The following is a 113376-nucleotide window of genomic DNA, read 5'->3' as shown; positions in this document are numbered from 1 at the left end:
ACGGAGGAGGACGTGGTGGAGGAGGTGGCGATCACGGTGGTGCACGAAATCGCCCACCACTTCGGGATCGACGACGCGAAGCTCCACGAACTGGGTTGGGGCTAGGACCTGACGGTCCCCTTCCTCCGTTTCCGACACCCCGTCCCCTTCCCGACCCGCCGTTCCATTGCCGACCCGCCGTTCCTCTGCCGGTCCGCCGTTCCGTCGCCGGCAGCGCTCGACGCCTCTGAGCTGCATGAACCGCGAACGAGGGACAAGGTCCGGATTCCGTACCCAGATCACCTGATCAACTGAAGCACCCCGCCGCCAGGCACCCGTCGGGCATTTCCGGTGGGAGAATGACGTTGCCGTGAAAGAAGAGGAGGCGCGGCGGCGAGCAAAGGCCAACGAACCCGCAACCACGCCCAACAGCGACCACAGTGATTACCGCGATGCCCCCACCGCAGTGGCCTCACAGCAGTGGCCCACAGCGATGATTCACAGCAGTGGCCCACCGCAGTGGCCGCGCGGTAGCCGCACCTCGGCCCCCGGGCTGGGACCGGGACTGAGAGCCGGGGACTGGAAACTGGCGGGCCGGGAACCGGTGGCCAGGAGCCGGGAACTGGTGGCCAGGAGCCGGGGACTGGGCACTAGCGGGCCGGGGCCTGGTGGCCGGGAGCCGGTCACCGGGGCCTGGTGACCGGTGGGTGGGGACCGGTGGGTGGGTCAGGTGATGACGTCCACGCCGGTCCACGAGGTGCAGGTCCAGCCGGTGTCGGGGCCGGTGGTGGGGGTCTCCAGGACTACTCGGCCGGTGTTGGGGAGGAGGCCCGCTTCGGCCAGGGCCGGTTGGACGTTGGTGGCCAGGGCCAGGGCCGCCATGCGCAGTGCGCCGCCGTGGGTGACCACGACGAACGTGTCGTCCGCGGTGTGCCGGGCGGCGAGTTTGTCCAGCGCGGCCAGGAAGCGGTCCAGGACTTGGCGACCGCTTTCGCCGCCGGGGATGGTTGCGTCGAGGTTTCCGGCTGTCCACTGGTGCACTGCCGCCAGGAAGAGTTCAAAGGCTTCCTTGTCGTGTCGGCCTTCCAGGTCGCCGCAGTAGATCTCCTGGACGCCTTCCACGACCTCCACCTCCAGGCCCAGCGCGGTGGCGAGCGGGGTGGCGGTTTGTTGGGCCCTCAGGGCCGTGCTGGCGTAGATCGCGTCCACGCGTTCGGTCGCCAGGGACTCCGCGAGGGCTTGCGCCTGCACCAGGCCGGCTTCGGTGAGGGGTGGGCCCGGCGGGAGGGTGTCCAGCGCCATTTTGATGTTCGACGCGGTCTCGCCGTGTCTGACCAGGATCAGCTTCACGCCCCGCGCCCTTCCCTCAGCGACGCCACCCAGCGGGCCGCTGCGGCGAAGTCCTCGTTGTCGGCGGGGGTGCCGCCGGGTTCGGCTTTCGGGTACGAGCCGAGGAAGCGGGTGTCCGGGCAGTGCCGGCGCAGGGCGGCCAGGGCGTCGCCGACCCTCGGCTCCGCCACGTGCCCGTCGAGGTCGATGTAGAACCGGTACTCGCCGAGCTTGCCCTTGGTCGGGCGGGACTCGATCCGGGTCAGGTTGATCCGCCGCAGCGCCAGCTCGGTCAGCAGGTCCGACAGCGCGCCGACCCGGTCGGTCGCGGTCACGACGACGGACGTGCGGTCGTGGCCGGTCGGCTCGGGGAGGGTGCCGGGGCGGCGCAGGAGCAGGAAGCGGGTCTTCGCGTCGCGCACGTCGGCCACGTCGGTGGCCAGCACCTCCAGCGGGTAGTGCCGGACGGCCACGGGGGCGCTCACGGCGGCGTCGAACTCGCCCGCCAGGACGGACCGGGCGGCGGCGGCGGTGGACGTGGTGGCGACGACGGTCGCGGTCGGGAGGTTCTCGGCGATCCAGTGCCGCACCTGGGCCAGCGCGTGCGGGTGGCTGGCGATGGTCCTGGGCTCGCCTGCCCCCGGTCGGACGAGCACGCTGAACCGCACGTCGAGCACGGTTTCGGCGACGGCGACGAGCGGGTCGCCCTCGGCGAGCGCGTCCATGGTGGCCGGTACCGCGCCCTCGACCGAGTTCTCCACGGGCACGCACGCCCCGTCGACCTCGTCGTGCCGCACTGCGGTGAGGGCGGCGGGCACGGTGTCGTAGGGGGTGAGTTCGTCGTGCGCGGGGTCGGCTGCGGAGAAGGCGCGCGCGGCCTGCTCGGTGAAGGTTCCCTGCGGTCCGAAGTAGGCGAGCACGGGCGCAACGATACGAGCACCTCGGCGCGTGATCGCCGCTGAGGCGAGGATCACCCGCCGGAGGGGGGCCCGCCCCCGTTCCACCCGACCCCTGTGTCCTGGAATGCTTGCGGCTGTGGCCGCCGATACGGAGGGTGGGATCATCGCTCCGGTAGCTGTTCCCCGTCTGGTGCTGTGCGCTGTCGACGAACCGCTGGCGACGGCGTGGGCGGGTGTCGCCGCCGGTCGTGGCGGGGTGGAGGTGCACCGGGGTTCGGTGCTCGACATCGTGGCCGAGGCCGTGGTGAGCCCGGCGAACTCGTCGGGGTGGATGCGCGGCGGGATCGACGCCGTGTACGCCCGCGCGTTCCCCCTGGTCGAGGCGCACGTGCGCAGCGGCATCCTCGCCCTGCACGGTGGTGAGCTGCCGGTGGGCGAGGCGCTGGTGGTGCCGACCGGCGAGGTGCAGCCGGAGTGGTTGATCAGCGCGCCGACGATGCGCCGGCCGGGCGAGCTGCTGCCGTCGGACACCGTGCACCCCTACCTGGCGGCGCGCGCGGTGCTGCGGTTGTGGCGGGACGGCCGGCTGGAGGACGGCCGTCCGCTGCGGGGGGTGGTGCGCACGATCGCCATGCCGGGTCTGGGCACGGGGGTGGGTGGGGTCGCGCCGGAGACGTGCGCGCGGCAGGTCGCCGCCGCCTGGGACGAGGTGTTCAGCGCCCTGTCCCGCAGGTGACAGCGGTGTAGTCCAGGTCACACCGGTTGTGCACAGGTTTGTGGACAACCTGCGCGGCACCTGTGGACAACTACCTCGGGGCGATCCATCTCTCCAGGTCCAGCTCATCGGTGATGGGGATGCCGTAGTCGCCGACGGACGGGATCTCGGGCTTGAGCCGGCGGGACTCGCGGACGGCGTCGGGGCGCAGGGCGGCGAGCCGGAACCCCCGGCGCTGGTAGAACCGCAGCGCGTCGAGGTTGTCGTTGGTGGTGGTGAGCCGGATGCGCGAACAGCCGAGCTGCCGGGCGCGCTGCACGGCGGCGTCGACCAGGGAGCTGCCCACGCCCCTGCCTCTTCGCAGCGCGTCGATGGTGACGATCTCCATGAGGCCCTCGGCGGAGGCGTAGGTCAGCAGGCCGACGACCTGTTCCTGGTGTTCCACCAGGAACCCCGGGAGGCTGGCCGGGAAGAAGACCTGGCCGTGGGCCACGGCGGTGTGCGCGCCCCACAGCTCCAGTACCAGTCGGCCGACGACGATCCGGTCGGCTTCCTCGATCACGCGTACGAGCATGTCTTGCACTGTCTTGGCGTCCGCGTGCGGCCGGTACCGGCATTCGACCTATGGTGGGTTCGTGCCCGTGCGCGTGTTGCTGGTCGACGACCATGAAGTGGTGCGCAGGGGACTGCGCGAACTGCTCGACGACGAGGACGACATCTCCGTGGTCGCCGAGGCGGGCGGGGTGGACGAGGCGTTCGTCCGGGCGTCCGCGACGGCTCCGGACGTGGCGGTGGTGGACGTCCGGCTGCCCGACGGTACCGGGGTCGAGCTGTGCCGGCGGTTGCGCGACCTGGGGGTGCGCTGCCTGGTGCTGACCGCGTTCGACGACGAGGAAGCGCTGGTCGGCGCGATCATGGCGGGGGCGGCCGGCTACCTGCTCAAGCAGGTGCGGGGCCAGGACCTGGTGGTGGCGGTGCGGGAGGTGGCGGCGGGCCGGTCGCTGCTGGACTCGCAGACCACGGCGCGGGTGCTGGAGCGGATGCGCCGGCCGCCGGAGGTGGACGTGCTGGACGCGCTGACCGAGCAGGAGCGGCGGGTGCTGGACCTGATCGGCGAGGGCATGACGAACCGGCAGATCGCGGAGCGCCTCTTCCTGGCGGAGAAGACGGTGAAGAACTACGTGACGTCGGTGCTGGCGAAGTTGGGGATGGAGCGCCGCACGCAGGCCGCCGCCTGGGTGGCCCGCCGCGCCCGCTGACACCGGCCGTCGACCGGGCGCGCGGGCGGGCAGGCGCGCGGTCGGGTCAGGGGTGGGACAGGGGGACGTGCCAGGTGATGGTGGTGCCGGTGCGCGGTGAGGACGAGACCTCGCAGCCGCCGCCCGCCGCCAGGGCGCGTTCTTCCAGGTGGCGCAGGCCGCGCCGGGCCACGCCGCGCGGGATGCCGCAGCCGTCGTCGGCCACTTCGAGCACCAGCCGCGCGTCGGTCCTGGCGAGCCCGATCTGGACGGTGCTCGCGCCGGAGTGCCGCACCACGTTGGACAGCGCCTCGCGCAGCGCCGCGCGCGCGTGGTCGGCGAGGTCGGGTGGCACCTGGCCGAGTTCGCCGTCGATCCGGACCTCGGGCTCGAACCCGAGCAGCTCGCCCGCCGTGTGGGCTTCGGCGAGCACGGAGCCGCGCAGGTCGGCGTCGCCGGGGCGGCCGGGGTCGGCGCTGCGCAGGGCGCGCACGGTGGCGCGCACCTCGGCCATGGTCTGGTCGAGCTGGTCCACGCAGTCGGCGAGCCGCCGGGCCTCGCGGCCGTCGAGCTTGAGCCGCCGGTCCAGCAGGTCGAGCTGCACGCCGGTCGCGTACAGCCGCTGGATGATCACGTCGTGCAGGTCGCGCGCGATCCGCTCGCGCTCCTGGTAGACGGCCACCCGCTGGCGCGCGGTGAAGCCCTCGGCGAGCACCACGGCCAGGCCGGCCTGGGCGGCGAACGCGGTGAGCACGTCGACCGTGTCGGTGCTGAACGGCGCGGCGCCCTTGCGCCGGTAGACGGCCAGCGCGCCGATCCGGCGTTCCTTGGTGCCGAACGGCGCGACCGCGAAGGGGCCGTAGCCGCGCAGCGACTTCGGCACGAACGGCGCGGTGCGAGGGTCGGTGGTGAAGTCGTCGGAGACGACGGGGACGCCGGTCCGCGCGGCGCGCGCGGCGGAGGAGCGGTCGGACAGGACGATGCCGACCGGGTCGTCCACGCCGGAGGACGCCTCGACGGTGAGCGTCCCGTCGTCGCCGGTGACCATGGCCAGGCCGAGGTCGGCCTCGGCCAGCTCGACCGCGCGCCGCACGACGAGCGGCAGCACGGCGTCCGGGTCGTCGCCGGCCAGGGCGGCGGTGGTGATCTCGGTCGACGCGGCGAGCACCAGGGCGGGGTCCACGGCTGTCAACGGTAGGCCCCGGCCCCGACGCGCCCCCGGGACACCTCCAGCACCAGGTCCGCGCGGGCCGCTTCGTCGGGCCGGTGGGTGATGTGCAGGACGGTGCGGTCCAGGCCGTCGACCAGGTCGAGCAGGTCGCGGGCAGAGGTCTCGTCGAGGTGCGCGGTGGGTTCGTCGAGCAGCAGGACGTCGGTGTCGAACAGCAGCGCCCGCGCCAGCGCGACCCGCTGGGCCTCGCCGCCGGAGAGCAGCGTCGGGCCGATCTCGGTGTCGAGGCCGATCCGCAGGCCGACCCGGGCGAGCACGTCGCGCAGCTCGTCGTCGGACGCCCCCGGGTCGCCGATGCGCAGGTTGTCGCGCAGGGACGTGGTCACCAGCATCGGTTCCTGCGGGCACCACGCGACCCGCTCGGGCCGGCGCACGACGCCGGCGGAGGCGTCCACGAAGCCGAGCAGCAGCGCGAACAGCGTCGACTTGCCTGCGCCGGACGCGCCCACGACGGCCACCTTGGCCCCGCGCGGGATGCGGCAGCTCACGTCCTCCAGCACGGGCGCGTCCGCTCCCGGCCACCCGACCGTGACGTGCTCAAGCTCGATGACGTCACCCGACCCACCGTCAACCGGCCCACCGTCGACCGGCCCGCCGACCGGTTCGTCGGCCTGCGGGTCGGCCCGCTGTGGCACCAGCGGGCCGACCCGCTCCGCAGCGGCCGGGACGTCCCCCACGTCCTCGGCGCGCGGACTTGTCGGTGGCACGTGCTTCGATGCGACCGGGGGGAGCTGCTCACGGTGTTCCACAATCGACCGATCCGATTGTTCGACAATCCTCCCGTATGCCTCGCGCAGCGGCCCCCAGTGCTGCGCCGCTGCGGGCAGCGCGCCCAGCGCTTCGGCGAGCGCGAGCGGCACCAACCCCAGCAGCGGGACGAGCAGCGGGTCCACGCCCGAGGCGAGCGCCGTGCACGCCACCACCGCGAGGCCCAGCGCCAGGTGCACGACCCCCGTCGCGGCACCCGCGCCAAACGCTTGCCGACGCGCCGACCTGGCCAGTTCGGCGTCGTGTGCGGCCAGTGCCGCCCGTGCCCTGCGGTCGGCGCCGAACGCGATCAGGTCGGGCGCGGCGGTCAGCAGGGTCAGCACGTCCTCCGACACCCGCCGCCGGCCGCGCGCCAGGACGGTGCTCGCCCGGCGTTCCGCGACGACCGCGACGACCGGCGCGAGGGTGCCGCCGACCACCAGCGCCACCGCCAACGCCACTCCGGCCCACGGCGAGATCAGGGCGAACAGCACCACGGCCGCCGCACCGACCCCGGCGGCCACCAGCGGCGGTTGCAGCACGCGGGGAACCAGGTCCCGCACCGTGTCGACGTCGTCCACCAGCCGGGTCAGCTCGGCGCGTCCGGGCCGCAGCCCGCGCCACAGCCGCACCCGCAGGTCTTCCGCGAACCGGAACGCAGCGTCGTGCGACACGAGCCGTTCCAGGTACCGCAGCACGCCCTTGGCCAGCGCGAACGTCCGAACCCCCACGACCAGCACCGACAGCGTGAGGATCGGCGGCTGGGTGGCGGCCTTGGCGATCAGGTACGCGGCCAGCGCGGTCAGGGCGACCCCACTGGCCGAGGCGGCGACCCCCAGCGCCGCCCCGGCCAGCACCCGGGCGGTCGGCCGGGGCGTCCGACGAACGGACGTCCCTCCGACCCCACGGCTCCCCCGAACCGCGGCCACGGGCGTGTGGGACTGCTCGACGACCCGGTGGGTGGCCAGCAGGACGGCCGCGCCGCGGTCGGCGGCCCGCTGTACGGCGGCCATGACCTGGGCGGCGGTCGCCGGGTCGAGGTGCGCGGTCGGCTCGTCCAGCAGCAGCACGGTCGCGCCGTCGGCCACGCGGGTCAACGCGCGGGCGAGGGCGACCCGGTGCCGCTCCCCCGTTGACAGCTCGGCGACCGGCCGGTCCACCAGGTGGTCAGCGGCGACCTCGGCGAGCACGCCGACGTCGACCCGGCCGGTGGTCAGCTCCAGCTCGTCGGCGACGGTCCGGCCGGCGAAGGCGGGCCGCTGCGGCACCCACGCGATCGCGTCGCGGTCGACCAGCACCTCACCGCCGTCCGGCGGCACGAACCCGAGCAGCACGGAGAACAGCGTCGACTTGCCCGCGCCGCTGGGCGCGTCCAGCCGGTGCACCTCGCCCGGCCGCACGGTCAGGCTCAGGCCGTCCGGCGCGAACCGGTCCCGCCGCCGCACCCGCAGGTTGCGCACCACGATCCCGCCGACCTGCCCGTCCACCGCAGCCGGACCGAGCGCGGGCGAACCGGGCGCGGAGGAGCCGGCCGACCTCGGCGACACCCGCGACGCGACGGTCAGCCGCCCCAGCCTGCGGGGGCCGGCCGGCGGGCGCGGGCCGGGCACCGGCACCTCGGCGACCCGCCGGACCGCCTCCACCCCGTCCTCCGACGCGTGGTGGGCGGCACCGGCCGCGCGCAGCGGCAGGTAGCACTCGGGCGCGAGGATCAGCACGACCAGGCCCGTCAGCAGGGTCAGCTCGCCGGACACCAGCCGCAACCCGATGCCGACCGCGATCAGCGCGACCGACAGCGACGCGACGATCTCCAGCACCAGCGCCGACAGGAAAGCGACCCGCAACGTCCCCATGGTCGCCTTGCGGTAGCGCTCGCCGACCGCCCGCACGGCCGCCGCCTGCGACCGCGCCCGGCCGAACGCGCTGAGCACGGGCAGCGCCCGGACCAGTTCCGCGAGCCGGCCGGAGAGCCGTTCCAGCGCGGAGGCCGCCGCCGCGACCCGCGCCGAGGTGAACTTGCCGATCAGGATGGCGAAGACCGGGATCAGCGGGAGGGTCACCGCGATCAGCACGGCCGAGGTCGGGTCGGTCGCGAACACCCACGCGCCGACCAGCACCGGCACGACGGCGGTCGTCACCAGCGCGGGCAGGTAGCGGGTGAAGTAGGCGTCCAGGGCGTCCAGGCCCTTGGTGGCGAGCACGGCCAGTTCGGCCGGCCCCCGGGACACGATCCACGCCGGCCCCAGGCCGAGCGCCCGGTCCAGCACGGCCGCGCGCAACTCCTCCTTGGCGCCGGCGGCGGCGCGGGCCGCGACCGTCTCGGTCGCCCACGCCAGCCCGGCCCGCGTGCACACCGCGAAGCCCAGCGACCACAGCGACCCGCCCGCGACCAGCGCGGACGCCAGGGCAACGGCCTGCCACACCAGCGCGCCGGCCGACAACGCCGCCAACGCGCCGCACCAGGCCAACGCCCGGCGCGCGGACGGCGAAAGGGCCGGCAGCGCGCCGAGCGGACCCTTCCCCGGCTTCTTGGCGGAAGGGGCTCCGGGGACGTTCACGCAGACGACGCTAGTTGCCGCAGGTCGCACCCGCGCAGGTACGACGGTCCCGTCCGGCGCGGGACCTAGGTCCCGTCGGCCGCTGCGCCGTCCGGGCGCGACCCGGCAGCACACGAACCCGGCGGGTGCGGAATTCCGATCACCGACGGGGAGGTCGTTCCCTACCATCCCCGCATGGGCGACGGGGTGGTGGACGTGGTCGGTGTCGGTCGCGGGCCGAACATCGGGTGGCGGTTGGTCAGCCTCGCGTTCGCGCTGGCCGGCCCGATCACCGCCTGGTTCGGCTACGCGGAGGACGGGCTGTGGTCGGCGCAGATGGTCGTCGGCTCGGTGCTGGCGCTGCTGCTGACCCCGCTGGGCATCGGCGTGTGGCGCGGCACGACCAGGACCCGCCGGCGGCTGCTGCGGCTGGACGAGGTCGGCCTGCCCGCCACCGCCGAGATCCTGAGCGCGCGCGGCGACGGCGGCGAGGTCGAGCACGTGGAGATGGTGCTGCTGATCAGCGGGCCGGACGTCCCGCCGTTCCGGGCCGAGTACAGGTGCGCGATGGACAGCGGCTTCCGGCGGGGGCGGCTGCTCACCGCCGTGGTCGACCCCGACGACGGGACGTTCCTGATCCGCGAGGTGGAGGACGGCAACTGGGTGCCGCCCACCGACTAGGGCACGTGCACCTTCGGGATGTGCCGGGTGCCGATCCGCTTGCGGAACACCCAGTACGTCCACCCCTGGTAGACCAGCACGGCCGGTGTCCCGAACGCGGCCACCCACGTCATCACGGTCAACGTGTACGGGCTCGACGCCGTGTTCCCCACCGTCAGCGAGAACGCCGGGTCCAGAGTGGACGGCAGGACGTTCGGGTACAGCGCGCCGAACAGCGCCACCACCGCCGCCGCCACCGCGACGCCCATCAGCGCGAACGCCTGGCCCTCGCGCCGCAGCGCCAGCCTGGCCAACGCGCCGAACGCCGCCAGCGCCACCACGATCGCCGCCGCGTAGGTGCCGACCGAGCCGAACCGGATCTGCACCACCAGCAGCAGGACCACCAGCGGCAGCAGCGCGACCGGGGCGACCTTGAGCGCGATCGACCGGGCCCGCTCGCGCACCTCGCCCTCGGTCTTGAGCGACAGGAACACCGCGCCGTGCACCAGGGCGTAGCCGGCGACGGCGAGCGCGCCCAGCAGGGTCTCCCAGGTGATGGCGGCGAACGGCGACCCGACGCGGTCGCCGGCGGCGTCCAGCGGCAGGCCGAAGACGGTGGCGGTGAGCACCAGGCCGACGCCCAGCGCGGCCACCCACGACCCCGTGAAGATCACCACGTCCCAGACCCGCCGCCACCGCGCCGAGTCGACCTTGCCCCGGTACTCGAACGCCACGCCGCGCCCGATCAGCGCCAGCAGGAACAGCACCAGCGGGATGTAGGTCGCGCTGAACAGCGACGCGTACCAGCCGGGGAACGCGGCGAACGTCGCACCGCCCGCGACGAGCAGCCAGACCTCGTTCCCGTCCCACACCGGGCCGATGGTGTTGATCAGCACGCGCCGCTCGGTCTCGTCGCGGCCGAGCACCGGCAGCAGCATCCCGACGCCGAAGTCGAAGCCCTCCAGGAACAGGTAGCCCAGCCACAGCAGGGCGATCACGCAGAACCAGAACGTCTCCACGGCTCCCCCTCAGTACGCGAACGACAGCACGCCGTCGTCGCTCTTCTTGTCCGCCCCGCCGGTCCCGCCACCGGGTCCGTCGTCGGGTCCGTCGTCGGGTCCGTCGCCCGGCAGCACGCCCGCGACGCCGCCGCGCACGTACCTGCGGATCAGGAACACCTCGACGCACGCCAGCACGCCGTACACGGTCGTCAGGGCGATCAGCGAGGTCAGCACCTCGCCGACGGTCGAGTTCGAGACGGCTCGGGCGGTGAACATCCACACCCCGTCCACCCCGGTCGGGTTGGGTACCACCACGAACGGCTGGCGGCCCATCTCGGTGAAGATCCAGCCGAAGCTGTTGCCCAGGAACGGGGTGGCGATGCTGCCCAGCGCCAGCCACCGGAACCACCGCGCGCCCGGCACCGGCCGGCCGCGCCGGATCAGCCACAGCACCAGCAGCCCGGTCGCCGCCGAGATCGCGCCGAAGCCGATCATCAGGCGGAAGCCCCAGTAGGTGACGACGAGGTCGGGCACGTAGTCGATCGGCTGCCCCGACAGCTCGCCCAGCCGGTCGTCCACCGGGTAGTTCGCGCCGTACTTCTCCTGGTACAGCGGCACCAGGTCCTCGATGCCCTTCACCTCGGTGGTGAAGTCGTTGTGCGCCAGGAACGACAGCAGCGCGGGCACGGTCACGCTCTTGACGTTCTCGCAGTCCGGCCGGGTCACGTCGCCGATGGCGAACACCGAGAACGACGCGGGCGACTCGGTGTGGCACAGGGCCTCGGCGGCGGCCATCTTCATCGGCTGCTGCTCGAACATCAGCTTGCCCTGGAAGTCGCCGGTGATCGCCAGCCCGGCGAACGCCACCACGCCGACCCACGTGCCGAGCTTCACCGACGACCGCCACACCGGCTCGTCGGCCGACCTGCGCCACAGGTGCCACGCGGCGATGCCGACCAGGAACGCGGCGGCCACCGCGAACGCGCCGAAGATGGTGTGCGGGAAGGCGGCGAGCACGGTGTTGTTGCCCAGCACCGCCCAGATCGACGTCAGCCGCGCCCGCCCGTCGACCAGCTCCGCGCCCACCGGGTGCTGCATCCACGAGTTCGCGGCCAGGATGAAGTACGCCGACGCGATGGTGGCCAGCGAGAACGCCCACGCGCAGGCGAGGTGCACCTTGCGCGGCAACCGGTCCCAGCCGAAGATCCACAGGCCGAGGAAGGTCGACTCGACGAAGAACGCGACCAGGCCCTCCATCGCCAGCGGCGCACCGAACACGTCGCCGACGAACCGCGAGTAGGCGCTCCAGGTCATGCCGAACTGGAACTCCTGCACGATGCCGGTCACCACGCCCATGGCGAAGTTGATCAGCAGCAGCTTGCCCCAGAACTTGGTCATCGCCAGGTACTTGCGGTCACCCGTGCGCACCCAGGCCGTCTGCATCCCGGCGACCAGCAGCGACAGGCCGATCGTCAGCGGCACCATCAGGAAGTGGTAGACGGTGGTGATGCCGAACTGCCACCGCGCCAGGTCGAGAACGTCCACGCCACGACGGTAGGGCGGCGGCCGGCCCCCGCTCAGGTACGACGGTCCCGTGACGACCGGGACCAAGGTCCCCCGGCGGGTAGCACGGCGCAGGCACCGGCAGGGACCGGCGCGAGCGCAGCGGGGCGGCGTCGCGGACGGCCGGCGGTGCGGACGACCGGCGGTGCGGCCGGCGGTGGAGACGGCCGGCGATGCGGTCAGCGGTGCGGCCGGCGGTGGAGACGGCAGGCGGTGCGGTCGGCGTCACGTCGAACCCCGGGTGCGCGTCGACTACCATGGGTGGTGCCAGAGGGGAGTAGTTCCCGCGACCGCGTCTGTGCGAGCGGTCCGGCGAGGTGATCGACATACTGATCCGCCTTCGAGCGGATCCGGTCCCTCACCCGTCTTCACGACGGGCGAACGAGACCTCCGGCCGGGCAGTGCACGACGCCCGGTCGGGGTCGTGCTGCCTCCGTCCGGGTTCCACCGGACGTGGAGGTACCCGTGGCACCGGAACTCATCGCGCTCGCTACGGCGTTCGGCGTCATCTTCCTCGCCGAACTGCCGGACAAGACGATGGTGGCCACCCTCGTCCTGACCACCCGGTACCGGGCCTGGCCCGTGTTCGTCGGGGTCACCGTCGCGTTCGCGGTCCAGTGCGTGGTGGCCGCGACGTTCGGCGGCGTGCTCACGCTGCTGCCCGACCGGCTGGTCGCCGGGGTGGTGGCGGCGCTGTTCGGCGTGGGCGCGTTCCTGCTGCTCAAGGAGAGCTTCGGCGGTGGCGACGAGGAGGAGTCGGAATCGGCGGGGAGCGGCGCGGTGTCGTTCCGGCGGGCGGCGCTGACGTCGTTCGGGGTGCTGTTCGCGGCCGAGTGGGGTGACGCCTCGCAGCTCGCCACGGCGGCCCTGTCGGCCCGCTACGGCGCCCCGGTGTTCGTCGGCGTCGGCTCGTTCCTGGCGCTGGTCGTGGTCGCCGGGATCGCGGTCCTGGTGGGCCGCAAGATCGCCGGCCGCATCCCCACCCACCTGATCCAGGGGGTCAGCGGGACCATCTTCGCGGTGTTCGCCGTGGTCGCGGCGTGGCAGGCGATCGCCGGCTGACCACCCGCGAGGCGGCGGGCACGCGCGGTCGACCGCACGGGCCGGCCGGTCCGGCGCGGCCGACCGGTCCGGACCGCGCCTACCGCAGGGCGTCGGCGACCTCCTGGGCCGCGCGCACGACCTGCGGGCCCACCAGGTCGCCGTCCAGCTTCTCCAGGGCCACCACGCCCACGCTGGCCCGCAGCCCGGGGACGCCCCGGACCGGGGCGGCCACCCCGAACGCGCCCGGCTGGAGCTCGCCGGTGGAGTGCACCCACTGGCGGCCCTCGACCGACAGGCCGATCGCCTTCCCGGCCGCGCCCCGGTGCACCGGGTGGCGCGAGCCGACCCGGTAGGCCACGTGGTACGCCGTCCAGGACGGCTCCACCACGGCGACCGCCTGGGCCTCGGTGCCGTCCGCGACGGTCAGGTGCGAGGTCGCGCCCACGTGCTCGGCCAGCGTCCGCAGGGCGGGCTGCGCGGCCAGCCGGAGCTGCGGCAGCACGTTGGACGCCAGCCGCAGCACGCCCAGGCCGAGCCGCACCTTCGAGCCCTCGCGCCGCACCAGCCCCCGGGACTGCAACGGCACCAGCAGGCGGTAGACCGCCGCCCGGGACGCGCCGATGGCGGCGGCCAGCTCGCTGATCGACGGGGCCTCCGACTCGGCGTCGGCCACCGCCTGGAGCAGGGCGAGGCCCCGCTCCAGGGTCAGGGAGCTCTCCTTGGACCCGGCGGGCACGGGCAGTCGGCCGCGCGGGTCGGGTCTGGCCACCGGTCGCCCCTACCTTTCCGCGTCGGCGGGCGCGATCGTGCCGACCACCTCGGCCAGGCCGACCAGCGAGCCGTGTTCGCCGGGGGCCGTCGCGGTGATCCGCACCGTGTCGCCGTCCTCCAGGAACGTCCGGCCGCCGTCGACGTCGACCTGTTCCTTCCCGCCCCAGCTCAGCTCCAGGAAGGAGCCGCGCTCGTCACGGGAGGGACCGGAGACGGTGCCCGACGCGATCAAGTCGCCCGGTCGAACGGTAGCGCCGTTCGCCGAGAGGTGCGCGAGCTGCTGCGCGAAGGTCCACGACATCTCGCGGAACGGCGGCTTGGCGACCAGCACCCCGTTCCACTCGACCTCGATCCGGACGTCCAGGCCCCACGGGCGCTCCTCGGCCAGGTAGGGCAGCACGTCGTTGCCCAGCGGCGGCGGTGTCACGCGGGCGACCGCGAACGCCTCCAGCGGCGTGATCCAGGCGGAGACGGACGTGGCGAACGACTTGCCCAGGAACGGCCCCAGCGGCTGGTACTCCCACGCCTGGATGTCGCGCGCGGACCAGTCGTTGACCAGGGCCACGCCGAACACGTGGTCGACGGCCTGGGACGGGGTCAGCCGCGACGCCACCGGACCGCCGCACACGAACCCGACCTCAGCCTCGATGTCGAGCCGCTGGGACGGCCCGAACACCGGTCCGTCGGGCGTCTTGCGCTGCCCGTGCGGCCGGACGACCGGGGTGCCGGAGACGACGACCGTCCCGGCCCGGCCGTGGTAGCCGATGGGGATGTGGGTCCAGTTGGGCAGCAGCGGCTCGCCGTCGGGCCGGAAGATCCGGCCGACGTTCTCGGCGTGGTGCCGCGACGAGTAGAAGTCGACGTAGTCCGCGACCTGGAACGGCAGCACCTCGCCGCCCAGGGCCGCCAGGACGGCCCCACGCGGCGCTGAGGACGCCGTGACGAGTTCCAGGAGCCGCGCCCGCAGTTCGCTCCACGCGGGCCGCCCTGCGGCCAGCAGGGGGTTCAGATCGCCTGCCGCCACGAGCGGGGCCAGCGCCCCGAAGTGGTCGGCGATGGGGCGCAGCGGCAACGCCCGGTCGCCCACGCGCACCGCGATGCCGTCGTCGCCCAGGACGCCGTAAGGGAGGGTCTGCGGCCCGAAGGGCGCGTCGGCGACGAAAGCCGGGTCTTCGATCCAGGTCACAGGAGGCCCAGTTCTTCGAGGTCGGTGATGGGCTCGTCCAGGGAGCACGAGCCGTAGGAGGCGAACACCCCGCGCACGGCGTGCGCGGCCTGGTCGGACAGCCCGTTGGCCTCGGCGGCCAGCGCTTCCTTGTCCGACGACGAGAGCGCGGCGCGCACGTCACCGCCCGAGAGGGCGCGCGCGGTGGCCACGAGGAGGTTCAGGAACCCGTGGTGGGTGAACCCGGTCTTCTCGTCGGTGTACCGGACGGCGTGGTGCAGCCCGGCGGTGGCCTTGAACGCGACACCGCCCGCCGAGACCACCGACAGGAAGTCGGCGACCTCGTCCACGCTGGGGAAGTTCTCCCGGGAGAGACCTCCGCAGCGCAGCTTGGGCCAGCTGCCGTGCTCGATGACGCGGCGCACGCCGTCGAGCCACTCGGGGGCGCCCCGGCGGGGCTCCACGACGCGGATGACGTCCTCGGGCACGAACTCGGAGACGCGTTCGAGCCACACCTCGTCGACGTCGGACGGGGCGGGCATCTCGACCATGCGCAGCGCGAGCAGCTCGCTGCGCGACTCCACGATCGACACCGCCTTGGGCACACCGCCCAACCCGGTGTCGATGATGAGGGACAGGGCGATGGGCTTCACCGGCTTGACCTTGATCAGCTCGGTGATCAGCTCGGCCAGACGTGACGCGGGACACAGGAACAGGCCCACCGCGCCGGCCCACTCGCCGACCCGCGCGTCGAGGTGGCCGCGGACGGCGTCGGGCATGGTCGCGTTGCCCGGCGGGAACAGCGCGGCGTCGTCGACGAGCCGCGCGAGCAGGGGCGGAGTGCCGCGTGGACCGGGCGCACGGAGTTCGAAGGCGCTTGACACGGCTGACACGCTAGTGGCGTACCGGTCAATGAACAAAGATGTCCGACTATCGAACGCCCGGAGTGAACGATGGCGTACTACCGCCAGGTGGGTGAGATCCCCCGAAAGCGCCACACGCAGTTCCGCACACCGGAAGGCGGGCTGTACGCGGAAGAGCTGATGGGGGTCGAGGGCTTCTCGGCCGATTCGGCCCTGCTCTACCACCGCCACCTGCCGACCGCGATCGTGAACGCGGAAACCGTCGACACCGCCTCGGCCGGCCCGCTGACGCCGAACCTCCCGCTCAAGCCGCGCGCCTTCAAGACGCAGGATCTGACCTGGTCGGGCGAGGTGGACGCGGTCACCGGCCGGCGCCGCCTGTTCGGCAACGCGGACGTGACGATCGGCTTCGTCGCCGCGAACGCCCCGAGCCCGCTGTACCGCAACGCGGCCGGCGACGAGCTGCTCTACGTCCAGTCCGGCGACGGTGTCGTGGAGACGATCTACGGCGCGCTGACCGTCGGCGAGGGCGATTACGTTGTGTTGCCGACGTCGTGCACCTACCGCGTCGTGCCCGCCAACCCGATGAACATCCTCGTGTTGGAGGCCACCGGTCACATCGGACCGCCGAAGCGCTACCTGTCGGCCAAGGGCCAGTTCCTGGAGCACTCGCCGTACTGCGAGCGGGACATCCGGGGCCCGGTCGAGCCGCTGCTCGTCGACGGCGAGGACGTCGAGGTGCTCGTGCGCCATCGCGCGGGCCTGACCCGCTTTACCTACGCCAACCACCCGTTCGACGTCGTCGGCTGGGACGGCTGCCTGTACCCGTGGGTGTTCCACATCCGCGACTTCGAGCCGATCACCGGCCGCGTGCACCAGCCGCCGCCCGTGCACCAGACGTTCGAAGGCCCGAACTTCGTGGTGTGCTCGTTCATGCCGCGCAAGGTCGACTACCACCCGCTCGCGGTGCCCGTGCCGTACAACCACGCGAACGTCGACTCCGACGAGCTGATGTTCTACGTCGGCGGCAACTACGAGGCCCGCAAGGGGTCCGGCATCGGCATCGGCTCGCTGTCGCTGCACCCGTCGGGCTGCACGCACGGCCCGCAGCCTGGTGCGGTGGAGGCGTCGCTGGGCGCGGAGTTCTTCGACGAGACGGCCGTCATGGTCGACACGTTCCGCCCGCTCGAACTCGGCGAGGCGGCGCTGGCGTCCGAGGACCCCGGCTACGCCTGGACGTGGGCGAGGAGGGGCCCCGACCAGGGGTGATCGTCTTCTTGTCGGTGGTCGCCGCTACCTTCGGCGGTCATGGACGCACAAGCGGTTCTGGCCCAGGCACCCGACGGCCGGGTGGCGAGCAGCGCCACCCGGCTGGCCGGGTCCTCGGGCTGGTCCGGGTCGGGCCGCAGCGCCGAGGCGCTCTGGGGCCTGTGCCGGGGCAGCGGCCAGGCCCCGTACCGGGTGTGCGTCGCCCTGCCCGACCGGGCCGCCAAGTGCTCGTGCCCGTCCCGCAAGTTCCCCTGCAAGCACGGCCTGGCGCTGCAACTGCTCGACGTGCGCGACCCGCTGCCGGCGGGTGACGCGCCGGACTGGGTCGTGGAGTGGCTCGACCGGCGGCGGCAGGCGGCGCAGCGGGCCTCGGCGCCGCCGGACACCTCGCCGGAGGCCGAGCAGCGCCGGGCCCGCGCCAAGGAGAAGACCGCGCGCAACCGGGTCGAGGCGGTGCGCGGCGGCGTCGCCGGGCTCGCGGACTGGCTGGCCGACGTGGCGGGCGCGGGCGTGGCCGGCCTGCCCGCGCGGGACGCGGCGTGGTGGCACGCGATCGGCGCGCGGATGGTCGACGCGCAGGCCAAGGGCCTGGCCTCGGCGCTGGAAGAGCTGCGGTCGGCGGTCGCGGCGGGCGGCCCGACGTGGGCGCACGAGGCGGCGGACCGGCTGGGCGGCCTGCACCTGCTGGTGCGGCTGGCCGGCGCGGACGGCGTGCTCGCCGACGCGGACGGTGCGGCCGGCGTGCCCGGTGGGGCCGGCGGTGCAGTCGGTGGTGTGGCCGGTGTGCCCGGTGCCGTGGGCGGCAGCGGTGGGGCGGGTGGTGGGGTGGACGTTGCCGTGGTGCGCCGCCGGCTGGGGTTCTCGGTCACCGAGGAGGAGGTGCGGGCCGGCGGGTCGTGGTCGGGCTGCTGGCTGCCGCTGCTGAAGCTGGAGACCGACGACGACCTGGTGCGGACCGTCCGGCAATGGGTGTGGGGCCCCGAGCACGGCTGGGTGGTCGCCGTCCGGCACGCGGGCGGCGGCGCGCGCCCCCTCCCGCCCTTCGCGCACGGCGTCGGGGTGCGCGCGGTGCTGCACCCGTACCCGGGCGCGGGGTCGCGGAGGGTCGCGGTAGGCGACGTGGTGGCCGAGGAGCCCGTCGCGCCGCCGCCGGCACCGCCTGGGTGGCGGGAGGCGCTGGTGGGCCTGGCGGAGGACCTGGCGGCCGACCCGTGGCTGCGGCTGCACCCGCTGGGCTGCGCCGGGGTCCGGGTGACGGCGGACACCGCGCACCTGCTCGACGCGACCGGCCGGGGCCTGCCGGTGCGCGACGACCTGGCGCTGGACCAGGCGATCGCCCTGACGGCGGGCGGCCCGTTCGACGCGTGGGGCCTGTGGAACGGCCGTGAGCTGCGCCTGGGCGCGATCGCCGAGCCCGGCCGCGCGCCGGAGGTCGTCGGGTGAGCGTGCGGGCGGAGTGGGAGGACGCGGTGCAGGCGCTGCTGGTCGGCGCGCACCGGGCCGGGGTGGAGCCGGGTGAGCTGCTGGACCGCTGCGCCGCGCTGGGGGTGGCCGCGCACGCCGCCCGGCTGCCCGCCGTGCTCGACGGTCCCGCGCTGCTCGCCGGGCCCGGAGGGCTCGACAGGGCCACCGGGCCGGACGAACCCGCTGGGCACAAGCCCACCGGGCACGAACCCACCGGGCCGGACGAACCCACCGGGCACGACGAGCCCGCCGTGCTCGACAGGGCCGCCGGGAACGACAGGGCCGCCGGGCCGGACGGGACAGCGACGGGCGTCGCGCCCGCGCCGGCCGACCGGGTGGCGGAGGGGCCCGCGCGGTCCGTGCTGGCGCAGGTGCTCGCGCTGGACGACCAGATCCTGCTCACCGAGTGGTGCGGCCTGGCCTCGGCGCGCGGGGTGGTCGCGCACCCGCGCGAGCTGCCCGCCCTGCTCGGCCTGGGCACCGGCCACCCCGGGCTGCGCCAGGCGGTCGGCAAGGTGCTGGGCGCGCGCGGCCGGTGGTTGGCCACCGTGCGGCCGGCCTGGGTGTGGGCGGTGGACGGGTCGACCGAGGAGGTCGACCTGGAGGCCGCGCTGGACCTGCCCGGCACCGCGCGGACGGCGGCGCTGCGCCGGGCCCGCGCCGCCGACCCGGCCGGCACCCGGGAGTTCCTGGCCGGGCGGTTCACCGCGCAGCGCCGGGCGACCGACCGGCAGGCGCTGGTCGCCGCGCTGGAGACGGGGCTGTCGGCGGCCGACGAACCGCTGCTGGAGCTGGCCCTGGACGACCGGGCGATCGGCGTGCACGACGAGGCGCTGCGGCTGCTGCGCGGGCTGCCCGGGTCCGCGCTCGCCGACCGGGCCGCCGAGCGGCTGCACCGGGGCCTGTGGCTGACCTCGGACGGGTTCGACGTGCAGAGCGACGAGCTGTGGACCGAACCGGAACCGGGGCCGGAGGAGGCCCGCGACCTGCTGCGGGACGGTTCGGAGTCGGGCGTGGCCGGTCGGCTGCGGGGCGCGGCGGCGAGCGTGCCGCCGGGCCACTGGACGAGCCGGCTGCGCACCGACGACGCGGGCGCGGCCGGCGAGCTGGAGCGCGGCCCGTGGGCGTCGGCGCTGCTGCGCGGCGTGGCCCAGCGGTTGCGGCTGGCCGTGGAAGCCGGGCCGTGGGCGGTCGCCGCGACCCGGACGCTGACCGGCATGGAGCAGCTGGAGATGCTGGCGACGCTGCCCGCCGAGCTGGCCGCGCGCACCATCGCCGAGGTGTCCCGCAAGTGGAACTACGACCTGCTCGACCACGCCTGCTCGCAACTGCCCGCGCCGTGGTCGCCGGCCGCGACCGAGGACCTGCTGGCCCGCTACGCCGAGATGCGCGACCCGCGCTGGCGGGCGGGCCGGCCGCCGGCGGTGCTGCTCACCCGGGGCGACGCCGAGGTGCTGGGCGCGCACTGGGCCCGGATCACCGAGCGGTGGCCGGAGCAGACCGCCGACCTCGACGTGCTCCGCCTGCGGATGCAGCTCCGCGACGCCTTCACCACCCGACCGGAAGGACCCCTGCCGTGACCACCGAGACCGTGCTGCGCCCGTCCGCGGAGCAGCAGTACGCCGCCGAGCTGGACGCCCTGGTCCGCGCGGACGACCGCCCGCGCCCGCCGCGCTGGCGCATGTCGCCGCAGGCCGTGGTCCGGTACGTGCTGGGCGGCACGTTGCCGGACGGCACGGTGGTCAGCCCCAAGTACGTGGGCGACCGCCGGCTGGTGGAGATCGCCGTCGGCACCCTGGTGACCGACCGCGCGCTGCTGCTGGTGGGCGTGCCGGGCACCGCGAAGTCGTGGCTGTCCGAGCACATCGCGGCGGCGGTGAGCGGCGACTCGACCAGGGTGGTGCAGGGCACGGCGGGCACCGGGGAGGACGCGGTCCGGTACGGCTGGAACTACGCCCGGCTGATCGCGGAGGGCCCGAGCGAGGCGGCGATCGTGCCCAGCCCGGTGATGTCGGCGATGCGCGAGGGCGCGGTGGCCCGGATCGAGGAGCTGACCCGGATGCCCGCCGAGGTGCAGGACTCGTTCATCACGATCCTGTCCGAGAAGTCGCTGCCGGTGCCGGAGCTGGGCCTCCAGGTGCGGGCGGTGCCCGGTTTCACGGTGATCGCCACCGCCAACGACCGCGACCGGGGCGTGAACCAGATGTCGTCGGCGCTGGCCCGCCGGTTCAACACGGTCGTGCTGCCCCCGCCCGCGACGGAGGACGACGAGGTGCGGATCGTCTCGGCCCGCGCCGCCCAGCTCGGCCGGGCGCTGGAGCTGCCCGCCGCACCGCCCGCCCTGGACGAGGTGCGCCGCGTGGTGCGGATCTTCCGCGAGCTGCGCGAGGGGTCCACAGTGGACGGTCGCACCCAGCTCAAGAAGCCCAGCGGCAGCCTGTCCACGGCCGAGGCGATCTCGGTCGTCACCAGCGGCATGGCGCTGGCCGGCCACTTCGGCGACGGCACGATCACCGCCGACGAGCTGGCGTCCGGCCTGCTGGGCGCGGTGGTGAAGGACCGCGTCTCGGACGCCGCCGCGTGGCAGGAGTACCTGGAGGCCGTGGTCAAGGAGCGCGCCGACTGGCGCGACCTCTACCGGGCGTGCCGGGAGCGCTGATGGCCAGGGACCTCCCGGCGCGGGTGACCCTGCTCGGCATCCGGCACCACGGGCCCGGCTCGGCCCGCATGGTCGAGTCGGCGCTGGACCGCGTGCGCCCGGAGCTGGTCCTGGTCGAGGGCCCGCCCGAGGGCGACGCGCTGCTGCGGCACCTGCCGGACCTGGTGCCGCCGGTCGCGCTGCTGCTGCACGACGAGTCCGAGCCGTCGAGGGCGGCGTTCTGGCCGTTCGCCGAGTTCTCCCCGGAGTGGCGGGCGCTGGTGTGGGCGCACCGCAACGGCGCGGAGGTGCGGTTCTTCGACCTGCCCGCCGCCGCGTCCCTGGCCGACGACCCCGCAGCCGCCGGGCCGCCGGGAGGCGGACCCGGTGAGCTGCCGCCGGACGCACCGCCGCCGGACGGGCTGCCTTGGGACGATCTGCCGCCCACCGGACTGCCGGCGGACGGGTTGTCGCCCACCGGACTGCCGGCGGGCGAGGTGCCGGGTGGGGTCTTCGAGCGGGAGCGGGCTCCGCTCGACCCGTTGGGCACGCTCGCGGCGGCGGCCGGGTTCGACGACCCCGAGCGGTGGTGGGAGGACGTGGTCGAGCACCACACCGACCCGGCGGACCTGGCCGAGGCGGTGGCGGAGGCGATGGGGGCGCTGCGCGAGGAGTTCGCCGACCAGGTCGACGCCCGGACGCTGCGCCGCGAGGCCGCCATGCGGCAGAACCTGCGCCGGGCGCTCAAGGACACCTCCGGAGCCGTCGCCGTCGTGTGCGGCGCGTGGCACGTCCCCGCGCTCACCGCGCTGCCGCCCGCCACCGCCGACGCCGCCGTCCTGAAGGGCCTGCCGCGCCGGAAGGTCTCCGGCACGTGGGTGCCGTGGAGCCACGGCAAGCTGGCGTCCGCGTCCGGCTACGGCGCGGGCGTCGACTCGCCGGGCTGGTACGCCCACCTGTGGGAGTGCGCCCCGAAGGGCGACGCGGTGGCGCGCTGGTTCTCGCGGGCGAGTGCCGTCCTGCGCGCCGAGGACCTGCCCGCGTCGACCGCGAGCGCGGTGGAGGCGGTCCGGCTGGCCGACGCCCTGGCCGCGATGCGCGGTCGCCCCTCCCCCGGCCTGTCCGAGGTGTTGGAGGCCGCGCGCGCCGTGCTCTGCCACGGCGACCAGGTGCCGCTGGACCTGGTGCACGCCCGGCTGGTGGTCGGCGAGCGCCTCGGCGAGGTCGGCGAGGACGTGCCCACGTCACCGCTCGCCGCCGACCTGAACCGGCTGGCCAAGCGGCTGCGGCTGCCGATGGCCGCGACCCCCAAGCACCTCCGCCTCGACCTGCGCAAGGACACCGACCGGGAGCGCTCGAAGCTGCTGCGCCGGCTGGAGGTCCTGGACGTCCCGTGGGGCACGCCCGACACCACCCGGACCCTCGGCACGTTCGCCGAGGCGTGGCAGGTGCACTGGAAGCCGGAGTTCGCGGTGGCCCTGGCCACCGCCGCCCGGCACGGCACCACCGTGGCGTCGGCGGCGCGGCAGGTGCTGGTCCGCCGCGCGGCCGACGCCACCCGGGTCGTGGACGCGGCCGACGCGCTGAACCGGGCCGTCGGCTGCGAGCTGGAGCAGGCGGTGACGGCCGCGCGCACCGCCCTGGACCGCTGCGCGGCGGCGGCGACCGACGCCCTGGAGCTGCTGGCGGCGCTGCCCGACCTCGCCACCACCGTCCGCTACGGCTCGGTCCGGGGCACCGACCCGGAACTGCTGCGCGTCGCCCTGCACGGCCTGCTGACCCGGGGCGCGGTGGGCCTGCCGCTCGCCTGCCGCTCCGTGGACGACGACACGGCGGAGCGCGCCGTGTCGGCCGTGGACGCGGCCGACGACGCGGTGCGGCTGGCCGCCGACGACGAGCACCGGGTGGGCTGGCGGCGGGCGCTGGAGGCGCTGGTGGGGATGCCCGACGCGCACGGCCTGCCCACTGGCCGGGCGACCAGGCTGCTGTGGGAGGCGGGCGCGCTCGACTCGGACGCGGTGGCCGCGCGGCTGCACCGCGCGGTGTCCCTGGCGGCCGGCGCGACGGCGTTCGTGGCGGGCTTCCTGCGCGGGTCGGCGGCCCTGCTGACCGCCGACCCGAGGCTGTTCGGCGTGGTGGACGGGTGGCTGTCCGGCCTGGCCGCCGCCGACTTCGAGGCCGCGCTGCCGCTGCTGCGCCGCGCCGTCGCGGAGTTCACGCCCGCAGAGCGCCGGATGCTGGGCGACCGCGTCAAGGGCACCACGACGACCGGCGACGACGCGGCGGACTGGGACGAGGAGCTGGCCGTCCGGCTCGCCGCGCACGTCCGCGCCCTGCTCGCCACCCGGTGACCGACGAGACCCCGCCGACCCGACGAGACCCGCTGACCCGACCAGACCCACCGACCTGACGAGACCCGACGAGACCGCGCCGACCGACCAGGAGCCCGCATGACCGACGAACGCCTGCGCCGCTGGCGACTCCTGCTCGGCGGGGCGTCCGGCGAGCTGTCCGCCCTCGGCGAGGACGACCGCCGCCGCGACTCGGCCCTCACCGGCCTCTACGGCGGCGGTGCGCCCACCGACGCCCCCGACGCGAACGGCAAGCGCAGCGCGGGGCTCGGCGGCTCGTCCCCGGTGCTGCACCGCTGGCTCGGCGACATCCGCACGTACTTCCCGTCCTCGGTCGTGCAGGTGATGCAGCGCGACGCGGTGGACCGGCTGGGCCTGCGGCAACTGCTGCTCGAACCGGAGCTGCTGTCCGCCGTCGAACCGGACGTCCACCTGGTCGGCACGCTGGTGTCGCTGTCCTCGGCGATCCCGTCGCGCACCAGGGAGACGGCCCGCGCGGTGGTGCGCAAGGTCGTGGAGGACATCGAACGCCGCCTCGCCGACCGCCTCCTGGCGGCCGTCCACGGCGCGGTCGACCACGCGAAGCGGACGAGTCGCCCGCGACCGGCCGACGTCGACTGGTCGCGCACGATCCGCGCGAACCTCCGGCACTACCAACCGGACCAGCGCACGGTCGTCGTGCAGGACCTGGTCGGCCACACCCGCCGCAGCCGGTCGGCGGCGCTCAAGGACGTGGTCCTGCTGGTGGACCAGTCGGGGTCGATGGCCGAGTCGGTGGTCTACTCGGCGGTGCTGGGCGCGAGCCTGGCGTCGCTCAAGGCGGTGGACACGAAGCTGGTCGTGTTCGACACCGAGGTGGTCGACCTGACCGAGGAGCTGCGGGACCCGGTGGACCTGCTGTTCGCGACGCAGCTCGGCGGCGGCACGGACATCAACCGGGCGGTCGCCTACGGGCAGTCGCTGGTCCGCCGGCCGACGGACACGGTCCTGGTGCTGATCAGCGACCTCTACGAGGGCGGGGTGGCACGCGAGCTGCAACGGCGGGTGCGCGAGCTGGTGCAGAGCGGGGTGACGGTGGTGGTGCTGCTGGCGCTGTCGGACAGCGGGACCCCGGCCTACGACCACGAACTGGCGGCGCGGCTGTCGGAGCTGGGAGCACCGGCGTTCGCGTGCACGCCGGACCGCTTCCCGGACCTGCTGGCGACGGCGCTGCGCAAGGAGGACGTGGCGGAGTGGGCGGAACGGCACGACATCCCGGTCGGCCGCTGACCCCTCCGCACCCCCCCCAACCGCCCACGACCGCCGAACCGCCGCGCGGATCTCCCTGGCGCTCAACGGGTTCCGGCAGTGGTCGACGGCTCTCCGGCGCGGTCAGCGGGTGTCGGCCGGGGTCAGCGGATGACCACCCGGCCGAGGGTGACGAACGGCGTGCCCCGGGTCAGCACGGCGGCGCGTCCGCGCTCGTCGGGGCCGGCCAGCCAGAGGCTGCCGGTGCGCCGCACCTGCTCGCGCACCCGCTCGGGCATCTCGGGCAGCCGCAGGAAGGTCCGGTCGGACCCGGCGGTCTCCAGGTACGCCTGCCGGCCCACGCGCGCCCGGCCGGGCACGAAGGACACCGCTTCCTGGTGCCACGGGAACGCGGTCACCAGCCGCCGCACCACGTGCCGGCTGAAGAAGTGCCGCAGCCCCGGCACCGCGAACTCGACGCACAGCGGGATCAGCACGAACACCCACCGCGACCCGATCCACAGCGACACCAGCCACAGCGCGAGGAACGACAGCAGCGAGATCGCGATGAACCCGACCGCGCGGCGATCCGCCCGGGTCAGGCACCGCTGCGTCCACTCCTCGCCCACCACCGCTCCCACACAACCAGATGTCGTCGCCACCGGCTGGGCTTGCCGGAAAAATGATCACCAAAACGCCCGGAGACGAAACTCTCACCCGCCGACACCCGTTCGGCCGCAACCGCGCCGCCCGCCCCCGACGCCCGCCCTCAGCACCGGCCCTCAGCGCCGGCGGACCCGGGCCGGGAAGAGCCGGGGGACGCCCCGGAACGTCACCACCGTGGCACCGAACCGGTCGGGCGCGACGAGCCAGGCCCGGCGGTGCCGGCTGATCCGGCCGCGCGCCAGCGGTCCGGCGTTCACGTCCAGCACCACCGGCCGCGCCCCGTGCACGACGAGCAGGCCGTGCCGCCAGTGCACCCGCGCGTACTGCCACTCCCGGTCGGCCAGCACGGGAGCGGGCGGCGGGCGGCGGGTCGCGGCGACCACCACGACGACCACCGAGAACCCGAGCAGCGCCAGCGGCAGGTCTGCGGGGACGTCGGTGAGGAACACCAGCGCCAGTTGCGCGCCGAACGCGAGCACGCCGAGCACGACCCACGCGAACGCCCGTCGGCTCGCCACCTCCAGGCAGTGCCGGGTCCACTCGTCGTCGAGCGCCGCCCCTTCGGTGGACGGCTTCCTGGGCACGACCAACGGGCACCTCCGCCAAGGCGGTACCCAGGCTAGGGCTCCCGGGCCGCCGCGTCAGCGGGCGACCACGAAGTGGTACGCCGATGGGGGGACTACCGCACAGCGCCGCTTCCAAGTTAGGCTCCCCTAAGTTGGGAGGTGAGCGGTGACCGAGAACCGTCGACCGCCCGCCCCGCACCCGGCGGAGCGCGCGCGGACCATCGCCGCACGGGGTGGGCGCGCGGCCCTGCTGCCGTCGGACGGCACGGAGAACCGGGTGTCCCCGGTGCTGCACCACGTGCACGCCTGCGGCGACACCACGATCCTGCTGCCGGACGGGCACCCGCTGACCGAGGCGGCGCGCGGCACCGAGATCACCGCGATGCTGGAGATCGCCGACCACGCGGCCGTGCCGCTGCGCGAACCGGTGCGCGGCCTGCTGTGGATCACCGGCTGGCTGCGGGCGCTCGACCCTCAGGAGGCGCGCGCCGCGTGCCTGGAGGTCGCCGACGAGCGCCCGGACCCGCGCCTGCTGGACGTGGGGCACGGGGCGTCGGTGCTCCGGCTGAGCCCGGCGTCGCTGGTGGTGGCGGACGCGGAGGGCACGACGTCGCTGCGCCCGGAGCTGTTCGCGCAGGCCGACCCGGACCCGTTCCACCGCCAGGAGGACCACTGGCTGCGGCACCTGGAGCTGTCCCACCGGGACGTGGTGGGCCTGCTGGCCGCGCACCTGCCGGAGCGGCTGCGCGGCGGGCACGTCCGCCCGCTCGGCCTGGACCGGTTCGGGCTGCGGCTGCGGGTGGAGGCCGCCGAGGAGGACCACGACGTGCGGATCGCGTTCTCCCGCCCGGTGTCGACGGCGGGTGAGCTGGCGGTGGAGCTGCGCAGGCTGATGGGGTGCCCGTTCCTCGCGCAGCGGGGTTAACCTGCGCAGGTGATCGAGGAGCACCCCCAGGACCACCGCGCGTACCGGATCGAGATCCTCCTCGTCTTCGCGGTGACGCTGGGCCTGTCGGGGCTGCGCAGCCTGCTCCGCCTGGCGGACAGCCTGCTCCAGCCCAAGCCGCTGGACCAGCAGACCGTGGCGATCAACGTGCCGCAGGCCCGGTTCGACCTGCTGGACCTGCTGGCGCAGCTGCTCGGCGTGGTGCAGTTGGCGGCGTGGGGCGGGTTGGGCCTGTACCTGCTGTGGCGCGGCGGCACGAAGCTCAAGGCGCTGGGCCTGGACCGCACCCGGATCGGCCCGGACGCCCTGGGCAGCCTCGGCCTGGCGGCGGTGATCGGCATCCCCGGCCTGGTCCTGTACTTCGTGGCCTGGAAGCTGGGCCTGAACCTCGCGGTCCAGCCGTCCACGCTGGACGAGTCGTGGTGGCGGAGCGTCACGCTGGTGCTGGCCGCGTTCGGCAACGCGTGGGCCGAAGAGGTCCTGGTCGTCGGCTACCTGCTGACCCGCCTCAAGCAGCTCGGGTGGCGCGACAACACCGCGCTGCTGGCCAGTGCGGTGCTGCGCGGCAGCTACCACCTGTACCAGGGGTTCGGCGGGTTCGTCGGCAACGTGGTGATGGGCCTGGTGTTCGGCCGCGTCTGGCAGCGCACGAACCGGCTGTGGGTGCTGGTCGTCGCGCACGCGCTGCTCGACGTGGTGGCGTTCCTGGGATACACCTTGTTGCGCGACAAGGTGTCCTGGCTGCCGTAGCTCGTCGGCAGGCCGCGACACCGACGAGATCGAGGGGGACGAACCGACGTGTCGACACCGCACCACCGCGTCCTGGCGCTGGCCGCAGGACTCGCGGTCACCAGCACCCTGCTCCTGGCCCCGGCCGCGAGCGCGCAGACCACCGCCTCCGGCATCAAGCTCGCCTTGCCGGCGCTCAGCGGGCGCCACCCGGTCGGCACCACCGACCTGCACCTGGTGGACCACGCCCGCCAGGACCCGTGGCAGCCGACCGCCAAGCGCGAGCTGATGGTCACCGTCACCTACCCCGCGCACCGCGACGGGCAGCGCGCGCCCTACGCGACGCCGGGCCTGGCCCCGGTCTTCCAGGAGGTCTCCGCCCACCCGCTCCTGCTGGACCTGCCGCCCGACGCGGTCGACTGGACCGGCACCCGGCGGCACGCCCGCACCGACGCGCGCGCCGACCGCTCGGCCGACTGGCCCGTGGTGGTGTTCTCGCACGGCTTCGGCAGCATGAAGGAGCTGAACGCGGGCCTGACCGACGACCTGGCGAGCCGGGGCTACGTGGTGGCGTCGATCTCGCACACCGGCGAGGCGGGGGCGGTGGAGTTCCCGGACGGCCGGGTCGTGCCCGGCGCCGTCGACCAGGAGGACGCCCCGTCCCGCAAGGCCGCGATCGACGCCCGCGTCGCCGACAGCCGGTTCGTGCTCGACGAGCTGACCCGGCTGGAGCGCGGCACGAACCCGGACGCCGAGCGGGACCCGCTGCCGCGCGGCCTGGCCGGGTCGCTGGACCTGTCGAGGGTCGGCATCTACGGCCACTCCTACGGCGGCTACACCGCCGGCGAGACGATGTACCACGACCGCCGGTTCGACGCGGGCGTCAACGTCGACGGCTCGATGGGCTGGGGTGAGCCGGGCGAGGTCGTGAAGCACGGCCTGGACCGGCCGTTCATGCTGGTGGGCGGTGACTTCGAGGACCCGGCGACGGGTGGGGTGATCGAGCACTCGCACCTGAACGCCGACTTCGACCCGACCTGGAACGCGTTCTGGGCGAAGCAGCGGGGCTGGAAGCGGGACCTGCACTTCGACAAGAGCACCCACTACAGCTTCACCGACCTCCAGATCGCCGCGCCGCAGCTCACGTCCGTGCTCAAGCCGGGCAAGAAGGAGGAGTTGGTCGGCGAGATCGACGCGAAGCGGTCGCTGGCCGCGCAGCACGACTACTTCGGCGGGTTCTTCGACCACCACCTCAAGCGCCGCGACGGCAGGCTGTTCGGCCCGGCCGGCCCGGCGTGCCACCCGGACACGAGGTTCATCGCCTGACCTGCGGCCCGCCTATGGTGGAGCCATGTTGACTCTCGCCGACGAGCTGGTCCTGCTGGCCTACGACGACGACGGCACGTGCCGGCTGGGCAAGCCCTCCCTGGGCTACGGCCTGGCCGGCGCGGTGCTGGTCGAGCTGGCCATCGCGGGGCGCGTCGACGTGGTGGACAAGCGGGTCGCGGCGCTGAGCACGGTCCCGATCGGGCACCCGGTGCTGGACGCGGCGCTGACCACGATCGCGGACGACAGGCTGCGCAAGCCCAAGGAGTGGGTGGAGAAGCTGGCCAAGGGCCTCCCCGACGACGTGCTGGACGGCCTGGCGGACCAGGAGGTGCTGCGCCGCGAGCAGGACAAGGTGCTGTGGGTGTTCCCGCGCACCCGGTTCCCGTCGCCGGGCGGGGTGGAGCCACCGGTGGAGACCGAGGTCCGCCGCCGGCTCGCGGCGGCGATCGGCACCGACGGCCCGGTGGACGCCCGCACGGCGGCGCTGTGCTCGATCATCAGGGCGGTGCAGTTCGACCGGACGGTCTTCGCCGCCCAGCCGAGGGACCGGGTGAAGAAGCGCCTGAAGGAGATCTCGGACGGCGGCTGGGCGGCGGACGCCACCCGCAAGGCCGTCGAGGAGGTCCAGGCCGCGCTGACGGCGGTCATGGTCGCGGTGATCATCCCGTCGACCATGACCGGCTAGGCGACCAGGAGGAACCGCTCGGCGGTGCGGGCGGCGGCGGTCACGACCGCTCGCGCGGTGCCGGCCGAGTCGATCAGGGACGGGTCCAGCTCGCCCACGGCCACCGCCGCGTTCTCCGCGATCCAGCGCGCGGGCTCGGCCAGCGCGCCCGCCAGTGCCCGCCACCCGGCCACGTGCGCGGGGTCGCCGGCGGGCTCCTCCGCGAGCCGGCGGCCGATCTCGGCCAGGCCGGCGCCACCGCCGCGCAGCACCCCGCACTCGGCGGCGGACCGCACGGCGCGCACCGCCCGTTCGACCTGCCCTACGTGCGCGGCGGGCACCCTCAGGTACGCGCCCGCGTCGTCACCCTCGACCGTGCCGACGACCTCCGCCGACCGCGCGCCCGTGCCCATGACGACGGTGTCCCGGTCGGTGGCGACCACCTTCACCGCGCGCCCGAACGCCCGGACGGTCGCTGCGGCGGCGATGTCCGCGTCCAGCACCACACCGCCGACCACGGCGTGCAGCCGCCGCACCGCGACCGGTTCGGCGAGCACGACGACCACCCGGCTCTTCTCGTCCGACCTGCGCAGCAAGGTCGACAGCAGCGACTCCGGCAGCCCCTCGCACAAGATGACGAGGTCCCCGTCCGCCTCGCTGTCCGACACCAGGTGCAGCACGCGCTCGGTGAGCGGCCCGCTGAACAGGGCGACCTGCGCGTTCTCCAGCACGACCTCCCGCCGGACTGGGTCGGTGGTGAACAGCTCGGACGCGTACCCGCCCGGGAACCGCAGGCCCCGGGTGATCTCGTAGTCCGAGCCCGGGCGCCGCCCCTCCTCGACCAGCACCGCGCCCCGGTGGCCGGTCACCCCGACCACGTGCCCGACCAGGCTGCCGATCACCTCGCTGCCCGCCGACGTGGTGGCCAGCCGGTGGGCGTCGGCGTGCGCCAGCGGCACGGCCAAGTCGCCGACCAGCTCCAGCGCCCGCGCCGCCGCCGCGCGCACGCCGCGCAGCAGCCGGACGGGGTTGTGGCCCTCGCGCATCGCCTCGACCAGCCGGGTCACCACGCCGCGCGCCACCGCGACCGCCGACGCCGCGCCGTCGCCGCACTCCCGGTGCACCGCCGAGACCAGTTCGCGCACGTAGGACGCACCCAGCGAGTCCCTCGGGTCGTCGGGCTGGAACGCCGCCGCGATGGCCGCCGCGTCACCCAGCTCGACCGGCCGCCCGCCCACGAACACCACGGCCCGCCGGCCCAGCGGCCCGAGCGTCCGGCACACCGGTTCGGCCGCCGCCCGCAGGCCGCGCGCGACCAGCAACTGCCCGGACGTGTAGGACGCGGACTGCCGCACCACGGCCGGCACGCCGCCGGCGCGCGCCAGCCGCAGCGCCCCGCCGGACGCCTGCGCGAAGAACTGCGGCGTCTGGTCGGGACGCCGCCGGCGCACCTCCCGCGACGCGTAGGCGAACAGCTCGTTGACGTCGACCCACCCGTCACCGTCGAGGTCCGCCGACCCGCTGGACAGCCCTTCGATCAGCACATCGGTGAACAGCGAGGCGCGCGGCGCCTCCAGCGACAGCGTGTCCTCCTCGAACGCGTACTCGTAGGCGTTGGAGGCGGTCAGCACCACGTACCCGGTGGAGTTGTCGACCACGGGCGCGTCACCGGCTTTGAACCCCTCGACGAACGCGCCGCTGAAACAGCAGTCGAGCACCAGGACGCGGCCGGCTGCCCGGCAGTCCTCGAGCTGCTCGTGCACGAACGACCGGGGCACGGCGGTGCCGGCGGGCCGGTCCCGCACGGTGTTCGCGGCGGCGAAGTAGAGCCGCCGGGTGGGCGTGGTCAAGCCGTGGCAGGAGAAGTAGACCAGCACGAGGTCGTCCGGGGAGCGCGCGGCCAGCACGTCCTCCACGGCTCGCCGGACCTCGACGTCCGCCGCGTCGCGCAGCACCTTGACCTCGGTGAACCCGCCCACGTCGGGGTCTTCCAGCAGGGCGGCGAGCCGCTCCACGTCCTGGGCGGGCGCGCGCAGCCGGCTCAGCCCGACGTCCTGGTACTCCCCCGTGGCGACGAGCAGCGCGTAGCGCCCCACGTCAGCCCTCGACCTCCGGCGCGTGCTCCGCGAGCCACTGCTCCACCAGGGCCTTCTGGGTCCGGGCGTCACCGCCCTGGACGGTGATGGACGACTCGCCCTTCCTGATCACCACCCTGCGCGCGCTGCCGCGCTGCACGAAGGCGGTGACCACGGACGCGATGGCGGCGGCCACGGCGGCGGGCACCGCGCCGTTGAGCAGCAGCTCGGTGAGGGCCAGGCCGGTGCCGGACTTCGCGCCGTCGGGCAGCTCTGCGGGCGCGTGCCGGACGTCCGCCCGCGCGGCCCTGACCAGCTCGTCGAGCAGCATGTTCGTGGCGGATGCGGCGCTGCCCGGCGCGTCGACCGTGAAGTGCAACAAGGCGATCTCCTCCTGGTGGGGGCACGATCATCCCAGTCGCGGGCGCAGTCGAGGCAGTCCACGTCAGAACGCAACGTTTAAACCTCAGAAGTACCATCACACTTAACGAATCGCTGCATTCAGCCGTTCATACGATCGAGTTTCGCCAAGCTAGGCCACTCAGAGCTGCATGTTTCGCCACTGCCGAGTTACCCTCGCCTACGTGACTGCGCACATCACCCGGACCGAGTCCCCCGACAGCACCCCCTCGCCGGCACCGAGGGTCGACAGCGAGGTCGGCCCGCTGCGCACGGTGCTGCTGCACCGGCCCGGCGCGGAGCTCAAGCGCCTGACCCCGCGCAACAACGACCAGCTGCTGTTCGACGGCGTGCCGTGGGTGGACCGCGCCCAGGAGGAGCACGACGCGTTCGCCGAGGTGCTGCGCGGCCGGGGCGTGGAGGTGCTGCTGCTGTCGGACCTGCTGGTGGCCGCGCTGCACGACGACCGGGCGCGGATCGCGGGCATCCACAGCGCGGTCAACGAGCGCCGGCTCGGCATCGACCTGGCCGACGCGCTGCGCTCGCACCTGGAGTCGGTGACGCCCGAGCAGCTCGCCACCGCCCTGATGACCGGCATGACGTTCGAGGAGCTGCCGGCCGCCGAGGGCGCGTCGCTGGTGCGCAAGATGCACCACCCGATCGACTTCGCGGTCGACCCGCTGCCGAACCTGCTGTTCACCCGCGACTCGTCGGTGTGGGTGGGCGACCGGGTGGCGATCACGTCGCTGGCGCTGCCCGCGCGGGACCGGGAGACCGCGCTGACCGACCTGATCTACGCCTACCACCCGCGCTTCCGCAAGACCGGCCGCGCGTACGGGGCGCACTCCGCGCCCGTCGAGGGCGGTGACGTGCTGCTGCTCGCGCCGGGGGTGCTGGCGATCGGCGTCGGCGAGCGGACCACGCCGGCGGGCGCGGAGTCGTTCGCCCGGTCGGCGCTGAGCGACGGGCTCGCGCACACCGTGCTGGCCGTGCCGATCACCCAGGAGCGGGCCACCATGCACCTGGACACGGTGTGCACGATGGTCGACCGGGACGCCGTGGTGATGTACCCGGCGGTGCGCGACAACCTGTTCGCCTACCCGGTCCGCTCGGACGGCAGCGGCGGCGTGGTGGTCGAGGACCGCGCGCCGTTCCTGGAGGCCGCCGCCGAGGCCATGGGCATCGCGCGGCTGCGGGTCATCGACACCGGCCTGGACCCGGTGACCGCCGAGCGCGAGCAGTGGGACGACGGCAACAACACGCTGGCCGTCGGGCCGGGCCTGGTCGTGGCCTACGAGCGGAACGTGGAGACGAACGCGCGGCTGGCGGACGCGGGCGTCGAGGTGCTGGCGATCAGCGGCTCGGAGCTGGGGTCGGGCCGGGGCGGGCCGCGCTGCATGTCGTGCCCGATCGACCGCGCCCCGCTCGCGGTGTGACAACGCGGCAAGGTTTGCCTGCCTTTACCGAAGATAGGCAAACCTTGCCGGGACACCCCTTTGCGGAATGCCCTCGGAACTATTATTAGCCTTACCTTCAATGCATTGCGATGATTTCTCGACTATTGTCGGGGACATGGCCTCCAACCTGAAGCAGATCCCGTCCCGCACGTCCGGCTTCCACGACCTGCTCCAGCAGCAGGTGCGCCACGAGTTCACCGCCTCGCAGCAGTACACGGCGATCGCGGTCTGGTACGACAACCAGGACCTGCCCCGCCTCGCCGCGCACTTCTACGCGCAGGCGCTGGAGGAGCGCAACCACGCGATGATGATCGTGCAGTACCTGCTGGACAGCGACCTCAAGGTCACCGTCCCCGGTGTCGACGAGGTCCGCAACGACTTCGCCACCGCGCGCGAGCCGGTCGAGCTGGCCCTCCAGCAGGAGCGGACGGTGACCGACCAGATCGTGGCGCTCGCCCGCACCGCCCGCGAGGAGGGCGACTACCTGGGCGAGCAGTTCCTCCAGTGGTTCCTCAAGGAGCAGGTGGAGGAGGTCGCGTCGATGACGACGTTGCTCACCGTGATCGACCGCGCCGACGGCAACCTGTTCCACGTGGAGAACTTCCTGGTCCGCGAGGCGACCGGCGAGGAGTCCGACCCGACCGCGCCGCGCGCGGCCGGCGGCGCCCTGTAGCAGCGTCCGCAGCACCCCACGAGGCCGAGCGCGCCGCCCCTCCCCCGAAGGGGCGGCGCGCTCCTCGCGTGCCGGGCGGTCAGCAGCCGGTGTCCGGCCGGCCGGTCCCGATCGCGGTCAACGTGTCCCCGCCGCCGAGGAAATAAAATTCGTAGCGGGTGTTCCCGGTCACTTCCAGCGTGAACCGGTGCGGGTCCTGCACGGCATCCGGGTACAGCTCCCGCAGCCGGGCCCGGGAATCGCCCAGGCGCAGTCCCTCCGGCGTCCGCACGCGGGCTTCGACCCGCATTCGGACCACCACCCCGCCCTCCACCGCCACCCAGCCGCGCGCGTTCACCAGCCGGTGCACCGGGCAGTTCACGGTGGGGTCCTCGACCAGGTCGCCGACCTCGCCGGCCGCGCGCAGCTCGTCCAGCCGCGCGCCCAGCCGGACCGGGGCGAACCCGTCGGGCCGCAGCACGGGCACGTCGCCGACCACCACCGTCCTGGTCGACGCGGTCGACCCGGTGGCCTGCCCGATCCCGTCCGGCCCACCCCCGGCCGACGCGGAGCACCCGGCGGCGAGCAGGACCGCCGGCACGATCAGGAGGCCGCGCACCCGTGCCCCACCTCCTCGATCCGCACGGCGGCCACGACCGGGCCGTCGAGCACGAACGCGTAGCGCCAGCCGCCCATCGGCACCACCGCCTCCCGCCCGTCGACCACCAGCCCGGGGTACGCGGCCCGCGCCGCCTCCACCGGTGTGCCGGTGCCGACCCCGGACGGCGTGACGGCCGCCGGCGGCAGCGTGATCGCCACCACGCCCCGGGTCGGCGACACCAGCACGCCGTCGCCGGGCTGCCCCGCGACCGGGTAGGCGACGCAGGGCGCACCCCGTCCCGGCGGTCGCAGCGCGCCCGTCGCGCGCGCCTCGGCGTCGGTCATCCCCAGCCGGAAGTGGCCGAACGCAGGCGGTTCCAGCGACTGCGGCGACACGCTGACGACCGCCTGGTCCGGCGTGCCCGCGTCCGGCTCGCCGCTGCCGCGCAGCCCGGCCGCGCCGACCGCGCCCACCCCGACCAGCACGACCGCCAGCACGCCCGTGGTGACGACCCGGGCGCGCCGCCGGCGGCCCGCGCCCGCGACGATCTCCTCCGCCGCCCCGGGTCGCGCCCGCAGCTCCAGCCGCTCGTCCTGGAACAGCTCCCGCAACCGCTCGTCCAGCTCCACCCGGATCACCCCTCCCGCCAGGTCGGGCCGAGCCGCTGCCGCAGCGTGGCCATGGCCTTGCTGTTCTGGCTCTTCACCGTGCCCGTGGAGACGCCGAGCGCCTCGGCGATCTCGCGCTCGGACAGGCCCTCGTAGAAGCGCAGCACCACCACGGCCCGCTGCCGGGGCGGCAGCTCGCGCAGCGCCCGCCACAGCGGCTCGTGCTCCAGCCGGTCCACGCCGGACGCCGCGACGACGTCGGGCAGCTCCGCGACGAGGTGCTCGCGGCGGTGCCGCCGCCAGCGGCTGACGTGCGCGTTGGCCAGCGCCCGCCGGGCGTAGGCGATCGGCTCGACGTCCTTGCGCAGCACCGCGCCCCAGCGCGAGCCGATCTTCTCCAGCACGGACTGCACCAGGTCGGCCGCGTCGTGCGGGTTGCCGGTCAGGGCGTGCGCGTACCGGAGCAGGCCCGGCAGCGACGCCCGGACGAACTCCCCGAAATCGGCCCGCGCCCGGACCTGGTCGGCGGTCAGGACCGCTGTCACCCCGTTCCCCTTCCCGACGACCTCCCCCGCACGTCGTCGGTGGGTTCACGCACGAGGGCGGCCGGCGGTTGCCCGGGATCAGGTCACAACACGGGTCGCGGCGCGGGTCACAGCACGGGCGGTGGCCGGAACACGCCGTCGGAGTCGGGGGTGAACTCGTGCACGGCCACCACGGCGTCCGCCGGGACCGGGCCGTAGACGTGCGGGAACCAGGGGCCCGCCTCGTCGCCGTCGCCCGGCTCCCACAGCACCGGCAGGCCCTCCGGGTCGATCACCAGCAGCACCAGGTCGTGCCGGCCGGGGAACAGCCGGTTCGCCGGCAGATGGACCGTGCCGGGGTCCGAGCAGTGCACGAAGCCGTCCGGGTCGAGCGGGATCGCGCCGGCTTCCCGGTCGCGCGCCCACTCGGCCCGTGCAGCGATCCGCAGCAGCATCCGTCCACACCTTCCCTGCCGTTGTCCACAACCTTGTCCACAGGGTTCTGTGGACAACTGGGGAGAAGCCTGTGGACAACTACCGCAGGGTGATCTGCCGGCCGCGCAGGCCGTCCCGCGACCGGCGCTCGGCCTCGGTCAGCGGCTCGCCGTCGAGGCTGCTCAACGCGTCCAGCAAACGCTTGCCCAGGCCCTCGGCGGGCGACGCCCACTCGCTGGAGTGCATCTCGCGGTCCAGGTCCCACACCGGCACCAGCAGGCCGTGCGCCCGGAACGACCCCGCGTACCGGGAGCCCTCGCCGAGGTCCAGCTCACCGCGCACGGACAGCCGGGCCAGCGCCGCCAGCAACTGCTCCTCGGGCTCCGGGCGCACCCAGCGCAGGTGCGCCTTGTCGCCCGCGTCCACCCAGTACGCCGCGCGCACGCCGGGCGCGTCGACCCGCTCGGTCGGCAGGATCGCCGCGTTGGCCCGCTCCAGGGACAGCGCCACGTCGCCGGTCGGCTCGTTGCCCGGCGGCATCCACCACGCGAAGTCGGTGTGCAGCTCGGGGGTGACGGTCGCGTCCGCGTCCAGCAGGTCCTGCAACCGGCCCGGGTTCGTGCCGTCGTCCGGGCCCACCACCGGCAGCGCCTCGCCGACCTCGGCGGTCAGCACCCACTGCACCGCGCGGGCCAGGTCCCGGCTCAGGTCGCCCGAGCGGGTCTGCACCTGGAGTCCGACGAACGCGGTCCCGTCGGCGCGCACCAGCGCGGCGGCGGCCATCGGCAGCACCGAGGCCAGCACGACCTCCCGCCCGGCCTCCTTGAGCGGCAGCGCCACCGTCGCCGAGGGCACGAACTCGCGCAGCGCGATCAGCTCGGTCTCCGCCGCGAGCCCCTGGAACGGGCGGGCCACGATGACGTCCGCGCCGCCACCGGCACCGCCGTGGCACGCTTTGTAGCGCTTGCCGGAGCCACACGGGCAGGGTTGGCGCGGGTTTACGCCGTCCCCGGACTGGTTCTTCACGGCCGTCCGCTTCGCCACCGCCGCCTCCTTCAGGTCGTGCCCGTCAGGGCTGGTCGGGCGTCAAGTTAGCCGCTAGCACGCCACGGGTCTGCGCCGGGTTGTTGGTCGCCAGGAACCGCACCCCGCGTTCGGCGCACAGCGCGATGTCGGCGGGCTCGTCCACCGTCCAGCAGTACGCGCCGCCGCCCCGGCCGGCCTGGCGCCTGAGCAGGTGGACGCCCGGACCGGCGAGGTCGGCGAAGGGCGGCAGCCGCTGCGGCCAGTACCGCCCGAACAGCAGCACGGTGGGCACGGCCGGCGCGAGCGCCTTGAACCGCCGCACTGCGGCCGGGGAGAACGACATCATCAGGGCGTCCACCCGGTGGCGGGCGAGCAGCTCGGCGAGCCGGCGCTCCACCTCGCCCCGGTAGCGGACCGGGTGCTTGGTCTCCACGAACAGCCGCACGCCGCTGTCGGCGACCAGCTCCAGCAGGTCCACCAGGGTGAGCAGGGGTGCTGGCCCGTCGCCGAGCTTCGCGCCGAAGTCGTGCCGGCTCAGCTCCTCCAGGCTCATCGCGCTCACCGCGCCGCGCCCGTCGCTGGTCCGGTCGATGGTGCGGTCGTGCACGCACACCAGGTGCCCGTCGCGGGTCAGCCGGACGTCGCACTCGACGCCGTCGGCACCTTGGGCGATCGCCAGCTCGTAGGCGGCGAGGGTGTGCTCGGGGCGGAGCGCGGACGCCCCTCGGTGGGCGACAAGTTCGGGCGGCACGCTGCGGAATGCTCCTGGTGGAGCACCGGACGGGTCAACCCGGTGACATCTGGTCACGGATCGCTGAATCTTTGACGGAACAACCACCCTCGAATGGACGCGAGTCGCGCTCAAGACCTACCGTCCGTCACCGTGGCACCCTTCGACCAGCACGATCCGGCTTTCCTCGCCGATCCCTACCCGGTGTTCGCCGCGCTGCGCGCGCGGGCCGAGGTGCACTGGCACGAGCAGATGGGCGTCGCCGTCGCGGTGTCGCACGCGTCCGCGTCCGCCGTGCTGCGCCACCGGGGTTTGGGCCGGCTGTGGACCGACGCGAAACCCGTCGAGGAGTTCACCGGCTTCAACCTGCTGCACCGCAACTCGCTGCTGGAGAACGAGCCGCCGACGCACACCCGGCTGCGCAGGCTCGTCGCCGCCGCGTTCGGCCGGGGCCACGTGGAGCGGCTGCGGCCGTGGATCACCGACCTGGCCGACCGCCTGGTGGACGAGCTGGTCGCCGAGGTGCGCGCCGAGGGCCGGGCCGACCTGCTCGCGCACGTCGCCGCGCCGCTGCCGGTCGAGGTGATCGCGGAGCTGCTGGGCGTGCCCGCGAGCGACCGGCCGCTGCTGCAACCGTGGTCGAACGCGATCGTGAAGATGTACGAGTACGGCCTGGCCCCGGAGAAGAGGGCGGCGGCCGAGCGGGCCGCCTCCGAGTTCGTGGCCTACCTGCGCGAGCTGGTCGCGCTGCGGCGCACCTCGCCCGGCGACGACCTGGTGTCGGACCTCGTCGCGGTCACCGACACCGACGGCGCGAAGCTCACCGAGGACGAGCTCGTCGCCACGGCTGTCCTGCTGCTCATGGCCGGCCACGAGGCCACCGTCAACGTCATCGGCAACGGCGTGAACGCCCTCCTGGCCCACCGCGACCAGTGGGAAAGGGTGGTAGCGGATCAGTCCCTCCTCTCCACGGCGGTCGAGGAACTGATCCGCTACGACTCGCCCCTCCAGCTCTTCGAGCGCACCGCGACCGAGCGCGTCGAGATCGCCGGCTTCGCGGTCGAGGAGGGGCAGAAGGTCGCCGCCCTGCTGGGCGCGGCGGCCCGCGACCCGCTGGTGTTCGCGGACCCGGACGTGCTGGACGTCGGCCGCACGCCGAACGCCCACCTGGGCTTCGGCATGGGCATCCACTACTGCCTGGGCGCCCCGCTGGCCCGCATCGAGGTGCAGGCGGCGCTGTCGGCGCTGACCCGCAAGCTGCCCGGTGCCGTGGTGGCGGCCGAGCCGCGCCGGCGGGCCGAGTTCGTCATCCGGGGCCTGCACGAACTGCTGCTGGGCGAGTCCTGACCGGTCCTGATCAGCACTTCCGGTAGGTGCGCGGCAGCGGGAGGCCCCGGTCCCGCAGGACGGTCCGCACCCGGTCGGGGTAGTCGGTGATGATCCCGTCCACGCCGTCGTCCACCAGCTTGTGGACGGTGGCCGGGTCGTCCACGGTCCACGGCACGACCTTGAGGTGGTGCCGGTGCGCCTCCTGCACCAGGGCCTTGGTGGTGAACGGGACGTAGTCGGGATCGCCGATCTTCCCGTTCTGCGGGTTGCCGTGCACCGGGGACAGCGCGGACGCGCCGAAGCTCTTGACCGCCCTGACGACGCTGCCGCCGAAGTCCTCCAGCCGGAGCCCGCCGAGCCACGGCGAGCCGGGCCGCAGGAACTCGGGCTGGGTCAGCGCGACCAGCGGGAGGTGTGGCTCCTTCGTGCGCCACAGCATCAGGGTGCCCCAGTCGAAGGACTGGATGGTCACGTTGCGGGAGAAGCCGGACCGGCGGATCTCGCGGGCGGTGACCTCCACGAACTGCTCGCGCGGCGCGGTCTCGTGCGGGGCGGCGGCCTCCACCTTGGTCTCGATGTTGAACCGCACGTCCCACGCCCGGTACCGCCGGGCCAGGGCGAACAGCTCGGCCAGGGTCGGCATCCGCGCACCGGGCGAGGTGGCCTGGCCGGGGAAGCCCGGGTGCGCGCGCGAACCGCAGTCGAGCGTGCGGACCTGCGCGAAGGTGAGGTCCTTGACGTACTTGCCCACGTACGGGAAGGCGGGGTCGTCGGGGGTGGCAGGCGCGGTGTCAGAGCACCTGGCCGGGTTGGTCCTGCGGTCGTGGGTGATCACCTCGCGGCCGTCCCTGGTGATCTGGACGTCCAGTTCGAGCGTGGTCACCCCCGTTTCGAGGGCCTTGCCGAACGCGGCGAGCGTGCTCTCCACAGTCAGTCCGATGCCACCCCGGTGCGCCTGGAGGTCGAAGGTCCTCCGCCCCTGCGCTCCGGCGATCCCGGGGGCGACCAGCGCCCCGGCCAACACGACGGTTACCGCGCCCGTGAGTGCCCGCATGGGGTCACCGTGGCACGGGTGCCGTCAGGAACCCAGGCCCCGCAGGAAGAACGCCCACTGAACAGCGGGGAACGCGAGGACACCGGTCGCCGGCGACTTGGAATCCCGCACCCCGACCGCCGATCCCGCGAACGCCACCTCCACGCAGTTCCCGTTGGTGCCCTGTCCACTGCGGTCGCTCTTGCGCCACACAGCGTCGGTGAAGTCCACAGTAGACACAGCATCCGCCTCTTTCACTCGGCCAGAATCCTCTCCAGCAGGGTGATCGACTCCTCCGGGCTCAACGCCTGGTTCGCCAAGTTCCCGAAGGCCACCTTAGCTTCAATGGTCTCGTCCTCCTTCTCCATGTGCAGTGAGCCGAACGGGTGCTCTACGTACAGGACGGCCGGATCGGCGACGTCCGGGAAGCTCAGCAGGGTGAAGCCGCCGTTCATGGAACTGTGCGCCCCGCGCGCGGCGAGCAGGACGCGGATGGTCACGTTGGGGAGGTCGGCCATCCGGCGGAGGTGCGCGATCTGGTCGCGCATGGCCTCCGCCCCGCCGACGGCCCTGCGCAGGGCCGTCTCATCGATGATCGCGTCCAGCCGCACCAGGTTCTCCGGGTCGGTCAGCCTGCTCTGCCTGATCCGCCGAGCCCGGATGTCGGCTTCCAGTTGTCGCTTGCTGCGGAAGCGGTGGGCCTCGAACAGCGCGCGGGTGTAGCCCGAGGTTTGCAGGAGGCCCGGTACTACCAGCACGCAGACCTCGCGGATCTCGCTCGCCTCCGCCTCGACGTCGATGTAGCCGAGATCCTCGACTCCGAGCGCGATCCACCAGCCCGGCTCGCGGGCGCGGACGGTTTCCCCCACCAGGTCGGGGTCGTAGCGGTCGTACAGGTCCATCATGGACTTGACGAGGTGGACGTCTACCAGTGTTTCCCCCTTCTCTATCCGGTGCAGCGCCGACCTGGTCTTGAACAGGTTCCGGGCGGCGATGTCGAGGGTCATGTTGGCCGAGGTCCGCATCCGGGCCAGCTTGCGACCCAGGCGGCGGCGACGGAACGGTGGTTGTGTATGCACAACTCCGAGTATGCCGGCGAAATGATCAGTTGTGGGATTCTCGAAGGTGTTCACACCAAAGAGTGTTCGTCCCGCCAGCACAGTGGTTCCCATGGAAGCGAACCTGTTCTCGCTGGTGCCGGAGTCCGACCCGTCCCTGGTCTTCGCGTGGGGCATGGAGATCGAGGACGACGACCACACCGAAGCGGTCCTCTACCGCCGCGACCCGGCCACCGGCCGCAGCCTCGTCGCGCAGCACACCTGCGCCGAGGCCGCGCGGCGGCGGTGGGGCCTGCTCGTCCCGCTGCGGCTGGTCTGGGAGTTCGAGGACTCCGTGTTCCCCGTCACCGGAGCAACAGATCGGGGCTGAGCCGCGTCTAGTCACCGACGTGCCAGGTGACCAGGGCGGAGGGCGGTTTGGACGCGGCGGCGTCGTTCGACCAGTTCGTCCACGAGCACCAGCAGGGCCTGGTCCGGTACGCCGTGCTGCTCTCCGGCAGCAGGGCGGACGCCGAGGACGTGGTCCAGGAGGTGCTGGTGCGGGTGTACCCGCGCTGGGGCGACCTGACCCCGGCGACCGCGTACGCCTACGTCCGGCGCGCGGTGACCAACGAGTACCTGTCGTGGCGCCGCCGCTGGAGCACCCGGCACATCCGGCCCGCCGGCGGCGACCTGCCGGAGGGCGCGCACGTGGACGACCTGCCGGAGGAGCGGGACGAGCGGCTGTGGCGGCTGCTGCAGGCCCTGCCGAGGCAGCAGCGGGCGGCGGTCGTGCTGCGGTACTACGAGGACCTGACCGACGAGGAGATCGCCGGCGTGCTCGGGTGCCGGCTGCCGACCGTGCGGTCCCACGTGAGCCGGGGCCTGGCGGGGCTGAGGTCGGCGATCGGGATGCCGGAACGCGCGTGGAGGAGCCATGGCTGACACCGGGGACGAGCTGCGCCGGGTGCTCGCCGCGCGAGCCGGCCGGGTGCGCTCGACGCTGTCCGGCCCGGCGATCCGCGCCCGCGCGGAGGCCCGGCGCCACCCCGTGCGCCGCTACGCGCCACTGGTCTCGGCCGCCTCGGTGCTCGTGGTCCTGGTGGTCAGCCTCGTGCTGCTGCCGCGCGGTCCGGGCGCGTCCGAACCGGGCCGGCTGCCGACCGTCGCACCGCCGGTGACCACCACGACCACGGCGGGCACCGTCACGGTGAGCCCGCGCTCGGCCGTCACCGCGACGACGGAATCCCCCTCCAGCACGATCACCACCAGCGGGCCGTGACTGCAACAGATCCGCCCCCGGCCGCGTGGGAATGGCGAACACCACCGGTTACCCGAGAGGACCTCCCATGCGTCTCCCCACCGCCCTGCGCTCCCGCCGCGCGCTCGTGGCGTCCGCCGTCGCCATCGGCGTGCTGACCGCCGGCGGCGTCACGGTGACCGCCCTGGCCGACTCGTCGCCGACCGCGCCGGAGCCGACCTCCACGACCACCGAACCGGTTCCGACCGCGCCCCGGTCGACCGTCACGACCAGTCCGGATGCCCCGGTCAGCACGGTCACCACCGCGCCGGAGCACCCCAGCAGCACCGTCACCGCCGAACCCGACACGCCCAGCAGCACGGTCACGGCCGAGCCCGACGCGCCCCGCAGCACGGTCACCAGCGCGCCGGAGCACCCCAGCAGCACGGTCACGACGAGTCCGGGCGCGACCGCCACCCCGTGACGTGACACGCCCCGGCCGCTCCGCGAACCCGGAGCTGCCGGGGCCGTCCGGGATCCTGGCCGCCTAGCGCGGCGAGCCGGACGCCCGCACCGGGCGCAGCAGCGGTTCCGGGGCGTCCTTGACGCCCACCACGCGCATCCGCCGCAGCGCGCCCGCCGGCACCGGCAGCAGCAGGCCGGTGATCCGGCGGACCAGCAGGGCGGTCAGCACCGCCACGGCGGCGGCCAGCAGGTCGGCGACCGCGTGCAGCAGCACGCCGTCCGCCAGCGCCTGCACGCTCGACCGGAACGACCACAGGACCGTGCCGGCGCTGAACAGCACCGCGCCCGCCCACAGCCCCCACCACCAGCGGACCAGCCGGGACGGGCGCGGGCGCGCGTCGGCGGGCAGGCGCAGCGCCGCGTGCTCCAGCTCCGCCACCACCGAGCCCGGCACCACCAGGTTCAGGCCGGGCACCAGCACCCCGGCGAGCACCTCGCCATCGGACCGGGACGGCGCGTAGCCGGCCGCCGTCGCCGCCGCGTGCCGCGCCCGGCGCAGCCACAGCAGCGTGAAGACCAGGCCCGCCGCCGCCACCACGAGCGCGACCGTCGAGGACGCCCGGACCATCGCGTCGGACACCGACACCGTGCCCGCCTCCAGCGCGCCGTGCCGGCTGAGCAGCAGCAGCACGTACCGCCAGACCTCGCTGCCGGCCGCCCACAGCGAGGCGAGGCCGGCCAGCCAGAGCAGGTGCGACGCGGTCCGCGCCGCGCCCTGCACCCGGTCGACGGAGTCGGCGGGCCGGGCGTCGGTGGCGACGGACGTCGGCCAGCGCCACGCCAGCAGCGGGAAGCCCCAGCGGGGCGGCACCGGGTAGGACGGGGGGCCGCCGTACGGGCGCGGCGGCGGGGCCAGCCGGCGGCGCGGGTACGCGCCGGGCGGCGGGCTCGCCACCCAGTCCACGCGCATCGGCTGGAGCCCCATGTCAGATGACCTCCGGCTCCGCGCCGTCGACCTCGCCGACCAGCGGCCGGCCGGCCGCCGCCCACACCTGCATCCCGCCGTCGACGTTGGTGGCGTCCCACCCGTTGGCGTTGAGGTACTGCGTCACCCGCGCGGACCGGCCACCGGCCCGGCACACGACGTAGAACTCGCTGTCGCCGGGCAGCTCGCCGAGGCGCTGCGCCAGCTCGCTCATCGGGATGTGCAGCGCGCCCGGCGCGTGGCCGGCCGCCCACTCGTCGGCCTCGCGCACGTCGAGCAGCACCTTGCCGGTGGGCAGCTCGGAGGGCACCGACGACACTTCAACGCTGGGAACGGTCACGGGGCCATGCTGCCACGCCCACCGTGAAGCCGGGGACAAGACGGGGCCGCTCCCCCGTCACCCGGACGAGCGAAGCGGCCCCGGGGCCGGTCAGTGCTGGACGGCCTTCTCGGCACCCACGCCGGTCAGCGCGCGCACCTCCATCTCGGCGTACTTGCGCTCGTCGTGCTCCTTGGACAGCACGGTGCCCAGCCAGCCGAGGAAGAACGCCACCGGGATCGACACGATGCCGGGGTTCGACAGCGGGAACAGGTCGAAGTGCGCGTTCGGGAACATCGACGTCGACTTCCCGGACACGGCGGGCGACAGGACGATCAGCGTGATGGTCACGGCCAGGCCGCCGTAGATCGACCACAGCGCGCCGGCGGTGTTGAACCGCTTCCAGAACAGCGAGTACAGGATGGTCGGCAGGTTCGCCGACGCGGCCACCGCGAACGCCAGCGCCACCAGGAACGCGATGTTCTGGCCGTTGGCCGCGATGCCGCCGAGGATCGACACGACACCGATCACGACGGCGGTCCGCCGGGCCACCTTGACCTCGGCGTCCTTGTCCTCCGCCGCGCCCTTCTTGATGATGTTGGCGTAGATGTCGTGCGCGAACGACGCCGATGCGGTGATCGTCAGACCCGCCACGACGGCCAGGATCGTGGCGAACGCGACCGCCGCGATCAGCCCCAGCAGCAGCGGTCCGCCCAGGGCCTCGGCGAGCAGCGGGGCCGCGGAGTTGGCCTTGCCGGGGGCGCCGAGGATCCTGTCCGGCCCGACCAGCGCCGCCGCGCCGTAGCCGAGCACGAGCGTGAGCAGGTAGAACAGGCCGATCAGCCAGATCGCCCAGACCACCGAGCGGCGGGCCTCCTTGGCCGTGGGCACGGTGTAGAAGCGCATCAGGATGTGCGGCAGGCCGGCGGTTCCGAGCACCAGGGCCAGCGCGAGGGACAGGAAGTCGAGCTTGGAGGTGCCGGACGCGCCGTACTGGAGGCCCGGCCCGAGCAGCTTCTCCCCGGCCTTGGGCGCGTTGTCGACCGCCGCGCCGAGCAGCGTCGACAGGTTGAAGCCGTACTTGCCGAGCACCCAGGCGGTCATCACGGCCGCGCCGACGATCAGCAGCACCGCCTTGATGATCTGGACCCAGGTCGTGCCCTTCATGCCGCCGATCAGCACGTAGGTGATCATCAGCGCGCCGACGACGGCGATCACCAGCGCCTGGCCCAGCTTGTCGTCGATGCCGAGCAGCAGCGCGACCAGGCCGCCCGCGCCCGCCATCTGCGCGAGCAGGTAGAAGAACGACACGGCCATGGTGGACGTGGCCGCCGCCGCGCGGACCGGGCGCTGCCGCATCCGGAAGCTCAGCACGTCGCCCATCGTGTACTTGCCGGTGTTGCGCAGCAGCTCCGCGACCAGCAGCAGCGCCACCAGCCACGCGACCAGGAAGCCGATCGAGTACAGGAAGCCGTCGTAGCCGTAGACCGCGATCGCGCCCGCGATGCCCAGGAAGGACGCGGCGGAGAGGTAGTCGCCGGCGATGGCGATGCCGTTCTGCGGGCCGGTGAACGCCCGGCCGGCGGCGAGGTAGTCGGCGGCGGTGCGGGTGTTGCGGCTGGCCCGGACCACCACGAACAGGGTGGCGACCACGAACACCGCGAAGATGCCGATGTTGAGCAGGGCGTTGCTGTTCACGCCTGGCCCCCTTCGAGCCGATCGCGGATCGCCTCCGCGCGGGGGTCGAGGTTCTTGTTGGCGTGCCGCACGTAGAGGGTGGTGATCAGGAACGTGGACACGAACTGGAGCAGGCCGAGGACCAGGCCGACGTTGATGTCGCCGAGCACCTTCGTGGACATGAAGTCGTGCGCGTAGTCGGCGAGCAGGACGTAGACCAGGTACCAGACCAGGAACAGCCCGGCCATGGGGAACACGAAGGTGCGGAGCCTGCGGCGGAGTTCGACGAATTCGGGGCCGGACTGCACTGCGACCCAGTCGTGGGACGCACCGGCAGGGGTCGGGCCGTCCGAGGCGTTCTCGGTGGTGCTCATGATCCCCTCCTCGCGCTTGTCGTCGGTGTGAACGGCACGGAACCCTCCAGGTGCGTTCAGATACGGGCTGCACCGTAGGGAGACGTGGGTCACGTCTGATAGACCCCGTCGGTGGACTTGCGCTCAACAGTCGGGTGATGCGATGAGCGGTAGGAATGCTGAGACGAGCAGCCGGCCCCGTGACCGGCGTGCCCCGTCCCCGGATCGGGAGGTCGGGCACCACCCGACCGGGGAGACCTCCGAGGACTGTTCGACCACACGGCCCGGCACCCGCCCCCGCCCGGTCGCGCGCGGTCCGGCCCGCAGCGGCGTTCACGCTGACGGGTGGCAAAAGGGCCAGGAACGGTATTACGCCGGAATTCGGCTAACGCCGGGCGGAAAACCCTCGATTAACCGTGGTCCGCGACGGTTCACCCGGCGGGCGGCGTGATCGGGGCAAGCGGTTCACGCCGCCGGCGTGCGCGGGCGACGCGGGAGGCGCGGCGGTCCACCGGGCGCGGAGGACCGCCGCGCTAGCTCCACGACGGGGGCGGGTCGCGCCGCTCGGCCTGCGCCTTCTCCTCCGGCGGCGTGCCGAACCGCTGCACGTCCCGGTCCCGCATGAACCCCGGCGGGTCCGGCGCGTGCAGCCGCAGCAGGATCTGGCTCACGTCCTCCGGCCGCCGCCGCGCGGTCAACCGGCTGATCATCACCATCGTCAGGAAGGACACCGGGACCGTCACCAGCGCCGGCATCGAGAACACCGACGGCGCCCAGCCGCCCGTGTACGAGCTGACCACCACGACCGCCTGCGAGCCGATCACCAGCCCGCCGCCCACCACCAGGCCGGCGGTCGCGCCCACCCACGTCAGGCCCCGCCACCAGATGCCCAGCACCAGCAGCGGGCAGAACGTCGACGCCGCCAGCGCGAACGACATCGCCACCGTCAGCGACGCGTCCGAGCGCGGCAGCACCAGCGCCAGCCCGATCGCCACCGCGCCGGTCAGCACCGTCGCCCACCGGAAGTCGCGCACCTTGCCCGGCAGGATGTCCGTCGACACCACCCCGGCGACGCTCACCACCAGGCCCGACGACGTCGACAGGAACGCCGCGAACGCGCCCGCCGCCACGATCGCCCCCAGCACCTGGCCCAGCACGTTCGGCTGCATCGTCGTCGGCAGCAGCAGCACCGCCGCGTCCGTCTTCCCGGTCACCAGCAACTGCGGCAGGTACTGGCGCGAGATGATCCCCAGCACGGTCGGGAACAGGTAGAACAGGCCCAGCAGGTAGAGCACGTGCAGCGCGGTCCGGCGGGCCGCCTTGCCGTCCGGGTTGGTGTAGAAGCGCACCAGGACGTGCGGCAGGCCCATCGTGCCCAGGAACGTGGCGAAGATCAGCGAGTAGGTCTCGAACAGCCCGCCCAGGCCACCGGTCTGCGGTTCCAGCCAGCGCTCGTTGTCGGTCGGCGAGCCGTCCACCACCGGCACCGGCGAACCCCGCTCGAACCGCAGCACCGTGCCCTTGCCGACGCTGTACGTGCCGGGCTGCCAGTACACCTCGCCGTCCGCGCGGCCACCGTTCACCTGGCCGGTCGCCGACAACCGCATCGGCACCACCACCTGCACCCGCACCGGGTCGGCGGTGGTCACCGTGACCGCCTCGTGGAAGCGCAGCACGCCGGCCTCGTCCACCGACTGCGCCCCGTTGCCCGGCCCGCCCAGGAACACCGCGAACAGCACGAACGTCGGCGCGGCGATGGCGAACAGCTTGCCCCAGTACTGGAACGCCTGCACCAGCGTGATCGCGCGCATCCCGCCGCCGAGCACGTTCACCACCACGATCACCGTCACCACCGCGCCGCCCAGCCACGCGGGCAGGCCGGTGATCGTGTTCAGCGTCAGGCCCGCCGACTGCAACTGCGGCACCAGGTACAGCACGCCGATGCAGATCACGAAGAACGTGCACACCCGGCGCAGGTTCGTCGAACCCAGCCGCGCCTCGGCGAAGTCCGGCAGCGTGTACGCGCCCGAACGGCGCAGCGGCGCCGCGACGAACAGCATCATCGCCAGGTAGCCCGCCGTGAAGCCGATCGGGTACCACAGCGCGTCGATGCCGTCCTTGAGCACCAGCCCGGCCACGCCGAGGAACGACGCCGCCGACAGGTACTCGCCCGAGATCGCCGCCGCGTTCCGGGTCGCCGGGATCGCCCGGCGCGCCACCAGGAAGTCCGGCGTCGTGTTGGCCCGCCGCGAACCCACGTAACCCAGCAGGAACGTGATCGCCGCGACGAGCACGACCAGCCCCAGGCTCCACAGGTTCTGGATCACCGGTCCACCGAGCTCACGAAGTCGTGCTCGTGGCGCTCCGCGAGTCTTCGGTACGCGTAGCCCACGCCGTAGCAGAGCGGGAACGGCAGGACTCCCAGCAGCAACCACGGCAGCCGCACGCCCAGCAGCTCGACGTCCGACAGGCCGGGCAGCGCGTAGAACACCACCGGCAGCAGGCCCAGCAGCGCCAGCGTGCCGCCGCCGAGCAGGAACGCCGTCCTGAGCTGCTGGCGGATCAGGTCCCGGATCAGCTTCTCGCCGACGCTGGTCTGCTCCTCCAGCTCGATGATCGTGCGCAGCACCCGGCCCCGGCCGCGCGGGTCGGCCAGCACCACCCGCCGGCGGCGGTTCTTGCGCGCCGCGACGGACAGCCAGGCGTCCCGCTCGCCAGGCTGCGGTTGGTCGGGCTGCCCCGGCGGGCCGGAGTGCTTGCTCATCCCCAGCTGCTCTTGGGCGGCCGGACGATCCGCTCCTTCAGCTCCCGGGTGTGCCGGCGGCTCACCGGCAGCTCCTTCGCGCCCTCGCCGGAGCCGATCACCACCGCGTAGCCGTTCGACGTCATCCGCAGCTCCGTCACCAGCGGCAGCGCCACCAGGAAGGAGCGGTGGATGCGCACGAAACCGGCGTTCTCCCAGCGCTCTTCGAGCTGGGCCAGCGGGATGCGCACCAGGTGGCTCTGGCCGTCGTTGGTGTGCAGGCGCGCGTAGTCGCCCTGCGCCTCCACGTACCGGACGGTGGCCCTGGGGACGAGCTTGATGGTGCCGCCCAGCTCCACCGGGATGACCTCGTCGTCGGTCGGCTCCTGCGCGACCGGCTCGGGCGTGACGGCGGGGGTCACCGCCACCCGCTCCACCACGCGCGAGATCGCCTTGTTGATGCGGTCCTCGTTGATCGGCTTGGTCACGAAGTCCAGCGCGCCCACCTCGAACGCCACCACCGCCTCCGAGTGCTCCACGCCGGTGACGAAGACCAGTGCCGGCGGCGCGCGGAACGCGCCCAGCACGCGCGCCAGGTCCGTGCCGCTCAGACCCGGCATGTTGATGTCGGCGAACACCGCGTCGACCGGCGGCAGGCCGGCGCGGGTGCGGTCCATGACCTCGGCGTCGTAGTCGCCCCGGAGGATGCGCAGGGCCTCGGCGGCGTCGAAGGCGGTGAGCACGCGCCGAATGTGCGGGCTGCTCTCGAGCAGATACTTGATCTCGCTCAGACCGGGTGCCTCGTCGTCCACCGCCAGAACGAGGAGGCCGGTGTTGTCGTGGGTAGTCACTGTGCCGCGCATCTTGCCCATTTACGCCGGGCCGTGTCTACGTGGGGTAGGGGGTGCGGACGGGACCGCGAGCGCGAACCGGGTCACAACCCGAAACGCGACCAGCGCGCCCGCTCCTCCAACGCGGCCAGCGCCGCCGGCAGGAAGTCCCCCGATCGGGTGGTGCTGCCCGCGAGGCCGAGGCGGGCCAGCAACGGGCGGCGGGGCTCCGCGATCGCGATCTCGGCGTCCGGGTAGCGCTGGGCGACCACCGAGCGCAGCGTGCCGATCCCGTCCACCAGCCCCAGGTCGCGCGCCTGCGCACCCGTCCACACCTCACCGGTGAACAGCTCGTCGTCGGACCCGGTCAGCTTCGCGCCCCGGCGCTCCCGCACCCAGGCCGCGAACTGCGCGTGCAGGTCGACGTGCAGCCCCTTGAGCCACTCGACGTCCTCGGCCTTGACCGGCTGGAACGGGTCGAGCCGCACCTTGTGCTCCCCGGCCGCGAACACCCGCCGCTCGATCCCGTGCCGCTGGAGCAGCCCGTCCAGCCCGAACCCGGCGCTCACCACCCCGATCGACCCGACCAGCGACGTGCCGTGCGCGAAGATCTCGTCCGCCGCGCAGGCCAGCCAGTACCCGCCGGACGCGGCGAGGTCCTCGCAGAACGCCAGCACCGGGACGCGCTTGCGGGTGGCCAGCTCCCGGATGCGCTCGGCGACCAGCGCGGACTGCGTCGGCGCCCCGCCCGGCGAGTTGACCAGCAGCGCGACCGCGACCAGGCGGTCGTGGTCGAAGGCCCGGGTGAGGGCGCTCTCGACGGTCTGGAGGCTGATGGTGTTGCGGGCCATGGGCGTGGGGGTCGGGGTGATCACCCCGTGCAACCGCACCGCGGCGACCACCGGTCCCCGCTCGGCGCGATCGCTGACGATTTTGGGCAGCCGGGCCGCGATCCTGTCCGTCACGCTCATGCCACGACCTTACGTCGGGGCCCGTGGGCGGGGGTGGCGGAGCTAACATCGGCCGGTGACGTTCAACCCGATCCGGTGGCTGGAGCGGTACGTCGAGTGGTGGGACGACCGGGGCCGGCAGAACGCGGACGGCCCGACCTCCATGCACATCTACTGGATGTGGATCGTGTGGTCGCTGTGCGCGGTGATGCTGGTGACCGCGCTGGCCGTCGCGGCCTCCTGACCTCAGGCCCGGATCGCCGGCTGCTCCGAGGTCTCCTCCAGCTTCGGCGGGACCAGCGGCAGGTTGGTGCGGACGCCCGGTGAGTACTTCGGGACCTTAAGGATGATCTTCATGCCGGCGTCCGGCGCGGTTTCCACGACCAGGGCGTAGTCGTCGCCGAAGACCGCCCGCATCCGGTGGTTGATGTTGCCCAGGCCGACGTGCGCGCCGGTCTGGTGGGCGTCCTTCAGGTCCTCGAACAGCCGGTCCGGGTCCATGCCGAGGCCGTCGTCCTCCACCGAGATGAGCGCCTCCGCGCCGTTGTCCTCGGCGATGATCGTCAGCAGCCCGCCGCCCGGCTTCTTCGCCAGGCCGTGCCGGACCGCGTTCTCCACCAGCGGTTGCAGGACCAGGAACGGCAGCACGACCTGGAGGACCTCGGGGGCGATCTTCAACCGGACGTTCAGCCTCGGGCCGTACCGCGCCTGCTCGATGGTCAGGTAGCGGTGGATGTTGGTCAGCTCGTCGGCGAGCGTCGTGAAGAAGCCGTCGGTCCGGAACGAGTAGCGGGTGAACTCGGCGAACTCCTGGAGCAGCTCGCGCGCGTGCGACGGGTCGGTGCGGATCAGCGACGAGATCGTGTTCAGCGCGTTGTACACGAAGTGCGGCGAGATCTGCGCCCGCAGCGCCCGGACCTCGGCCTGCGCCAGCGCCTGCCGGGACTTCTGCAGCACCTCCAGCTCCAACTGCGTGGAGACGAACCTCGCGGTCTCCTCCGCCATCCGGATCTGGCGCTTGTTCGCCACGCCGCTGACGACGATCAGCGTCCCGGCGACCTCGGACTCGACGATCAGCGGCACGATCACCGCCGAGTGCAGCGAGCACGGGCCGGGCAGCTCGCAGTCGAGCTTGCGGTGCTCGACGTGCTCCTTGTGGCACTCGCCGATCGCCCGCTCGATGTAGGCGCGCAGGAACTCGTAGTGGTCGTTGGCACCCCCGTCCCACGACAGCAGGGTGCCCTCGTGGTCGGTGATGCCGACCGCGACGCACCGCAGCATCTCGCGCAGGTGGGGCGTGGCCTTGTCGGCCGCGTCCTGCGTGAGGCCCTCGCGGAGGTCGGCGGACGCCTTGGACATCCGGTGCAGCATGTCCATCACGGCGTCCTCGACCGACGTGCTCACCCGGCGGGCCCGGCACAGCATGACGAAGAGGCCCAGCACGGCCAAGGTCGCGATGACGCCGAGCACCGCTCGCTCGGTCAGGAGGTCACGCACGGCGTCCATGCTGTGCCGTCCGGTGCCTCCAGGCAAGGGGGTCGGGCACCGGAACGGGCAGACATCGGGTGAATTCGGGGTCCGGGGGTGGCTCCGGGGACACCCTGCGTCGGCCCGGCCACCCGCCCGATCGAGCCGGCGCGGACCGTTCGCCCGCAGTGCTGCGCTGGTCGGAGCGCTGCCCGCCCACAGTCCGTGCGCGTGGCGCGGCACGCGTGGGTGCATACGTTCCCCATCGGGTCAGTCCTCACCCGATCGGGCACACTTTGGATACGGAGCGGAGTCGAGGAGCAGCCGACCAGGTCACGCGGGACGGGCAGCGGGCTACTTGAGCAGCCGGGACATGCGGCGGTCGGCCAGGGGCTTGCCACCGGTCTGGCAGGTGGGGCAGTACTGGAACGCCTTGTCCGCGAACGACACCTCGCGCACCGTGTCACCGCACACCGGGCACGGCAGCCCGGTGCGCGCGTGCACCCGCAGACCGGACCGCTTCTCCCCCTTCAACCGCGCCGCCGACTGCCCGACCGAGCGCGCCACGGCGTCCGTCAGCACCGCGATCAGCGCCTCGTGCAAGCGGTCGAGGGCCTCGGCGTTCAACTTCCCCGCAGTCGCGTAGGGCGACAACCGGGCCGTGTGCATGATTTCGTCCGAGTAGGCGTTCCCGACCCCGGCGATGAGCGTCTGGTCGGTCAGCGCCGTCTTCAACCGCTCACCGCGCCCCGCGAACAGCTCCGCCAGCCGCGCCCGCGACAGCGACAGCGCGTCGGGGCCCAACCGGGCGATGCCCGGCACGGTCTGCGGGTCGTCGGTGATCCACGCCGCGAGCCCCTTCTTGGTGCCCGCCTCGGTCAGGTCGAAGCCCGGCCCCTGTCCGGGCGGCCCGAGGTGCACGCGCAGCGCCAGCGGGCCCTTGCCGGGCTTGAGCGGCGCGGCGGACATCGTGTCCGACCACCTCAGCCACCCGGCCCGCGCCAGGTGCACGACCAGGTGCAGCCCGTCGCAGTCCAGGTCGAGGTGCTTGCCGAACCGCCCGGCACCGGTCACGGACCTGCCCTGCAGATCGGTCCACGGCGGGGTGAACGTCTTCAGCACCTGCAACGACGCCACGTCGACGCGGTGCACGACCCGCCCGACGGCGTGGTCGCGCAGGTGGTCGGCGAGCGCCTCGACCTCGGGTAGCTCCGGCACCCGACCAGTGTCACCCGCGAACCCCGATCAGTCGACCCGGTCGGGCGCGCGGCCGGGCGGGGACCCGGACGAGGAGGTCTCAGTCGACCGGTTGCAGCGGTCCGTCCAGGTCCGGCAGCGAGTACATCTCGATCTTCCGGGCCACGTTGGACACCTCGTTGCGCACGGTCAGGAAGCCCCGGACCGAGCCGACCCAGCGCTCCGGGGGCAGCTCGTCGGTCTTCTTCGCCTCGGCCGCCACCAGCCACGGGCGGCGCACCGCCCAGCGGACCGGGAAGAACAGGAACACCAGGACCAGGGCGAAGATCAACCACGACGGGACGACGACGTCCTCCGGTGTCCAGGCCACCAGGATCACGGCCATCACCACCACGAACGCCAGCATGAGCACGCCCGGCCCGTGGCCGCCGCTCACGTCGTGCTCGAAGTCGGCGTCGGCGGACGGGTTGCGCCACTCGATCTGACTGCGCACCGTCCACATCCGGCCGTCCGCGCCGCGCACCAGCCGCGTCATCACCGTGCTCCCTCAGCGGTCGAACGATCACCCGGTGCTCAACGCTACCGGCAAACCCTTGCTTCCAGGGGGTGAACCCGGTGGTAGCGGGCCGTGATCAGGTGGGTCTCAGCGGGCACGGGGTCGGGTGCAGGGTCACCGTGGTCGGGGTCACCGACGGTGCCGCCGAGGTGGTCGTGGTCGCGGCCAGGGCGGTCGGCGACCCCGTGGTGGTCGGCGGTTGCGACGGCGGCGGGTCGTCGACCGGCTCGTCGAGCGCGCGGAAGGTGCCGGGTGCCGTGGTGGTGGTCGGCGGCGTGGACCGGGCGGGCGGCTCGGTCGTCTTCGCCTCGGAGGTCTTCGGCGGCTTGGCCGCGACCGCCTGGGTGGTCACCCGGGGCCGCTCGGCCGGCTGCGCGGGCGGCGGTTCCGGGGACGTCTCGCTGGTGGGCACGCCCGTCACGGTCGGCGCGGTGGAGCGCAGTTCCAGCACGTCCCGGCCGTCCGGGGTGTCGGGGCCCGCGTCCACGAGCGCCGGGCCCGGGGCGCCGGTGAACGAGCCCGCCAGCACGCCGAACAGGCCGACCGCCACCGCCGACGCGGACGCCGCGAGCACCAGCTTGACCCGGCCGGTGAGCCAGGCGGCCTTGCCCAGGACGGCGGGCCCGAGCAGCGCGGTGGCGGCGACCGGCACGGCGATGCTCGCCGCGTGCGCCCGCAGCGTCGAGCACACCTCGGTCAGCTCCGCGTGCAGGGCGTTGCAGGACGAGCAGGTCTGGAGGTGCTTGCGGATCCGCCGGTGCTCCGCGCCCTGCACGCCGCCGGCCGTGTAGTTGCCGAGCTTGGCCACCACGGAGCTGCACGCGCGCGGCCCGGCGTCCTCGGCCAGGTGCGCCTGCAGGTAGGCGGCGCGCAGGCCCTCGCGGGCGCGGCGGGCGAGCGCGGCCATCGCGTTGGGGCTCAGCCCGAAGCTGGGTGCGACGTTCGCGGGCCGCTCGCCCTCCACCTCCACCTGCCACAGCACGGTCCGCCAGCGCTCGGGCAGGCTGGTGAACGCGCGCGAGATCAGGGCGTGCTCGGGCCGCGACGCGGTGACGTCCGGGAACGGCTCGACCCGGCGGGACAGCTCCTCGTCCTCGACGGGCACGTCCCGCCGCCGGCCGCTCCACTCCCAGGCGACGCGGCGGGCGACGGTCAGCAGGTAGGTGCGCACGTGGTCGGTCGGCCCGGTGCCCCGGCGGATCGCCTGGAGGACCCGGAAGAACGCCTCGGCGGTCAGGTCGTCGGCCTCGGCGTGTTCACGGACGTGGCGGAGGGCGAACCTGCGGACGGCGTCCGCGTGCCGGGAGTACAGCTCCCCGAACGCCGAGTCGTCGCCGGACCGGACCCTGGCGAGCAGTTCCCGGTCGAAATCGGCATCACCGGCCATCCCGCCCGGCACCTCCCGCCCGCACTGTGGTCCGAGGTCAAGATGCCACAGCCGACCCGGCGGGGCCCGAAGTGATAGCGACCCGATACCGAAGACCCGACACTGGTCGTGGGCCGTTCGGAGCAGTGGACCACTCTGGGTACCCCAACGCGCGTTGCTAGCGCTCGGTGACGGACCGGTCACGGATAGGCGTCAGCTGGTGGTTTCGGCCGTCCCGTTGCGCCGTTCGACCGGTAGTCTCCCGCCTCGTGGGCGATTGGCGCACAAGGGCCTCGGCCCTCCTCCCCGAGCTGAGCGCGGTCGTCGAGCGCGAGTCGTGGTCCTGCCACGTGTTCCTGTCGGAGCTGTGGCAGCTCGCGGCCGAGGCGCACCGGGCCGGCGACGAGGACGTGCTGGACCGGGTCTACGAGTTCGCGCACTGGTGCTTCCACCAGCCCGAGCAGTTCCTGTCCAACGCGTCGGTGGTCAGCTTCTACGAGCACGTCTTCGACGAGTGGGAGCTGCGCGACGAGGTCGCCCCGAGGCTGCCGGCGGAGGTCGTGGCCAAGGTCCGGCCGCTGTGGGAGTGGCGGTGGCCGGCCGAGCGGTTGTCCGAGGTGGACCGGCTGCTGGGGGTGGTTCCACCCCCCGGTCGCAACGCGGTTTGAGGCGTGGTCTATAGTTCTTCGTGTCAGGCGGATGTAGCGCAGTTGGTAGCGCATCACCTTGCCAAGGTGAGGGTCGCGAGTTCGAGTCTCGTCATCCGCTCTCCCGAGAAGGGGCCCCGGTTCGCCGGGGCCCCTTCTCGCATGTCTGTGATCCTCGCGGGTGAGCCGGGCGTGGGCGGGTGATCGCCGTTAGGTTGGCGGCGAAGGTTTTCCGACGTTCTGGATACGGAGTCCACCACCATGGCCACCACCCGCAAGGCGACCACCCACTGGGAAGGCAACCTGCTGGAGGGCAGCGGCACCGTGTCGCTCGAGTCGTCCGGCATCGGCTCCTACCCGGTGTCCTGGCCGTCGCGCGCCGAGCAGGCGAACGGCAAGACCAGCCCCGAGGAACTGATCGCCGCCGCGCACTCGTCGTGCTACTCGATGGCCCTGTCGCACGGCCTGGCCCAGGCGGGCACCCCGCCGCAGCAGGTCGACACGAGCGCCGAGGTGACGTTCCAGCCGGGCACCGGCATCACCGGCATCCACCTGACGGTGCGGGCGACCGTGCCCGGTCTCAGCGCCGACGACTTCGCCGAGGCCGCCGAGAACGCCAAGAAGAACTGCCCGGTCAGCCAGGCGCTCGCCGGCACCACCATCACGCTGACGGCTGAACTCGCGCAGTGAGCACGGGGTACCGGCCCGGTGCCACGAGGCCGGGCCGGTACCAATTGCCGCACAACGATTTGACCCGCGCGGGGGATGGCGGTACTCAAGGCCAATGCTCACCGCAGCGGGGGGACCGGCGCGGCTCGCCATCGGCGCGTTGGTCGGCGTCGTGTTCGCCGCGCTGTTCGCCCACGGCACCCTGGCGGAGGTCCCCCAGGCGGTCCAGCCGGTGGGCGACGCGCAGGTCGTCGTCGTGACCAACAGCTCGCAGCCCGGCCGGACGACCACGTCCGCCGCCACCCCCACCGGCGGGCCCCGGTCCAGCACCACGACCACCACCGCCGCGTCGAGCGCCACGACCACGACGGGCAGCACGACGACGACCACCACCACGACGGTGACCACCACGTCGACGACCACGACCAGGCCGACGACGACCACCGCGCGGCCGACCACCACGACGGTCCGGACCACCACCACGACCACCAGGCCGTGTGGATTGATCTTCTGCTGATTCAACCTGCCTATGGCTCACTCACCGTGTTTTGGCAAGATCCCGGCGTGACGTTCAGCCAGGAGCCTGACCAGTCCCCGCAGAACAAGTCCCCGCAAACCACGGTTCAGCCGAGCAAGACCCAGCAGGACAAGGTCCAGCAGAACAAGTTCGCACCGGGCACCGACGGGCCGACCCTCCGCATCCCCGTCACCGCCCGGAACCGCGTCGCCACGACCACGAAGCCCGCCCCGTCACCGCAGGCGGCACCCACCGCGAGCCGGGTGGCGACCCGGACCGCGACCCAGACGGCCACGCAGACGGCCACCCAGACGGCGATCGCCGAGCGGACGTCCATGGCCGGAGTGCTGGCCGCGATCCCCAGCCCCGCCACCCGGAACAACAGCAGCACCAACGGCCGCGTGAACGGCAGCAGCGTCAACGGCAGTGGCGGCACCAACGGTGGCGCGGTCGGGATCAGCCTGCCGCCGAGCCTGGACAGGAGCGCCGCGAAGTTCGCCGACAGCCCCGAGCCCGCTGCGGCCGAGCCGGTCTCGCCCGTCCCCCCTGCACTCAAATCCCCAGCGCCCACATCCTCCGCGCCTGAACCTGCTGCGGCCGAACCCGCTGCGGCTGTCGCCCCGGTGCAGGACGTGGTCGCCGCGCCGATGGCCGGTGTGCTGCCCGCAGCTCCGGCGACTCCCCCGCCCCCTGCGACTCCCCCGCCCCCTGCGGCTCAGGTGGCCCCTCCGGGGGCCATCTCGTCGCGCGGGCTGTTCACGCCGGCCATCCCGGTGGACGAACCCGTGCTAGGAGCAGCCCCGGCCGCCGTGCCGCCGGCCAAGCCGTCCGTCGCGGCTGCGCTGAACCCGACCCCGGCTCCGGTGCCGACCCCGGCTCCGACGTCGACCCCTGTCCTGGCCCCGGCCCCCGCACCGGCTCCCGTGCCGGCCCCTGCTCCCGCTCCGGCCGCGCAGGAGGCCACCGTGGTGTTCGCGCCGGTCGGCGAGCAGGCGACGGTCGCGGTCGAGCCGGTTGCCGGACCGACTGCCCCACCGGTCACCGCTCCGGCACCGATCACTGCACCGGCTGCGGCACCTGCTGCCACTCCGGCTGCCACTCCGGCACCGGCTGCGGCCGAGGAGGCGGGTGGCGGTGCGAGCAAGCCGGCGGCCAAGCCCAAGAGCGCGTTGCGGCGGATCGCGCGGCGGATCGTCGGGCCGACCATCCTGACCCGGCGGAGCTGACCGGGCAGGGCTGACCCGGCAGGGCCGACCGGGCGGGGCTGCCGGGTCGGGACGGCTGCCGGGGAGTGGGGCCGGTCACGTGGTGGCCGCGCGCGCGGCACCGCCGGGCCCGGGTGGGACTATCGTCCGGGCCGGGTGCGCGGCGTGCTCCGGTCGGGGCGGAGCTGCCGGTGTCGGTCCGGCGCACCCCGTCGGCCACGCGGCCGGCTGCGCCGCCGGGCCGCCGGGCCACCGGCAACGACCGGATCACAAGTGGTCGATCCCCGCGGGCGCGTACCGACCATGCGTCACAATGACGCTCGCGCGCAGACACTGGAGGAGCAGGGATGTCCTGGCAAGAGGAGCTGTCGGAACTGGACCGGACCTTGGCGGAGGGTCGGATCAGCGCCGACGACTACCGACGCCGCCGAGATGAGCTGCTCGCGTCCGCCAGCAGTGGCGCGGCCACCCCGGGTCAGCAGGGCCAGGGCCCCTTCGCCCCGCCGTTCCGGTGGGAGGCGACGCCCCCTCAGCAGCAGCAGGCGCAGCCGAACCCCGACGCCACCCAGGTCGTCGGCCCCGGCAAGCCCAACCCGGACGCGACCCAGGTCGTCTCCGGCGGTGCCCGGCCGCCCGCCGACGCGGAGCGCACCCAGTACGTCCGCCCGGTCACGCCCACCGGTCCGCCCCATCAGCAGCAACAGCCCCCGCAGAACTGGCCGCCGCAGCAGCAACAGCAGCAGCCCCCGCAGGGCGGCACCCCGTGGGGCAACGGCGACAGCTTCAGCTCCTTCGGCGACGGCAGCCCGTCGTGGATCGCCCAGGGCCCCGAGGTGTTCGAGGAGGACGGCGGGAGCGGCAAGGGCAAGATCATCGGCATCGTGGTGGCCATCGTGCTGCTCGCCGGCATCGCGTTCGGCGCGTACATGATCTGGGGCCGGGGCGATTCGTCCGCCACCGGCGGCGGTGACCCGTCGACCAGCGCGAGCGGCCCGACCACGACCACCACGCCGGCCCCGCCGCCGGACCCGATGCCGATCGGCAAGTTCTCCGGCAAGGTGACCCAGAACAAGTCGGTCACCGCGTTCACCGCCGTGCCGAGCCTGAAGTACCTGCTCGACAACGAGGCCGCCGCCTACACGACGGCGGGCGCGTCCAAGGCGAAGCTCGCCCAGTTCACCCAGGACGGCAACGTGTCCGGCGTGATCCTGATCGTCGAGTCCACCGACGCCAAGGCGGCCGGCGCGGCGGCGCTGGCGCTGCACGAGATCCAGCTCAGCAACGGCATGACCGTCTTCAAGGACGCCCCGACGACCGTCCTCGCGGGCCAGATCGACGCCGCCAACGGCCAGAACGCCCGGGTGCGCGGCCACTACGCCAGCAACAACCTGATCGTGCGCGTGGACGCCGCCGCGCCGACCCTGGCCGCCGCCCAGAAGGGCTTCACCGAGGTCCTCGAAGCGCAGTTGAAGGTGCTCAAGGCCGATGGCTGACCGCCCCACCCGCGTGACCACGTGCACCGTGGTCGCGCGCAACTACCTGCCCGCCGCACGCGTCCTCGCCGCCTCCTACCTGGCGCACCACGAGGACCACGACTTCGTCATCGCGGTGATCGACGCGCCGCGCGACTCGGGGACCACCCGGGACCGGCTGCGCACGGTCGGCCCGGAGGCGTTCGGGATCGACCCGGAGGACTACCTCCGGATGGCGACCTCCTACAACGTCACCGAGCTGGCCACGGCGGTGAAGCCGTACCTGCTGCGGGAGCTGCGCACCGAGTCCGACGTGGTCATCTACCTGGACCCGGACATCGAGGTGTTCGCGCCGATGCCGGAGCTGGCCGAGCTGGCCGGCGCGCACGGCATCGTGCTCACCCCGCACCACCTGCGACCGCTGCCCCGCGACGGCAAGGACCCGAGCGAGGCCGTGATCATGGGCTCGGGGATCTTCAACCTCGGGTTCGTGGCGACCGGTCCCGGATCGGAGCCGTTCCTCGACTTCTGGGCCGAGCGGCTGCGCCACGACGCGGTGGTCGCGCCGGAGCGCCAGCTGTTCACCGACCAGCGGTGGGTGGACCAGGTGCCCGCGCTGTTCGACAACCACGTGCTGCGCGACCCCGGTTTCAACGTCGCCTACTGGAACGTGCACGAGCGCCCGGTCGAGCGCGACGCGGGCGGAGCGCTCACCGCCGGCGGCCGGCCGCTGCGGTTCTTCCACTTCAGCGGCTACCGGCCGGAGCGGCCGTGGCTGCTGTCGTGCCACACGCCCAACCGGCCCCGGGTCGTGCTGTCGGAGCACCCGGTGGTCAAGGAGCTGTGCGACTCCTACCGGGAGTCGTTGCAGGGCAACGGCTACGCCGAGTCGTTGGAGTCGATCGCGTACGGCTACGCGAAGATGGCCGACGGGACGCGGGTCACCACGCCCGTGCGCAAGCTGTTCCGCGACGCGTGGGTGCGCGCGGAGCGCAAGGGCGAGCCGGCGCCGCCGCACGCGTTCGGCCCGGACGGCGGTGCCGCGCTGCGCGCGTGGCTCGCCGCGCCGCCGGACGACGCGCCCTCGGGCACCGTGCTCAACCGCCTGACCACCGCGCTGTGGGAGGGCCGGCCGGACCTGCGCGCCGCGTTCCCCCGCCCGCACGGCCGCGACGCCGCCCCGTTCCGGGCGTGGTGCGCGACGTCGGGCGTGACCGAGGAGTCGCTGCCGGACTGGGCGCTGCCCGGTGAGCCGGTCGTCCCGGCCGAGCCGGTGGACGAGTTCGGCGTCAACGTCGTCGGCTACCTGACCGCCGAGCTGGGCGTCGGCGAGCTGGGCCGGATCGCGCACGACGCGATCGCCCGCGCCGGCGTGCCGATCAGCTCCGTCGTGGAGGACCGCCTGGTCTCCAGCCGGACGGGGATGCCGCAGCCGGGCACCCAGGGCGACCCGCGCTACCCGATCACGCTGCTGTCGGTGAACGCCGACCAGACGCAGGCGGTGCTGGAGAACCGGCCGCACGTCGGCCACCACCGCTACCGGATCGGCCTGTGGGCGTGGGAGCTGGAGGAGTTCCCGGGCTGGATGCACTCGGCGTTCCACCTGGTGGACGAGGTGTGGACGATCAGCGAGTTCTGCCGCGAGGCGATCGCCAAGCACACCGCGAAGCCGGTCAAGGCGATCCCGATGCCGGTGCGCGACCCCGGCCCGGTGAACCGGCCGGAGCGCGTGCCCGGCGAGCCGGTGCGGTTCCTGTTCGCGTTCGACTTCCTCAGCATCGGCGAGCGCAAGAACCCGTGGGGCGTGCTGGAGGCGTTCCAGCGGGCGTTCCCGGGCCGGGACGACGTGCGCCTGGTGCTCAAGGCCGTCAACGGGGCCAAGCGCCCGGACGTCGCCGAGCGGCTGCGGGTGCGGGCCATGGAGGACCCGAGGGTCGAGCTGGTCGAGCGGTACCTGACGGTGCAGGAGCTGGACGACCTCTACGCGTCCAGCCACTGCTACGTGTCGCTGCACCGCAGCGAGGGCTTCGGCCTGACCGTCGCCGAGGCGATGGCCCGCGCGATGCCGGTGATCTCCACCGACTACTCCAGCACCGCAGAGTTCGTGGACGCGACCACCGGCTGGCCGATCCCGTACCGGCTGGTCGAGGTCGGCAAGGGCAACGAGCCCTACGAGGCCGGCGCGCTGTGGGCGGACCCGGACCTGGACGCGGCGGCGCGCGCCCTGCGCGAGGTCGCGGACGACCCGGCCGAGGCGGCCCGGCGCGGGCGCGCGGCGCGCGAGCACATCCTGCGCACCCGGTCGATGGCCAAGGCCGCGAGCTGGATGGGCGAGCAGCTCCGGCTCGCCTACGACAAGCGGTCCACGGCCCGTGCCGGCGCCGTCCCGAGCGCGGGCGGCACGGACAACCCGCTGCGCCCGCTGCACGACTCGCGGCAGGCGCTGCTGTGGCGCGCGGACACCGGCGCGGCGTCCCGCACGCCGCTCGCCCCCGCGCTGCGCAAGGCCGTGCTGCGCGCGATCGACCACTACGACGTCCACCAGCGCAAGGTGCTGGGCGCGATCGTGGACGGTGTCGAGGGCACGCTGGGCGACGTGGTCGCCCGGCTCGCCGCGCTGGAGTCGTCCTCCGAGGCGAACCGCTGGGCGACCACCGGCGTGCAGAACCGGCTCACCGCCGTCGAGGGCCGGGTCGAGGACGGCCTGGCCCGCGCGGACGACGGGATCGCCCGCGTCGGCGGCTCGGTGTCGGAGCTGGAGCAGCGGCTGGACGACGACCTCGACCGCCTGGCCCGGCGGCTGGACGACAGCGAGCGCAAGTCGTTCGGCATGTTCCTGGAGCGCGACCAGGGCCAGGACGCCCGCGACGAGCGGATCGCCGAGCTGGGCCGCGAGCTGTCGGCCGTGCGCGACACCGCGCGGCTGCGGCACGCCCCGGTGCCGGCGGGTGCCGACGTCGTGGTGTGCGACGCGGGCGCGCTGCTGCTGCCGGTCGACCGGGTGATGCTGCCGTGGCTGGCCTACTACCGGAGCTGGGAGCCCGCCGAGGCCGAGCTGATCGCCGAGCTGGTGGGCGACGGGACGTTCCTCGACGTGGGCGCGCACGTCGGCTACCACTCGCTGCGGCTGCTCCAGCGCTCCACGGGCGTCGCGTCCGTGGTCGCCGTGGAGGCCAACCCGGTGAACGCCGACTACCTGCGCCGCAACGTGGCCGCCAACCTCGCGCCGGCGGCGGCGGAGCTGGTCGCGGTGCTGCCGGTCGCCGCGTGGGACAGCGACACCGAGATCCACCTCGTGGCCGAGGGCGACAACAGCGGCGACCACCGCGCGCACGAGGGGGCGACCGGGCGGCCCGGCGTGGTCGTGCCCGCCGTCCGGCTGGACGAGCGCCCGGAGGTGCTGGAGCGCCGCGTCTCGCTGGTCAAGGTCGACCTCCAGGGCCGCGACCACCGCGCGCTGGCCGGCCTGACCGCCGTGCTCGACCGCGACCGACCGCACGTCGTGTGCGAGTTCGACCCGGCCGCGATCGCCGAACTGGGCGACGACCCGGCGGAGGTGCTGCGCGGCTACCGCAAGCTCGGCTACTCCCCCGCGCCGCTCGGCCCGGAGGGCCCGGTGCCGGGCGAGCACGCCGACGAGGACCTCCTCCAGCGGGCGGCCGAGTCGGGCACGGCGTTCGTCACACTGTGGCTTCGCCCACTCTGATCTGCGGTTTCGCGTAACGGACGCCGTCGGATGAACGACAATTCGACGGCGTCCGGAATCGGGCGCGCTCCAGCTCACGGCGAGGGGGTGTCCGGTGGCGAGCACGCGCGCGTCCGGGCTCGGCCGGGTCGCCGTCGTGGCCGTGCTGCTCGCGGTCTGCGCGGGCGCGTGGGTGGCGTGGCACGCGCCGCTGCCCGCGACCGTGGTCACCCTGCCGCCGACCGGTGAGCGGGGCCGGATCGCCGGCGACCCGATGGCGCGCGGCCTGGCCGACTTCGGCCGCTACCCCGGCGTCGACCCGGACGTGCGGGTCTTCGACGACGTGGAGAAGCTGCGGTTCCTGGACACCGCCGAACTCGCCGCGTACCGCGAGGAGCGCCCCACCAGCGCGCGGGCCGTGGTCGAGGACCGGCCGGACGGCCGCGTGGTCGTCGTCGTGGTCCGGGTGGCCGACCCCGCCGCAGCCCGGCGCACCGCCGCGCGGCTGGACGAGGTCCAGATCGCGTTCGGCCTCCAGCACGAAGAGCCCGTGCCCGGCGTGCCGAAGGTGGCGTCCACGCCGCCCGGGGCCACCGGCCCGCTGACCGCCCGCGCCCACTACGCCAGCGACGAGCTGGTCGTGCGGGTGCAGTTCGACGGCACCTCGCCCGAGGCCCTGGCGGCGTTCGGCGAGATCGTCGCCCGGCAGGCGAAGGCGCTGCCCGCCGATGACTGACCTCGTCCCGGTGCGCACCGCGCCGACCGCCCCCGGGCTCCCCTCGGTGACGGCGGCCGGCGTGCTCCTCGTCGCCTACAGCTACCTGGTGGCGCTGTGGCCCGACCGGCACGCGCACACGCCCGCCGTGGTCGAGGCCGTCCGCGCCTGGGTGGGCAAGCCCACCGGGCTGGGCGAGGACTTCGGCTTCCTCGGCACCGCGCTGCTGCTGCTCGCGGCCGGCTTCGCGCTCACCGGTACCGGCCTGAGCACGCGGGTGCTGCGCGCCGGCATCCCGCCGCTGGTGGCCGCAGTGGTCGTGGGCGGCGTGCTGTGGCTGCTCGACGCGGACCCGCTGACCGACGCGGCAATGACCGCGCCCGTCCTGGCGCTCGTGCTGTTCGCCGCGCTCACCCCCGCGCTGCGCCCGCTGGAACTGCGCGCACCCGCGCTGGCCGTCTTCGTGCTGCTGGAACTCGCCTGCGTGGCGGCCCTGCTGTGCGGGTGGTGGGCCGCCGAGGGCGGGCCGGAGGCGGCGCGGGTCGTCGGCACGGCGGCCACCCTCCTGCCGCTGCCCGCCACCGGCCGGCTGACCTGGCTGGCCCGCGCCGGCCGGCTGCCCGTGCCGCACGCCGCCGGCCTCGGCCTGGTGGGCGTGGGCCTGCTGGTGCCCGCCGACCTGCTGTTCCCGGACAACGCCCCGTACTGGCACCCGCTGGGCGCGGCGGTCGCGGTGCTGCTCTTCCTGATCGCGCTGCCGCACGGCGGACCGCTCGGCCCGGCCGCACCCGTCCGGTGGGCGGCCCGCCGGGCGTGGCCGCTGGCGCTGGCGGTCCCGGTGGTCGGCTACCCGGTGCTGACCCTGTGCGCCCCGCTGCCGTTCGCGCTGGCCCTGCCGGTCGCGCTGGCGTCCAACGGCCTGGCCGCCGAGGCCCTGCACCGCGAGGCGAGGCGCCGGACGTGACCACGACCGTCGAACCACCCCGGACCCCCACCCGCCGCACCGGCTACATGCACGGGCTCGACCTGCTGCGCGTGGTCGGCTCCTGCGCGGTGGTGCTGACCCACCTTGTCGCGTGGTTCGGCATCTACGACCGCGACCTGTGGCTGGTAGGCCTGGTCGAGTCCGCCGTGGTCGAGCCGCTGCACATCAACAAGGACATGCACGTCCTCGGCGTGGCGGTCTTCCTGGTGGTGAGCGGTGTGGTCGTGACGCACGTCGCAGACCGGGAGACGCCGACCCAGTTCCTCCGCAGACGGGTCGTGCGGCTGCTCCCGCTGCTGTGGGTCGTCACCGCGCTGGCGTGGGTGGCGCTCAGGCTCGGCTACACGCACACCGACGTGGACCCGTCCGCCGCCGACGTCGGCGCGCTGGTCGACAACCTGCTGATGGTCGGCTTCTTCCAGTCACCGCCGATGGTGCTGCTCGGTGTCACGTGGACGCTGCTCGTCCAGATCGGCTTCTACGTCTACGTCGCCGCCACCATCCCGGTGCTGCGCCGGTGGCCGTGGGTGCCGCCGCTGGCCGCCGCGGCGCTGTGCTTCGTCGTCATCCTGGCGACGCAGGGCTCGACCGACCTGGCCCCGCGCGAGATCCGGGGGCTGATCGGGTACCTGCCGCTGCTGTGCCTGGGCCAGCTCATCTCGCTCGTCCACTCCCGCAAGATCACCCCGATGGCCGGGGTGGCGGTCGGCGCGGCGCACTTCCTGCTGGTCGTCTGGGTGGACAAGCAGTACGGGTACGCCGCGACGGGTGCAGCGCTGCCCCGCACGTTGATGATCGCGCTGCTGGTCACCATCGTGCTGGTGTCGGTGCACGGGCCGGTGAGTCGATCCGCGTTCATCCGCAGCTGGGCGAAGCGGACCTACGCGGTGTACCTGGTGCACATCCCCGTCATGCTGCCGCTGTTCGTGTTCCTGGTCCCGCACCTCGACGCGACGCTCGTGATCGTGGTCGGGCTGGTCGCGGTGGCGGTGGTCACCGAGGTGGTGCACCGGTTCGTGGAGGTGCCCGCCGACCGGGCGGTGCGGCGTTGGGAGGGTCGGCGGCAGGAACGGCGGTCGGGGTAGGGGCGATCCCGCCATCCGCCCCAGTGCGTTCCGTTACGCTCCGGGTGCTGCCAGTCATCCGGAGACGACCGGGGAGGGGTGCACTCCTGGACACCGAGCAGAAGACCCGGATCGCGTTCATCGACATCGGACGCGCCGTGGCCGCCCTCCTCGTCTTCTACAGCCACCTCTCCGAGCAGTGGGTCGCCAAGCGCGAGACCGGCCCGACGCCCGTGGTCGACGCGATCGACGCGATGAGCAGCGACCCGATGCACATGGGCGCGCAGGGCATCGGGCAGATCGGCGTCCCGTTCTTCTTCCTGGTCAGCGGGTTCGTCGTGACGCCGATCGCGCTGCGCATGGGACAGCGGCGGTTCACCGCGAACCGGCTGGTCCGGGTGTACGTGCCGATGTTCGTGGTGGTGCTGCTCACGGCCGGCGCGCTGCTGCTGGGCGTGGAACCGCTGACCGGGCAGCGGCCCGAGGTGTCGTGGTGGACCGTGCTGACCAACATGCTGGTCGTCAACTACGTGCTGGTCCCGCAGGTGGCGCTGGTCGGCGTCGCGTGGACGCTGATCGTGGAGCTGATCTTCTACGCGGTTCTGGTGCTGCTGCTGCCGGTGCTGCGGCGGTGGGTGTGGCTGGGAATCGCGGCGCAGCTGACGTTCGTGTTCGTGGTGCTGATGAGCGCCCGGCAGTTCGGGCCGTCGTGGTTCCTGTTCGCGGTCAACGTCTCCTACCTGCCGATCCCGCTGCTGGGCCAGGTCGTGTGGGCGACCACGGCGAAGAAGATCCCGCTGTGGCAGGGCTGGGTGTTCGCGGGCCTGGCGTGGGCGCTGTACGTGTACTCCGACAACCCCGCGATGGGCCGCCTCGACGCGTCCTACAGCCTGGCGCTGGCGTGCGCGGTGATGTTCTTCCTGATGGGCGTGTTCGCCGAGCCGAAGCTCCGGCAGCGGCGGTTCTGGGTGGCGCTGTCCGAGCGCAGCTACTCGATCTACCTGCTGCACGGCCTGGTCGCGTTCGCCGTGCTGGACCTGCTGCGGCCGGCGGTGCCGCTGGCCGTGGCCGTCCCGGTGGCGGTCGCGGCGACGTTCGGCGCGGTCGAGCTGAGCTACCGGTTCGTGGAGAAGCCCAGCCACGCCCTGGCCCGGCGGCTGTCCCGCGCTCCTCGACGACCCGAGCCGGAGGAGGTGGTCCGGGAGGCCGAACGCGGCCTGGCCGAGCTGCGCCGCCCACCGGAGCCGGCCCCGTCGCCGTCGCGGCGGGTGGTCGCGCTGGATGAGATCCCCGCCGAGCGCACCGAGGAGATCCCGGTGGAGCGCACGGAGGAGATGCGCCGCATCCGCCACCCGCGCCCGGCTCCGGTCTCGCCCCCGGCGTCGGTCCCGCCTGACGCGGAGCAGGCGATCGCGGAGCAGGCGATCGCGGAGCAGGCGGGTCCCGGGGCGGCGGACGACGCGGGGCCCCGGCGGCGTCGGCGGTACGCGGGCGCGGGGGCCGTCACGGTGCAGTCGCTGCTGGCCGACCGCGACAAGCGGCGCTAGCGGCGGGGGCGGGCGGCCAACTCCGCGGCGATGGCGTCCACGGCAGTCGGCTTCAGCATCGGGTACACGCCGCCGACCAGGTTGCGCTCGGCCGCCACCACGATGACCACGTCGGTCTCCGCGAGCAGCCGGCCCATCGCGGCCGGGTCGGTGTTGGCCCCCTCGACGTGCTGCAACCGCACGTCCGCGAAGGCCGACGCCACGTAAGGCGCGGAGTAGTAGCCGAACGAGTCGCCGATCAGCGAGATCTTGGCGTTCACCACCCCGGTGGTCGGGTCCTGCGTGAGGTGGCGGGGCTCGCGGTCGGTGAGCGGCGGCGGCAGGGTGACGACCTTCCTGCCGTCCGGCGCGAGGACGTAGGCGGGCACCGGGTCGGTGTCCTTGCGGCCGAGCAGGGCGGCCAGGTCGCCCGGCCGCTCGTTGGTGCCGGTGCGGTCGACCCGCCAGGTCGCGGTCGTGCCGGGCTTCACCGCCTCGGCCAGCGACCGGGCGAGCACCACGCTGCCGTCGTGCGTCCAGTGCGAGTCGTTCTTGGAGTACGGGGACCGGCCGTTCTTCTGCTGCGCCTCGCGCAGCGCGGGCCGCAGGTCGAGCGTGCCGCCCTTGCCGACGACGGACTGCCAGAACCTGTCCCGGCCGGCGGTCGCGCAGTCCTTGCCGAAGTACCGCGACGGCAGGTGGTCGGCGGCCACCGTGCTCTTGTTCGGGGCGACGGCGAGGACGAACCGCCTGCCCGAGGACACGACGGCGTTCCGCAGCCGGTCGAGCTGCGCGTAGGTGTCGGCGAGCGGCACGGTCGGCGCGCACGCGTACCTGATGTCGTCGCCGAGGAACAGCCAGTCGTCCTTGCCCTCGACGGTCTGCACGTACGCGGTCGGCTCGGGCAGGTCGAGGGAGGGGTCCTTCGGCGGCGGGGCCTGCACGGGGCCGGCGGGCTCGGTCGGTCGCTCGAACTTGGGCGCCTCGCCGAACACGCCCCGGCTGATCCCGTCGGCGACGGCGACCGCCTTGTCCCGCAGCGGGATGTGGTCGGCCGCCCACTTGTCGAGGCCGGTGAAGAAGCCGAAGCCGTCGGCGGGCGAGGGGAACTCGGCGAGCCGGCGGTTCTCGAACTCGGCCGGGCGCACGCCGACCGCGAGCAGCGCGACCGGGAGCAGGAAGAACACCACGGCGGCGAACCGCGCGGTGCGCTGGCGGGTGCTGTGCCTCGGCCGGTAGAGGGCGTGCTCCACGGGCAGGAACGACTCGGGCAGCACCGGCAGGGCCGACGTCGGCGGGAACGGCGTCGATGCGGGCGGCGTCGGCGGGGCCGAGACCGGCGGCGTCGGCGGCAACGGTGGGAACGGCGTCGGCGGGGCCGAGGTCGGCGGAGGCGGCGTCGGCTGCTTCGGGGACTCCGCCTCGTCGGTGCTCACGCCGACGAGGGTAATCGGCCGCTCAGCGCCGTTCGGCCGGAACGGCCGGGATCACGCCAGGCCGGCCTTGCGCGCCTCCACGTCCAGGTCGTGGTCGACCATCATCGACACCAGCTCGTCGAACGCGACCTCGGGCTTCCAGCCGAGCTGCTCGTGCGCCTTGGACGCGTCGCCGACCAGCAGGTCGACCTCGGCCGGGCGGAAGAACCGGGGGTCCTGGGTGACGTGCCGCTCCCAGTCCTCGATGCCGACCCGGGCGAACGCGGCGGCCACGAAGTCGCGGACCCGGTGGGTCCGGCCGGTGGCGATGACGTAGTCGTCCGGCTGGTCCTGCTGGAGCATCTGCCACATGGCCTGCACGTAGTCGCCGGCGAAGCCCCAGTCCCGGCGCGGCTCCAGGTCGCCGAGCACCAGCGTGTCCTGCAGGCCCAGCTTGATCCGGGCCACCGCGTTGGTGATCTTGCGGGTGACGAACTCCAGCCCCCGGCGCGGCGACTCGTGGTTGAACAGGATGCCGGAGCAGGCGTAGAGGCCGTAGCTGTCGCGGTAGTTGACGGTGATGTCGTGGCCGAAGACCTTGGCCACGCCGTACGGGGACCGGGGGTAGAACGGGGTGGTCTCGCGCTGCGGCGTCTCCCGGACCTTGCCGAACATCTCCGAGCTGGACGCCTGGTAGAAGCGGATCGGGTTGTCGGTGCTGCCGCCCGCCATCCGGATGGCCTCCAGCATCCGCAGGACGCCCAGGCCGGTGACGTTCGAGGTCAGCTCGGCCTGCTTGAAGCTGAGCGCGACGAAGGAGATGGCGGCGAGGTTGTAGACCTCGTCCGGCTGGGTCTGCTCGACGGCGGAGATGAGGCTGGTCAGGTCCTGGAGGTCGGCGGAGACGACCTCCACGAAGGGGAGCTCCTGCTGCACCAGCTCGGCACGCGGGTTGCTCTGCCCCTTGACCAGGCCGAAGACCTCGTAGCCCTTGCCGTGCAGCAGTTCCGCGAGGTACCGGCCGTCCTGCCCGGTGATTCCGGTGATCAATGCGCGTGCCACCGCAGCAGGATAGCCGCGCGCGAGCTGCCGGTATCACCCGATCCGGGCCGACCGGCGGCGGCCGGGGTTGGCCCCTCCGTCGGAAGGCAACCCCCGTCCCATGCGCGGCGTCTCTTGTGGTGATGGCATCCCCCGACCGACCGGAGAAGCAGATGTGGCTTGCTGTGAGCCTGGTCACCTTGGGAGCGGTCACATTTTCGGCGCGCGCGCTTTGGGCGCTGCGGTCTGCAACGAAAACAGACCGGGATCGTCCTCGCATTGAGACCACTTCGTCCACCTAGGCCCTATGGGGGATTGTGCGCTTGCCGTACGATCAATTTCGGGTCAACAGACCTGTGCCTGCTAGGGGACCTCAGATACAGAGGTAGGTGCGCCATGGATCTCGCACTGAGCAAGGTCATCGAGCTGCGCGAGAGCGGTTTCCAGTTCCTCCACCTCCGGGACGAGGACGGACAGCTCGATCGCATCATGGCGTTCAAGCAACGCAGAGGCTTCATCGACTCGATCCTGTTCTGGTCCGAGACGGAGGCGCGCGCAGGCCGCCTACCTGCGGTTCGGGACAGCACGCGGGCCGCGCAGGCGGTCTGGATCTACGAGGGGCCGCTGGTCGAGGCCGTCGACCGGCTGCTCGACCTGCCCGAACCGGGCTCCCGCAACGCGCCCACGCTGATGAAGCGGACCGCGTCGGACCTCGCCGTGGTGACGACGCTGCCGTTCAAGCTGAAGCTGCCGCCGGGCGCGATCGCCTGACTTCCCGTTCGATCCCCAGCCCCGCGTGAAGAACGCGGGGCTCGTCGGCCTGGTCACCCTCCGTGCATTTGTTCGGTCCCATGCTTGCTTTCTGTAGCGAGCATATGCACCCTCCCGGGAGCCTTCCCGGAATGTGCAACCAATACGGGGAATACCCTGGGTGACCAGAGGTATAACAATTCCTCATACTGTCGGGTTATGGCCGACGCGGACTCACCAAACCCGATTCGTACGCGAGCACGACCAGTTGCGCCCGGTCCCGCGCGCCCAGTTTCGTCATCACCCGGCTCACGTGCGTGCGCGAGGTCGCCGGGCTGATGACCAGGTGACCGGCGATCTCGTCGTTGGACAGACCGCCCGCCACCAGGGCCAGGATCTCCCGTTCCCGGGCGGTCAGCTCACGCAGCGCGGCCGGGTTCGGTCGCCGGTGCTCCGGACGGGCGGCGTATTCCTCGATCAGGCGACGGGTGACGGTCGGTGCGAGCAGCGCGTCCCCCTGCGCGACCACCCGGAGGGCACGCAGCAACTCCACCGGGTCGGTGTCCTTGAGCAGGAAACCCGAGGCACCGCCGCGCAGCGCCTCGAACACGTACTCGTCGACGTCGAACGTCGTCAGCACCAGGACCCGCACGCCGGGCAGCTCGGCGCAGATGTCGCGGGTGGCGGCCAGCCCGTCGACCCCGGGCATCCGGATGTCCATCACCACCACGTCCGGGCGGTGCTCACGCGCCAGCAGCAGCGCCTCCGCCCCGTCGCCGGCCTCGCCCACCACCTCGAACCCGTCCTCGGTGTCCAGCAGCAGGCGGAACCCCGCCCGCACCAGCACCTGGTCGTCGGCCAGCACCACCCTGATCACGCGCCACCTCCCACGGCAGAACCGCACGCACCTCGAACCCGCCACCCGGCAGGGGCCCGGCCTCCAGCCCGCCGCCCAGCGCCTCCACCCGCTCCCGCATCCCCCGCAGCCCCGAACCCGACCCCTGCGCGGTCGGCTGCGGACCCGTGCCGTCGTCGCGCACCGAGACCTCCAGGGCGGAGGGCGTGCGGGTGAACGCGATGGTGATCGACGTGGCGTCCGGCGCGTAGCGGAGGGCGTTGGTGAGCGACTCCTGCACCACCCGGTACGCCGCCGCGTCGACCGGGGCCGGCAGCTCGCCCGGGTCGCCCACCACGCGCGCCTTGGGCACCGGCCCGACCAGCTCGGGCAGCCGGGCCAGCGAAGGCACCGGAGCGACCCCCTCGCCGGTGCGCAGGACGCCGAGGGTCGCGCGCAGGTCGTCCAAGGCGCGTCCGGACGCCTCTTTGATGGCCCGCAACGCCTTGACCGCCTCGTCGGGGCGGCGGTCGGCGACGTGCGCGGCGACGCCCGCCTGCACGTTGATCATCGCCAGGCTGTGGGCGACCACGTCGTGCACCTCGCGCGCGATCCGCAGGCGCTCCTCCTCGACCTGGCGGTCCCGGCGCTCGGCGACCCGGACCCGGCGCAGCGACAGCAGCGCGAAGGCGGGGACGACGATCAGCGGCCCCCCGTGCCCGGTCACGTAGTAGAGCCAGGTCGACACGCCGGTGACGGCGATGACGGCGACCGGGTAGCGGCGCCGCCAGAGCAGCGGCACGAACGTCGCCGCGAACCACACCCACGCCAGCCAGGCCACGGGACGACCGTACGGGAGGGTGCTCAGGGCGGACATCGCCCGCGAAGCGCGCTCGCCGGGTACGACGCCGGCCGTACGCCGCCGGCTGTTCGACACCGGCTGTTCGACACCGGCTGTTCGAGACCCGCCGTACAAGGCCGGCCGGACGAGACCGGTCGGTCGACCTGGGCAGCGCACCTCGGTCCAGCTCCACCGCTCCGGGTGAAGGAATCCACTCGGAGGGAGTAGCGGGCTTGATCAGAGGGGCCGATCTACGAAATTTTCTGCCCCATGGACCTCGGCAAGACCACCCCGGGAAGGCCCCCGGCACCCGACCCCGGCGACACCGCCGAGGCGTCAGGTCCGGCGAAGGCCACGCCCGAGGAGGCCCCACCCGAGGACCGGGGCGTCGGCTGACCGACCCCGCCAGAGCCGGAACGGTCCCGGCCCCCTCCCCCTCGGGCCGGGGCCGTTCCAACCTCAAGCCACACCACCCCTGAGCGAAGCCACACCCCCCTGAGCGCTGCCGCCTGTCGGCCCCGCCGCGCACAGTTCTCACCGAGCCGGCACCGCGCCACTCCCACCGAGCGGGCACCGCCGCCGCCCGCGCTGAACCGCTGAGCCGCACTGGACCGCTGAGCCGCGCCGAGCCCGCCCGCCCCACGGCTTGCCGCCCGCGCCACCGCTCACGGCTCGCCGCCCGGACAACGCCGCCGCTTCCCAGCCGCAGCACGTGCCACTTCCAACGGGCACGCCCCGCTCCCGACGCGCACGCCCCGCTTCCGACGGGTCAGCGGCCTACTGCGTAGCCCTGGTTGCCTCGGGCGTTGGCCGCGCCCCGGAGCAGGCCGTCCCGGGCGTCGCGGCCCACGGCGGACATCCGGCCGAGGGCCCACGGGCCCGCGTCGATCACCTCGTGGCCCCGGTCGCGCAGCGCGTCCAGGGTTGCCGCGCCGAGGCGCGACTCGACCACCAGTTCGCCGGGCGTCCAGGCTCGCGGGTAGAACGAGCTCGGGAACGCGTTGCTGTGCCACATCGGCGAGTCGATGGCTTCCTGGAGGTTCAGGCCGCCGGTGGTGTGGGCCAGCCAGAAGCCGAGCTGCCACTGGTCCTGCTGGTCGCCGCCGGGGGTGCCGAACGCGGCAGCCGGGTCGCCGGCGCGCAGGGCGAGCGTCGGGGACAGCGTGATGCGCGGGCGCTTGCCCGGGGCGAGGGTGTTCGGCAGGCCCTCGTCCAACCAGAACATCTGCGCGCGGGTGCCCAGGCAGAAGCCGAGCGACGGGATCGTCGGGGACGACTGGAGCCAGCCGCCGGACGGGGTGGCCGACACCAGGTTGCCCCAGCGGTCGACGACGTCGATGTGGACCGTGTCGCCCCGGACCGCACCGGTGCGCGAGACAGTCGGCTCGCCGAGGGCGCCGCCGCCTCCTTCTTTCCCGGCAACGAAACTACCCGCCAGTACGTGCCCGGCCAGCACCGGTTTCAGTCCATCAGGGGACCCAGGACGCAAATCGCGCGACGCCGTCTCTCCGACGAGCGCGCTCCTGGCCTGCGCGTACTCCCTGGACAGCAGCGTCTCCAACGGTACGCCACCGCTGTCGCCGTACCACGCCTCGCGGTCGGCGAACGCCAGCTTCGCGCACTCCACGGCCAGGTGCACGGTCTCCGCCGTGGGCACGCCATCCACATAGGACAGTCGGTCCGCGAACGCCTCCAGCAGCCGCAACTGTTGCAGCAGCACGGGTCCCTGGGACCACGCGCCGATCTTGGCCACCGTCCACTCACCGAAGTCCGCCGTCACGGCGTCCTCGTAGGTCGCCTGCCACGACGCCATGTCCTGGCCGGTCAGCACGCCGGCGTGGTCGACGCCCGAGTCGTCGCGGAACGCGGTCCGGCAGAACTGCTCGACCTGCGCCGCCACGAACCCCTGCGACCACGCCCGCCGCGCCGCCTCGATCTGCGCCTCGCGGTCGCTGCCGGCGGCCTCGGCGGCGGCGAGCAGCCACTCCCACGTGTCGGCCAGCTTGGGGTTGCGGAACCGCGCGCCGGGTCGCGGGGGCTGCCCGCCGGGCAGCCACAGGGCGGCGGACGACGTCCAGTGGTCGCGGAACAGGTCCGACACCGTGTCGACGGTCGCCGAGACGCGCTCCAGCAGCGGGAAGCCGTCGCGCGCGTAGCCGATGGCGAACCCGAGCACGTCGCGCAGCGACTTGGTGCCGTGGTCGCGCAGCAGGGTGAGCCACCCGTCCCACGCGCCCGGCACGGTGGCCGCCAGCAGACCGCTGCCCGGCACGAGGTCCAGGCCGAGGTCGCGGTAGTGGGCGGTGGTGGCCCCGGCGGGGGCGACGCCCTGGCCGCACAGCACCTTCGGGGTCGCGTCGGTCCCGGTGGTGAACACGACGGGCACTTCGCCACCGGGCCCGTTCAGGTGGGGTTCGACGACCTGGAGCACGAAGCCGGCGGCGACGGCCGCGTCGAACGCGTTGCCGCCGTCCTCCAGGACCGCCATGCCCGCGCTGGAGGCGAGCCAGTGCGTGGACGCGACCATGCCGTGGGTGCCGACGAGTTCCGGCCGGGTGGTGAACACGCGGACAACCTACGTCGGCACCCCGTGCATGGTTAACCTGGCGAACTAAATTGTGTCCTTTTCTACGGCGGTCGGCGCACGTGGGGTGCCTTGGCGGAGGCGGGCCGGCGGTGGTCAGCCGGTCGCGGCGGGTTGGCGGCGGCCCAGGCCGTGGAGCACGAGGCCCGCGCGGTGGAGGGCGTCCGCGTCGAGGTGGTTGCGCGTGTCCAGCACCTCGACGCCGTTCATCAGCGCGGCGACGCGCTTCCAGTCCAGCAGCCGGAACCGGGGCCACTCGGTGAGCAGCACGACCGCGTCGGCACCCCGGACCGCCTCGTAGGGGTCGTCCACGACGGTCATGCCGACCAGCGGCCGGCTGATCTCCGGGTCGTGGGCGACGAGTTCGGCCCCCTCGAACGCGAGCAGTTCGGCCACGGCGAGCGCGGGCGAGTCGCGCAGGTCGTTGGTGCCCGCTTTGAACGCCAGCCCGAGCACGCCGACGCGGGCTCCGGCGAGGGTGCCGCCGACGGCGTCGCGGACCTTTTCCACGACCCGCCGCTGCTGCCGCCGATTGGTGTCGATGGTGGACCTGAGCAGGGCGAAGTCCACGCCCACGGAGTCCGCGATGCGCACCATGGCGTGCGTGTCCTTGGGCAGGCACGACCCGCCCCAGCCGGGTCCGGGCCGCAGGAACGCCTGGCCGATCCGCCGGTCGTGGCCCATGCCGGCGGTGACCGAGGTGACGTCCGCGCCGACCAGCTCGCACAGCTCGGCGATGGCGTTGACGTAGGACAGCTTCATCGCCAGGAAGCAGTTGGCGGCGTACTTGACCATCTCGGCGCTGGCCGCGTCCATCAGCACGGTCGGTGCCCCGAGCTTGGCGAACAGGGCGGCGACCCGCTCGGCGGCCTGCGGCGAGTCGGAGCCGACGACGATCCGGTCCGGGTGCAGGAAGTCGCGCACGGCGCTGCCCTCGCGCAGGAACTCGGGGTTGGACACGACGGCGACGTCCTCGCGGCCGACCAGTTCGGCGACCCGGGCGGACGTGCCGACCGGGACGGTGGACTTGCACACCACGACCGTCCCGCAGGGGAGCACCTCGCGCAGGTCGCGGGCCACCGACTCGACGGCGGACAGGTCGGCGGCACCGCCCTCGCCCATCGGGGTCGGCAGGCACAGGAAGACCACCTCGGCGTCGGCCACGGCGGCCCGCGCACCCTCCACGAACGCCAGCCGGCCGGCGGCCTGGCCCCGGGTGACCAGGTCGGTCAGGCCGGGTTCGAGGATGTCGACCCGGCCGGCGCGCAGCCGGGCGAGCTTGGGCGCGTCCACGTCGGCGCAGACGACCCGGTGCCCCAGGGAGGCCAGGCACGCCCCCGTGGTCAGCCCCACGTAACCCGTTCCCACGACCGCGATCCGCCGGACGAACATGGGGGAACGGTGGCAGCCGAAGTTGGCCGTGGGTGGAACGCAAGTTGTATGCGGAGAGTGAGGTGGGTAGTCCTCCGGGGGTATGCGGAAACAGCCCTGGCGGCGGACGCGGGGGCGGCTCGCCGGGGTGCATCGTTCAGGTATGGAACTGCTGCTGATCACCCTGGTCTTCGCGAGCCTGGCGCTCGTCGCGGCCGTGCCGTTGGTCGCATTGCTGCACCTGTCCGACCGCGAGGAGCTGAACGGCCGTTAACCTCCAGGTCCGGCAGAGTCGCTGGACAACGGAGGGTGGGGCATGGAGATCGAGGGAACCTCGGCGATCGTCACCGGTGGCGCGTCCGGGCTGGGCAACGCGACCGCGCGTGCGCTGGCCGCGCGGGGCGCGAGCGTGTTCGCCCTGGACATCCGGGTGGACGACGCGGAACCCGTCGAGGGCGTCACCTACCTGGCCGCCGACGTGACCTCGGAGGAGGACGTCCAGGCGGCCGTCGACACCGCCGCCGGTTCGGGCGCCCCGCTGCGCGTGGTGGTGAACTGCGCGGGCATCGGCCCGTCGACGCGCACCGTGGGCAAGTCCGGCCCGCACCCGCTGGACCTGTACCGCAAGGTGATCGACGTCAACCTGGTGGGGACGTTCAACGTGCTGCGGCTCGCGGCGGCGGCCATGGGCAAGTCCGAGCCGCTGGAGCACGGCCAGCGCGGCGTGGTGATCAACACGGCGTCCATCGCAGCCTACGACGGGCAGATCGGCCAGGTGGCCTACGCCTCGTCCAAGGCGGCCGTGGTGGGGATGACGCTGCCGGCCGCGCGCGACCTGTCGTCGGTGGGCGTGCGGGTGATGACGATCGCGCCGGGCATCGTGGACACGCCGATGCTGGCCACCGTCTCCAAGGAGTTCCGGGCCGGCCTGGCGGCGGGCGTGCCGTTCCCGAAGCGGCTGGCGCTGCCGGAGGAGTACGCGCAGCTCGCCGTGTCGATCGTGGAGCACGACTACCTCAACGGCGAGGTCATCCGGATGGACGGCGCGCTGCGCATGGCCCCGCGCTAGGTCGCGCGGCTGGTCTGCGCCTGGTCCGACGTCGTGCGGCAGTCACCGGGTGGGGCATTGCCCACATGCCACTGCCCTGCAGGCTGCCGCCGGCACTGTGACGCAGGCACCGCGTCGCGGAGCGTCCCGAGCCTGACGAGCGCGTCACTGCCGCAACAGGGGCAGCTTGCCCGACCCGGCTCGCAACCTGATCGAGGGCCACCATGTCGACACTCGAAGGATTCCACCTCATCGGCGGAGTAGCCGCCGATGAGCGCTCGCGCATCGCATTCGGCAAGGCCGGAATCCGCAAAGACGACCGCTACGCCGTGTCGATCAACGACGAAGGCGCCATCCTGCTCACCCCGCTGGCCAGCATCCGGAAGCGCGAGTTGCTGGTCTGGGAGAACGACGAGCTGAGGGCGTCGCTGTCCCGCGGCTTGGCCGACGCCGCGGAGGGCAGGGCGCGGAAGCTCGACTGGGTCACCGCTGACGTCGAGAGCGACGAAGAGGACGAGTGAGCGCTCCACCCCACGGACTCCTGTTCACCGCCGAGGCTTCAGCCGTCCTGGAGGAACTTCGAGGGAAGCAGCAGCACACCGGGAAGCTCGATTGTGACGAGCGGACCGCACCCATGACAGCCTGCGCTTCCCGAGGGGCACTGTGCCCCGTGTGCCGGAGCGCTGCGCATGGCCCCGCGCTAGGTCCGGGACCGGTCAGAGGTCTCCTGCGAAGGGGAGGCGGTCCATCGCGTCCGAGGTCATCCACTCGCGCAGCGCGTGGGTGGCCCGGACGTCGTCCTCGTTGTACTCCAGCAGCCGGCGGCGCTGGGCCGGGTCGGGCGGTGGGCCGTCCATGCCGACCGCGTCGCGGTACCAGCGCATCGAGTTCTCGCCGCCCGCCTCCGGGTCGCGCCAGGAGAAGCCGGCGACCGGGGCGATGGTCTTGAGGCCCTTGCCGTGGGCGCACAGGAACTGCCGCTGGACGATGCCGAACAGGTCGACCCACGAGTCGGACGTGATGAACTCGCGGACCTGCGCGACCGGGGGGATGCCGGGTCGCCCCTTGAAGCGGTCGGCGGAGCCGAGCAGCCAGCGGTTCTCGGCGAGTTCGTTGTAGCAGTACGCGCGGAAGGTGAGGCCCCGGGCGCGGGCGCGCAGCCGGACGCCGGTGAGCCAGCCCCAGAACTCGGCGAACGAGCGGGCCTCGTCGTCGCACGGCAGCGGGTCCCAGGTGGCGAACGCGCGGTAGCCGGGTTCCTCGCCCACGTCCGCGCCGGACAGCCAGCAGCCCCACATGTACGCGCCGAGGTCGCCGAAGCTCTCCATGTCGACGTCGACCTCGACGTCCGCGCGCGGCACGTCCATCTGCGGCACGCGGCGCACGACCGTCAGGTCGCGCAGCCAGGCGCGGGCCAGCACGACCGCGTCCGGGTACAGCATCCCGACCAGCGGGGTGACCGGTTCCTCCAGCGGGTCGAGGGCGGCCAGGTCGTCCACGGTGGTCACGCCGATCTTGCGCAGCGCCACGGCGTCCTCGCCGCGCACGACCAGGCTGACGTCCCGCGCGGCCTTGAGGTCGACCTCGCACACCGGCCACCACGGGCAGGAGCGGCACTCGACGATCCGCGACGGCCGGGCGAGCGGGTCCGCGCCGGTCGCGGCGGCGGCGGCGACGGCGAGCCGGTCGGAGAAGCGGGAGTCGTACTCGGCCAACGCCGTGCGCCCGTTGGGCCAGGTGGGCGCTTCGAGGTCGTGCCACACGACGACGTCGCCGTCCATGCCGACCACGCCGCCGTAGGACCGGCCGGCGGCGGCGTGCCCGGCGGCCTGGAGCTGGCGCTGGGCGTGGGCCAGCCGGAGCTGGTCGCGGGGCTGCGGGCGGACCTTGCGCAGCGGGTCGACGCGCGCGCCGCCGGGCAGCGGGTGCGACAGCGGCGAGGTGCGCGCGCCGGAGCCGGGATCGGTGACCTTGTGCCGCACGACGAGCACCGGCACGTAACCGGTGGCGTCCTTGACCAGCAGGTCGATGCCGCCGCGCCGGCCGCCGCGCGCGTCGCGGGGCAGCGCCGCGCCCCAGATGTACCGGACGCCGGCCTGCATGGCGGCGGCGGTGACGCGTTCGCGGTCGGCGCTGGGCACGTCCTGCGGGATCTCCATCAGCTCGGAGCCGGCGAACCGGCCGAGCGCCTCGGCGACGACCCGCCGGTGCTCGGTCGCGTCGGCTTTGCGGAGCAGCCCGGTCGGGTCGGGCGGGGCTTTGGGCGCGTCGCGCATGGCTGGATCGTGTTCGAGGTGCACCCGCCGCCGGCAACGAGTGACCACGCCGGCGTCCAACTGCACCTGGGAAGTCACGGCGAAAGGGTATGCCGAGGCGGTTGCGCTTGTACCGGCAACCTGTTCCACCGGCTCCGATCTTCCGTGCGCGGCACCGGTCCGACCTCTAGTGTTCGGGGTGGAGGAGGTGTGCGGCGATGGCACGCGAACGGAGCAAGGGGTTCACGCCCGGTCGGGCGAAGAACCTGGTCGGCGTGGCCAAGGTCGTCGCGCCCGCGCTGATCCCCGTGGTGGCGCCGCTGGCGGCCCGCGCGGCGGCGGCGGTGAGCGACCGCTACGACCGGTACCGGGCGCGCAGGCTGGGCGTCCCGGTGGACGAGCTGTCCCGGTACTCGGGGCACGGCGCGCGCCTGCACGCCCGGATCGCCGGGTTCGCGCAGGCGCTGGAGGACGTGCGCGGCCAGGACCGCGAGTACGCGGAGGCGACCGGGGCGCGGCTGGCGCAGCTCACGGCGGCGGTGCGGGCGTCCGAGCGGATGCCGGCACCGCGCCGCAAGGCCGCGCACCGGGCGGTCGGCGCGGACCTGGACGCGTTGGAGGCCGAGCTGCTCAAGCGCCTCGGCGTGTCCTGACGGCCCCGCGCGGCTGCGCGGGGCCTCCGCCGCGCCCGGCCGGGCCGGTCAGGGGCCCTGGCGCGTCTTGACGATCTGCTCCACGGTGAGCAGGGCGGTCTCCTCGGGGCCGTGCACGACCTCGTCCATGACCTCGGCGACGCGTTCCTCGCGCCGGATCATCGGGTCGCTGCGCAGGTCGCGGGCCAGGGCCACGCACAGCCCGACCATGACCGCCGCGAACGGCAGGGCGGCGATGATGGTCAGGTTCTGCAGGCCGGTGAGCGCGTTCGAGCCGCCGACCAGCAGCATCACCGCCGCGACCGCGCCGGTCAGCACGCCCCAGAACACCACGACGCCCTTCGACGGCGCGATGGAGCCGCGCTGGGAGAGCGTGCCCATGACAACGGACGCGGCGTCGGCACCGGAGATGAAGAAGATTGCCACCAGGACGACCACCAGCGCGGTGGCGACACCCGCCAGCGGGAACTGGTCGAGCACGGTGAACAGCTGGCTCTCCGCCGACGACTCGCCGGCCAGGTCGGTGCCGGTGCGCTGGAGGTGGATGGCGGCACCGCCGAACACGCAGAACCAGACGAGGCTGACCGCGCTGGGCACGCCGATCACGCCCGCCACGAACTGCCGGATGGTGCGGCCCCGGCTGATCCGGGCGATGAACATGCCGACGAACGGCGTCCAGGAGATCCACCAAGCCCAGTAGAAGATCGTCCAGCCGGACAGCCACGCCTCGGTGGCGTCGCCGCCGGACGCGGCCGTGCGGCCCGCCATGTCGGCCAGCTCGCGGAAGTAGTCGCCGATCGCGGTGGGGATGAGGTTGAGCACGAACACCGTCGGCCCGACGACGAACACGAACCCGGCCAGCACGACGGCCAGCACCATGTTGGTGTTCGACAGCCACTGGATGCCCTTGGCCACGCCGGACACGGCGGAGGCGATGAACACGGCGGTCAGCACCGCGATGATGCCCACCAGGACGGCGTTGCCGACCTCCCAGCCGGCCGTGGTGAGGCCGCTGCCGATCTGGAGCGCGCCCAGGCCCAGCGAGGCGGCCGAGCCGAACAGGGTGGCGAAGATGGCCAGCACGTCGATGGCCCGGCCGGCGGGGCCCGCCGCCCGCCGCGCGCCGAGCAGCGGGGCGAACGCGGCGCTGATGAGCTGGCTGCGCCCGCGCCGGAAGCTGCCGTAGGCGATGGCCAGGCCGACCACGGCGTAGATCGCCCACGGGTGGACGGTCCAGTGGAACAGCGTGGTGGCCATCGCGTTCTGCAGGGCCGCGTCGCTGCCGCCCGGCACCGTGCCCGGGGGTGGTTTCACGAAGTGGGACAGCGGCTCGTTGACGCCGTAGAACATCAGGCCGATGCCCATGCCGGCGCTGAACATCATGGCGATCCAGGACACGGTCCGGAACTCGGGCCGCTCGTCGTCGCGCCCGAGCGGGATGCGGCCGTACCGGCTGACCGCCAACCACAGCGCGAACAGCACGAAACCCGACGCGACGAGCACGAACGCCCAGCCCAGGTTGCGGATCACCCAGTCGAGGGCGGCCTTGGACGCCGAGGCCAGGGAGTCGGTGCCGAACACGCCCCACGCCAGGAAGGCGAGTGCAACGGCGGCGGCGACGCCGAAGACCACGGGATCGATCCGGGCGGCGGGTTCGGGTCGCGGTTCGCCCGGCAGCGGCTGTTCGATGGAGTGGGACACGATCTTCACGGGTAGCCCTTACCCCCAATCGGCGCAACCGAAACCCCCTCACTTTGAGAGCGGCTCACACATTGGAGCGCCGGTCTCCTACGCTCTGTGCATGACCAGACGTCCGGCCTCGACCCGCACCGCGCGGGCCGTTCTACTGGCCGTGACATCGGGAGCACTGAGCGTGGCCGCGCATGGGGCGGCCGGGGGCGCGCTGACCGAGTTCGCGCCCGCGCTGCCGTTGACAGTTCTGGTCGCGCTCGCGGGCACGGCCCTGGCCGAACGCGGGCGCGGCCCGTGGGCGGTGTTGGCCGCGCTCGGCGCGGCGCAGGTCGGCCAGCACACCCTGCTCACCCTGGGCCACCACGCGCCCGACGGCCCCGGGCTGGGCTTCGGCCCGCTCGCCATGACCGCCGCGCACGCGGTGGCCGCGCTGCTCACCGGGCTGCTGCTGGCCCGCGCGGACCGCGCGCTGTCCGTGCTCGCCTCGGCGGTGTCCCGCCTGGTCCCGGTCCTGTTCTCGTTCGCGCCCGTGGAGCACCGGACGTGCCCGCCGCCCCTGTCGGCGGTCCCGGGCACGGTGACCGCCGTGGTGCTGAGGCGCGTGCACGGCCGCCGGGGTCCTCCGCCACTCCTGATCACCCGACCCGGACAAGCACACCCCTCTGGTCATCAGGAGACACGACTTCATGTCGACAAATCGTTTTGGCGTGCGCACGTTCGCCAAGGGCGGTGCGGTGCTCGCCGTCGCCGCCGGCATCGCGCTGGGCACGGCGGGCCCGGCCTCGGCGCACGTGACCGCGTCCACCCCCAAGGACGCCGTCCAGGGCGGCTACACCAAGGTCACCATCCGGGTGCCGAACGAGCGCCCGGACAGCGGCACGGTGAAGCTGGAGCTCACCCTGCCCGCCGAGTACCCGCTCGCGTCGGTCAGCACCCGGCCCACGCCGGGCTGGAAGGTCGAGGCGGTCAAGGCCAAGCTCGACAAGCCGGTGCAGAGCCACGGCCGCGAGGTCACCGAAGCGGTCCGCTCGGTCGTGTGGACGGCCGACCCGGGCGTGCGGATCGAGCCCGGCCAGTTCAACGAGTTCGACGTGTCCGTCGGCCCGCTGCCGGACAACACCGACAAGCTGGTCATGCCGACCAAGCAGACCTACGACAGCGGCGAGGTCGTGGACTGGAACGCCCCGCCGCCCGCCGAAGGCGCGGAGGAGCCGGAGAAGCCCGCGCCGGTGCTCAACCTGGTCAAGAAGTCCGAGGGCGGCGACCACCACGGCGACGCCACCGCCGCCGCCGAGCCGGACGAGCACGCCGCCTCCTCGGCGGGCCGCGACGACACCGCCCGCTGGCTGGGCGGCGCGGGCCTGGTCGTGGGCGCGCTCGGGCTGGGCTTCGGGGCCGGGGCCGTGCTGCGGTCGCGCCGCGCGGGCAAGCCGTCCGCATGAGGCGCGCGCTCTCGCTGACGCTGGCCGCGTTCCTCGCGGGCGGTCTGGCGCTGCTCGGCACCGGCACCGCGTTCGCGCACAACGTGCTGGTCGGCAGCGACCCGAAGGACGGCCAGGCGCTGGAGGCCGGGCCGGCGGAGATCACGCTGACCTTCGACCAGCCGGTGCAGGGCGGTGACAAGTTCAACACCCTCACCGTCAAGGGCCCCGACGACACCCGGTGGGAGGACGGCGGCGAACCCGTCATCCGGAACAACTCGGTGACCTTCAAGGTCCGGCCGCTCGGCCCGGCCGCCGAGTACCAGGTGGGCTACCGCATCCTGTCGGCGGACGGGCACCCGGTGTCGGGCACCCTGAAGTTCAGCACCACGAAGGCCGGCGACGGCACCCCGAACGCGGCCACCGAGACGGCCCAGGAGTCGCCCTCGGACGACGGTGGCGTGCCGATCTGGGTGTGGGTCGTGGGCGCGGTCGTGCTGCTCGGCGGTGGCGTGTTCTTCGCCCTGCGCGGCGGCTCGGGCTCCGGCACGGGCACGGGCTCCGGCTCGGGTTCCGGGGAGTCCGCGCGCGGATGACGACGAACCGGACCACCACCCCCGCTCCCCGGTACTGGGTGCTGGGCGGCCTGCTCGGCGGCGGTGCCGTCGGCGCGCTGCTCGGCCTCGGCCTGTCGACGACCCCGGCGGACGTCGGCGTCGCGGAGCCCGGGGTGGTGGTCCAGTTCGCCCAACCGCTGGTCAGGACGTTGCTCGACCTGGCGGCGACGATCGTCGTCGGGCTGAGCCTGCTGCCCAAGCTGCTCGGGTTCTCCCGACCCGCCCTGACCGAGCCGGTCATGCGCGTCGCCCGCGCGGGTGCCGTCGTCGCGGCGGCGGTGTGGGTGCTGACCGCGCTGCTGTCGATCGTCCTGCGGGCCTACGAGACCCGGCCGGACGTGCCGGTGACCACGGCGTCGGTGGTCGACTACGTGCAGCGGGTCGGTGCCGGGCAGGGGCTGCTGTTCAGCGCGGTGTGCGCGCTGGTCTACCTGTGGATCGGGGTCCTGGCGGTCCGCCGGGGCGAGTCGGTGCCGGCCGAGCTGCGCATCCTGGTGTCCATGTTCGGGCTGCTGCCGCTGCCGGTGACCGGGCACGCGTCGAACTGGAAGTACCACGACTACTCCATGATCTCGATGGAGCTGCACGTGCTGGCCGCGGCGGCGTGGACCGGCGGCCTGGGCGCGCTGGTGGTCCTGGTGGCCCACCGCCGGGGCCTGCTGGCCGACGCGCTGCCGAAGTTCTCCAAGCTCGCCACGATCAGCCTGGTCGTGGTGTCGGCGACCGGCCTGTTCAACGGCCTGCTGGAACTGGCGCTCAACCCGGTGATCACGCTGCCCGGGTCGCTGGTCACCACGTCCTACGGGCTGGTCCTGGTCGGCAAGGTGGTGTGCGCGGTGGTGCTGGCGCTGCTGGGCGCGAACATCCGGTGGCGGATGCTGCCGCACGTCGCGCAGCACAGGACGACCGCGATCGTCGGCTGGGCGGCGTTCGAGCTGGCCGTGATGGGCGTGGCGTTCGGCCTCGCCGTCGTGCTCTCCCGCGCCCCGGTCGCCTAGCCCCGTCACGCCCCCGCGCCGGTGGTCCTGGCCGCGCGGTGGAAGCGGACGCTGCCGGCGAAGCCCGCCAAACCGGTGTAGGCGGGGCCGTCGTCCTCGACCACCACGAGCTGCACGCCGGACCCCGCCACCGCGCTCAGGTCGCCGTCGGACCGCACGGCAGCGCCGATGTCCAGGTGGACCAGGCCGGCGAGCCGGGCCGGCGGAGCCCAGCCGGCGACCTCGACGTCCCGCACCGCCGGCGACACCACCGAAGGGGGCAGCGCGGCCAGGTCGAGCACCCCGAATCCGGCCGGCTCCACCTCACCCGCCCCGCCGAACGCCCGCAGCGCGTTGCGCGGGGTGGCTTCCCCTGCCGCAGCGCGCAACTCCATTGAGTGCACGTGGTCCAACCCGCCCACGCCGGCCAGGCCGAGGTCCCGGTAGCCGTGCAGGACCACGGACTCCAGCTCCGGCAGGTCGGCGAGGGGCGACAGGTCCGAGGTGCGGTCCAGCCCGCGCAGGGCCAGGTGCGTCAGCCTGCTGCCGCGCAGCGCGCCCAGGTCGTGCGGCCGGGTCGGGTCGAGCCGGGCGGAGAGCACGCCCGGGTGCGGAAGGTCCGCGAACGCGCCCGGGTCGGCGACCACCTCGTGCGGGTCCACCAGGACGGTCAAGTGCCGCAGAGCCGGCAGCCGCCGGGTGGACGGGACGAGGGCCGGCGACGTCAGCTCCACCGCGCCGCCGACCAGCGGGGCCTGCGCGAGCACGGTCTCGGCGCAGCGCCGGAGGTCGAACCGGTGCCGGCCGTCCACCAGCTCCCGCTGCACCTCCAGCCGGGGATCGGCGGCGCACCCGCGCAGCAGCGGCAGCGCCTCGGCCGCGCCGGTCAGCGCGGCCGAGCGGACCGTCGCGGTGGCCCGCTCGTCCGGCAGCCCCTCCATGCGCGTCGGCAGGAAGCGCACCACCCTGTGCTCGAGGGCGCTCAGCGACGCCAGCTCGGCCAGGTCGCGCGGCGGGACGAGCCGTGCGCGCACCAGGGCGTCGACCCGGCACCCACCTCGGGCGCGAGGTCGCGCGCGGTCTCCGAACAGGCCGCCGCCACCAGCGCGAGCCGGCGGGCGTTCCCGGTGTCGACCTCGCCCCGGTCCACGATCCCGGCGAGCAGCTCACCCGCCTGTGCCGTGCCCGCACGCCATGACCACCGTCCCCCACCACGCGTTCGAGTGCGCGTGGGACACCACCACCGGCAGGCGGTCGCGGCGCATGGCCTTTCCCGCCGCGAGGAACTCCAGGAACGCCCGGCGCGCGAAGCCGACCCGACCCGGGCTCCCGCACCACGCCGCGCCGCACCAGGTGCGCGACCACCTCCCGTGCGGCCCCGGCGGTGACGTGCGGCACCCCGCTCAGCTCGCGCTCGACCCGGAGCGCCGACGACGTCCGGGCGTGCGCCGGCTCCGTCGCGCACCACGTCGGCTCCAAGGTCATCCCCCGGAACCCCGCGCCCGCCAACCAGTCGCCGTCCACCGCCGCGCTGCGGGCGGTCACCACCGCGCGCACGTCCGGGAAGCTCGACAGCAGGTCCCGCAGCCACACCGCCACGTCGGCACGCCGTTCGGCGGGCACCTCGTCCACGCCGTCGACCAGCAGCACCGCCCGGCCCCGCGCCGGCAGGCGGTGCGCCCACCCGGCGGGCGCACCGGACGTGACCGGCGCGACGAGGTCCTCCGGGTCCGGCACCCCGTCCTCCGGGAAGCTCCGCACCCGCACCAGGAACGGCACGCGGTCGCGCCACGCGGCGAGCGCGTCCGGCAGCTCCCCGCGCGCCGCGCGCAGCGCGAGCCGCTCGACCACGGTCGTCTTGCCCGAACCGGGGTCGCCGCGCAGCAGCACGCGCGGGTCGTCGCCGAGGGCCACCTCCACCGGGACACCCGGGAGGTTCCGGCCACCACCCGACGGCCCGTCGTGCCAGTCCTCCACCCGCACCCGGCCGCGACGCACCCGGTCGGTGCGCCCCGTCACGCGCGGGAGCGCGGCCGGCTGCCGGGACGCCTCCAGCGCGTCGGCGAGCGCCAGCGAGTACCCGAGTCGGAACACCTCGTCCCGGTCCACGCGCGAACCCGGCCCCGGGCGCGCCACGCGGGCACGGGGGTGTCTGCGGTGAGTGGACCGTTCGGTGCGGTGAGCTGCGCCGAGCGGGTCAGTCGGTGATCAGTCGCGCTGTAGGGTCCTCGCGCAGCCTGCTCAGCGTCGCCATCGCCCGGTGGCCGCGTCGGTCGAGCTCCTTCGCGTCGATCCAGCCGTGGGCGAAGTAGCGGTAGTCCTGGGCGAGCACGACCAGTTCGGCGAGGTAGTCGGCGGAGCGGCGGCGACGGTCCTCGTCGAACGACGCGAGCAGCGGGAGCTGGGTGTCCACGACCTCGTCCAGCATCCGCGCCGCCTCCAGCGCGCGCTTCGCGCGCCTGCGCCGAGCACCCACCCAACGTCCGATCACGTGCACCTCACCGCAGTCACGCAGCCCCCGTCGCTGCGTGAGTCGGAATCGGCGGGCCGGGCGTTACCGGTTCGTTCCCCCGTGCGCGCGGGTTCAACGGTAGGGCGACCACGGCGTCGTGGTATCGCCGACCCTCAGCGCCACCAGGCGCCGGCGCAGCTCGTCGCGCACGTCCGGGTTGCTGCGCAGGATCGGCAGCACGCTGGTGGTCAGCTTCAGCTCCCGCACGTCGCGCAGCACCGGGAAACCCGCCCACCGCGTCACGTCGAACCCGTACACGCCGGCCAACTGCCGGTACCAGCGCGCGGGGTGGCCGAACCGCGCCACGCCGACCGGCAGCGTGCTCAGGTCCCACTCGCGCGGCCCGATGCTGGTCGAGTCGAAGTCGCAGATCACCGGGCCGGCGGGGCTGGGGATGAGGTTGCCCGGGTGCGCGTCGCCGTGCACCACGCCCTCCGGCAGCGCCGGTGCCAATCCGGCCAACCGCGCCTCCAGCAGGGCCACCCGCTCCTCCAGGAACTCGCGGTCCGGGGCGGACAGCTCCTCGGCGTCCGCGATGCGCCGGCGCACGTCGTCCAGCGGCGACCAGCGCGGCAGCTCGAACGGCGGCGGGGGCAGGTCGTGCAGCCGGCGCAGCAGGACGCCCAGGTCGCGGCCGTCGACCGGCGGACCGCCGGACGGCACGGTGTGCCAGATCGTCGCCTGGTGCCCGCCCACGGTCAGGGGCTGCGGGAACTGCTCGACCAGCCGCACCGAGGGCACGTCGTGGGAAGCCAGCCAGCGCGCCACCCGCACGACCTTCGCGGCCCGGTGCGGCAGCGCCATCGACCCGACGATCCGCACCACCACGCGGTCGGCGGGGAGTTCGAACACGGCGTTGGAGGTGAACCTGACCAGCCGGGCGTCCCGGTGCGCCAACCCGAGGTCGGCGCAGATCCGCTCCAGCACCGCGGTCAGCGCGGCAGGGGTGAACCTGCCCTCCAGCCCGACGCCCAGGGTCAGGCCGCGCTGTCCGTGCCGGTGAACTTGGCGACGCGGTCGGCCAGCTCACGTGCGTCCGGGTTGTTGCGGCGCTTCTCCGCCTCGACCTGCAACGGCATCATGCGGTCCTTGGTGCGCACCGACTTCAGCCCCTCGGACAGGTCGATGGCCTGCTTGCCGATCCGCGCGCCGTGGTCGATGTCGCCTTCGAGCAGGTGGTTGATCGACAGCGAGGTGAGGTTGAACGAGCGGCTGCGGCTCATGTCCTCGCCGAAGCCGTTGATGGCCTTGGACAGCGCCGGGATGGCGATGCGGGTGTACTTCCGCGCGTCGACGGTGAGCGCCAGCTCGGTGTGCACGGTGCCGATCATCGCGGAGAGGTCGTTGCCGTCGAAGAACTTCGCCCACGCGGGCGCCTCGTTGATGTTGGCGCGGGCGAACTCGTCGCGGGCCCGGCCGAGCAGCTTGAGCGCCTGGTCGTCGGAGCCCATCTTCGCGTAGGCCCACGCCTCGTTGGCGCACAGGATGCCCACCGCCAGCTCCGAGCCGGAGTTCTGGGCGGCCAGCTGGCCGAGCTGGAACACCTTCAGCGCGTCGTCCGGCGCGTTCTGGTGCAGGTAGACGCGGCCCATCCGGTACAGGATGTTCGCCACCAGCTCCTCCTTGCGACCCTGCTTCGCCAGCCCGAGGGCCTGGCCGAAGTGGTTGCGCGCGGAGTCGTACAGGCCCGTGTCGAACGAGGTCCAGCCGGCCAGGTTGTGCAGGTCGGCCAGGGCGACGTAGAGCCGCTCCTTGACCAGGTCGGTCGCGTTGGCGCCGAGCATCTGCTGCCCCCACGACAGCTGCGCGACGACGGCGTCGCGGCACGAGCCGCCGCCGTACTGGTAGTCGAGCGTGCGCAGCGCCCTCGTCGCCGCTTCGACCTGTCGGACGTCGGTCATGCCGATCCGGCCGGGGGCCGGTGTCTGCGCGGGCGACGAGGCCCAAGACCCGGAGTCCGTGCCGAACACGGCCGCGCCCACGGTGATGGCGGCGGCGTGCGCGAGGAACTTCCTTCGCTTCACCGACTCGTCCTCCTCAGACTGGGGTGCCTCCGCGGTCGCGGCCACCCGCACTGCCGTGGCCTCGTCGTAGGCGAGGCCCATGTACCCCCTGGGGACACCCAGGCCCTGGGCGATCCGCGCCAGGACGTCGTAGGCCATGACCTGGCGCCCCTTGAGGATCTCCGAGACCTCGGACTGCGACTGGCCCGTCAGCGCCGCGATCTGGCGCTGCGACACGCCGTGCCGTTGGAGCAGCTTGTACACCGAGCTGATCTCTCGTCTGGCCAGCGCGTCCCGCATCTCCTGCTGGTCCCAGACATCCGGCGTAACAGGAGAGCTTTGCGAACCGATGGTGTTCAATTGCGCCCCCTCACAGTCCTTCGGGCGTCATCGGCAGAGTAGGGGCACTCCCCCAAGTGCAGGAAGTGCCGATCGGCGAGGCTGATCGGCCCTGCCGAACTCCGATGACCGCTTACCGTGGAACGACCACCGGCCAGCGCTGTGACGTCCCGATCCGGGTTGAATCATCGCAATGTGGGTTCCGGTAAGCGAGTGAGTACGGAGAGGAACTCGGCTGTGGACCTGATCGAGCGGGCGGTGACCACCACGGGTGGTGCGGCAGCGCGCGTCGGCGCCACGGCCACGGCCCCTCCGGTTTCCCCGACTGTCCAGGAGTCGACCGACCTCGACTCCGGATGGCGCGGCTCGACCGGGCAGCGTCGCTGGTGGCGGATCCGCTGCAGCGACGTGGTGGACCGGGAGCGCTGCCTCACCGTGCTGGTCGACCGGGGCCGCGTGGTCCTGGTCGGCCCGCCGGGTGAGACGGCGGTGCTCTCGGCCGACCAGCTCGTACAGCTGAGGGCCGCGCTACGCGAAGCCGCCGAGCAGGCGGAAAGGTGACGGTGACGTTTCGGTGGACGAGATCCTCGGACAAGTTCTTCGCAACGCGGTGTGGGAGAGGCTGGACCTGCTCAACGAGCTGGCCAACGAGGCCGACGCCCCGTCCTTGCTCTCGGTGGCCCGCTCGGAGCTGCCCCGGCTGACCGAGGGGTGGCGGGCGCTGCTGGCCTCGCACGAACCGGACGAGAAGGGCAACTGCCCCGAGTGCTCCGGTCGGTGGCGGCAGCAGAAGAGCCCGTGCTCGGTGTGGCGGGCGGCGTACGAACACCTGGTCGCGGGCGGCCTGGCCCCGCGCCCGGCCCGACACCTGCGCTCGGCGCCGGTGACCCCTCCGGTCACCCGGTCACGACGTGCGGCGGTGGCCCGGGCCCACTGACGGGCGGTCCCGACCTGTCGTTCCCCCGACGCGACACGGTCGAGCACCCGCCTACTGGCCGGCGGTCCGGGACGTGCGAACCCCCGACCGCGACGAACGGACCGCCGGCCGGCTACACCTGGCGATCGACAACTCCACAGACATCCGCGGGCCGGTGTTGTGCACACCTTCCCTCCCCGACCGGCACTGGTCCGCGGGCACCACGTCGGCCCCGATTGCCTGCCCCTCCCGCGCAGGCAATCGGGGCCGGTTCCACGTCCGGCCCCGGACGGCACGCGCCGCCCGTCCGGGGCCGGCCGCTCAGCGGCGGGTGCCGGTGCGCCAGGTGAGGTAGCCGGTGACGCCCGGCAGCACCCGGCCGGCCACCTCGAACGCCTTGAGCTGCCACGGGAACACCCGTTCGGCGCGGTCGCGCTCCACCACCCGGACGACCTCGGCCGCCACCCGCTGCGGGGTCACCACCGGGATGAGCCGGGCGACGGCCGGGATGCGGTCCTCGGCGCCGGGGTTGTTGGCGAAGTACCGGCTGCTCACCTTGCCGGGCACCACCTCACTCACGCCGACGCCGGTACCCCGCAGGTCGAGCCGCAGCGCGGCGGTCAGCCCGCGCAGCGCGTACCGGGAGGCGGCGTAGCCGGTCGCGCCCGGCCACGGCAGCCGCGACACCGGCGAGTTGACGTTCACGACCCGGCCGCTGCCGCGCCGCCGCATCCCCGGCAGGAGGTGCCGGGTGAGGTGCATCGCGGCGGTGAACGGCAGCGCGGTCATCGCCTCCAGCTCGGCGGGCGGGGTCTCGTCCAGGAACAGCCAGCGGCCCGCGCCCGCGTTGTTGACCAGCACGTCCGGCACGCCGTGCGCGGTGACGACCTCGTCGGCGAGCGCGCCGATCCGGTCGACGTCGGCGAGGTCGGCGGGGATCGCCGACGCGCGCCCGCCGGCCCGGGTGATCCGCTCGACGACGGCGTCGAGCGCTTCGACGCCCCGGGCCACCAGCACGACGGTGGCGCCGCGCCGGGCGAACAGCTCCGCCGAGGCGGCTCCGATGCCCTGCGACGCCCCGGTGACCAGCACGGTCCGACCTGACAGCTGCACGAGTCCCTCTTCTCCCTAGGCGACCGACCGGACCCGGACGACGAGCCCGGCCGCACACAGCGTGGCCAGCGCGGACACCAGGAACAGGCCCCGGTAGCCGCCCAACCCCGCCAGCACGAACGACGTCAGCAGCGGTGCCACCACCTGCGGCAGCGAGTTGGCGGTGTTGACCACGCCGAGGTCCTTGGCGCGGTCGGCGGCGGCGGGCAGCACCTGGGTGAGCAGCGCGAGCGCCACCGCCCAGTACCCGCCGAAGCCGACGCCCAGCAGCGGGGCGGCGACCAGCGCGGCCTCCCAGGTCGGCCAGGCGGCGAGCAGCAGCGCGGCGGCGGCCATCACGCCGGCGGCGGCCAGGACGAACGGCTTGCGCCGCCCGGTGCGGTCCGACCAGGCCCCGAACCAGAACGCGCCGCCGGTCAGCGCCGCGCCGTAGAGCAGCATCAGCACCAGCAGGCCGTCCTCGGGCGAGGGGTGGTGCACCTCGTCGCCGAGGAAGTACAGCAGGTAGAGCGTGCCGAACGCGTTGCCGAGGTTGATGGTGAAGTGGCAGCCCCAGGCCCACGCGAAGTCCGGGTGCCGGCGCGGCGACACCCACAGCTCGCGCCACCGCAGCGCCGGGCGCTCGGCCAGCCGCGCGTCGGGCGTGCGCAGCACGAACACCAGCGCGAAGACCACGACCGCGCCCGCGCACGCCAGGTAGCCCGAGGTCGGCCCGCTGACCAGCACGGTCACCACGACCGCGCCGAGCACGGTGCCCAGCATCTGGCTGGTGCCGACCAGCCCGCCGACCCTGGCCCGCTGGCGGACCGGGACGCGGTCCGGCACGGCGGAGGTCAGCGCGGCGAGCATCGCGTTGAGCCCGGCCTGCACCAGGCACCAGCCGACCACCAGCGCCGCGACCGACCCGGCGGAGGAGAGCACGACCAGGCCGAGCGCGCCGACGAGCGCGCCGCCCAGCGTCCACGGGTGCCGCCTGCCCCAGCGCGCGGTGGTGCGGTCCGAGGACAGGCCCGCCAGCGGGTTGACCACCAGCGCGACCAGCGCGCCGATGCCGGTGACGAGCCCGAACACCGCCTCCTTGGCCGTGCCGGCGAGCAGTTCGGCCTGCTGCGGCAGCAGCACCTGGAGGGGCGCGTAGATGCCCAGCCACAGGCCGAGGTTGGCCAGGAACAGCAGCGCCATCCACGACCGCCGGACGGGGACGACCGGTTCGCCCAGCGGGTCGGCGGCCGTGCCGGGCGCGGTCACCGCCGGATCCGGTCGCGGTACCAGGCGAACGACGAGCGCGGGGTGCGCCGCTGGGTCGCGTGGTCGACGTGGACCAGGCCGAACCGCTGGGAGTAGCCCGCTTCCCACTCGAAGTTGTCCATCAGGGTCCAGGTGAAGAACCCGCGCGCGCCGGCCTGCTCGGCGGCGGCGATGTGCCCGTCGAGGTAGGCGATCCGGTCCTGGTCGTCCAGGTCGGCGCAGCTGCACCCGCTCTCGGTCACGTAGACCGGCGGCAGGTCCGGGTAGCGGTCGCGCAGGTCGGCCACGACCTCGCCGAGGCCGGACGGCACGACCGGCCAGCCGAAGTCGGTGCGCGGGTACTCGGTGATGTCGACCAGCTCGAACGGCAGCGGGTTGCCCTCGGACGGGGCGCGCAGCCGGGTCGGGTTGTAGTAGTTGACGCCGTAGAAGTCGAGCGGCTCCGAGGTGATCGCCAAATCGCCGTCCACCAGCGGCAAGCGGTCGCTCAGCTCCGCCGGGTAGTCGCCGCGCAGCAGCGGGTCGGCGAACAGGTGGTTGTGCAGGGCCGAGTACGCGGCGGCGGCCTCGACGTCGTCGGGTCCGGCGGGCCAGGCGGGGGTGTGGTTGTTGGCGGTGCCCACGGCCCGCGCGCCGGCGGCCCGCAGCGCGCGCACGGCCAGGCCGTGCGCGAGGTTGAGGTGGTGGGCGACGGGCAGCGCGTCGTAGAGCAGGGTCCGGCCCGGCGCGTGCTCGCCGGTCCCGTAGCCCTGGAGGGTGACCATGGCGGGTTCGTTGACCGGGATCCACAGGGCGACGCGGTCGGCGAGCAGGTCGCCGACGACGGAGGCGTACTCGGCGAACCGGTGCGCGGTGTCCCGGTCGAGCCAGCCGCCCTGCTGCTCGACGGCCAGCGGGGTGTCCCAGTGGTAGAGGGTGGCGACGGGCGCGATCCCGGCGTCGAGCAGGGAGTCCACCAGCCGGTCGTAGAAGCCGAGCTGCGCCGCCCTCGGCCAGGCCACGGAGAACCGGTAGGCGCCGACGCCGAGTTCCCGCAGCAGGGCGACGTCCTCGGCGTGGCGGTGGTAGTGGTCGCAGGCGACCTCGGCGGTGTCGCCGCCGGCCACCGGGAACGCGTCCCAGACCGAGGGCACCCGGCCGTCCTCGCGCAGCGCGCCCTCGTTCTGGAACGCCGAGGTGGAGACACCCCAGAGGAATCCGTCGGGCAAGGTCACGGCACGCCTCCCAAACATGAAATGGATTCGGATCGTAGGCGTGTTGCGGCGCAACTGGAAGTGCGGGAGCCGACGACCGGGCACTATGGAAGCCCGCACACCATCGAGCAGGAGTCGCCGTGACGAGTTCGACCCCCCTGCGCCGGCAACCGGTGCAGCAGCGCAGCGCCAAGCGCGTCGAGCGGATGCTCGAAGCCTGTGCCTCGCTCATCGAGGAGGTCGGCTACGACGGCGTGACAACGACGCTGATCGCGGAACGGGCCGGGGTGGCGGTCGGCTCGCTCTACCAGTTCTTCCCCGACAAGCGGGCCGTGGTCCAGGCGCTGACCATGCGCAACCTGGAGAAGTTCATCCAGACCGTGGACGGCCGCTTCACCTCCACCACGCTGGAGCACTGGTGGGACGCCGTCGACTCGATCTTCGACGTGTACGTCTCGATGCACCGCGAGGTGCCCGCGTTCAGCAAGCTGCACTTCGGCGACGTGGTCGACATGCGCCTGCTGGACGACCGGCGGGACAACAACACGGTGATCTCCGACCGGATCGCGGAGATGATCTCGGCCAAGTTCGACATCCCCCTGGACGAGCTCCGGCTGCCGATCTCGATCGCGGTCGAGGCGGCGGACGGCGTGCTGAACCTGGCCTTCCGCCGCGACCAGGCCGGCGACCAGCGCATCCTGGACGAGGCCAAGGTGCTGGTGCGCGGCTACCTGTCCACCCGGCTGCCCGACTGAGGCCGGGTGGCTCAGCCGAACGACCGGCCCTCTCCCCGGTACGTGGGCACGGTCCGGGTCACCACGTCGCCCTCCAGCACGTGGTAGTGCGTGAACCGCTCCGCCAGCTCGCCGGCCTTGGCGTGCCGCAGCCACACCCGGTCGCCGGGGACCAGCGCGTCGGCGGCGCGGCCGACCACCGGCGTCTGCACCTCGCCCGCGCCCTCCAGCGGCAGCAGCCGCAGCCCGCGCGGCAGGTGCGGCGTCGGGTGGCGGTCGGGGGTGGCCGTCCCGGAGGCGACGTACCCGCCGGAGAACAGCGTGGCCACGCCCCTCTTCGGCCGGCGCACCACGGGCAGCGCGAACAGCGCGGCGGGGCGCGGCCGGAAGCCGGAGTACCCGTCGAACAGGGTCGGCCCGATCAGCCCGGACCCGGCGGCCAGCTCGGTCACCGACGGGTCCGCGCCGGTCGACTCCAGGCTGCCGGTGCCGCCGCCGTTGACGAACTCCAGGTCGGCCTCCCGGCGCACGGCCGCCACGGCCGCGCCGCGCCGGTCGACCAGCTCCGCCGCCGACCGCTGCCGCATCCACCGCAGCACGGCCCCGCGCAGCGGCCGGCCGGGCGGGGCGTCGCCCAGGCCCGCGACCTGCCCCTCGTACGCCATCACGCCGACCAGCCGGAACCCCGGCCGCCCGGCGATCCGCGCGGCCAGCGCCCCGGCGTCGCGCGGGGTGTGCACGGGCGAGCGGCGCGGGCCGACGTGCAGGCCGGGCAGCGGTCGCCAGGACACGTCGAGCTCCAGGCACACCCGGACCTCCGGGTGCGCGGGCCCGAGCGCGGCGGTGACCAGGTCGAGGTGGGCGGTCGAGTCGACCACGAGGGTGACCCGGCGGCGGGCCCGCTCGTCGCGGCCCAGTTCGCGCAGCGCACCCCGGTCCGCGGTCGGGTACGCGACCAGCAGGTCCTCGGAGACGTCCAGCGACGACAGCCACAGCGCCTCGGCCAGCGAGTAGCACATCACGCCGGCGAAGCCCGGCCGCGCGAGCACCCGTTCGAGCAGCCAGCGGACCCGCACCGACTTGCTCGCCACCCGCACGGGCCGGCCGGCGGCCCGGCGCACGAGGTCGGCCGCGTTGTGGTCGAACGCGTCCAGGTCGACGACCGCGAGCGGGGGGTCCAGCTCCTTCGTCGCGCCGTCGAGGCGGGTTCGGGGTTGCATGGGGGGAGAGTACTTGAAAGGTGAATCGTTTTCACCTACGGTGCGTGGACTGGATCACACCGGAGGTGCCATGGCCACGCCCTGGACCAACTGGGCGCGCACCGCGACCGCCACCCCGCACCGGGTCGAGCACCCGGCGAGCGCGGACGAGCTGAGCGCCGCCGTCGCCTCGGCCCGCCGGCTGCGCCCGCGCGGCAGCGGCCACTCGTTCACCGCGATCGCCGCCGCCCCCGGCGCGGCCCTCGACCTGGACCGCTGGACCGGTGTCACCGACGTCTCCGGCACCCTGGTCACGGTCCGCGCCGGCACCACGATCCGGCAGCTCACCGCACTGCTCGACGCGCTCGGCCTGGCCATGCCCAACCTCGGCGACATCGACGCCCAGACCATCGCGGGCGCGACCTCCACCGGCACCCACGGCACCGGCGCGAAGCTCGGCGGCCTGTCCGCCCAGATCACCGCGCTGGAGATCGTCCTCGCGGACGGCGAGCAGGTCCGCTGCTCGGCCACCGAGCGGCCCGAGCTGTTCGACGCGGCCCGCGTCGGCCTGGGCGCGCTCGGCGTGATCAGCACGATCACCCTGCGCTGCGTGCCCGCGTTCGTGCTGCACGCGCGGGAGTCCCCCGGCCGGCTCGACGCCGTGCTGGAGGAGTTCGACCACCTCACCTCGGTGGAGGACCACGTCGAGTTCCACTGGTTCCCGCACAGCGACGACGTGATCGTCAAGCGCAACAACCGGGTCGACGAGCCCGCCGCGCCGCTGTCCGCGCTGCGGCGGTTCTACGAGTACGAGCTGGTGGAGAACGGCGCGTTCGGCCTGGTGTGCCGGGTCGCCAAGACCTTCCCCGCCACCACCCGGGGCCTGAACCGGCTGTGCGGCAAGCTGGTCTCCGAGCGCGTCTACCGCGACGTCTCGCACCGCGTGTTCGTCACCCCGCGCCGGGTCCGGTTCGTGGAGTCCGAGTACGCGGTCCCGCGCGGCGAGCTGCACGGGGTGCTCGCCGAACTGCGGCGGGCCGTCTCGAAGCTGGACCACGGCGTGATCGTGCCGGTGGAGGTGCGGGTCGCGCAGGGCGACGACATCTGGCTGTCCACGGCGCACGGCCGCGACAGCGCGTACGTCGCCGTCCACCAGTACCTGGGGATGCCGTACCGGCAGTACTTCGACGCCTTCGAGAAGATCGCCACGGCGGTCGGCGGCCGGCCGCACTGGGGCAAGCTGCACACCCGCACCGCCGCCGACCTCGCCCCGGCCTACCCGCGCTTCGCGGACTTCCGCCGGCTGCGCGCCGAGCTGGACCCGACCGGCAAGTTCACCAACGACTACCTGGACCGGGTGCTCGGGAACGCGTCGGCGACCGGCGTCGACCCGGAGACCACCTCGTAGACGTGCCCGGCGGTGTCCGGTCGCCGCAGCGACTCCACGACCACCGCCGCCACGTCCGCGCGCGGCACCGACCCGCGCAGCGGCTGCCCGGACAGCTCCACCAGGCCGGTGCCCGGGTCGTCGGTCAGCCGACCGGGCCGCAGGATCGTCCACGCCAGCGGACGGGCGCGCAGGTCGTCCTCGGCCGCGCCCTTGGCCCTCAGGTAGGCGTCGAACACCTCGTCGCCGGTCACCCGGCCGATGCCGCTGGTGCTGATCTGCACGAACCGGTCCACCCCCGCTCCGGTCGCGGCGGCGGCGAACAGCCGGGCCGCGTCCCGGTCGACGGTGTCCTTGCGGGCCACGCCGCTGCCGGGACCCGCCCCCGCCGCGAACAGCGCGGCGTCCGCGCCGGCCAGCAGCGCGGTCAGCTCGTCCGGGGTGGTGGCTTCGAGGTCGCACAGCACCGGTTCGCCACCGGCCGCGCGGACGTCTTCGAAGTGCGAGGGGTTGCGCACCAGCGACACCACCTGGTCGCCCCTCCGGGCCGCCAGCCCGGTCGTCAGCAGCGCGATCTTGCCGTGCCCACCCGCGATCACCAGACGCATGGGCCCGACGGTAGTTCAGGCGGCGGTGGTCGGCAGCGGATCAGGCGGCGGGGCGGAGGTGGCGGGTGCGGGAGGGTTCAGGCGGCGGTGAGCAGCTGCTCGTAGACCAGCTCGTTCACCCAGCGGGTGGTCGCGGTGTCCTCGACCGGCACGGTCTCGTTGCGCCCGGCGACGTCCGTGGACAGCTCGCAGCACTCGTCGGCCAGCAGCACCGAGACGCCGTAGCGGCGGACCCTCGGCAGGCAGTTGCCCAGGTAGTCGTGGGTGAACGCGACCGAGGAGGGCAGCACGGCCGCCGCGTTGCCGAAGCGGGCGAAGGGCACGGCGGAGGCGAGCGCGGTCCGCCAGTGCCGGGCCACCGCGAGCACCCCGATGATCCGCACGGCGGCCGGTGGCACCCGGCCGTCCATCTCGGGCCACACCCAGGTGGACACCGTGGTGCGGTCGACCTCGGGGCCCGCGCCCAGGCAGACCCGCTCGGCGTGCGCGTCGGCGAGCAGCTCGGCGACCACGACGACCTTGCGGCCCATCAGCACCATCTCCGGGAGCACCACACCGTGCCAGCCGAGGCGGACGGCCGCGGCGGCGGCCAGGTCCGGCGCGGAGCCGGGCAGTTCCGGAACCGGGATCGCGGTGGACGACAGCGCCCGTGCGTCGCCGGTGTCCGCGATCCGTGCTGGTGTGCTGCTCACGCCAGGGCCTCCTCGGCAACCACGGCGGTGGGCCCCGCCGCGTTTCGACTCGTGCTCTGCATAAGACCTACCACCCGTCAAGTGCGCCGCCCCCCAGCTCAGCGGCCCCCTGCGATCGACGGCGCGGACGCATCGGTAACCGGTCGATACCGCTCGGAGACAGTTCGGCCCGGCCATGCTGCCGTCCGGGTGACATGCGCGGCCCGCACCCCCGGAAAAAGGTGCTCAGCGTGCTCACCTCAGCCACGAGCCGGCCACGGAAGTGACGCACGCCACCACAAGCACCCCCACCCGACCGACCGTTCACCGCCCCAAACCGACCGACCGCCCCGCAGCGCGCCGCTCACCGCCGGACGCGCGGCGCACCGGGCCCCGGAGAGCGGGCGTCTCGATCCGGACAGCGGGCGCCGGGTCCGTGCGACGTGGATCACCACCCGATCGCAGGCCGACACCACCGAAGCGGACACCGAAGCACCCGACCACCCGGAGCGCCGCGTGACGCACATCACCAAACGAGACGCGGTCCACCGCGAACGGCCCAGCGCCCCGCCTAGCCCGAACGAGTGGTCTACGCCACAGGGGCCACCTGGGCGGGAAACGCGCAAAAACGAAGAGGCCCCGCGGTTGCGGGGCCTCTTCGGCTACTTCTACTCTCGGAACCGGAAGAACCCGATCCCCGAGTGGGCGAGGGGGGAGTTGAACCCCCACGTCCTTTCGGACACACGGACCTGAACCGTGCGCGTCTGCCATTCCGCCACTCGCCCGGAGCGACGTGGAGAACACTAGCACGGCCCTCGTCCGGGTTACCAATTGCCCCGTGTACCGCCACGACACCCCGGATACGATCGGTCCGGAGAAGTCGACCGAGTCGGAGGGTTGCCGTGGGCCGCGTACAGCGCTTCGAGCGCCGTCTCGAAGGCATCGTCGGCAACACCTTCGCGCGTGTGTTCGGCGGCAACGTCGTCCCGCAGGAAGTGGCCCAGGCCCTCGAACGGGAGGCGGAGGTCAACATCCGCGAGCTCGCGGGTGGCAGGCTGCTCGCGCCGAACCACTTCATCGTCCTGCTGGGTCCCCAGGACCACGATCGGCTTGCCGGTGACGGCCAGGATGAACTACGCATCACCCAGCTTCTCGGGGACTCCGTCCGGGAGCACCTCGAAGAGAGCGGATGGGATACCTATGGTGACGTCGTAGTCTCCCTGGAGCGCTCCGACGCGCTGCACACCGGACAGTTCCGAACCAGCTCGTCCGTCGACCCCGATGTGAAAGTTTCCAGCCGACGGTCAGCACCACCTCGCACAGGAGACGGATCCATGAGCCAGCCTCCCGGCTACGGACAAGGACAGGGCCAACCCGGCTACGACCCCTACGCGCAGGGCGGCTACGGCCAGCAGCAGGGTTATGACCAGCAGCAGCAGGGCTACGGCCAGCAGCAGGGCTACGACCAGGGCTATGGCCAGCAGGGCTACGACCAGGGGTACGGCCAGCAGCAGCAGGGCTACGGCCAGCAGCAGGGCTACGACCAGGGTTACGGCCAGCAGGGCTACGACCAGGGGTACGGCCAGCAGCAGCAGGGTTATGACCAGGGCTACGGCCAGCAGCAGCAGCAGCAGGGCTACGACCAGGGGTACGGCCAGCAGGGCTACGACCAGGGGTACGGCCAGCAGCAGCAGGGCTACGGCCAGCAGGGGTACGACCAGGGCTACGGCCAGGCCGGCTACCAGGACCCGTCGCAGGGCTACGCCCCGCCGGCGGTGCAGTCCGGTGCCCGCCAGCTCAACGCCACCCTGCACCTGGACGACGGCTCGAACCGGACGTACAACCTGAAGCAGGGCGGCAACGTGGTCGGCCGGGGCCAGGAGGCGGACTTCCGGCTGCCCGACACCGGGGTGTCCAGGAGGCACCTGGAGATCACCTGGGACGGGCACAGTGCCATGCTCGCTGATCTCGGTTCGACAAACGGGACCACGGTGAACGGCACTCCGGTGCAGACTTGGCAGCTCGCGGAAGGCGACGTCGTCCGCATCGGCCACTCCTCGCTGGTCTTCCGCACCCAGGGCTAGTGGTCGAGACGGGCGAAGGCGTGACGGCACTCAAGGCAGGAGCGGTTACAACCGGTGCCAGAGCTGGTGATGCAGCTGACCAGAGCGGGCTTCCTCGTCCTGCTCTGGTTGTTCGTGTTGGCTGCGCTGAGGGTGGTCCGGTCCGACCTGTACGCGGCGTCGGGACAACGCGTTCCGACGCCCGGAGTACTGCGTAGAGGCGCCAAGAAGGCCGCGAAGGGGAACAAGGCACCCCGGCAACTCGTCGTGACGCACGGCGCGCTGGCGGGCACCCGCATCTCCCTGGACGGCAGGCCGATCCTGATCGGCCGCGCGGACGACTCCACGCTCGTCCTGGACGACGACTTCGCGTCGACCAGGCACGCGCGGCTGTCCATGCGCGGGACCGACTGGTACGTGGAGGACCTGGGCTCCACGAACGGCACCTATCTCGACCGGGCGAAGGTCACGGCCCCACTCCGGGTCCCGCTCGGCTCCCCGATCCGGATCGGCAAAACGGTGATCGAGCTGCGCTCATGACCCTCGTCCTTCGATACGCGGCCCGCAGCGACCGGGGCCTGGTGCGTTCCAACAACCAGGACTCCGTGTACGCGGGCCCCCGACTGCTCGCGCTCGCCGACGGCATGGGCGGCCACGCCGCGGGCGAGGTGGCCAGCAAGGTGGTCATCGCCGCCCTGGCCCCGCTCGACGACGACGAGCCGGGCGACGACCTGCTCGGCCAGCTCCGCGAGGCGGTGATCGCCGGCAACGGCGCCATCTCCGAGCTGGTGCAGTCCGACCCCGACCTGGACGGCATGGGCACCACGCTCACCGCCGTGCTGTTCGCGGGCTCGCGGCTGGGCATGGTGCACATCGGCGACTCGCGCGCCTACATGGCGCGCAACGGCACGTTCACCCAGATCACGCACGACGACACGTTCGTCCAGTCGCTGATCGACGAGGGCCGGATCACCGAGGAGGAGGCGGCGACGCACCCGCAGCGGTCGCTGCTGCTGCGCGCGCTGACCGGCCACGAGGTGGAACCGCGCCTGATGGTGCGCGAGGCCCGCCCCGGCGACCGCTACCTGCTGTGCTCCGACGGCCTGTCCGGCGTGGTCAGCATGGAGACGCTGGAGGAGGCCATCCGCATCCCGGACCCGCAGGCGTGCGCGGACCGGATGATCGAGCTGGCGCTCAAGGGCGGCGGCCCGGACAACGTGACGGTCGTGATCGCCGACGTGGTCGACGTCGACTTCGGGGAGGACGTCCCGATAGTCGGCGGCGCGGCCGGCGACGGCAGCGACGACGCACCTCCCCCCGACTCGCCCGCCTCGCGGGCGAGTTCGATAACGGGGCCCCGGCCGATCCCGCAGCGGGTCGAGCCGCAGCCGCCACCGGTCGACCCGCGCCGGGCGCGCGGCACCCGGCTCAAGGCGCTGGCCCTGGTGGTGTTCCTGCTCCTGCTGCTGGTCGCGGCGGGCCTGGGCACGCGCTGGTACGTGCTGCGCCAGTACTACGTGGGCGCGGCGCCCGACGGCCAGGTCTCGGTGTTCCGGGGTGTCCCGGGCAGCGTGCTGGGCTTCGACCTGCACACCCCGGTGGAGGGCTCCTGCCCGCCCGGGGCGCAGGCGTGCGAGCCGATCACGGTCGACGACCTCAAGGTCTCCACGCGGGACGTGGTGCGCAACGGCATCACGGACGTGGACGGCCTGGAGGGCGCGCGGGAGGCCATCCGCCGGTTGCGCACCGAGCAGACGCTGCCGTTCTGCCCGAGGGAGCAGACCACCGGCACGTCGACCGCGACGACGACGCCCACCACCACCCCGGTGGACCCGTCGGCGACCACCACGGCACCGACGACGTCCACCACCCCGGAGGGCACACCGCTGCCCACGCCCGTGCAGAAGCCGGGCACGGACTGCCGGAAGGGTCAGTAGAAGCATGGGTTCGCCGGTCCCCGGCGCGGAGGGCACGCCGCCCGCGACGGCGGGAGGCGGCACACCGCTCGCGGCAAGCACGTCGCCGGGGTTGAAGCCGCCCACCAAGCGCTCCACGGAACTGTCCCTGCTCGCGTTCGCCGCCGGCCTGGTGACGATCGCCCTGATCCTGGTCGAGGCGAACCAGGAGCAGGAGCTCACGATGAACATCGTGTGGCTCGGCCTGGCCTACATGGGCCTGCTCACCGTGGCGCACCTCGCGGTGCGCTGGTGGGCGCCGTACGCCGACCCGGTGATCCTGCCGTGCGTGGCGATGCTCAACGGCCTGGGCCTGGTGATGATCCACCGGATCGACCTGGCCATGGCGGACGTGAAGCTGCCGAACAACGCGGTGTGGTCGCCTGCCGCGCCCAAGCAGGTGCTGTGGACGGCGATCGCGCTGGTGCTGTTCTGCACCGCGCTCAAGGTGCTCTCCGACCACCGCACGCTGGCCCGCTACGGCTACACGTTCGGGTTCGTCGGCCTGATCGCGCTGGTCCTGCCGGGCGTGCTGCCCAGCTTCATCGCGCCGGAGATCAACGGCGCGAAGATCTGGCTGAGCTTCGGCGCGTTCTCCATCCAGCCGGGCGAGTTCGCCAAGATCCTGCTGATGGTCTACTTCGCCGCGTTCCTGGTGTCCAAGCGCGAGCTGTTCACCACGGCGGGCCGCCGGTTCCTCGGCTTGGACCTGCCGCGCGCGCGCGACCTCGGCCCGCTGCTGGGCGCGTGGCTGGTCGGCGTCGGGATCATGGTCTTCCAGAAGGACCTGGGCTCGTCGTTGCTCTTCTTCGGCATCGTGCTCGTACTCCTCTACGTGGCGACCGAGCGCGCGGCGTGGGTGGTGATCGGCGTGGTGCTGTTCTGCGTCGGCGCGTTCATCGCCTGGAAGATCTTCAGCCACGTGCAGGTCCGGGTGGCGAACTGGCTCGACCCGTTCGCGGATGCCACGAACAAGGGCTACCAGATCGTCCAGTCGCTGTTCGGCCTGGGCACCGGCGGCCTGTTCGGCGCGGGCCTGGGCGGCGGCCGGCCGGACCAGATCCCGGAGGCGAACACCGACTTCATCACGGCGGTGATCGGCGAGGAGCTGGGCTTCGTCGGCCTGGCGGCGGTGCTGCTGATCTACACCGTGTTCGCCATGCGCGGGATGCGCGGCGCGCTGGCCGTGCGCGACACCTTCGGCAAGCTGCTGGGCGGCGGCCTGGCGTTCGCGGTGGCCTTCCAGATCTTCATCGTCATCGGCGGCGTCACCAAGCTGATCCCGATGACCGGCATCACCGCGCCGTTCCTGTCCTACGGCGGGTCGTCGCTGCTGGCCAACTACATCCTGGTGGCGCTGCTGCTGCGGATCTCGGACGCGGCGCGCGCGCCCAAGGCCACGCCCAAGCCCCGGGCGCAGCAGCCCGCGATCGCCGACCAGTTCACAGTCATGGTGGAGCGTCCCAAATGAACACACCGCTCCGCCGGGTCGGCGTGGCCATGATGGTCATGATGCTGCTGCTGCTGGCCAACGCCACCTACGTGCAGGTCATCAAGGCCGACGACTACCGCAAGGACCCGCTCAACCGCCGGGTGGTGCTCGACCAGTACTCGCGCGAGCGCGGCCAGATCATCGCGGCGGGCGGCGAGCCGCTGGCGACCGTGGAGAAGACCACGGACCGGCTGCGCTACCTGCGCAAGTACGCGGGCCCGGCGTTCGCGCCGGTGACCGGCTACTTCTCCACGGTCTACGGCGCGGGCGGCCTGGAGCGGGCCGAGGACGACCTGCTCAACGGCTCCGACGACCGGCTGTTCACCCGCCGGGTGTCGGACCTGATCACCGGCCGCGACCCGAAGGGCGGCAGCCTCCAGCTCACCGTGGACGCGGCGCTGCAACAGGCCGCCTACGACAACCTGCAGGGCGTGACCGGCGCGGTGGTGGCGATCCGGCCGCAGACCGGCGAGATCCTGGCCATGGCGTCCACCCCGTCGTTCGACCCGAACTCGCTGGCCAGCCACGACGTGGACGAGCAGCAGGCCGCGTGGAAGGGGCTGACCGCCGAGGACGCCGGCCTGCCGCTGCTCAACCGCTCGGTCGCGGGCCTCTACGCGCCGGGGTCGACGTTCAAGCTGGTGGTCGCGGCGGCGGCGCTGGCCGAGGGCAAGACCAAGGACAGCGAGGTCGACGGCCGCCCGGTGATCACCCTGCCGGGCACCAACACCACGCTGCCGAACTTCAACGACACCAACTGCGGCAACGGCGTGACGGCCACCCTCCAGGAGGCGCTGGCCAAGTCGTGCAACACCGCGTTCGCGGTGCTGGCCGACCAGCTCGGCAAGGACAAGCTGACCAAGCAGGCGGCGAAGTTCGGCTTCGACGACGCGGACCTGAAGGTGCCGCTGTCGGTGGAGACCTCGACGCTGGGCCCGATGAAGGACCGGCCGGCGGTCCACCAGACCGGCATCGGCCAGCGGGACGTGCTGGTCACGCCGCTGGAGAACGCGGTGATCGCGGCGACCATCGCCAACGGCGGGGTGCGGATGCGCCCGCACCTGATCCACAAGGTGCTCGCGCCCGACCTCCAGGTGATCAGCGAGGACAAGGGCGACGACGTCGCCGAGGCGATGGAGGTCGAGCACGCCACCGCGCTGCGCGACATGATGGTCGAGTCGGAGAAGAACACCTTCCAGGGCGGCCGGCTGTCCGGGGTGACGATCGCGTCCAAGACCGGCACCGCCGAGCGGGGCGAGGACGTGAAGGCGACCAAGCCCAACGCCTGGTACGTGGGCTTCGCGCCCGCCGAGAAGCCGGAGATCGCCATCGCGGTCATCGTGGAGAACGGTGGTGACGTGGGCCTGTCCGCGACCGGCGGGCGGGTGGCCGCGCCGATCGGCCGCGCGGTCATCGGCGCGTATCTCGGGAGCCGGTGATGCTGACCTCCGGCCAGTTGCTCGCGGAGCGGTACCGCTTGGCCAAGCGGATCGCGGTGGGCGGCATGGGCGAGGTCTGGGAGGCCGCCGACACCCGGCTGGACCGCCGGGTCGCGGTGAAGGTGCTCAAGGCGGAGCTGTCCGGCGACGCGGAGTTCCTCAACCGGTTCCGGATCGAGGCGCGCACCACGGCGTCGCTCAACCACCCCGGGATCGCCGCCGTGCACGACTACGGCGAGACCGCGTCGGTGCCCGACGGGCCGGAGGACACCGCGTACCTGGTGATGGAACTGGTCGAGGGCGAGCCGCTGGCGGCGGTGATCGCGCGCGGCCGGCTCGGCGCGGACCGCACGCTCGACGTCCTGGAGCAGGCGGGCAACGCGCTGCAGGCGGCGCACGAGCGCGGCCTGGTGCACCGGGACGTGAAGCCGGGCAACATCCTGGTGACGCCGACCGGCAAGGTGAAGATCACCGACTTCGGCATCGCGAAGGCCGCCGACGCGGTGCCGGTGACGCACAACGGCATGGTCATGGGCACCGCCCACTACATCGCGCCGGAGCAGGCGCTGGGCCACGCCGCCGAACCCGCGAGCGACGTGTACGCGCTGGCCGTGTGCGGGTACGAGTGCCTGACCGGGCACCGGCCGTTCCTGTCCGAGAACGCGGTGACCGTGGCGATGATGCACATCCGGGACATCGCCCCGCCGCTGCCGCCGGACGTGCCGCCGGGCCCGCGCGCGCTGATCGAGGCGACCCTGGTGAAGGACCCGCGCCAGCGCTACCGCAACGGCGGCGAGTTCGCGGCGGCGGTCGGCGCGATCCGGGCCGGGCAGCCGCTGCCCGCGCCGACCGGGCTGGCCATGGCGGTCGGCTCGGGGCCCGTCCCGCAGCAGGTGCCCCAGCAGGTCCCGCAGCAGCTCTCCCCGCCGCCGCCGCTGCCGCAGCCGCCCCCGGTTTCCCAGCCGATGGGACAGCCACCCCACCCGTCGGTCCCGCTCACCCACCCCGGCTCGCGGCCGGGGATGCAGCCGGTGCCGCCGCAGGTGAACACTCCGCGCACGGGTGCTTTCGGACCGTTGCCACCGCCGCCACGACCACCGGGGCGCAACCGGGCGCTGCTGTGGGTTATGGTCGCTGTGCTGGTGGCTGTGCTGCTGGTACTCGGCGTGGTCATCCTGCGCGGGTTGGGCAAGGACGACGAGGGGCCCGGTGGGACGAGCCAGCAGGGTGCCACGAGCGCCCAGACGTCCCCGCAGGACTCGACCGACCGGCTCCCCGGCGCCCCGGTGGTCAGGATCGCGGGGACCGACTTCGTCGACCTGCCGGCCGACGAGGTCGCCAAGAAGCTCTCCGGGTACGGGCTGGAGCCGGAGGTGCGCGCCGAACAGGGCGGTGCGCCCCGGGACCAGCGCAGGTGCCTGGTGTCGGACGTGAGCCCGACCGGCGAGGTTGCGATCGGCTCACGGGTGACGGTGACGTGTGTACCGACGTAACGGCCGAACGGTACTAAGGCGGACGGAAGCGATGGCACAACCGGTGACGAGGAGCGGGACGAAGCACTGATGAGCACTCCGCGACTGCTCTCCAACCGCTACGAACTGGGTGAGACCCTCGGCTACGGCGGCATGTCGGAGGTCCACAAGGGCCGCGACGTGCGGCTCGGCCGGGACGTGGCGATCAAAGTGCTCCGCGCCGACCTCGCCCGCGACACCCAGTTCCAGGAGCGGTTCCGGCGGGAGGCCCAGAACTCCGCGGCGCTGAACCACCCCGCGATCGTCGCCGTCTACGACACCGGTGAGACGAACACCGAGTACGGCCCGCTGCCCTACATCGTCATGGAGTTCGTCGACGGCCGGACGCTGCGCGACATGGTCAAGACGCAGGGCCCGCTGACCGGCAAGCGCGCCATGGAGATCATGGCCGACGTGTCGGCGGCGCTGGACTTCAGCCACCGGCACGGGATCGTGCACCGGGACGTGAAGCCCGCCAACGTGATGATCACCCGCTCCGGCGCGGTGAAGGTGATGGACTTCGGCATCGCGCGGGCCGTGCACGACGGCCAGGCGGCGGTGACCCAGACCGCCGCCGTGATCGGCACCGCGCAGTACCTGTCGCCCGAGCAGGCCCGGGGCGAGGCGGTCGACGCCCGGTCGGACGTCTACGCGTCGGGCTGCGTGCTGTTCGAGCTGCTGACCGGCGAACCGCCGTTCACCGGCGACTCGCCGGTGGCGGTGGCCTACCAGCACGTGCGGGAGGACCCGAAGCCGCCGTCGTCGCTGAACCCGAAGGTGACGCCCGCGCTGGACGCGATCGTGCTCAAGGCGATGGCCAAGGGCCCGGCGAACCGCTACCAGTCGGCCGCCGAGATGCGCGCGGACCTGGTGCGCGTGCTGTCGGGTCAGCGCCCGTCCGCGCCCGCCGTGATGACGCCCGAGGACCGCACGGCGGTGATGAACCAGTCGCCGCGCACCGAGGTGGTCTCCGGCGGCCGGCACCGCCCGTCCGCGCTGCGCGAGGAGCCCGACGACTACGACCCGGTCGCCGAGGAGGAGGCGGAGCGCAAGGCCCGGCGCAAGAAGACGGTGATGATCACGCTGGTCGTCCTGCTCTGCGTCGCGGTGCTCGCGCTGGCCGCCTGGATCACCACCTCGCTGCTCAAGCACGACAACGAGGCCGGCTCGACCAAGGTGTCGATCCCGGACGTGAAGGGCCAGACCTCGGCGTCCGCGTCCGAGGAGCTGCGCCGGCTCGACCTGGAGCCGGTGCTGGTGAACAAGCCCTGCCAGCCGCAGCCGGGCGGTGCGCCGACGTGCACGCCCGAGCAGGTCGGCCAGGTGCTGGAGACCGACCCGCCGCCCGGCCGCGAGGTCGAGAAGCGGTCCAAGATCACCCTGGTGGTCGGCGCACCGGCGGAGCCGGCCGAGGTCCCCGACGTGAAGGGCCTCTCGCCGACCGACGCGCAGAAGAAGCTCGAAGAGGGAAGCTGGGTCTTCAAGCAGGCCACCGAGCCCACCGAGGTCGAGGACCCGAAGCTGGTGGGCAAGGTGGCCGACCAGAGCCCGGCACCCGGCACCAAGGCGCCCAAGGGCAGCGCGATCACGATCGTCCTGGGCAAGGGCCCGGACACCGTCCAGGTGCCCGACGTCACCGGCCAGACGCTCCAGCGCGCGCAGGCGACGCTGAAGGGCAACGGGTTCGAGGTGCAGACCAAGGAAGTGGACAGCCCGAAGGACCAGGGCGAGGTGGTGGCCCAGAACCCGGAGCCCGGCCGCGCCCAGAAGGGGTCGCTGGTCACGCTGAGCGTGTCGAAGGGCAACCAGTTCCTGATGCCGGACCTGACCGGGATGACCGAGGCCCAGGCCCGCTCGAAGCTGGGCCAGCTGGGCTGGACCGGCGACCTGAACGTGTCGGAGCGGCTGCCCACCACCGAGCTGACCCAGGACAAGAAGATCGCGGAGTCCGAGTTCAAGACCGACGCGCCGGTCGCCAAGAACGCCCGGATCAACGTGAAGCTCTACGACTTCAAGATCGGGCCGACGACCACCCGGTAGGCCGCCCGATCACGAAGAAGGCCCCCGAACTCCGGACGGAGTCGGGGGCCTTCTTCGTGATCCGGTGGTGGGGTCGCAGTGGTGGGGTCAGACCTGGCGGGCCGCTGCCGCGAGTTCGCGCATCCCGGTCTCCAGCCGGGACACCGTCCCCTCGGGCACCTCGTAGCCGCACACCCGCAGCCAGTTGGCGAGCATCCGGTGGCCGCCGTCGGTGAGCACGGACTCCGGGTGGAACTGGACGCCCTCGACCGGCAGCTCCCGGTGCCGCATGGCCATCACCACCCCCGTGTCGGTGCGGCCGGTGACCTCGAACTCGGCGGGGATGGTGTCCGGCAGCACGGTCAGCGAGTGGTACCGGGTGGCGGTGAACGGGCTGGGCACGCCGGCCAGCACGCCCACGCCTTCGTGGTGCACGACGGAGGTCTTGCCGTGCAGGAGTTCCGGCGCGAGGTCGACGGTGCCGCCCCACACCGCGCCGATGGCCTGGTGGCCGAGGCACACGCCGAACACCGGGACGCCGACGTCCGCGCAGTGGCGGATGACGTCCATGCTCCGGCCTGCCTTGTCGGGGGTGCTGGGGCCGGGGCTGACCAGCACGCCGCCGACCTCGCCGATCTCGTCGAGCTCCACGGCGTCGTTGCGCCGCACCACGCACTCGACCCCGAGCTGGGCCAGGTACTGGACGAGGTTGTAGACGAAGCTGTCGTAGTTGTCGACCACGAGCACGCGCATGGGCGCCAGCGTAGCCGTGACCAACCTCTCGTCAGAAGTGAGCTTAGGCTCACCTAACCTATACTCATGACACGTTCTCTGCGCGTCGCCGTCGTCGGCGCGGGCCCAGCGGGCATCTACGCCGCCGACACCCTGACCAAGTCGGACGCGGACGTCTCCGTCGACCTGTTCGAGCGGATGCCGGCCCCGTACGGGTTGATCAGGTACGGCGTCGCCCCGGACCACCCGAGGATCAAGGGCATCGTGACCGCCCTGCAGCGGGTGCTCGACCGGCCGGAGATCCGGTTCTTCGGCAACGTCGAGTACGGCGTGGACGTGAAGCTGGACGAGCTGCGCCAGTTCTACGACGCCGTCATCTTCTCCACCGGCGCGGAGAAGGACCGGGCGCTCGACCTGCCCGGCATCGACCTGGACGGCTCCTTCGGCGCGGCCGACTTCGTCTCCTGGTACGACGGCCACCCGGACGTGCCGCGCACCTGGCCGCTCACCGCCTCCCAGGTCGCCGTGCTCGGCGTCGGCAACGTCGCGCTCGACGTCGCCCGCATCCTGGCCAAGACCGCCGACGAGCTGCTGGTCACCGAGATCCCGGACAACGTCTACCAGGGCCTCAAGGCCAGCCCCGTCACCGACGTGCACGTCTTCGGCAGGCGCGGCCCCGCCCAGGCCAAGTTCACCCCGCTGGAGCTGCGCGAGCTCGACCACTCGCCCAACGTCGAGGTGGTCGTGCACCCGGAGGGCATCGACTTCTGCGCCGCCAGCATGGCCTCCATCCGGTCGAACAAGCAGGTCGAGATGGTGGTCAAGACCCTCCAGGAGTGGGCGATCCGCGACGTCGGCGACCGGCCGAGGCGGCTGCACCTGCACTTCCTGGAGGCCCCGGTCGAGGTGCTCGGCGCGGACGGCGCGGTCACCGGCCTGCGCACCGAGCGGATGCGGCTGACCGGCGACGGCGGCGTCGAGGGCACCGGAGAGTTCACCGACTGGCCCGTCCAGTCCGTCTACCGCGCGGTCGGCTACCTGTCCACGCACCTCGCGGACCTGCCGTTCGACCACACCTCGGGCACCGTGCCGCACCAGGCGGGCCGCGTGCTCGACCTGGACGACCAGGCCATCCCCGGCGTGTACGTCACCGGCTGGATCAAGCGCGGCCCGATCGGCCTGATCGGCCACACCAAGGGCGACGCGCTGGAGACGGTGACCAGCCTGCTCGCCGACGCGCCGACCCTGCCGGAAGCACCCGTGCCCGCCCCGGACGCCGTGGTCCGCTTCCTGGAGCAGCGCGCGGTGCCGTTCACCACCAACGAGGGCTGGCTCAAGCTGGACGCGCACGAGGTCGCGCTCGGCACCGACCAGGGCCGGGACCGGGTCAAGGTCGTGGACCGGGAGGCGATGACCGCCATCTCCCACGCCTGACCCCCGCACGCAGCGCGGCCGGAGCCCGGTGGGCCCCGGCCGCGCCGTGCTGCTCGCGGCTACTGGGCGGTGGTCACGTTGTTGAACGGCAGCTTCGGCTCCGCCCACGGGAACACCACGAACATCAGCAGCGCCACCACCCCGGCCACCAGGACCAGGGCCTCCAGCACGCGCACCGGCAGCGGGCCGGGCAGGTGCCGCCAGATCCAGCCGTACATCACTGCTCCTTCAGCTCTTCGGGCAGGAACCCGGGGGCCTTCGCGTAGTGCTGGGTCAGCACCGCGTGCACGATCAGCCGCTGCTTGTCGGAGAACCTCGGGTGGCACGTGGTGAGCGTCATCAGCGCGGTCTGCTGCGCCTCGGGCGCGGTGCCGGTGAAGTGCGGCACCGCGTTGATCACCTCGCCCTGGCTGGGCAGCACGATCTCCTGGCCGACCGTCTTGTCGTACGAGCCGCCCAGCGGGGCGACCTTCGCGCACCGGGGCGACGTCGACTTCTCGGCCTGCGCCCACCCGGCCACCTCGGAGGACTTGGGCAGCATCCGGTAGACGAACCAGTCGGTCTGCGTCTCGACCACGATCGCGTCGCACGAGGCGAGCAGGTCCAGGTCGTTGAACGGCGCACCCTTGCCGACCCGGTGGCCGGCGACCGCGAAGTTGCCCGGGTTGCCGGGCAGCGCGGTGTTCACGTAGTGGCCGGGCCCGATCTCCAGGTCCTTGTCGGTGGTGCCCTCGACCACGGAGAACTTGTAGTCCGGCCCGAACACCGGGATGTACATCTTGGCGAACGCCTGGCCCGCGATCAGGTCGTACTTGGCCTGCCGCTGCTCGTCGGCCGGCTCGACGGTGTTGGCGTTCCACTTGTCGTCGAGGGCGTGCGTGGCGTCGTCCTGCTTGCCGGCCGAGATGAGGTCGGTGACGTAGACCTCGTAGACGACGAACAGCAGGATCACCAATCCGGCCGTGATCAGCAGCTCGCCGACCGCGCGGACGGACTTGCGGGCGGTGCTGTCCTGGGGAGGCGTGGGGGGCTCCTCGTGGTGGTCCGGTCCGGGCTCGTCCTCGTCGTCGTAGTACTCGTCTTCGTAATCGTCGTACGCGTCGTCGTCGTACTCGTCGTCGTAGTCGTCCTCGACCCGGGCGATGACCTCGGTGGGCGGGTCGACGGGCCGGGGGCGA

General features: G+C 73.3%; 111 protein-coding genes, 2 tRNA genes and 2 pseudogenes (2 of these 115 running past the window's edge). 54 read left to right on the top strand and 61 right to left on the bottom strand.

From position 1 onward, the window contains the following. Window positions 1-105, top strand: the 3' end of a protein-coding gene (locus AB0I60_RS11395; RefSeq protein WP_360727930.1) for a metallopeptidase family protein. It extends 246 nt beyond the left edge of the window; the window shows 105 of its 351 coding nt (coding positions 247-351); the start codon falls outside the window, past its left edge; the stop codon is at window positions 103-105. Between the two features lie 600 nt (window positions 106-705). Here AB0I60_RS11395 and AB0I60_RS11390 read toward each other — a convergent pair. Continuing rightward, window positions 706-1329, bottom strand: coding sequence for a histidine phosphatase family protein (locus AB0I60_RS11390; RefSeq protein ID WP_360727928.1), 624 nt, complete (start codon window positions 1327-1329; stop codon window positions 706-708). Continuing rightward, window positions 1326-2228 (bottom strand): prephenate dehydratase, encoded by a 903-nt coding sequence (gene pheA / locus AB0I60_RS11385; protein WP_360727925.1) that lies wholly within the window; start codon window positions 2226-2228, stop codon window positions 1326-1328. Before pheA ends, AB0I60_RS11390 begins: the two co-directional genes overlap by 4 nt. A gap of 103 nt (window positions 2229-2331) precedes the next feature. Here pheA and AB0I60_RS11380 point away from each other — a divergent pair, with 103 nt between their 5' ends. Beyond that, complete coding sequence (locus tag AB0I60_RS11380; RefSeq protein WP_360727923.1) at window positions 2332-2943, top strand: macro domain-containing protein; 612 nt, start codon at window positions 2332-2334, stop codon at window positions 2941-2943. A gap of 70 nt (window positions 2944-3013) precedes the next feature. Here the strand turns inward: AB0I60_RS11380 and AB0I60_RS11375 are convergent, their stop codons facing one another. Further along, window positions 3014-3496, bottom strand: coding sequence for a GNAT family N-acetyltransferase (locus tag AB0I60_RS11375; RefSeq protein WP_360727920.1), 483 nt, complete (start codon window positions 3494-3496; stop codon window positions 3014-3016). A gap of 61 nt (window positions 3497-3557) precedes the next feature. Here AB0I60_RS11375 and AB0I60_RS11370 point away from each other — a divergent pair, with 61 nt between their 5' ends. Continuing rightward, window positions 3558-4181: a response regulator transcription factor gene (locus AB0I60_RS11370; protein ID WP_360727917.1), complete on the top strand. Its 624-nt coding sequence runs from the start codon at window positions 3558-3560 to the stop codon at window positions 4179-4181. A gap of 46 nt (window positions 4182-4227) precedes the next feature. On the opposite strand, the gene AB0I60_RS11365 is transcribed toward AB0I60_RS11370, so the two are convergent. Both AB0I60_RS11365 and cydD read right to left on the bottom strand, forming a co-directional pair. Beyond that, the gene (locus AB0I60_RS11365) at window positions 4228-5352 is read right to left on the bottom strand and encodes a GAF domain-containing sensor histidine kinase (protein ID WP_360727914.1); all 1125 of its coding nucleotides are present in this window, start codon (window positions 5350-5352) and stop codon (window positions 4228-4230) included. Continuing rightward, window positions 5349-8696, bottom strand: coding sequence for a thiol reductant ABC exporter subunit CydD (gene cydD, locus AB0I60_RS11360; protein ID WP_360727911.1), 3348 nt, complete (start codon window positions 8694-8696; stop codon window positions 5349-5351). Before cydD ends, AB0I60_RS11365 begins: the two co-directional genes overlap by 4 nt. Before the next feature lie 174 nt (window positions 8697-8870). Between cydD and AB0I60_RS11355 the strand changes: the two genes are divergently transcribed. Further along, window positions 8871-9356, top strand: a complete 486-nt coding sequence (locus AB0I60_RS11355) for a hypothetical protein (RefSeq protein ID WP_360727909.1) — start codon at window positions 8871-8873, stop codon at window positions 9354-9356. Here the strand turns inward: AB0I60_RS11355 and cydB are convergent. Next, window positions 9353-10354, bottom strand: coding sequence for a cytochrome d ubiquinol oxidase subunit II (gene cydB, locus AB0I60_RS11350; RefSeq protein ID WP_360727907.1), 1002 nt, complete (start codon window positions 10352-10354; stop codon window positions 9353-9355). The genes AB0I60_RS11355 and cydB overlap by 4 nt on opposite strands. A 9-nt stretch (window positions 10355-10363) precedes the next feature. Continuing rightward, on the bottom strand, window positions 10364-11881 hold the full coding sequence (locus AB0I60_RS11345; protein ID WP_360727904.1) for a cytochrome ubiquinol oxidase subunit I: 1518 nt from the start codon (window positions 11879-11881) through the stop codon (window positions 10364-10366). A gap of 483 nt (window positions 11882-12364) precedes the next feature. Here AB0I60_RS11345 and AB0I60_RS11340 point away from each other — a divergent pair, with 483 nt between their 5' ends. Further along, window positions 12365-12961: a TMEM165/GDT1 family protein gene (locus tag AB0I60_RS11340; RefSeq protein ID WP_360727901.1), complete on the top strand. Its 597-nt coding sequence runs from the start codon at window positions 12365-12367 to the stop codon at window positions 12959-12961. Window positions 12962-13040: 79 nt separating this feature from the next. On the opposite strand, the gene AB0I60_RS11335 is transcribed toward AB0I60_RS11340, so the two are convergent. From AB0I60_RS11335 to AB0I60_RS11325, 3 genes are read right to left on the bottom strand one after another with little or no spacing between them, the layout of a single operon-like run. Further along, complete coding sequence (locus tag AB0I60_RS11335) at window positions 13041-13712, bottom strand: helix-turn-helix domain-containing protein (protein WP_360727900.1); 672 nt, start codon at window positions 13710-13712, stop codon at window positions 13041-13043. A gap of 9 nt (window positions 13713-13721) precedes the next feature. Continuing rightward, window positions 13722-14900: a fumarylacetoacetate hydrolase family protein gene (locus tag AB0I60_RS11330; RefSeq protein WP_360727896.1), complete on the bottom strand. Its 1179-nt coding sequence runs from the start codon at window positions 14898-14900 to the stop codon at window positions 13722-13724. After that, on the bottom strand, window positions 14897-15763 hold the full coding sequence (locus AB0I60_RS11325) for a hypothetical protein (RefSeq protein ID WP_360727894.1): 867 nt from the start codon (window positions 15761-15763) through the stop codon (window positions 14897-14899). Before AB0I60_RS11325 ends, AB0I60_RS11330 begins: the two co-directional genes overlap by 4 nt. 69 nt (window positions 15764-15832) lie before the next feature. On the opposite strand from AB0I60_RS11325, the gene AB0I60_RS11320 reads away from it, so the two are divergent. The 6 genes from AB0I60_RS11320 (at window position 15833) to AB0I60_RS11295 (ending at window position 24733) form a co-directional block, all read left to right on the top strand. Then, window positions 15833-17011: a homogentisate 1,2-dioxygenase gene (locus AB0I60_RS11320; RefSeq protein ID WP_360727891.1), complete on the top strand. Its 1179-nt coding sequence runs from the start codon at window positions 15833-15835 to the stop codon at window positions 17009-17011. 39 nt (window positions 17012-17050) lie between these two features. Next, on the top strand, window positions 17051-18454 hold the full coding sequence (locus AB0I60_RS11315) for an SWIM zinc finger family protein (protein WP_360727889.1): 1404 nt from the start codon (window positions 17051-17053) through the stop codon (window positions 18452-18454). Then, complete coding sequence (locus AB0I60_RS11310; RefSeq protein WP_360727886.1) at window positions 18451-20055, top strand: DUF5691 domain-containing protein; 1605 nt, start codon at window positions 18451-18453, stop codon at window positions 20053-20055. The genes AB0I60_RS11315 and AB0I60_RS11310 overlap by 4 nt, the downstream gene beginning before the upstream one ends. After that, complete coding sequence (locus AB0I60_RS11305; RefSeq protein WP_360727883.1) at window positions 20052-21134, top strand: AAA family ATPase; 1083 nt, start codon at window positions 20052-20054, stop codon at window positions 21132-21134. The genes AB0I60_RS11310 and AB0I60_RS11305 overlap by 4 nt, the downstream gene beginning before the upstream one ends. Further along, entirely contained in the window at window positions 21134-23464 is a 2331-nt protein-coding gene (locus tag AB0I60_RS11300; RefSeq protein WP_360727880.1) for a DUF5682 family protein, read from the top strand. Before AB0I60_RS11305 ends, AB0I60_RS11300 begins: the two co-directional genes overlap by 1 nt. 99 nt (window positions 23465-23563) lie before the next feature. Beyond that, window positions 23564-24733, top strand: coding sequence for a VWA domain-containing protein (locus AB0I60_RS11295; protein WP_360727878.1), 1170 nt, complete (start codon window positions 23564-23566; stop codon window positions 24731-24733). A gap of 122 nt (window positions 24734-24855) precedes the next feature. Here AB0I60_RS11295 and AB0I60_RS11290 read toward each other — a convergent pair whose 3' ends face one another. Together AB0I60_RS11290 and AB0I60_RS11285 are read right to left on the bottom strand one after the other, a co-directional pair. Next, window positions 24856-25320, bottom strand: a complete 465-nt coding sequence (locus tag AB0I60_RS11290; protein WP_360727875.1) for a hypothetical protein — start codon at window positions 25318-25320, stop codon at window positions 24856-24858. A gap of 153 nt (window positions 25321-25473) precedes the next feature. Continuing rightward, entirely contained in the window at window positions 25474-25941 is a 468-nt protein-coding gene (locus AB0I60_RS11285) for a hypothetical protein (RefSeq protein WP_360727872.1), read from the bottom strand. Between the two features lie 148 nt (window positions 25942-26089). On the opposite strand from AB0I60_RS11285, the gene AB0I60_RS11280 reads away from it, so the two are divergent. Genes AB0I60_RS11280 through AB0I60_RS11265 form a run of 4 tightly spaced genes read left to right on the top strand, consistent with a single transcriptional unit; the run spans window position 26090 to window position 29612 of the window. After that, window positions 26090-26848, top strand: a complete 759-nt coding sequence (locus AB0I60_RS11280) for a DUF2470 domain-containing protein (RefSeq protein WP_360727869.1) — start codon at window positions 26090-26092, stop codon at window positions 26846-26848. 9 nt (window positions 26849-26857) lie between these two features. Beyond that, complete coding sequence (locus AB0I60_RS11275; RefSeq protein WP_360727867.1) at window positions 26858-27619, top strand: CPBP family intramembrane glutamic endopeptidase; 762 nt, start codon at window positions 26858-26860, stop codon at window positions 27617-27619. Window positions 27620-27667: 48 nt separating this feature from the next. After that, complete coding sequence (locus tag AB0I60_RS11270) at window positions 27668-28924, top strand: prolyl oligopeptidase family serine peptidase (RefSeq protein WP_360727864.1); 1257 nt, start codon at window positions 27668-27670, stop codon at window positions 28922-28924. Window positions 28925-28949: 25 nt separating this feature from the next. Further along, window positions 28950-29612 (top strand): GPP34 family phosphoprotein, encoded by a 663-nt coding sequence (locus AB0I60_RS11265; protein WP_360727861.1) that lies wholly within the window; start codon window positions 28950-28952, stop codon window positions 29610-29612. On the opposite strand, the gene AB0I60_RS11260 is transcribed toward AB0I60_RS11265, so the two are convergent. Both AB0I60_RS11260 and AB0I60_RS11255 read right to left on the bottom strand, forming a co-directional pair. Further along, complete coding sequence (locus AB0I60_RS11260) at window positions 29609-31687, bottom strand: TCP-1/cpn60 chaperonin family protein (protein ID WP_360727859.1); 2079 nt, start codon at window positions 31685-31687, stop codon at window positions 29609-29611. The two genes, AB0I60_RS11265 and AB0I60_RS11260, sit on opposite strands and share 4 nt — an antisense overlap. A gap of 1 nt (window position 31688) precedes the next feature. Then, window positions 31689-32048, bottom strand: coding sequence for a hypothetical protein (locus AB0I60_RS11255; RefSeq protein ID WP_360727856.1), 360 nt, complete (start codon window positions 32046-32048; stop codon window positions 31689-31691). Between the two features lie 169 nt (window positions 32049-32217). Between AB0I60_RS11255 and AB0I60_RS11250 the strand changes: the two genes are divergently transcribed. Beyond that, window positions 32218-33501 (top strand): arginine deiminase, encoded by a 1284-nt coding sequence (locus AB0I60_RS11250; RefSeq protein ID WP_360727854.1) that lies wholly within the window; start codon window positions 32218-32220, stop codon window positions 33499-33501. A gap of 136 nt (window positions 33502-33637) precedes the next feature. Then, entirely contained in the window at window positions 33638-34195 is a 558-nt protein-coding gene (locus tag AB0I60_RS11245) for a ferritin (protein WP_360727852.1), read from the top strand. Window positions 34196-34274: 79 nt separating this feature from the next. Here the strand turns inward: AB0I60_RS11245 and AB0I60_RS11240 are convergent, their stop codons facing one another. The 6 genes from AB0I60_RS11240 to AB0I60_RS11215 form a co-directional block, all read right to left on the bottom strand. Continuing rightward, window positions 34275-34793 (bottom strand): hypothetical protein, encoded by a 519-nt coding sequence (locus AB0I60_RS11240; RefSeq protein WP_360727850.1) that lies wholly within the window; start codon window positions 34791-34793, stop codon window positions 34275-34277. Next, window positions 34778-35404 (bottom strand): hypothetical protein, encoded by a 627-nt coding sequence (locus AB0I60_RS11235; protein WP_360727847.1) that lies wholly within the window; start codon window positions 35402-35404, stop codon window positions 34778-34780. Before AB0I60_RS11235 ends, AB0I60_RS11240 begins: the two co-directional genes overlap by 16 nt. 5 nt (window positions 35405-35409) lie before the next feature. Then, window positions 35410-35928: a SigE family RNA polymerase sigma factor gene (locus AB0I60_RS11230; RefSeq protein ID WP_360727844.1), complete on the bottom strand. Its 519-nt coding sequence runs from the start codon at window positions 35926-35928 to the stop codon at window positions 35410-35412. A gap of 107 nt (window positions 35929-36035) precedes the next feature. Then, on the bottom strand, window positions 36036-36362 hold the full coding sequence (locus tag AB0I60_RS11225) for a DUF952 domain-containing protein (protein ID WP_360727842.1): 327 nt from the start codon (window positions 36360-36362) through the stop codon (window positions 36036-36038). Between the two features lie 79 nt (window positions 36363-36441). Further along, a complete protein-coding gene (locus AB0I60_RS11220) occupies window positions 36442-37386 on the bottom strand; it encodes a DUF5926 family protein (RefSeq protein WP_360727839.1) in 945 nt (314 codons plus the stop codon). Between the two features lie 25 nt (window positions 37387-37411). Further along, the gene (locus tag AB0I60_RS11215) at window positions 37412-38119 is read right to left on the bottom strand and encodes a glycerophosphodiester phosphodiesterase family protein (RefSeq protein WP_360727836.1); all 708 of its coding nucleotides are present in this window, start codon (window positions 38117-38119) and stop codon (window positions 37412-37414) included. Window positions 38120-38212: 93 nt separating this feature from the next. On the opposite strand from AB0I60_RS11215, the gene AB0I60_RS11210 reads away from it, so the two are divergent. Further along, on the top strand, window positions 38213-39445 hold the full coding sequence (locus tag AB0I60_RS11210; RefSeq protein ID WP_360727833.1) for a cytochrome P450: 1233 nt from the start codon (window positions 38213-38215) through the stop codon (window positions 39443-39445). 10 nt (window positions 39446-39455) lie between these two features. Here AB0I60_RS11210 and AB0I60_RS11205 read toward each other — a convergent pair whose 3' ends face one another. Genes AB0I60_RS11205 through AB0I60_RS11195 form a run of 3 tightly spaced genes read right to left on the bottom strand, consistent with a single transcriptional unit; the run spans window position 39456 to window position 41632 of the window. Further along, window positions 39456-40481, bottom strand: a complete 1026-nt coding sequence (locus AB0I60_RS11205; RefSeq protein ID WP_360727830.1) for a glycerophosphodiester phosphodiesterase family protein — start codon at window positions 40479-40481, stop codon at window positions 39456-39458. Between the two features lie 24 nt (window positions 40482-40505). Further along, window positions 40506-40691 (bottom strand): DUF397 domain-containing protein, encoded by a 186-nt coding sequence (locus tag AB0I60_RS11200; protein WP_360728548.1) that lies wholly within the window; start codon window positions 40689-40691, stop codon window positions 40506-40508. A gap of 23 nt (window positions 40692-40714) precedes the next feature. After that, the gene (locus AB0I60_RS11195; RefSeq protein WP_360727827.1) at window positions 40715-41632 is read right to left on the bottom strand and encodes a helix-turn-helix transcriptional regulator; all 918 of its coding nucleotides are present in this window, start codon (window positions 41630-41632) and stop codon (window positions 40715-40717) included. On the opposite strand from AB0I60_RS11195, the gene AB0I60_RS11190 reads away from it, so the two are divergent. From AB0I60_RS11190 to AB0I60_RS11180, 3 genes are read left to right on the top strand one after another with little or no spacing between them, the layout of a single operon-like run. Beyond that, the gene (locus AB0I60_RS11190) at window positions 41631-41888 is read left to right on the top strand and encodes a hypothetical protein (protein WP_360727826.1); all 258 of its coding nucleotides are present in this window, start codon (window positions 41631-41633) and stop codon (window positions 41886-41888) included. The genes AB0I60_RS11195 and AB0I60_RS11190 overlap by 2 nt on opposite strands. 26 nt (window positions 41889-41914) lie before the next feature. Next, window positions 41915-42442 carry a SigE family RNA polymerase sigma factor gene (locus AB0I60_RS11185; RefSeq protein ID WP_360727823.1) on the top strand — a complete coding sequence of 176 codons (528 nt, stop codon included), beginning with the start codon at window positions 41915-41917 and terminating at the stop codon, window positions 42440-42442. Next, window positions 42435-42779, top strand: coding sequence for a hypothetical protein (locus tag AB0I60_RS11180; RefSeq protein ID WP_360727820.1), 345 nt, complete (start codon window positions 42435-42437; stop codon window positions 42777-42779). Before AB0I60_RS11185 ends, AB0I60_RS11180 begins: the two co-directional genes overlap by 8 nt. A 48-nt stretch (window positions 42780-42827) precedes the next feature. On the opposite strand, the gene AB0I60_RS11175 is transcribed toward AB0I60_RS11180, so the two are convergent. From AB0I60_RS11175 to AB0I60_RS11135, 9 genes are all read right to left on the bottom strand, one after another. Then, window positions 42828-43229 carry a hypothetical protein gene (locus tag AB0I60_RS11175; protein ID WP_360727817.1) on the bottom strand — a complete coding sequence of 134 codons (402 nt, stop codon included), beginning with the start codon at window positions 43227-43229 and terminating at the stop codon, window positions 42828-42830. Between the two features lie 55 nt (window positions 43230-43284). Continuing rightward, window positions 43285-44187: a DUF4328 domain-containing protein gene (locus AB0I60_RS11170; protein ID WP_360727814.1), complete on the bottom strand. Its 903-nt coding sequence runs from the start codon at window positions 44185-44187 to the stop codon at window positions 43285-43287. A gap of 1 nt (window position 44188) precedes the next feature. Beyond that, the gene (locus AB0I60_RS11165) at window positions 44189-44527 is read right to left on the bottom strand and encodes a rhodanese-like domain-containing protein (protein ID WP_360727811.1); all 339 of its coding nucleotides are present in this window, start codon (window positions 44525-44527) and stop codon (window positions 44189-44191) included. A 90-nt stretch (window positions 44528-44617) separates the two neighbouring features. Next, window positions 44618-46204, bottom strand: coding sequence for a cation acetate symporter (locus tag AB0I60_RS11160; RefSeq protein ID WP_360727809.1), 1587 nt, complete (start codon window positions 46202-46204; stop codon window positions 44618-44620). Continuing rightward, window positions 46201-46557 carry a DUF485 domain-containing protein gene (locus AB0I60_RS11155; protein WP_360727806.1) on the bottom strand — a complete coding sequence of 119 codons (357 nt, stop codon included), beginning with the start codon at window positions 46555-46557 and terminating at the stop codon, window positions 46201-46203. Before AB0I60_RS11155 ends, AB0I60_RS11160 begins: the two co-directional genes overlap by 4 nt. A gap of 512 nt (window positions 46558-47069) precedes the next feature. Next, on the bottom strand, window positions 47070-48863 hold the full coding sequence (locus tag AB0I60_RS11150; RefSeq protein ID WP_360727803.1) for a cation acetate symporter: 1794 nt from the start codon (window positions 48861-48863) through the stop codon (window positions 47070-47072). After that, window positions 48860-49300: a hypothetical protein gene (locus AB0I60_RS11145; protein ID WP_360727800.1), complete on the bottom strand. Its 441-nt coding sequence runs from the start codon at window positions 49298-49300 to the stop codon at window positions 48860-48862. Before AB0I60_RS11145 ends, AB0I60_RS11150 begins: the two co-directional genes overlap by 4 nt. Continuing rightward, the gene (locus tag AB0I60_RS11140; protein ID WP_360727798.1) at window positions 49297-50151 is read right to left on the bottom strand and encodes a LytTR family DNA-binding domain-containing protein; all 855 of its coding nucleotides are present in this window, start codon (window positions 50149-50151) and stop codon (window positions 49297-49299) included. Before AB0I60_RS11140 ends, AB0I60_RS11145 begins: the two co-directional genes overlap by 4 nt. A 62-nt stretch (window positions 50152-50213) precedes the next feature. Beyond that, on the bottom strand, window positions 50214-51080 hold the full coding sequence (locus AB0I60_RS11135) for a S49 family peptidase (protein WP_360727795.1): 867 nt from the start codon (window positions 51078-51080) through the stop codon (window positions 50214-50216). Between the two features lie 55 nt (window positions 51081-51135). On the opposite strand from AB0I60_RS11135, the gene AB0I60_RS11130 reads away from it, so the two are divergent. Beyond that, on the top strand, window positions 51136-51303 hold the full coding sequence (locus tag AB0I60_RS11130; RefSeq protein ID WP_360727792.1) for a hypothetical protein: 168 nt from the start codon (window positions 51136-51138) through the stop codon (window positions 51301-51303). A gap of 2 nt (window positions 51304-51305) precedes the next feature. Here the strand turns inward: AB0I60_RS11130 and AB0I60_RS11125 are convergent, their stop codons facing one another. The 4 genes from AB0I60_RS11125 to AB0I60_RS11110 form a co-directional block, all read right to left on the bottom strand. Continuing rightward, window positions 51306-52565 (bottom strand): histidine kinase, encoded by a 1260-nt coding sequence (locus tag AB0I60_RS11125; RefSeq protein ID WP_360727789.1) that lies wholly within the window; start codon window positions 52563-52565, stop codon window positions 51306-51308. Between the two features lie 315 nt (window positions 52566-52880). After that, window positions 52881-53744: a DNA-formamidopyrimidine glycosylase family protein gene (locus AB0I60_RS11120; protein ID WP_360727787.1), complete on the bottom strand. Its 864-nt coding sequence runs from the start codon at window positions 53742-53744 to the stop codon at window positions 52881-52883. Between the two features lie 79 nt (window positions 53745-53823). Then, window positions 53824-54258, bottom strand: coding sequence for a DUF983 domain-containing protein (locus tag AB0I60_RS11115; RefSeq protein ID WP_360727784.1), 435 nt, complete (start codon window positions 54256-54258; stop codon window positions 53824-53826). A 97-nt stretch (window positions 54259-54355) separates the two neighbouring features. Next, window positions 54356-55666 carry a sigma-70 family RNA polymerase sigma factor gene (locus AB0I60_RS11110; RefSeq protein WP_360727781.1) on the bottom strand — a complete coding sequence of 437 codons (1311 nt, stop codon included), beginning with the start codon at window positions 55664-55666 and terminating at the stop codon, window positions 54356-54358. Between the two features lie 248 nt (window positions 55667-55914). On the opposite strand from AB0I60_RS11110, the gene AB0I60_RS11105 reads away from it, so the two are divergent. From AB0I60_RS11105 to AB0I60_RS11055, 11 genes are all read left to right on the top strand, one after another. After that, window positions 55915-56313: a hypothetical protein gene (locus AB0I60_RS11105; protein WP_360727777.1), complete on the top strand. Its 399-nt coding sequence runs from the start codon at window positions 55915-55917 to the stop codon at window positions 56311-56313. Window positions 56314-56340: 27 nt separating this feature from the next. Further along, window positions 56341-56413 (top strand) — tRNA-Gly (locus AB0I60_RS11100). Between the two features lie 140 nt (window positions 56414-56553). After that, entirely contained in the window at window positions 56554-56982 is a 429-nt protein-coding gene (locus AB0I60_RS11095; protein ID WP_360727774.1) for an OsmC family protein, read from the top strand. A 94-nt stretch (window positions 56983-57076) separates the two neighbouring features. Next, a complete protein-coding gene (locus tag AB0I60_RS11090) occupies window positions 57077-57478 on the top strand; it encodes a hypothetical protein (RefSeq protein ID WP_360727771.1) in 402 nt (133 codons plus the stop codon). 47 nt (window positions 57479-57525) lie between these two features. Then, complete coding sequence (locus AB0I60_RS11085; RefSeq protein ID WP_360727768.1) at window positions 57526-58704, top strand: hypothetical protein; 1179 nt, start codon at window positions 57526-57528, stop codon at window positions 58702-58704. A gap of 326 nt (window positions 58705-59030) precedes the next feature. Further along, a complete protein-coding gene (locus AB0I60_RS11080; protein WP_360727765.1) occupies window positions 59031-60176 on the top strand; it encodes a hypothetical protein in 1146 nt (381 codons plus the stop codon). Beyond that, entirely contained in the window at window positions 60169-63861 is a 3693-nt protein-coding gene (locus AB0I60_RS11075; protein WP_360727762.1) for an FkbM family methyltransferase, read from the top strand. Before AB0I60_RS11080 ends, AB0I60_RS11075 begins: the two co-directional genes overlap by 8 nt. 94 nt (window positions 63862-63955) lie before the next feature. Further along, the gene (locus AB0I60_RS11070) at window positions 63956-64576 is read left to right on the top strand and encodes a hypothetical protein (protein ID WP_360727760.1); all 621 of its coding nucleotides are present in this window, start codon (window positions 63956-63958) and stop codon (window positions 64574-64576) included. After that, the gene (locus tag AB0I60_RS11065; protein WP_360727758.1) at window positions 64569-65519 is read left to right on the top strand and encodes a hypothetical protein; all 951 of its coding nucleotides are present in this window, start codon (window positions 64569-64571) and stop codon (window positions 65517-65519) included. The genes AB0I60_RS11070 and AB0I60_RS11065 overlap by 8 nt, the downstream gene beginning before the upstream one ends. Continuing rightward, complete coding sequence (locus AB0I60_RS11060) at window positions 65516-66625, top strand: acyltransferase (RefSeq protein ID WP_360727755.1); 1110 nt, start codon at window positions 65516-65518, stop codon at window positions 66623-66625. Before AB0I60_RS11065 ends, AB0I60_RS11060 begins: the two co-directional genes overlap by 4 nt. 44 nt (window positions 66626-66669) lie before the next feature. Continuing rightward, a complete protein-coding gene (locus tag AB0I60_RS11055) occupies window positions 66670-68151 on the top strand; it encodes an acyltransferase (protein ID WP_360727753.1) in 1482 nt (493 codons plus the stop codon). Here the strand turns inward: AB0I60_RS11055 and AB0I60_RS11050 are convergent. After that, window positions 68148-69566: a hypothetical protein gene (locus AB0I60_RS11050; protein ID WP_360727751.1), complete on the bottom strand. Its 1419-nt coding sequence runs from the start codon at window positions 69564-69566 to the stop codon at window positions 68148-68150. The genes AB0I60_RS11055 and AB0I60_RS11050 overlap by 4 nt on opposite strands. 51 nt (window positions 69567-69617) lie before the next feature. Continuing rightward, window positions 69618-70607 (bottom strand): GDP-mannose 4,6-dehydratase, encoded by a 990-nt coding sequence (gene gmd / locus AB0I60_RS11045; protein ID WP_360727749.1) that lies wholly within the window; start codon window positions 70605-70607, stop codon window positions 69618-69620. Window positions 70608-70982: 375 nt separating this feature from the next. On the opposite strand from gmd, the gene AB0I60_RS11040 reads away from it, so the two are divergent. Continuing rightward, a complete protein-coding gene (locus AB0I60_RS11040; protein WP_015097510.1) occupies window positions 70983-71357 on the top strand; it encodes a hypothetical protein in 375 nt (124 codons plus the stop codon). A gap of 196 nt (window positions 71358-71553) precedes the next feature. On the opposite strand, the gene AB0I60_RS11035 is transcribed toward AB0I60_RS11040, so the two are convergent. Beyond that, the gene (locus AB0I60_RS11035; protein WP_360728545.1) at window positions 71554-72198 is read right to left on the bottom strand and encodes a response regulator transcription factor; all 645 of its coding nucleotides are present in this window, start codon (window positions 72196-72198) and stop codon (window positions 71554-71556) included. After that, window positions 72080-73012, bottom strand: coding sequence for a sensor histidine kinase (locus AB0I60_RS11030; RefSeq protein ID WP_360727746.1), 933 nt, complete (start codon window positions 73010-73012; stop codon window positions 72080-72082). Before AB0I60_RS11030 ends, AB0I60_RS11035 begins: the two co-directional genes overlap by 119 nt. Before the next feature lie 270 nt (window positions 73013-73282). Between AB0I60_RS11030 and AB0I60_RS11025 the strand changes: the two genes are divergently transcribed. Next, the gene (locus AB0I60_RS11025; RefSeq protein WP_360727744.1) at window positions 73283-73408 is read left to right on the top strand and encodes a hypothetical protein; all 126 of its coding nucleotides are present in this window, start codon (window positions 73283-73285) and stop codon (window positions 73406-73408) included. Window positions 73409-73781: 373 nt separating this feature from the next. Here AB0I60_RS11025 and AB0I60_RS11020 read toward each other — a convergent pair whose 3' ends face one another. Next, on the bottom strand, window positions 73782-75578 hold the full coding sequence (locus AB0I60_RS11020) for a gamma-glutamyltransferase family protein (protein ID WP_360727741.1): 1797 nt from the start codon (window positions 75576-75578) through the stop codon (window positions 73782-73784). A gap of 114 nt (window positions 75579-75692) precedes the next feature. Next, a complete protein-coding gene (locus AB0I60_RS11015; protein ID WP_360727739.1) occupies window positions 75693-76988 on the bottom strand; it encodes a UDP-glucose/GDP-mannose dehydrogenase family protein in 1296 nt (431 codons plus the stop codon). A 295-nt stretch (window positions 76989-77283) separates the two neighbouring features. Here AB0I60_RS11015 and AB0I60_RS11010 point away from each other — a divergent pair, with 295 nt between their 5' ends. Both AB0I60_RS11010 and AB0I60_RS11005 read left to right on the top strand, forming a co-directional pair. Then, window positions 77284-78036 carry an SDR family NAD(P)-dependent oxidoreductase gene (locus AB0I60_RS11010; RefSeq protein ID WP_360727736.1) on the top strand — a complete coding sequence of 251 codons (753 nt, stop codon included), beginning with the start codon at window positions 77284-77286 and terminating at the stop codon, window positions 78034-78036. A 203-nt stretch (window positions 78037-78239) separates the two neighbouring features. Further along, window positions 78240-78536, top strand: coding sequence for a hypothetical protein (locus AB0I60_RS11005; RefSeq protein WP_360727734.1), 297 nt, complete (start codon window positions 78240-78242; stop codon window positions 78534-78536). Window positions 78537-78731: 195 nt separating this feature from the next. On the opposite strand, the gene AB0I60_RS11000 is transcribed toward AB0I60_RS11005, so the two are convergent. Then, entirely contained in the window at window positions 78732-80369 is a 1638-nt protein-coding gene (locus AB0I60_RS11000) for a TM0106 family RecB-like putative nuclease (protein WP_360727732.1), read from the bottom strand. Window positions 80370-80488: 119 nt separating this feature from the next. On the opposite strand from AB0I60_RS11000, the gene AB0I60_RS10995 reads away from it, so the two are divergent. Then, window positions 80489-80923 (top strand): DUF6474 family protein, encoded by a 435-nt coding sequence (locus AB0I60_RS10995; protein ID WP_360727731.1) that lies wholly within the window; start codon window positions 80489-80491, stop codon window positions 80921-80923. Between the two features lie 48 nt (window positions 80924-80971). On the opposite strand, the gene AB0I60_RS10990 is transcribed toward AB0I60_RS10995, so the two are convergent. Together AB0I60_RS10990 and AB0I60_RS10985 are read right to left on the bottom strand one after the other, a co-directional pair. Beyond that, window positions 80972-82564 (bottom strand): BCCT family transporter, encoded by a 1593-nt coding sequence (locus AB0I60_RS10990; protein ID WP_360728543.1) that lies wholly within the window; start codon window positions 82562-82564, stop codon window positions 80972-80974. A gap of 202 nt (window positions 82565-82766) precedes the next feature. Then, window positions 82767-83153: a hypothetical protein gene (locus AB0I60_RS10985; RefSeq protein WP_360727729.1), complete on the bottom strand. Its 387-nt coding sequence runs from the start codon at window positions 83151-83153 to the stop codon at window positions 82767-82769. 148 nt (window positions 83154-83301) lie between these two features. On the opposite strand from AB0I60_RS10985, the gene AB0I60_RS10980 reads away from it, so the two are divergent. The 3 genes from AB0I60_RS10980 to AB0I60_RS10970 are packed head-to-tail and all read left to right on the top strand — an operon-like array spanning window position 83302 to window position 85651. Further along, window positions 83302-84057, top strand: coding sequence for a YcnI family protein (locus AB0I60_RS10980; protein WP_360727727.1), 756 nt, complete (start codon window positions 83302-83304; stop codon window positions 84055-84057). Next, window positions 84054-84632 carry a copper resistance CopC family protein gene (locus tag AB0I60_RS10975; RefSeq protein WP_360727723.1) on the top strand — a complete coding sequence of 193 codons (579 nt, stop codon included), beginning with the start codon at window positions 84054-84056 and terminating at the stop codon, window positions 84630-84632. The genes AB0I60_RS10980 and AB0I60_RS10975 overlap by 4 nt, the downstream gene beginning before the upstream one ends. Continuing rightward, window positions 84629-85651: a CopD family protein gene (locus AB0I60_RS10970; RefSeq protein ID WP_360727721.1), complete on the top strand. Its 1023-nt coding sequence runs from the start codon at window positions 84629-84631 to the stop codon at window positions 85649-85651. The genes AB0I60_RS10975 and AB0I60_RS10970 overlap by 4 nt, the downstream gene beginning before the upstream one ends. A 5-nt stretch (window positions 85652-85656) precedes the next feature. Here AB0I60_RS10970 and AB0I60_RS10965 read toward each other — a convergent pair whose 3' ends face one another. From AB0I60_RS10965 to AB0I60_RS10940, 6 genes and pseudogenes are all read right to left on the bottom strand, one after another. Next, on the bottom strand, window positions 85657-86664 hold the full coding sequence (locus AB0I60_RS10965) for a hypothetical protein (RefSeq protein ID WP_360727718.1): 1008 nt from the start codon (window positions 86662-86664) through the stop codon (window positions 85657-85659). Then, window positions 86613-86780, bottom strand: a complete 168-nt coding sequence (locus AB0I60_RS10960; protein ID WP_360727715.1) for a hypothetical protein — start codon at window positions 86778-86780, stop codon at window positions 86613-86615. The genes AB0I60_RS10965 and AB0I60_RS10960 overlap by 52 nt, the downstream gene beginning before the upstream one ends. A 431-nt stretch (window positions 86781-87211) precedes the next feature. Next, a pseudogene (locus AB0I60_RS10955) lies at window positions 87212-87481 on the bottom strand (hypothetical protein); the annotation flags it as partial. A gap of 346 nt (window positions 87482-87827) precedes the next feature. Next, the gene (locus AB0I60_RS10950; protein ID WP_360727712.1) at window positions 87828-88121 is read right to left on the bottom strand and encodes a hypothetical protein; all 294 of its coding nucleotides are present in this window, start codon (window positions 88119-88121) and stop codon (window positions 87828-87830) included. A gap of 93 nt (window positions 88122-88214) precedes the next feature. After that, a complete protein-coding gene (locus tag AB0I60_RS10945; RefSeq protein ID WP_360728540.1) occupies window positions 88215-89105 on the bottom strand; it encodes an aminoglycoside phosphotransferase family protein in 891 nt (296 codons plus the stop codon). A gap of 14 nt (window positions 89106-89119) precedes the next feature. Then, entirely contained in the window at window positions 89120-90445 is a 1326-nt protein-coding gene (locus AB0I60_RS10940; RefSeq protein ID WP_360727709.1) for a helix-turn-helix transcriptional regulator, read from the bottom strand. Window positions 90446-90721: 276 nt separating this feature from the next. On the opposite strand from AB0I60_RS10940, the gene AB0I60_RS10935 reads away from it, so the two are divergent. Both AB0I60_RS10935 and AB0I60_RS10930 read left to right on the top strand, forming a co-directional pair. Then, window positions 90722-91045, top strand: coding sequence for a hypothetical protein (locus tag AB0I60_RS10935; protein ID WP_360727707.1), 324 nt, complete (start codon window positions 90722-90724; stop codon window positions 91043-91045). A gap of 13 nt (window positions 91046-91058) precedes the next feature. Continuing rightward, the gene (locus AB0I60_RS10930; RefSeq protein ID WP_041311488.1) at window positions 91059-91421 is read left to right on the top strand and encodes a hypothetical protein; all 363 of its coding nucleotides are present in this window, start codon (window positions 91059-91061) and stop codon (window positions 91419-91421) included. Window positions 91422-91721: 300 nt separating this feature from the next. Here the strand turns inward: AB0I60_RS10930 and AB0I60_RS10925 are convergent, their stop codons facing one another. The 3 genes from AB0I60_RS10925 to AB0I60_RS10915 form a co-directional block, all read right to left on the bottom strand. Further along, the gene (locus AB0I60_RS10925) at window positions 91722-92513 is read right to left on the bottom strand and encodes an SDR family NAD(P)-dependent oxidoreductase (protein ID WP_360727705.1); all 792 of its coding nucleotides are present in this window, start codon (window positions 92511-92513) and stop codon (window positions 91722-91724) included. 15 nt (window positions 92514-92528) lie between these two features. Further along, window positions 92529-93695, bottom strand: coding sequence for an MFS transporter (locus tag AB0I60_RS10920; RefSeq protein ID WP_360728537.1), 1167 nt, complete (start codon window positions 93693-93695; stop codon window positions 92529-92531). A gap of 62 nt (window positions 93696-93757) precedes the next feature. After that, on the bottom strand, window positions 93758-94975 hold the full coding sequence (locus tag AB0I60_RS10915; protein WP_360727702.1) for a family 1 glycosylhydrolase: 1218 nt from the start codon (window positions 94973-94975) through the stop codon (window positions 93758-93760). A 119-nt stretch (window positions 94976-95094) separates the two neighbouring features. On the opposite strand from AB0I60_RS10915, the gene AB0I60_RS10910 reads away from it, so the two are divergent. Next, entirely contained in the window at window positions 95095-95709 is a 615-nt protein-coding gene (locus tag AB0I60_RS10910) for a TetR family transcriptional regulator (protein WP_360727700.1), read from the top strand. An 11-nt stretch (window positions 95710-95720) separates the two neighbouring features. On the opposite strand, the gene AB0I60_RS10905 is transcribed toward AB0I60_RS10910, so the two are convergent. After that, window positions 95721-96908, bottom strand: a complete 1188-nt coding sequence (locus AB0I60_RS10905; RefSeq protein WP_360727697.1) for an amino acid deaminase/aldolase — start codon at window positions 96906-96908, stop codon at window positions 95721-95723. 70 nt (window positions 96909-96978) lie between these two features. Here AB0I60_RS10905 and AB0I60_RS10900 point away from each other — a divergent pair, with 70 nt between their 5' ends. Then, complete coding sequence (locus tag AB0I60_RS10900; RefSeq protein WP_360727694.1) at window positions 96979-98295, top strand: D-arabinono-1,4-lactone oxidase; 1317 nt, start codon at window positions 96979-96981, stop codon at window positions 98293-98295. Here AB0I60_RS10900 and AB0I60_RS10895 read toward each other — a convergent pair. From AB0I60_RS10895 to AB0I60_RS10885, 3 genes are all read right to left on the bottom strand, one after another. Beyond that, window positions 98232-98882: an NAD(P)H-binding protein gene (locus AB0I60_RS10895; protein WP_360727691.1), complete on the bottom strand. Its 651-nt coding sequence runs from the start codon at window positions 98880-98882 to the stop codon at window positions 98232-98234. The genes AB0I60_RS10900 and AB0I60_RS10895 overlap by 64 nt on opposite strands. Before the next feature lie 77 nt (window positions 98883-98959). Further along, window positions 98960-99574: a hypothetical protein gene (locus AB0I60_RS10890; protein WP_360727688.1), complete on the bottom strand. Its 615-nt coding sequence runs from the start codon at window positions 99572-99574 to the stop codon at window positions 98960-98962. Window positions 99575-100255: 681 nt separating this feature from the next. Continuing rightward, window positions 100256-100338: transfer RNA gene (locus AB0I60_RS10885), tRNA-Leu, on the bottom strand. Window positions 100339-100455: 117 nt separating this feature from the next. Here AB0I60_RS10885 and AB0I60_RS10880 point away from each other — a divergent pair. From AB0I60_RS10880 to pknB, 8 genes and pseudogenes are all read left to right on the top strand, one after another. Further along, window positions 100456-100755 (top strand): annotated as a pseudogene (locus AB0I60_RS10880) (DUF3662 domain-containing protein); the annotation flags it as partial. A 132-nt stretch (window positions 100756-100887) separates the two neighbouring features. Beyond that, a complete protein-coding gene (locus tag AB0I60_RS10875; RefSeq protein WP_360728535.1) occupies window positions 100888-101637 on the top strand; it encodes an FHA domain-containing protein in 750 nt (249 codons plus the stop codon). A gap of 54 nt (window positions 101638-101691) precedes the next feature. Beyond that, on the top strand, window positions 101692-102156 hold the full coding sequence (locus AB0I60_RS10870; protein WP_360727686.1) for an FHA domain-containing protein: 465 nt from the start codon (window positions 101692-101694) through the stop codon (window positions 102154-102156). Beyond that, window positions 102153-103553: a protein phosphatase 2C domain-containing protein gene (locus tag AB0I60_RS10865; protein WP_360727683.1), complete on the top strand. Its 1401-nt coding sequence runs from the start codon at window positions 102153-102155 to the stop codon at window positions 103551-103553. The genes AB0I60_RS10870 and AB0I60_RS10865 overlap by 4 nt, the downstream gene beginning before the upstream one ends. A gap of 4 nt (window positions 103554-103557) precedes the next feature. Continuing rightward, complete coding sequence (locus AB0I60_RS10860; protein WP_360727680.1) at window positions 103558-105042, top strand: FtsW/RodA/SpoVE family cell cycle protein; 1485 nt, start codon at window positions 103558-103560, stop codon at window positions 105040-105042. After that, entirely contained in the window at window positions 105039-106502 is a 1464-nt protein-coding gene (locus AB0I60_RS10855; RefSeq protein WP_360727677.1) for a penicillin-binding protein 2, read from the top strand. The genes AB0I60_RS10860 and AB0I60_RS10855 overlap by 4 nt, the downstream gene beginning before the upstream one ends. Then, window positions 106502-107995: a serine/threonine-protein kinase gene (locus tag AB0I60_RS10850; protein ID WP_360727674.1), complete on the top strand. Its 1494-nt coding sequence runs from the start codon at window positions 106502-106504 to the stop codon at window positions 107993-107995. Before AB0I60_RS10855 ends, AB0I60_RS10850 begins: the two co-directional genes overlap by 1 nt. Window positions 107996-108064: 69 nt before the next feature. Further along, complete coding sequence (gene pknB / locus AB0I60_RS10845) at window positions 108065-110053, top strand: Stk1 family PASTA domain-containing Ser/Thr kinase (protein ID WP_360727672.1); 1989 nt, start codon at window positions 108065-108067, stop codon at window positions 110051-110053. 87 nt (window positions 110054-110140) lie between these two features. Here the strand turns inward: pknB and AB0I60_RS10840 are convergent, their stop codons facing one another. Next, a complete protein-coding gene (locus tag AB0I60_RS10840) occupies window positions 110141-110785 on the bottom strand; it encodes an aminodeoxychorismate/anthranilate synthase component II (RefSeq protein WP_360727669.1) in 645 nt (214 codons plus the stop codon). A gap of 66 nt (window positions 110786-110851) precedes the next feature. On the opposite strand from AB0I60_RS10840, the gene AB0I60_RS10835 reads away from it, so the two are divergent. Beyond that, complete coding sequence (locus tag AB0I60_RS10835) at window positions 110852-112198, top strand: FAD-dependent oxidoreductase (RefSeq protein ID WP_360727666.1); 1347 nt, start codon at window positions 110852-110854, stop codon at window positions 112196-112198. Between the two features lie 59 nt (window positions 112199-112257). Here the strand turns inward: AB0I60_RS10835 and AB0I60_RS10830 are convergent, their stop codons facing one another. Continuing rightward, entirely contained in the window at window positions 112258-112416 is a 159-nt protein-coding gene (locus tag AB0I60_RS10830) for a hypothetical protein (protein ID WP_015097467.1), read from the bottom strand. Beyond that, window positions 112416-113376: the 3' end of a class E sortase gene (locus AB0I60_RS10825; protein WP_360727663.1), read on the bottom strand. Its footprint extends 1001 nt past the window's final position; 961 of the gene's 1962 nt are visible here — the last part of the coding sequence; the start codon falls outside the window, past its right edge — the gene reads right to left on this strand; it ends in the stop codon at window positions 112416-112418. The genes AB0I60_RS10830 and AB0I60_RS10825 overlap by 1 nt, the downstream gene beginning before the upstream one ends.

It is taken from the genome of Actinosynnema sp. NPDC050436, assembly GCF_040655415.1.
Lineage (GTDB): Bacteria > Actinomycetota > Actinomycetes > Mycobacteriales > Pseudonocardiaceae > Actinosynnema.
Note: the sequence above shows the minus strand (reverse complement) of the source record. Positions and strands in the feature narration are given on the sequence as shown.

What these genes read in the sequence shown, in the direction of transcription:
- AB0I60_RS11380 (WP_360727923.1), top strand. Translation starts at nt 2,332, where the DNA reads ATGCTTGCGGCTGTGGCCGCCGATACGGAGGGTGGGATCATCGCTCCG.
- AB0I60_RS11375 (WP_360727920.1), bottom strand. Translation starts at nt 3,496, where the DNA reads ATGCTCGTACGCGTGATCGAGGAAGCCGACCGGATCGTCGTCGGCCGA.
- AB0I60_RS11355 (WP_360727909.1), top strand. Translation starts at nt 8,871, where the DNA reads ATGGGCGACGGGGTGGTGGACGTGGTCGGTGTCGGTCGCGGGCCGAAC.
- AB0I60_RS11320 (WP_360727891.1), top strand. Translation starts at nt 15,833, where the DNA reads ATGGCGTACTACCGCCAGGTGGGTGAGATCCCCCGAAAGCGCCACACG.
- AB0I60_RS11315 (WP_360727889.1), top strand. Translation starts at nt 17,051, where the DNA reads ATGGACGCACAAGCGGTTCTGGCCCAGGCACCCGACGGCCGGGTGGCG.
- AB0I60_RS11300 (WP_360727880.1), top strand. Translation starts at nt 21,134, where the DNA reads ATGGCCAGGGACCTCCCGGCGCGGGTGACCCTGCTCGGCATCCGGCAC.
- AB0I60_RS11295 (WP_360727878.1), top strand. Translation starts at nt 23,564, where the DNA reads ATGACCGACGAACGCCTGCGCCGCTGGCGACTCCTGCTCGGCGGGGCG.
- AB0I60_RS11265 (WP_360727861.1), top strand. Translation starts at nt 28,950, where the DNA reads ATGTTGACTCTCGCCGACGAGCTGGTCCTGCTGGCCTACGACGACGAC.
- AB0I60_RS11250 (WP_360727854.1), top strand. Translation starts at nt 32,218, where the DNA reads ATGTTTCGCCACTGCCGAGTTACCCTCGCCTACGTGACTGCGCACATC.
- AB0I60_RS11245 (WP_360727852.1), top strand. Translation starts at nt 33,638, where the DNA reads ATGGCCTCCAACCTGAAGCAGATCCCGTCCCGCACGTCCGGCTTCCAC.
- AB0I60_RS11225 (WP_360727842.1), bottom strand. Translation starts at nt 36,362, where the DNA reads ATGCTGCTGCGGATCGCTGCACGGGCCGAGTGGGCGCGCGACCGGGAA.
- AB0I60_RS11210 (WP_360727833.1), top strand. Translation starts at nt 38,213, where the DNA reads ATGGACGCGAGTCGCGCTCAAGACCTACCGTCCGTCACCGTGGCACCC.
- AB0I60_RS11205 (WP_360727830.1), bottom strand. Translation starts at nt 40,481, where the DNA reads ATGCGGGCACTCACGGGCGCGGTAACCGTCGTGTTGGCCGGGGCGCTG.
- AB0I60_RS11190 (WP_360727826.1), top strand. Translation starts at nt 41,631, where the DNA reads ATGGAAGCGAACCTGTTCTCGCTGGTGCCGGAGTCCGACCCGTCCCTG.
- AB0I60_RS11195 (WP_360727827.1), bottom strand. Translation starts at nt 41,632, where the DNA reads ATGGGAACCACTGTGCTGGCGGGACGAACACTCTTTGGTGTGAACACC.
- AB0I60_RS11180 (WP_360727820.1), top strand. Translation starts at nt 42,435, where the DNA reads ATGGCTGACACCGGGGACGAGCTGCGCCGGGTGCTCGCCGCGCGAGCC.
- AB0I60_RS11170 (WP_360727814.1), bottom strand. Translation starts at nt 44,187, where the DNA reads ATGGGGCTCCAGCCGATGCGCGTGGACTGGGTGGCGAGCCCGCCGCCC.
- AB0I60_RS11155 (WP_360727806.1), bottom strand. Translation starts at nt 46,557, where the DNA reads ATGAGCACCACCGAGAACGCCTCGGACGGCCCGACCCCTGCCGGTGCG.
- AB0I60_RS11145 (WP_360727800.1), bottom strand. Translation starts at nt 49,300, where the DNA reads ATGAGCAAGCACTCCGGCCCGCCGGGGCAGCCCGACCAACCGCAGCCT.
- AB0I60_RS11140 (WP_360727798.1), bottom strand. Translation starts at nt 50,151, where the DNA reads ATGGGCAAGATGCGCGGCACAGTGACTACCCACGACAACACCGGCCTC.
- AB0I60_RS11135 (WP_360727795.1), bottom strand. Translation starts at nt 51,080, where the DNA reads ATGAGCGTGACGGACAGGATCGCGGCCCGGCTGCCCAAAATCGTCAGC.
- AB0I60_RS11125 (WP_360727789.1), bottom strand. Translation starts at nt 52,565, where the DNA reads ATGGACGCCGTGCGTGACCTCCTGACCGAGCGAGCGGTGCTCGGCGTC.
- AB0I60_RS11115 (WP_360727784.1), bottom strand. Translation starts at nt 54,258, where the DNA reads ATGACGCGGCTGGTGCGCGGCGCGGACGGCCGGATGTGGACGGTGCGC.
- AB0I60_RS11110 (WP_360727781.1), bottom strand. Translation starts at nt 55,666, where the DNA reads ATGGCCGGTGATGCCGATTTCGACCGGGAACTGCTCGCCAGGGTCCGG.
- AB0I60_RS11095 (WP_360727774.1), top strand. Translation starts at nt 56,554, where the DNA reads ATGGCCACCACCCGCAAGGCGACCACCCACTGGGAAGGCAACCTGCTG.
- AB0I60_RS11090 (WP_360727771.1), top strand. Translation starts at nt 57,077, where the DNA reads ATGCTCACCGCAGCGGGGGGACCGGCGCGGCTCGCCATCGGCGCGTTG.
- AB0I60_RS11080 (WP_360727765.1), top strand. Translation starts at nt 59,031, where the DNA reads ATGTCCTGGCAAGAGGAGCTGTCGGAACTGGACCGGACCTTGGCGGAG.
- AB0I60_RS11075 (WP_360727762.1), top strand. Translation starts at nt 60,169, where the DNA reads ATGGCTGACCGCCCCACCCGCGTGACCACGTGCACCGTGGTCGCGCGC.
- AB0I60_RS11065 (WP_360727758.1), top strand. Translation starts at nt 64,569, where the DNA reads ATGACTGACCTCGTCCCGGTGCGCACCGCGCCGACCGCCCCCGGGCTC.
- AB0I60_RS11040 (WP_015097510.1), top strand. Translation starts at nt 70,983, where the DNA reads ATGGATCTCGCACTGAGCAAGGTCATCGAGCTGCGCGAGAGCGGTTTC.
- AB0I60_RS11025 (WP_360727744.1), top strand. Translation starts at nt 73,283, where the DNA reads ATGGACCTCGGCAAGACCACCCCGGGAAGGCCCCCGGCACCCGACCCC.
- AB0I60_RS11015 (WP_360727739.1), bottom strand. Translation starts at nt 76,988, where the DNA reads ATGTTCGTCCGGCGGATCGCGGTCGTGGGAACGGGTTACGTGGGGCTG.
- AB0I60_RS11010 (WP_360727736.1), top strand. Translation starts at nt 77,284, where the DNA reads ATGGAGATCGAGGGAACCTCGGCGATCGTCACCGGTGGCGCGTCCGGG.
- AB0I60_RS11005 (WP_360727734.1), top strand. Translation starts at nt 78,240, where the DNA reads ATGTCGACACTCGAAGGATTCCACCTCATCGGCGGAGTAGCCGCCGAT.
- AB0I60_RS10995 (WP_360727731.1), top strand. Translation starts at nt 80,489, where the DNA reads ATGGCACGCGAACGGAGCAAGGGGTTCACGCCCGGTCGGGCGAAGAAC.
- AB0I60_RS10980 (WP_360727727.1), top strand. Translation starts at nt 83,302, where the DNA reads ATGTCGACAAATCGTTTTGGCGTGCGCACGTTCGCCAAGGGCGGTGCG.
- AB0I60_RS10975 (WP_360727723.1), top strand. Translation starts at nt 84,054, where the DNA reads ATGAGGCGCGCGCTCTCGCTGACGCTGGCCGCGTTCCTCGCGGGCGGT.
- AB0I60_RS10970 (WP_360727721.1), top strand. Translation starts at nt 84,629, where the DNA reads ATGACGACGAACCGGACCACCACCCCCGCTCCCCGGTACTGGGTGCTG.
- AB0I60_RS10940 (WP_360727709.1), bottom strand. Translation starts at nt 90,445, where the DNA reads ATGCGGGACGCGCTGGCCAGACGAGAGATCAGCTCGGTGTACAAGCTG.
- AB0I60_RS10920 (WP_360728537.1), bottom strand. Translation starts at nt 93,695, where the DNA reads ATGGCGCTGCTGTTCCTGGCCAACCTCGGCCTGTGGCTGGGCATCTAC.
- AB0I60_RS10905 (WP_360727697.1), bottom strand. Translation starts at nt 96,908, where the DNA reads ATGCAACCCCGAACCCGCCTCGACGGCGCGACGAAGGAGCTGGACCCC.
- AB0I60_RS10900 (WP_360727694.1), top strand. Translation starts at nt 96,979, where the DNA reads ATGGCCACGCCCTGGACCAACTGGGCGCGCACCGCGACCGCCACCCCG.
- AB0I60_RS10895 (WP_360727691.1), bottom strand. Translation starts at nt 98,882, where the DNA reads ATGCGTCTGGTGATCGCGGGTGGGCACGGCAAGATCGCGCTGCTGACG.
- AB0I60_RS10875 (WP_360728535.1), top strand. Translation starts at nt 100,888, where the DNA reads ATGAGCCAGCCTCCCGGCTACGGACAAGGACAGGGCCAACCCGGCTAC.
- AB0I60_RS10865 (WP_360727683.1), top strand. Translation starts at nt 102,153, where the DNA reads ATGACCCTCGTCCTTCGATACGCGGCCCGCAGCGACCGGGGCCTGGTG.
- AB0I60_RS10860 (WP_360727680.1), top strand. Translation starts at nt 103,558, where the DNA reads ATGGGTTCGCCGGTCCCCGGCGCGGAGGGCACGCCGCCCGCGACGGCG.
- AB0I60_RS10855 (WP_360727677.1), top strand. Translation starts at nt 105,039, where the DNA reads ATGAACACACCGCTCCGCCGGGTCGGCGTGGCCATGATGGTCATGATG.
- AB0I60_RS10850 (WP_360727674.1), top strand. Translation starts at nt 106,502, where the DNA reads ATGCTGACCTCCGGCCAGTTGCTCGCGGAGCGGTACCGCTTGGCCAAG.
- pknB (WP_360727672.1), top strand. Translation starts at nt 108,065, where the DNA reads ATGAGCACTCCGCGACTGCTCTCCAACCGCTACGAACTGGGTGAGACC.
- AB0I60_RS10840 (WP_360727669.1), bottom strand. Translation starts at nt 110,785, where the DNA reads ATGCGCGTGCTCGTGGTCGACAACTACGACAGCTTCGTCTACAACCTC.
- AB0I60_RS10835 (WP_360727666.1), top strand. Translation starts at nt 110,852, where the DNA reads ATGACACGTTCTCTGCGCGTCGCCGTCGTCGGCGCGGGCCCAGCGGGC.
- AB0I60_RS10830 (WP_015097467.1), bottom strand. Translation starts at nt 112,416, where the DNA reads ATGTACGGCTGGATCTGGCGGCACCTGCCCGGCCCGCTGCCGGTGCGC.